Genomic DNA, 115,343 nt, shown 5'->3' with positions numbered 1-115,343 from the left:
TTCCTTCAATATAATCTTTTTTTATTTGAGTCATTTTCTCAATTTTTTCAAGATCTAATTTCAGATAATTCTTCATATCCTGTGCCATAATAACCACCTTCTATTTTTTATAATCTTTTTTCAGCCAAATAAAACTTCTTTGTTAAAATTTAAAAACCAAATCTTATATAATTTTATTGTCTAAATAATACATACTGTTAACATTTTATATCAAATTTTTAAATTATAGCTATTTTTCTCAATTATTAGAAATATTTATTTTTGTTAATTTGACGTAAAAAAATTCAATTATATTTTGATTTTCAAACCTATTTTAACATATTTTCATAAAAAAAAGTGTGATAAACAACACACTTTTATAAATATAAATCAAATTATTATTAATTTTCTCCCCATACTTCATCTGAAATTTCTTTAATAAATCTAAGTTTTGCCCATTGCTCTTCTTCTGTAAGCCTATTTCCTTCCTCTGTTGAAGCAAATCCGCACTGTGGACTCAAATAAAGCCTGTCGAGCGGCACATATTTTGAAGCCTCTTTTATACGTGCAATTACACTTTCCTTTTCCTCTAATGTTGGATTTTTAGAAGTTATTAATCCCAAAACAACTTTTTTATCTCCAGAAACTTTTGCAAGTGATTCAAAAGTACCTGCTCTTTCTGTATCAAATTCCAAATAATAGGCATTTACATCTTCTTTCCCAAAAAGCTCATCTGCAATTTTATCATATCCGCCTTTCCCAAACCAGGTAGAAGCATAATTTCCACGGCAAACATGCGTATTAATTATCAAATCTTCTGGATTATTTTGAAATACCCTGTTGTTTATATTTAGAAATTTTTCTGCAAATTCTTGCCTAATAATTTCTTTATCCCTATCACTTTTTTCAATAAACGAAGCAATAAAGTCATCGTCTACAAGACAACCCCAAGTACAGTCATCAATTTGTAAAGTTCTAAGTCCTTCGTTATACAAGTCATTTATAACAGTTTTGTAGGCACTGACAATATCGTCTTCCAATCCTATAAAATCAGGATAAACTTTAAGAAGTGCTGCCACATGCTTATCTTCTCTTACTAATTCTGCATAAAATTGTGCTGGAGCAGGTATCGTAAATCTAGCTTCCACACCTTTTTTATCTTTTACTAAATCTCGCAAGAACGTATAATGCTTTACAAATGGATGATTTTCCCCACTAATCTTTCCAATAACAATCGCAGTATCATCACGGGTAACAACACCATTAAATTCATACCCCTTATCAGCATGCACATGCCCAATCCCATTAAATCCCCAGAAAAAGTCCAAATGCCAGTAACTTCGTCTAAATTCTCCATCTGTAACACTTGTATATCCTAATTCAATTTGTTTATCCACAATTTTTCTAATTTCCTCATCTTCAACTTTTTCCAATTTTTTCCTGTCAATTTTTCCCTTTTCAAAATCATTTCTAGCTTTTTTCAGTCTCTCAGTTCTCAAAAAGCTTCCTACAGTATCATGTCTATGAGGTGCATTTATTGTACACATATTATCAACTCCCTTATTTGTTATTCTTTTATGAAGTTATTATATACAAATATGTGCTTTCTGTAAAATACATTTATTTTTTAGTTTGTTATAACTTTTGTTTATATCAATATTCTTTAATCTTATGGAATTTCTGTATATTTCAAATGTTCCTTCAAAGCCTTCACATAAACTTTCCCATAAACACTTAGTTCAATATTTTTCTGCATTATAATTCCAACTTTCATATACTCGCCCACTTCCAGGGGTTTTGCAATAATATTTTCTCCATTTAGTTCTTTACTAATTATTCCCGTACTTACCGTGTATCCATTAAGCCCAACTGCCAAATTAAACAAAGTCGCTCTATCTCTTACTTTTATATTTTTATCCCTGTCAAGTGTACTCAATATTTCTTCTGAAAAATAAAAAGAGTTATAATCTCCTTGTTCAAACGACAGATATGGATATTCCTTCAAATCTTCAAGACTAATGCTTTCCTTTTTTGCTAAAGGATGATTAAAACTAATGAAGACATGTGGCTTTGCAGTAAACAGCTCAATAAATTTCAAGTTATTTCTTTTTATCATTTTCTCAATTACAGTTTTATTTGCTCCCGAAGTGTATAAAATTCCAATTTCACTTTTTCTATTGCTTACATCTTCAATAATTTCATTAGTCTGTGTTTCTCTAAGTGTAAAATCATACTTATTTTCCCCAAATTTCTTAATCACATCCACAAAAGCATTTACTGCAAACGAATAATGCTGAGTTGATACCGAAAACCTACGAGTTATCTTATTTCCTTTTTTATATTCTTCTTCCAATAAATCCATCTGTTCCAAAACTTGCCTAGCATATCCCAAAAACCTATCTCCTTCAAGTGAAACAATTACTCCTTTATTTGTCCTGTTAAAAATCGTTATATTCATCTCATCTTCCAGCTCTTTTATTGCTTTCGTCAATGCCGGCTGTGAAACAAACAGCTCTTTTGCAGCCTCACTTAATGTCCCTTTTTCAGCGACTGTTACTACATATTTTAGTTGTTGTAATGTCATTTCCTTCTCCCTATTTTATTCACATAATCTTCTTAATATTTATTATGTATAACCAATACTATTTCCCGTTTAAAGTTTCAAATCTTGAATTAAATAATCTTTATACATATTTATCAAAAGCAAGTTGTTATTTTTACATACTTTCTATGTTTAATTGGTTAAATAAAAAGACACCTATAAAAGTGCCTTTCTATAAATAACTATTTTTTCTTAGTTTCTTGAAATTTTTCCCAAATTCCTGCTTTTGTCAAAATGCTTTTAACAGTTTCAGTTGGTTGTGCTCCATTTGATAAGTATCTTAAGATTTCTTCCTCTTTTAACACTACTTGTTTTCCTTCTTCAGCAAGTGGATTGAATGTTCCTAAGTAAGCAACTGCTTTTCCATCTCTTCTTGATAAAGCTTCCATAGCTGCTATTCTATAAAAAGGAACTTTCTTTCTTCCTAATCTAGTTAATCTTAATTTTAACATTAAATTTTACCTCCATTTATTTAATAACTTGAAAATTTATTATTTTAAGTATGTTATGATTATACTAAAATTTTTAAAAATTGTCAAGTATTTTTTCTTTACATCAGGATTTAAAAAAATTGTTGCATTTTATATTACAATTTAAGCTCGTAATTAATCTCTATCTATTTACATATTTATTACAAATAAAAAAGACACCTATTTTTCAAAGTGTCTAAAAATTTTATTTTTTATTTATTACATTTCAAAAATTTCGCTTATTCCACAACGACTTCCACAACTTCATCCACCGTAAACCTAGAAAAATACTCACCAATATCAACTGTTTCCAGTTTTTCTTTCACAGCTTCCCTTGTATATTTAGTATCTTTCAACAAATTCTCAATTTCACTCAAATCTTCATTTTTACCAAAGAAATCTCCATAGAATTTAATGTTTTTAATTCTGGAATTTTCTACTGTGGCAAAAATTTGAATTTTTCCGTTTGTGAAACGTTTTTCACGAGTTATGTTAAATTCTGGAGAAGTTCCGTAAACCCATTCCCAGTTTCTATGTTTTTTTTCTGCATTTTCTTCAATTGTTTTTAACTCTTCTTGCGTAAATTTGTATTCTTCCATTTCTGGATAATGTTTTTTCATATATTCCATTATTTTTTCACCAAATTCATTTACGGTGATAGGTTCTTTCAAATGAGGAAGTATATTTGTAACACGGCTTCTTACTGATTTTACGCCTTTTGACTCAATTTTATCCTTTGAAACTTTCAATGCATTTCCTAATTCTCCAAAATTTACATCAAACAATAGGCATCCATGGTGCATTACACGTCCTTTTATGTATGCTTGAGCGTTTCCGCAAAATTTCTGTCCATCTATTTCCAAATCATTTCGTCCTGTAAATTCTGCTTTTACTCCCAATTCTGCTAGAGTTTCTATAATTGGCTTTGAAAATTCCTTAAAGTTAAAACCTTCCTTATCTTCCTGCTTATTGGAAATAATTGTGTAGTTTAAATTGTTTAAATCGTGGTAAACTGCACCTCCTCCAGAAATTCTACGAACAACATGAATTCCTTTTTCACGAGTATATTCTGTGTTAATTTCCTCAATTGTATTTTGATATTTTCCTACAACAATTGTTGGCTCATTTATCCAAAGTAAAAATATTTCATCAATATCACGCAGCTGCTTAAAGCAATATTCTTCTAAAGCAATGTTAAATGCTGGATCATTTGACTTACTAACATAATATTTCATATGTTTAAAATTCCTTTCAAAATTTCAATTTATTTCACTTTTTTATTATTTTCTTTTTCTAGGTAAATGAATCGCTTCATCTAATGCATCTGCACATGCTTCAAACAGAGCTTCTGAGTAAGTTGGATGAGCATAGATTGTTTTAATCACTTCATCTACTGTAATTTCCATTGCCATAAGTCCTGATGCTTCGTTAATCATTTCTGCCGCTGATGGTCCTACAATGTGCACCCCAAGAATTTCGTCATATTTTTTATCAACTATAACTTTTACAAATCCTGCTGATTCTCCTGAAGCCAACGCTCTTCCATTTGCTGCGAATTGGAATTTACCAACTTTAATGTCATATTTTGCTTTTGCTTCTTCTTCTGTAAGTCCTGCCATTGCCACTTCTGGTACTGTATAAATTGCAGATGGAGTTGTTTCAAGTCTAACTTCCCTATGGTTTCCTTGAACTGCATTTTCAGCCGCAACTTCTCCCATTCTGAATGCCGCATGAGCAAGCATCTTGATTCCATTTATATCTCCTGGTGCATAAATTCCAGGTACACTTGTTTCCATATATTTATCAACTTTGATTCGACCTTTTTCCATTTCTAGCTCAATTTCTCCAATAGCTTCTAAATCAGGTACTCTTCCGATTGACAATAATGCTTTTTCAGAAACAATGTCATCATGTCCGTCAACTTTGATTGTTAAGTTGTGTCCATCATCAACTATTTCCTTAATTTGTGTAGAAGTTAATATTTTCATTCCTTTTTTCTCAAGCTCTTTTCTAAGTACAGCTGAAGATTCCCTGTCTACTCCTGGTACAATTCTATCCATCATTTCCACAACTGTAACTTCACTTCCAAATGATAAGAACACTTGTCCAAGCTCAATTCCAACAACTCCTCCACCAATTACAGTAAGTGATTTTGGAATTTGCTGTATGTCTAAAATGTCATCACTTGTAAGAACTTTGTTGCTTTCAATTCCAGGAATATTGATTTTTCCAACTTTCGATCCACCAGCTAAGATTATTTTATCAGCTCTTAAAACAGTTTCTCCATTTACAACAACATCTTTATCCTTATTGATTTTTCCAACTCCATTAAACATTTTAATTTCGTTGCTCTTTAAAAGTCCTCTTACACCATTTGTCAATGTTTTAACAATTTCATTTTTCAACTGCACAACTTTTGGCATGTCAATTGTGTATTTTTCACTTTCCAAAATAATTCCTCTTTTGCTTGCCATTTCGATACCTTCGAGAATTTCAGCATTTTTAAGGAATGTTTTTGTAGGAATACATCCTCTGTTCAGACAAGTTCCTCCAAATTCATTTTTTTCTACAACTGCCACTTTTGCACCAAGCTGAGCTGCACGAATTGCCGCTACATATCCAGCAGGCCCTCCACCAATTACAACGACATCAAATTCATCTTCTGCCTTTTCTTTTTTAGGTGCAGGTTGAGCCACATTTTCTGGTTTTGGCTGTGAAGCTTGTGCTGGAGCTGCACTTGCTGTATTTGCTGAACCTGCTTCTGGAGCTGCTTCTCCTTCTGCACCAATATATCCGATAATTTCTGTAACAGGTACAGTTTCTCCATCTCCTTTTACTATTTTTATCAAATATCCTGATGCTTCAGCTTCCAGTTCCATACTTGTCTTATCTGTCATTATTTCAAGTAAAATTTCCCCTTCTTCTACCTTTTCCCCTTCTTTTTTATTCCATTTTATAATCTGCCCTTCCGTCATATCTATTCCAGCTTTAGGCATAATTATCTCTGTAGCCATAAAATTCACTCCTTTATACTCAAATAATTTTACATTTCATATTTTCTATCTAATTTTAAATTAACAAAGAAATTGGATTTTCCAAAGCATTTTTCAAATCCTGCATAAATTTAGCTCCAGCAAGTCCATCTACCACTCTGTGATCAATTGTAAGTGTCAAAGTCATCATTGGACGAACTGTAATTTCACCATTTACAACAACAGGCTTTTCAACTGTAGAAGAAACTCCCAAGATTGCTGAGTTTGGCTGATTTATTATCGGGTTAAAGCTTTGTACTCCAAACATTCCAAGATTACTTATTGTAAATGTGCTTCCACTTTGTTCATCAGGCGTCAACTTCATATCTAATGCTTTTTTCACTATCTTTTTAGATTCAACAACTAATTCGCTAAGTGTCATTTTATCTGCACCTTTTACAACTGGCACAAGAAGTCCACCGTCAAATCCTACTGCAATTGCCAAGTTTACATAATTATGCAGAATAATCTGTGTTCCGTCTTCTGACAAACTTGAATTTACAAACTTGTGCTTTAACAAAGTTTTTATAACTGCAAATGAAATAATGTCTGTTATTGTAATTTTCTTTCCTGTACTTTCTAAAATTGTATCAAGTATTTTCTTTCTTAGTGCAATAGCTTCAGTCATGTCAATTTCGTAATTAAGTGCGAATGTAGGTGCTGTTAGATAACTTTCTGTCATACGTTTTGAAATAACTTTTCTCATTGCTGACATTGGCACAATTTCTATATCCTGCTGTGAAACCGTTTTTTCTTCTGCAACAACAGCTTTTTCATGTCTTGCCAAGTCTTCTGTTTCCTGCGGTTTAGCAATCAATTTCAAAATATCATCCCGCATTATTTTCCCATTATGCCCTGTCCCAACGACATTTTCCAATTCAAGATTATGGTCTAATGCTATTTTTCTAGCAAGTGGCGATATTCTTACTTGCTTTTCAAATTTAAATGTTTCTACATCTTCCTTATGAACACGTCCATTTGCTCCACTGCCTTTCACAAGAAAAAGATCAAGTCCCATCTGCTGCGCTAATTTACGTGCTGCAGGAGTAGCTCTTAACTCATTATTTTCCATAGCTTCTTCCTTTCTATTTTATTTCTTCCTATATATTTTTTATTGTTTATTTTTTACTTTTCTAATTGCTTCTACAATTTTTTCCACACTTGGAACCATCGCTGTTTCAAGAGCGTGATTATAAGGTATTGGCACATCTTCTCCAGCTAACCTCACAATTGGGTGATCCAAATAGTCAAATGTGTCACTTTCTGAAATAATTGCAGAAATTTCTCCGATAAACCCGCTTGTTTTGTGAGCATCATTTACTAAGATTACTCTTCCTGTTTTTTTAACAGAATTCAAAATAATTTCCTTGTCTAACGGAATCAATGTTCTAGGATCCACCACTTCTACGCTAATCCCTTCACTTTCTGCAATTTCCGCCGCCTTCATTACTCTTTCCAGCATTCTTCCATAAGTTACAATTGTAATATCTTTTCCTTCTTTTTTAATTTCACCTTTTCCTAAAGGAATAACAAATTCAGGATCTGTAGGAACTTCACCTTTCATATTGTATTGTGCTTTATATTCAAGGAAAATTACTGGGTTATTATCACGGATTGCTGATTTTAAAAGCCCTTTTACATCAGCAGGTGTTCCTGGCGCAACAACCTTTACTCCTGGAATATGAGTAAACCAAGACTCAAGCGACTGTGAATGCTGTGCAGCTGAACCCACTCCAGAACCTGCCGCACATCTGAATGTTACTGGCACTTGTCCTTTTCCACCAAACATATATCTAGTTTTTGCCGCCTGATTTACAATATTGTCCATCATATAAACGATAAAATCCATAAATGTTACATCAACTATAGGACGAAGCCCTGTCATTGCAGCACCAACTGCAGCTCCAGAAATTGCTGATTCTGAAATTGGAGTATCTTTTATTCTTTCTGGTCCAAATTCATCGAGCATTCCAACTGATGTTCCAAAATCCCCTCCAAAAATTCCTACATCTTCTCCCATTAAAAATACATTTTCATCTTTTCTCATTTCTTCCGACATTGCTGTAATAATTGCCTCTTTTACAGACATCAACTTTGTTTCCATTTTCTATCTCCTTTTCTAATTCGCAAATATATCTTCAAATGCAGATTCCAACGTAGGTTCTGGACTATTTTTTGCAAATTCTACTGCATCTTCAATCTGTTTTTTTGATTTTTCTTCAAGTTCTACTAATTCTTCCTCTGTCGCAATATTATTTTCAAGCAAGTAATTTCTGAATTTTAAGTTAGGATCTTTTAACTTCCATTCGTCAACCTCTTCTTTTGTTCTGTATTTTCCAGGATCAGAACTCGAATGTCCGAACCATCTGTAAGTTACGCTTTCAATAAATACAGGTCCTTTTCCTTCTCTCACATCCTTTACAGCCTTTTCAAAAGTTTCATAAACTGAAAGAACATCATTCCCGTCTTCAATAAAATATCCTGGCATTCCATAAGCTGCAGCCCTTTGATAAAGATGCTCCACTTTTGCAACACTATTAATTGAAGTACTTATTCCATATCCATTATTAATTGCATAAAAAATAACAGGTACATTCCATACTGACGCCAAGTTCATCGCTTCGTGAAAACTTCCTTCATTTGTAGCTCCATCTCCGAAAAAACAAACTACTATTTTTCCAGTATTCTTCACTTTCTGAGTATAAGCTGCACCAACTGCCATTCCATGTCCACCACCGACAATTCCATTTGCTCCCAAGTTTCCACTTTCTAAATCAGCAATGTGCATCGAACCACCTTTACCTTTACAAGTTCCAGTAGCCTTTCCCATAATTTCAGCCATCATTCCATTCAAGTCAATCCCTTTAGCGATAACCTGTCCATGTCCTCTGTGATTAGATGTAATAAGATCATCAGCATTCAATGCCGCAATAGCACCAACATTTGCTGCTTCTTCTCCTACTGACAAATGTGTCATTCCAGGCACCATTCCTCTTTTTACAAGCTGATTTACCTTCAAATCAAAATCTCTTATACTGAGCATTCGCTCATAAATATTCAGCAATTTACCTTTTGATAATTCCATAATTCCCTCCATTTGCATATTTTAGTTTAATTTTTTCATTTTAGCAAGTAATATTTTGTTTCTCAAAATTTCCTTTTTAATTTTATCATAATTTTGTAACCATTACAACAAATATTTACAAGTTAAAAAAATATCTTGCATATGATTTTCAATAATAAAAAACATAAAAATTTCCTTTACATTTTCTAATTTTTCTATTATACTTTAAGTACTAAAAAATTAAAAATCGGAGGTGTATAGATTGAAAATTGCTGAAGCTCTTATTTTACGTGCAGATATTCAAAAAAGAATTGCACAATTAAAAACAAGACTTAACAATAATGCTAAAGTTCAGGAACACGAAGAACCTACTGAAAATCCTCAACTTTTATTAACTGAATTAGACAACTTAATTTCTCAATTAAATGATTTAATAATAAAAATAAACAAAACAAATACTCTTTCAAAGATTGATGGAATTTCATTAGTCGAATTAATTGCAAAAAAAGACACACTTTCACAAAAAGCAGCAATCCTGCGTGAATTTATAGAAATTGCAAGCCAAAAGATAAATCTTTATTCCACAACGGAAATAAAAGTTTTTAGTACAATCAATGTTCCAGTACAGCAGAAGCAGCTGGATAAATTATCTAAGGAAATTCGTGAAACTGATACAAAATTACAGCAGGCAAACTGGACTATTGATTTGATTGAAAAATAAAAAAATATAATTTAAATAAATTTTAGGTGTAGATATTATTAAGGTGAACATAAACCTTTGGATATTAGGGAAAAAATATCTTACAAGATGAAGTAGTGCGGGGAAATTACAAGAATTATAATTAATCCCAGTATTGTTACATTTGTACAAATTACTGTAAATTTTACTACCGTATGTTAATTGATAATATTGAGGTTGGGTTGCGGGATTTATTTTAGTTATACAAAAAATATATAAGGAGAGAAAAATTTATGAAAAAAATCAGGCTTGTGCCACGTTTAATTATAGCAATAACGCTTGGTATAGTACTGGGATTAGTTTTACCAAGTCCTGTTATTAGGATTTTTGTGACTTTTTCGTCGCTATTTAGCAAGTATTTATCTTTTGTTATTCCGTTTATGATAATCGGATTTGTTGTGACAGGAATTTCAGATTTACGTCAAGGAGCAGGAAAATTGCTGGGAATTACTACATTGATAGCTTATGTTTCCACAATTGTGGCAGGAAGTTTATCTTATCTTATGGCAACTAATATTTTTCCAAAAATTCTTAATTTTACCTCTTTTGCAGCAATAGAACACCCTGAGAAAAATCTTTTAACAGCTTATTTCGAAATTCCTCTCGCACCAATGTTTGATGTAACTTCAGCAATCGTTTTTGCCTTTATAATGGGGCTTTCAATAAGCTGGCTTAGAAATAACGGCGAAGGACAAACTACCTACAACCTTTTTCGTGAGTTTTCAAAAATAATCACAAAATTACTGAGCACATCGGTTATTCCTCTACTTCCAGTCTACATTTTTGGAACATTTATGAACATGACTTACAGCGGACAGATGTTTACGACACTTTCTATTTTCCTAAAAGTATTTGTCTGTGTGATAATTCTTCACATTTTATATATTTCAGCTTTATTTGTATTTGCTGGAGGAATTTCAGGGAAAAATCCGCTTACCTGTATGAAAAATCAAATTCCAGGTTATTTTACAGCACTTGGTACACAATCTTCAGCAGCCACAATCCCAATAAATTTGGAATGTGCAAAACGAAACGGAACATCGCCTGAAATACGTGAATTTGTAGTGCCATTATGTGCTACAATCCATTTAGCAGGAAGTATCATTACAATAACAAGCTGTGTTGTTACCGTTCTTATGATGAACAATATGGCTTACGATGTAACAAAAGTTTTCCCATTTATCCTAGTTCTAGGAGTCGCAATGGTAGCCGCGCCTGGAGCGCCTGGAGGAGCAATAATGTCAGCACTTCCATTTCTAGGAATGGTTGGAATCGCCGCAAACAGTCCTTTAGCTTCGCTTCTAATCGCTCTTTACATAACACAGGACAGCTTTGGAACAGCGGCAAATGTATCTGGGGATAATGCAATAGCTATCATAGTTGACTGGATTTATCATAAATTTATAAAAAAATAAAAATTATATGATTGAAAAATAAAAAATTTGTGCTATAATTAGCAAAATAATGGAATTCGTCCATATCAGACTAAACAGGGAGAAAAATACTCTTATCTATTATTGATTGGGGTATTTTTTTATGTTATAATATTTTTTGAGGTTCACCGCCTCAAGATTGTATCTGATCTTTAGCAAACAGATGACAAATTACCATTTTATACCTCCATAATTCTGCAGAAAACTACAACCTGAAGGTTTTTCCACGACAATAAAATTTTTTGAAAGGAATACACTATACTCAATGAACAAACTTATACAGAATTTTAATTATAAATTTAAACAAATCCTATTTGGATTATTAGGTGCAATTCTATTTTCGTTGATAGGAATTATCATATATTACATCGCTTTTTATTTTAATAAAAATTTTATTTCCTTGATTTTCAGCATTTCCATTCCAATCGCATCTTATATTGGATATATGTTTTTTTCAAATAAAATAAATGGATTCAATAGATTTGAAGCTGATGATTTCTCTTTTTTTGACGCCTTTTCACTATTTATCGTTACATTTTCAATAGTTTATATAATAAATACTTTTGATGTCACAAATATGCTTTACAAGGAATACCATAGTGAATTTAACTATTTTCAGCTTTTTGCAAAATGTTTTCCAAGACTAGTTGATTTAGAATGGGTAAGTTTTAGAGTTGTTGTGAGTGAAATATTTGTTATGCTTTTTACTCTTTCAAATTATTTTCGTGGCGGTTTTTTCTTTATTCCATAATTATATTACTTCTAATAAACTGGAATCGGATAATAAAAATGAAAAAATATATATAAGTAACTGAAAAATTTTCAAGCTGAATAAAAATATTTTATAAAAACCAAATAATTTTTAAAATTCTCATAATTCTTTAATGATAATATGATAATATTGAATTAACAAAGGAAAAGAGAAAAAATAATGAAAAGAGGTTTTTAAAATGAAAAAAAGATTTTTTTTAGTTGGAATTTTTACAATGCTTCTTTTATGCTGTGGTTTTTTGAATGCGGCTGTGAAAAAAAGAGACGCTGTTAGCACTAATTTGAACGGAACTTCGTGGAAATTGACAGAAATCAGGAAAAATGGACGGAATTCCCGTATTCCAGAAAAAGCAAATGTTACAATTAATTTCTTAAAATATAATATCAACGGATTTGGAGGAACTAACGGATATTCAGGAAGTTATAAATTAAACAGGAATTCCACTCTTTCTGCCACAGTAACTTCAACTTTAACAGGAGGTGCTCAAGATCTGATGAATCTCGAACAGGATTTCTTTGATATTCTGCAATCAAACCCTGTGATTAAATACAGCAAGGATACTTTAACTTTAACTAACAAGCGAGAGATTTGGACTTTTAAAAATCCTGATACAGTTAATCAAACAGACAAGGATTCACTTCCTCTTTCAAATTTAAATGAAACTTCATGGAAATTAACTCAAATTAAGAAAAATAGATTTAATTCTTATATTTCAGAAAATACAAATGTTACTATTAATTTTTCAAAAAATAAGATTAATGGATTTGGTGGAATCAATGGATATTCAGGAAATTATAAAATTAACAGAAATTCTACTCTTTCTGCCACAGTAACTTCAACTTTGATGGGAGGTTCTCTAGATTTGATGAATCTCGAACAGGATTTCTTTGATATTCTGCAATCCAACCCTGTGATTAAATACAACAAGGATACTTTAACTTTAACTAACAAAGCTGGCGATATTTGGACTTTTAAAAAGTCAAATACAGTTAATCAGAATGACAAGGATTCACTTTCTCTTTTAAATTTGAAAAAAAAATTATTGAATACTAGCTGGAAACTTATTGATATTTCTGACACAAAAATGAGAAAGATATTGACAACAAATGAAATAAGAATTACTCTTAATTTTTCAGAAGACAGAATACATGGCGATTCAGGAGTAAACAACTATTTTTCAAATTACATAATGGCATCAGATAATATTATGGTTGGACCTATCGGCTCTACAAAAATGGCAGGACCAGATAACTTTATGAGACTTGAAAGCCAGTATTTGAATATTTTACAAAATTCAAAAAAGATTAAATTAGATAACAATCGTTTGACTTTTATGACAGATGATGGAAAAACATTGACATTTAAAGAAATGTAGTATTTTATGTTTGTGCTATTTACTTTTAACTTATATTTTTTATCTGGAATGAAAAAATATTTGTTATGAAATAAATAGCACTTTTTTATTGCATTTTATTTTCTAATTTTTATATCGACTTTGGCTTTATCCATTCACTTTCTTTTCCCATGGCATAGTTTTTCAGCACTTCTTCCTTATATTCCTTAAACCTTCCATCAATAATTGCCTCACGTGCATTATCCATAAGTTTTAGCAAAAAATGCAAATTATGATATGTTGCAAGCCTTTGTCCCAAAATTTCTCCAGCCTTGAATAAATGCCTAATATACGCCCTCGTATAATTTTTGCAGGCATAACAGTCACAACCTTCATCAAGTGGTCTGTTATCTCGTGAATAAATCGCATTTTTTATAACAAGACGCCCATACTTCGTAAATACAGTACCGTGTCTACCAATTCTTGTAGGCTGAACGCAATCCATCATGTCAATTCCATGTTCCACAGCTTCAAGCATATCCACAGGTTCTCCCACTCCCATTAAATAACGTGGCTTATTTTCAGGCAGTTTTGGCGTGCTATATTTTAAAATTCTATACATATCCTCACGTGGCTCTCCTACTGCAAGCCCTCCTAAAGCATACCCAGCAAACCCATAATCATGCTCATACAGCTCCTCAAAACTTTTATCCCGTAAATCCTCATAAATTCCACCTTGCACAATTGCAAAAAGCCCCTGCTTATCCTTATTTCTATTTGCTTCAATACAACGCTTAGCCCATCTCGTAGTTCTTTCAATGGATGGTATCAAATATTCACGTGTTGACAGTCCTGGCGGGCATTCATCCAGCACCATCATAATATCACTTCCTAGATTATTTTGAATCGAAATAGATTTTTCAGGCGATAAAAAATGTTTTGATCCATCTAAATGCGAACGAAAATGAACTCCTTCCTCCTTTATCTTTCTCAAATCTCCAAGACTAAATACTTGAAATCCACCACTATCAGTAAGTATTGGCTTATCCCATCTCATAAATTTATGAAGACCGCCAAAATCATTTACCAAATCATCTCCAGGGCGCAAGTACAAATGATACGTGTTCCCAAGAATAATTTGAGAATTAATCTCTTCTAATTCCTCTCGAGTCATCGCCTTTACAGTCGCCTGTGTACCAACTGGCATAAATACTGGTGTTTTTATCTCTCCATGTGGTGTTTTTATAACTCCAGCACGTGCATTTCCATCTTTTTTTTCTAATTTATATTCTATTGGATTTTTAAAATCTTTATTTTCTTTTTCAATACACATTTTATCTCCTATTTAATTTCTAAATTCCATTATATTCCATAAATTTTCTTAGCATTTTCAGTAGTTATCTTAATAACTTCCTCTACTGAAATTTCTTTAATTTTAGCCACTTCTTCTGCTACATATTTTGTATAAACTGGCTCATTCCGTTTCCCTCGAAAAGGCACAGGCGTTAAATACGGACAATCTGTTTCCAAAACAATTTTTTCCAAAGGCAATTCCTTCACAAGTTCCTTCGTCTTTTTGTTATTTTTAAACGTCAAAGTTCCGCCAATTCCTAGATAATATCTATCTAAAAACGGTTTTGCCGCTTCTAAAGAACCTGGATAACAATGCAAAATTCCCCCAACATTTTTGTAATCCTTCAAAACATCAAGCGTATCCTGCAAAGCCTCTCTTGTATGAATAACAACTGGTTTTTTTACCCTTTCTGCAAGTTCCATCTGCTTTCTAAATCCAGCAATCTGAACATCCTTTGGGTCCTCCATCCAATGATAATCCAGCCCAATTTCCCCAATCGCAACAACCTTTTTCTCAGTCAATGCCAATCTTTCCAGTTCTTTTTCCACTTCATCATTATATTTTTTTATATCCACAGGATGAACTCCAATTACCGCATTCACAAACGAATATCTATTCGCAAGTTCAATGCTTTTTATCGAACTTTCCAAATCAAATCCGATGCTTACAATCCCTTCCAGCTCATCCTCAATTCTTTTCATCACATCATCAAAATCATTTTCAAACTGCTTATCATAAATGTGCGTATGCGTATCAATTATTTTACTCATTTTAACAAGATAAAGTTATTCCAAAATTTCAGAATAACTTCATTTCCTTTCTAAATTTAATTTTTTTGATTTTACTGTTTTACAATCTTATGAAATGTCCATTCTTTATTTACTTTTTTCAAACTTATTGTTGCGTTTTGGTAAGTAAATATTTTTGTAGTTTTAACTTTTTCTATTGTAAAATCACTCATTAGTTGGAATAATGTTGAAACCCATTCAGGTTTTATATTTTTTTCTGGTGTAGTTTTTAAAATTTCTATTGGTTTCCCAGTTTTTTCTTTAAATCTCTTAGAAACTACTCTCATCATTTCATCTTCACTAAAGTTTCTACTATCTAATTCAGGAATCTTTATTTCAAGATCTAAATTAACTATGTCACTTGAAATATATTCAATTTTTTTTATAGAATATTGTGTATCATAAACAAGCTGTTTTGCCATCCCATCAGTTAACGCCATTCCAAGTCTTTGACTGCTTTGTGTAGTTAATTCTGCCTCTCTAATACCCTCAGCCTTCTGTTTTTCCACAAATTTTTCAAAAGCATTTTCTATCCCTGCATTATTTTTCTCAATTTCTTCTTTTTGAATTTTCACATTTGGCTTAACTTCCACCTTATAATTTGCAGAAAATCCAAGACTTGCTGTTAGTAAACATAATACTAATATCTTCTTCATTTACTCATACCTCTTCTAATTTATTCAAATTATTTTCCAAAATTTTCAAATATTGAATCAAAAATATCAAAACCATCACTTTCTAATGTTTCTTCATCTTTATATTCCCATTCTTTCTGATTTTTTTCCAAAATTATTTTTCTCTTTTCCGTTTCATATTCAAATTCGTTATTATCCAATCTTTTTAGCATTTCATTTTGAGATTCATACAAAATTATTACATTTGCTTTCAATCTTTCTTCATTGGACAATTTTTTAATTTTTTCCTTATCTAATTTATAACCCAATTCTTTTGAAACTTTATCTTCAAGTTTTTTATTAAATTCTTCAGAGAACATAATTTCAAAAATATTCGGAGATTTTTCAGTATAAATTATCTCTACTTTGTTTTTTGAAATAAAATTAATTTTTTCAATTTCATAAATTGTTTTTTCATAAACTTTGTTATTCATCAAAACATTTGGCATATTCACTTTAAAATTTTTTTCACCTGTTTCCAAATCAGTATTTTCCGAATATCCAATACCCTTATTTTTACTTTCTATCCTATCTGAAATTTCTTTATTAAAAACTTCAACAACTTTTTCACTTTGGTTTTTCATTTCCTCTTCTGATAATTTTAAACTCTTATTTTTCGTAATTTTAAAATTTTCTTTTTTTAATTCAAATGAAAAACTTAACGAAAAAATAACCAAAAATAAAATCATTAATTTTTTCATAAAGCTCCTTTTTTAGAAACAACAATGGATATTTGTTTTATCAAATTCTAAATATACTGAAACTCTTTTAAAATAAAACTATTAAAAATTATATGAATTTAGGGTTTGAGTACAATAGTCATAAATTTTAGGTTCAGTTTCAAAGTAGTTTTACTGTATATAAATTTTCTTTCTAAACTTATTTCAATTTTTCATATCTTTTAGATAATTCAATCGCTCTATTTTTAGTCGAGTTAATCAATGATTGTGTGTATTCCAAACCATAACCTGTTCCACAAAGTTTTTGTCCATTTACAGTTCCACAAAATTCATCTGCCGCTTCTTTTGCAACTCTTTCTTTTCTTTTTATCCATGCTCTTTCTTCATTTCTAAGTTTCTCTTGTTCTTTTTTTGACAATTTTGACATTAATAATTTATAAACTTTATTTAATTCATCATTCCAGCCGTCCAAAATAACCGAAGATGCTTCTTTCATTTCAGCATTACTTCCTCCAAAAGAATCCTCTACACTTTTCTCTTTAGTTTCCATTCTATTAATCATATCACTCGTATAACCAGCAAAACTGCTAATTACAACCATTAAACTTGCAACCAAAATCATTACTTTTTTCATAAAAAATCTCTCCTTTTCATTTTCAGAATCAAAGTTAAAAATTATAATCTTTCAATTTCTCAACAAGATTAGTATTTTTCCTACTCATTCATTATAATCTAGACACTTAAATTTTACTTTTATAATTTTCAATCAACTTTTGATATTCATTAACAACCCACTCACCAAATCCCAAATGAATCGCATCACTTATCCCATAATTTTTTATCTCTGATTTTTGAAAATACAACTTTCCATCTGGACAATGTTTTTCATGATACACTTGTATAGAAGTAGTTGTATACGTCACAACTTCTCCATCTATAACTTTTCGTTCTAATGTATCAAAATCTAGTAGTGGCAATATATACCAATTATTTTCATAATCATAAATCCATAAAATATCTTTTTCCGTTTTTAGTTTATATGGTGAATGCGTATTAAAAAATCTCTCCTTATTACTTATAATTTCAACATCATAACCCAATCCTATCATTTTCTTTAATAATTCTTCTGATATACTAAATCCAAGGTCATCATCATCCCAGTCTCTAGGAATATAAACTATATCGAAAATGTTATTTTCTACTTTTTTAAAAACAGGTGGAAATACATTTTTATGCTCTATTTCAGGCATTATCTGGAATTCTGGCAATTTTTTCCATTTTTCATCATTAAGCTCTATATTTAGAATAAATATTTTTTGCTTTCGGCTTTTCATAATCTCACATTTTTTCCAAGAATTCACTGTATCTCTAAAATATATTTCAGGATAACTTTCTAAAGGATGCATATTTGAATCATTTTTAGTAATATAAATATCCATTTCATCATCTAAAAATTGCATTTTATTATTTGTAATAGGATATTTATCAACTAATATTTTAATTTCATAATTTTCAGCTGTATCTAATAATTCCTTTTTCAATAAAGGAGATATATTTTTCAAAAATTCATTATATTGAATTTTATCATACAAAGGTTCTATTTTTAGTTTTTCCAAAAAAATATCACAATACAGTGCTTCTTCTGTATCCAAATTATAATCTTTAATGTATGAAGTTTTTATATTTTCATATATAATTAATTTCCATTTATTTTCAACTTTTAATTTTTCCATTTTTAAATTTATATTTTCAAAATCCAATAATGAAACATAAAAATCTAATTTCCCAATTTCTATCCATCTACTCAACAAATATTCTGCTCTTTCTTTTATACTATCAAAAGAAGAATAATTTCCTACTATTTTATCGATTACTCCATTTGGAAATAACTTTTCATGAAAAATTTTTATAATATAATCATAACAATTTCCTGATTTTTTTGAGCTAACTAAAAAATAATATCCTGTTAAATTTTCATAAACATATTCAAGTCCATTAATCTTTTTTATTTCTGCACTTTTTCCATTTTTCTGCATTAATTCTAAAAAAATAACTGCTAAACTAATTTTTTTCAAACTATTTTTTTCTAAACTCACGAATTGCTCCAATTTAATTAGAAAATCCAATTTATCTGGTAAAGTTTTTTCAAATGTATTTAATTCTTCCATCCTTTTACCACCTTATTTTTAAATACTTCTTAAAAATGGTCATAGTATTTTTTACTCAGGATAATTCAAATTTTCCTCTCCCAAATTCTCCAACGTTTCCTCCAAATACTTCTTAGCCTCAAAATTAGCCATAGGCAAGTTTTGATCCAAGTAATTTCCACATTCTATAGCAGTCGCTCCTGGGATTGCTCCTTTAAATTCTGCCATAAATTTGTAAAGTTCCTTCATTAAGTCAACAATGTCCTTTGATTCCAATTTTCCTTTTAAGATAAGATAAAATCCTGTTCTGCAGCCCATAGGTCCAAAATATACGATTTCATCTTTCCAAGTTGGATGATTTCTCAAAAATGTTGCTCCCAAATGCTCCATTGTATGAAGTTCTGCGATGTTTATTACTGGCTCTCTGTTTGGTAATTTCATTCTTATATCAAAACTTGTCAAATAATTTCCATTAACTTCGTCTATTCTTGACACATAAATTCCTCTGTTTAATCTGATGTGATCTACTGTAAAACTTGCTATTCTTTCCATTTTTTCCACTTCCCTTTTGTATTTTTATTTTTTAAAATTTTTAATCCTTTTATCTTTCCACTTTTATTGAAGATTGTATTAACAAGTCCAATGTTTGCGGATAATCATAACCTTTTGAAGCTGTACTTTTTGGCAATAGACTTGCAGATGTCATTCCAGGCGATGTGTTTACTTCCATAAAATATGGCGTTTCTTCATTTACCACCATAAAGTCTATTCTTGCAAATCCTTCACATTTTAGCCCGTAATAACTGTCTTTTGCAAATTTATTAATTTCAGCCTGCACTTTTTCAGGAAATTCAAATACATATTCGTTTGCCCCACCTTTTGCATATTTTGATTCATAGTCAAAGTAATCTCCTGCAAGAGCCTCAATTCTTAGTGTTGGAAAAACTTCCCCATCAATCACAGGTACGCTTATTTCCACACCATGCAGAACTTCCTCAATCAATGCCTCCTTATCCATTCCAAAAACAAGTTCCAGCCCTTTTTCAAGTTCTTCCTGACTTTCCACAAAACTTACTCCAATGCTTGAACCACCGTTATTCGGCTTTACTACAACACGATTTCCCAATTCTTTTTTTATTGTTTCAAAGTCAACAGTTTCGCCTACACGTACGCTTTTCCATTTCGCAATTCTAACTCCGTATCCAGCCACAATTCTTTTCGAAAATTCCTTATCCATACAAACTGCACTTGACATCACTCCAGGCCCGCTGTAAGCCACTCCCAGACTTTGTAAAATTGCCTGTATTCTCCCGTCTTCTCCAAATACACCGTGTAAAGCGATATAAACAAAATCCAAATTCAAGTCTTTTACTTTTTCAAAAACTTCCTTTTCTGAATCAATCACAATATCAAAAACCTCATATTTATCTCTATTCAAGTTTGCTACAATTTCACTTCCTGTCTTTAAAGAAACTTCCCTTTCAGTTGAAACTCCCCCACGTATTACTCCTACTCTTAATTTTGACATTTTCTCTTCCTTTCCAGTTTTTTTATCATAATAAATCTGCATCATAATCAAATAACTGTTTGCTTTTTATAAAAATTTAAAATTTCTAACAACTACAATGTTTTTATAAATCCAATTTTTATCATTTTTCTCCAATATTTTTACAATAAAACTTTGATATTTTAAATTAAAAACACTGTATTCAGTTTGATTTCTGCATTATTAATTCTACAATTACCTAAAACAGTATAAACATAATTCCAAGCAAATCTATTTTATAAATTTTTAAAATCTTCTTTTCCAAAATCATATTTTTTACCGCAAAAATGGCATTCTACCTGAATTTTACCTTCCTCTTCCAAAATTTTATCAATTTCTTCTTTTCCAAGCGTGATTAATCCCTTGTAAAACTTATCTTTAGTGCAATTACATCTATACTCTATCTCTGATTTTTCCAAAATTTCAAAATCTTCCACATAAATCTTTTTATGAGCGCCATCAACATCAGTTTCTTCCTCAAATACCGAAATATCTTCATAAAGCAGTTCCACAATCTGCTCAAGGCTCATTCCACCTTCCAGAAGTTCAGTAATCGTTCTAATCTGCTGTAATTTATTTTCCAGTTTATCAATAAATCCATCTTCCACACCTGGCAACAGCTGTATTAGATATCCTCCAGCCCTTTTTACTTCTCCATTTTCATCCAGTTTTACACCAAGTGCAACAACTGATTTTATCTGCTCTGATAAAAGAAAATAATGAGCAATTATATCTGCAATATCCTCTTCATTTATTTTTGTAACGCCAGAAAATGAATCACGCAGTCCCAAGTCCTTTATAACTTGCATTGTTCCATTTCCAACAAATCTCACTTGCCCAGTCTCATCTTTTATAAAATTTCCATTTTCGTCAATTATCTGATGAAATTTATCTTCAGGATTTCCAATATAACCTTTTACTTCCCCTTTCATATTCCCAGTTGCAAGCATATTTCCATAAGGTCCGTCTCCATTTACTTTAACTGTCACTAAATCCTTCTCATTTTTCAAATCTTTCCCCATCATAGCTGTTGCTGTCAATAGTTTCCCAAAAACAGTTGTCGCTATTGGATCAAGTCTATGAATCTTCTTTGCCTCTTTTACAATCTCTGTCGTATCACAGACAAAAAATCTTGCACATTTACTTGTCCCTCTAATTATTTCTGATTTTCCCATATTTCCTAACATCCTTCTATTATAATTATTCCTATCCAAATCTAAATTCACTTAATTTTTATCAATTCAATCTCAATTTTATTAAAATTTATTTTTAAAAATTACATTATTAGAATATCATATTCTATACAAAAAAACAAGATAATTCATTAAACGTAAATTAGTGAATGTTATTAATGTTGAAAACAAAATTGACTTTCATCAGAAAATTAATGAAAAAATAGAACGTAGATAGAACAAAAATAAAATATTTACTCAAAAGAAAAAAGACAGGAAAACATTCCTCTGTATAGGAAGCCCCTGTCCTTCAAATTCGTTGTTTTTAAACTGCCATTATTTCATCTATTCCGTATCACACATAGCTAATATACAATATTTCCGTACCTGTCCTTGCAGTAATAATCACCGTTAGCCCTTTTATAACATTTTCTACCTTCTTTTCTCATATCTTCTCGTGCTTCTTTCCAGCCTTTAGGATCAAACAGCTCACATCCCACAACAGACATCACAAGAATTATCATCAGTAAAATTTTCTTAAACATTGCATATCATCTCCTTACGTTTTAAATATCCATATCAAATATATTTATTCCATTTTATGTCTTAACTATTTGTGTTCTTTTTACACCTTCATTATATAATATTTCAAATTGGAATGCAAATTTTTTGTATAGATGTCAAACATTTGTTACAAAAATATATTAAAAAAAATATTTCTTTCCTAATGTATCTTTAACCTACTGATTTTCCTTGTACTCTTTTAATACTTCATTTGGACTCTTAAAGCCCAGTACTTTTCTTGATATGTTGTTGTATCTTGTATTGTATTTCCTTATTGCCCTTAACAGTTCTTCCTTGCTTTTAAATTTCTTGTCCCCATAGTACTTGCTGTCAAGCCTGTGGCTTCTTTCCACTTTTCCATTCTCCCATGGCGAATATGGACGGGTTGTCACGTACTCTATCCCCTTCTCCTCCAGTTTCACCTCAAACAGCGTTTTCTTATCACTTTCAGAATTTGTGAACTCTTTCCCATTGTCTGTCTGAACTTTCTTTATGTCAAATCCCAGCTCCCTTTCCAAGTTCTCTAGAAACTTTGCGGTCTGATAGGTGCTTTTTTCATCTGCTATCCTTAACACTCTTTTTCTTGTATATTCATCTAATGCCGTTATTTGATAATACTTCTGGTCACGTGTGCCAAACTGTATGCATTCTTCCGGAACATATTTTATGTCTATCTGTACTCTTTCCCCAGGGTACTTCGCCTGTTCAGCCTTCTTTTTTCTTTTATGCGGCTTTTTAATGTTTTCTTTGGCATTGCCCTTCATTTTCCTTATTATCCTGCACATTGAATCGTATGTACGGCTGTAGCCTTCCTTTCTCGCTTTGACATAAACTTCTGCCAGCCCTTCATAGCCAAATTTCCTGTATTTTTTCATAACCAGTTCTATTTCTTCCTGCGTGTGCTGGTTTGGGTGGCTTTCAGGTCTTCTGCTTTTTGGCAGAAGAGACTGGACTGTGCCGTCGTATCTGTCTCTCCAACGTTTTATCTGCTGACGTGATGTTTTATATTTCACTGCTGCCTTTGAATTATTATTATGTTTTATTGCATACTCAATTGCCCGTTGACGAACACGGTATATTTCTGATATACTACTCATATGAAAGGTTTCTCCTTAATGTGGTTTTGGTTGGCTTACATTATATCAGAAACCTTTCTTTTTTTGTATATTCTTGTCACATATGTATTATCTCACAACAGAATGCAAATTTTTTATATTTCTTCCAAAAATCTAATAAAAAATAAAATTATATCTGATACTATTTGACATTTAAATAACAAAAATCAGAAAATTCATGGAATTAAAATCTTTTTTATAAAATTATGCTATTATATAACCTATGTAGCTATAAAAATATCCTTCAATTAAATTTTATCATTAAGTCTTTTATTTAAATTTTGAAAAACTGCTTATTATTAATAAATGTTTTTCCATAATTCTATGTTTTTTTTATAAAACAAAGGAAAATGGAGATTAATTTCCTTTGCTTATATAAAAATTGCAATATAATTTCAAATATTTTATTAAAAGACAAATTAAAAATTTTTAAATCCCATTAAAAAAAAATACTCCTATCCAAATCAACAGCAGTATTTTTCACCCCAATCAATTTTTCCTATCCAATTTCATCATCATAACAACCAGCCCATCTTTAGAAATAAAATTATCTATCTTCTCAAAGCCAAATTTTTTATAAAAATCTATAAGTTTGTCTGAATTTCTACATTCCAGCCAGACATATTTGGCATTTATCAATTCCTTTGCTTCCAGCAATAACTCAAAAGCAAGCGATAATAAAAAATTACCTTTTATTTGTTCACTTTCTGATAAATTAAAATTTTTCCCTAATTGTCCTAATAAATAACTGTTCACTAAGTAAAATCCGTTACCAACCTTCTGTCCACTTTGCATTAATTTCTTTTGTTTACTATTACTTAAATTTTCAAATCTTTCATTCGGTAATATTAAACTTTTATTTGCTACTGAAAAATAACCTAACAAAGTATCATTATTATCAAAAATTAAATGTGTTGTTGAAATAGAACTTTTCTCAAAAAATATTGCTTTATTATGTAAAAAATCTTCTACATTATTATTTTTTCTACTACTAAATGTATTCAAAATATTTTCTTTTACATACTCTTCTGTATCATACTTCAACAAATCATTTATTGACAATCTTGATATTTTCATCTTTTCTTATCCAATATTCTTCTAATTCTTTTTTCATCTGTTATTTTTTCAGCCTTTACACCTGTTAATTCTGGTTTTCTGTCATTCTCCAATGCTTTTATTAAACCATCTATCTCCTTATCAGTCTTAAACTCTGGTAATCTTAAAAAACTTGATGTAGCCATTTTTATTCCTCCCTTTTTTATTTTTATACTACAATTATACAATAAAAATCTTTAAAAATCAACTTTTTTTAATTTTATTTTAATTAATATAAAAATTTTTGTAAATAAAAAACAACCAGACTAACTTATAAAAGTAAAAGAATGATTGTTTTATTTAATAATTAAATTATTTTATTTTATTTATTTTGATTTCTAAGTTCTTCTGGTTTTTGTGATAATCCAGTTGATGGTCCTGTTTCTGGTAATTCTACTGCTGTTTCTTGTTCAGTTCCACCAAGTGTGTTTAAATTTGATAATGTTGTGTTTAATTTACCAAGTAAAACATCAATATTTTCTGCTGTTAATACTATTTTTTCTCCATTGGCTGTTTTCTTAACTACAAATTTTGTAAGATTTTTTGTTTTTGGTTTATCTTTTGCCTCAAGTTCCTCTTTAAATCTGTCATCAACTGACATTAAATGAGAACCGTTTCCTGAAAAAGTTTCTTGTGTCATTTTTTTGAAAACTTGTAAAAATATTTTTTCAACATCCACATTTGTTACTTCTACTGTTACAATTGTTGTTTCATTATCTTGTTTTTCTGTCTTGACAATTTTATATTCAAGATTTTTTAATAATGTCTTGAAAAGTAATTCTTGAATTTTATTGTTATACTTAACATCCAAGTTCCCCTCAAAACTATCATCAATCGCATATTTTGCCACCTCTTTCATTTTTTCAGCTTTTACACTCTCAATAAATTTTGACACTGTTTTGTCAGGCCCTGACCCACAGCTAACTATGCACAAAAGCATAAAGATACCTAAAAGTATTTTTTTCATCTATAACTCCCTTCTCTCTCTATTTATAATATTTTTTATTATCTGTTATTTATTCTACATCATTTGAATTAATAAGTCAAGGAAGTTTTCAAATTTCACAACTTTGATGTGCAAAATTTTATATTTTTATTTTTTTGCTTCCGTTTTTTCCAATTCTTTTTCCAACTTTTTCATTCGTTTTACAAGTTCAGGAACTTTCCCCATCGCCATTTTCACTCTCAAGTCTTCTATATGTTCACGAAGCGGATAACCTGACATTTGCTTACCATCCGGCACATCATTAGTTACTCCAGATTTTGCGGCAATCACTACATTGCTTCCAATTTTCAAGTGTCCTGCCACTCCAACCTGTCCTGCAAGAGTCGAATTATCTCCAACTTCCACACTTCCAGAAATACCTGTTTGGGCTACAATCAGACAATTTTCTCCAATTATGTCATTATGGGCAATATGAACAAGATTGTCAATTTTTGTACCTTTTTTTATAATTGTATCTCCAATTGCTCCTCTGTCAACACACGAATTTGCTCCAATTTCAACTTCTTCTCCCAATATTACGTGTCCAATTTGCTCAATTTTTACATTGTTTCCGTTAATTTTTACAAATCCAAACCCGTCAGATCCTATCACAGCTCCCGGCTGCAAGATTGTACCTCTTCCAACTTTTGTAAATTCCCGTATTGTTACATTTGAATAAATTATACAGTCATCACCTATTTCAGTTCCTTCAAAAATTGAAACATTTGGATAGATAACAACATTTTTTCCAATTTTTACATTATGTCCAATATAAGTGTTTATTTTTGATACATTTGCACTTTCATCAATTTGTGCAGAATTTTCTATCTGATTTTCAAACGGCTGTAATTTAGGCTTGAAATAATTTAGCAATATCGGCATTAACTCTCTAGGATTGCCTTTTACAACAATAAAAGTCTTATTTGCAGGTAAATTTGGCAAATCAGGAATAATCACAGCTCCTGCACTGCATTTATCCATATTTTTTAACATCTTTTCATCTGCCGCAAACGTTAATTCCTTCTCAGTTGAATGAAAAAACGGAGCAATTCTTGTAAAACTTAACTCAGTATTTCCTCTTATTTCTCCATTTATCAATTTTGCAATTTCTTTTATATCATACATTTTGAACCTCTCCTTGCTTTGATTATTAACAGTTATGAAATTTTTATAAAATTATAGGGATGAAATTAATCACCCCCTATAATTTTTTTAGTTTATATTTTAGTTAGTCTGAAAAAACTAGAATGATTGTCCAAAGCTAAAGTAGAATTTACCTTTATCTTTTTTCTCACCTTTTTTCTCAGGATCCATTGGCCAACCATAGTCAAATCTTAATGGCCCAATTGGAGTATTCAATCTTACCCCAACTCCATAACCTTTTTTAAGATCTTTAAAGTCATGAGCATCTTTTCTGTTTGGTTTATAGATTTTTTTACCTGTAACTGGATCTCTTGAATCTTTTTGCCAAGCATTTCCTATATCAAAGAAGGCTACTAACTGCAATGTATCGTTAATTTTGGTTCTATTTTCAATAGTTGCATGGAATTTATCAAATCCATCAAACGCACTGTAATCATATCCACGTACAGATTCAGCTCCACCTATGCTAAATCTTAATGCTTCTGGAGTTCCACTTCCTGTTGTTCCCCAAGCTGCTCTATACGCCATTACATTTTTTTCACCAAAGAATGTTGGATGGTAAGCTCTTAAATCTGTTTCAAACTGATCGTATTTTCTAGGATCTTTTATAAGTTCTCCTCTTTCATACGACATTGTTGCATACAATCCTTTTGTAGGGCTGAACTTATTATCTCTTGTATCTAAAGTAATTGTTGGTCCCATTGCAAACAATTTATATTTATCATTTACTTTTTTATTTCCAAACAATTCTTTATAATTATCATATCTTGCAGAGAAACTTACTCCAATATCTTTATTAAGACCTTTACCAATTGTCCAACGAGTTCCGTATTTCTTAACTTTTTCTACTTCATCAGCTTCAGCATTGTCATCTACTGATTGAGTCCAATAAACTGCTCCTCCAAGTTGAACTTGTTCAGTTCCTTTTAACCAAGGATCAAACCAGCTAAGTTCAAATGTCTTGTCTCCTTTATTTGAAGCTGAAAGTGTAATTCCAGCATCTTGTCCTCTTCCTAAGAAGTTTGAATCTGATAATTTAAGTTCTCCTACTAATCCAACTGAAGTTCCATAAGAAATACTTCCATTAATTGACGTAGTTGGACGTTCTTCCACAAGTAATTTTATAACTCTTGCATTTGGATCATCTTCTTTTCCTTCAATTGACGGTACTATCTTAGTAAACATTCCTGTTCTATAAAGTTCTTTTACTGTACTTTCAATATTTTTCTCTTGGAAAATTTGCCCTGGTTTTAATTCTTGATATCTTTCAAATACATAAGGTTTTGTTCTTAAAGTCGAACGTTTTGAGGATTGTCTTTCGTTATCATTTTTTTCTGGTGCTTTTTCAAATGTAACAGAATCAACAACTCCTTCTGTCAATCCGATATTTACAACTCCTTCATTTGAAACATTTATTGTTTCAACTCTCGCTAAAGAGTATCCATCTTTAGCATACAATTTAAGAATTCCATTATCATCTGGATTCAATAAATTACCATTTAAGATTTCTCCTCTTTTTATACCTAATGCTTTTTCTAGCTCTTCATCTTTATAAAGAGTATTTCCTTCAAAATTTATACTTTGTACATCTGGATTTTCTTGAACTTGGTAAACTATAGAAACTGTATTATCAGCTTTTCTGTCAATTTTTGGTTCAACTGTTGCAAAATATCCTGATTTGAATATTTTTTGTGCTCCATCCACTGCTCTTTGCGGTATAAAAATATCTCCCGCTTTAATTGGTAAATCTTTTAAATGTTCTGCCTTATCACGTTTGTTTGTACCTTCAATATCTACATTTGCTACTGTGTATTCTGTTTCTTTTTGCATTTCTTCTTGCATTCTTTGTCTTTGCAGAACTGTTCCAGCATTTTCTACTTCTGCAACTTGAACTTCTATATTTACTACATTTCCACGTATTCTTGGAATAACATTAGCTTCTGCTACATATCCCAATCTTTTAAGTGCTAAATAAATATCACTTAAAGTTTTATTTGAATAAGTATCTCCTGTTTTTACAGGCATTTCAGGTATTAAAACATCTGGTGTAATTTCATTCAATTTTGTAAATTGAATTGCTCCAATTGTTAAATCTTCTCTTGCCTGTTCCTGAGCTTCAAAGATGTTGTTATTTTTTCGATTTCTTCTTGCTTCTTTTCTTTTTTCTTTTTTTCTTTTTTTCTTCACTTTTTCTGATAATTGATTAGCCATATCAATTTCGTCTTGACTATATCTAATTTTAACATCTGATATCTCATCATTTTGCTCTTCAGTTCCAGTAGTACTTGTTGTTGTACTGCTATCGGCTAACTCTTTTCCAATTATCCCGCTTTTTTCTTCAGCTTGCGACAAATTATTTACAGATACAAATAATGTTACCGCAATAATCAAAGCATAAATTTTATTTTTTACTTTTTGTTTTGACATTTTTCCTCCTATTTTTTTAATGTATCAAGTTTTTTCTTCCTAAATATTTTTCTTAAAATATCTCCGAATGTATTACCTCTAGTTGAAAAATCAATTCCAAAATAATAATTTACTCTTGCTCCATTGCTCATATTAGTGCTGGCTCTACTTCTATTAATACTCTCTCCTCCAAGCCTTAAATCTAAGTTGTTTGTAACACTATAGCTTAACCATGCGTTATATCCCATTGGTTTTTTTTCCTCAGATTTTGAAGTCTGGTATGGAAATTTAAATGAAGCATTCCAGAATAACTTGTCTTTATAAATATTATCCTGAAGTGTAACTGTTGTTGCAGCACTGTATTCTCCTGTTCTGTTCGAATGATCCACATTTGTTGAAACAGAAAATTTTGATATTCCAAGCGCCTCACTAATTTTACCAGTTACTGACGAAAAAATCAACTCATTTAATGCACTATTAACAAGAGAACCTGCAACTACTAATCCGTCAGCTGAATTTTCTTCAGCAGTTCCTCCTTTTTTTTCGCCATTTCCAACTACAGTATTAAATGCGAGCAATGACACAATTTCTTCTTTTGATTTCCCTGATGATGATGAAAATTTAATATCAGGTTTACTTACATTTCCACTTACATTTATTTCTATTCTATCTCCGTTTATTACTGTACTTGCATCAAATATTACAAATGGATCCGATACGGAGCTCGCTGCACCGTTAGTAGATGGAGCAAATCTTATTTGTGCACCATCTATTTTGAAATCATTTCCATTTACAGAAAATGATCCTCTTGTAATAGAGTAATCTCCATCTATTCCAACTTCACCACCAGAATATGAAACTTCTGAAGAACCTCTTATCGTTCCTTTTATATTTCGTACAATACTTACATTTGGAATTTTTAGTTTAACATTATTTCCAGCTATTACATTCAAACTAACTGTATACTGTTTTAATATTTTATCAATAACTTCTTCTACAATTCCCTCAACAATTGTCTTATCTTGAGCTTTCTTAGTTTTAGCTTCCTCTGATAAGTTTTCTGTTTCAGATTTTGAATTAAAGTCTGGTAATTCTCTTATTTCGGCATCATCTACAACCAAATCTCCAAACAATCTATTTTCTGTAAATATCAAGTTTCCTGTAAGTGCAAAGTCAATTCCTTTTCCGTAATGAAGTCCAACTTTATTAAGTGCAGTATTTAATTCAAATTTTCCTAATTCTAGACGTTTTGTCTGCATAAAATCAGCAGGAATCGTTGGAACATCTAAATCTCCTGTCACTTTAAAAGTTCCTCCATTGTATCCACCATCAAGACGATTTACAACAAATTTATTATTTTGTAAATCAATATTGGCATTTACATTATCTACAAGTGTTAATTTATCTTTTGTCTTATAATTAAAATTATCTAGTAAAATATGCCCTGTTGTAGAATTATTTGAGAAAATTGCATCTATATTTGCAATCCCTCTCGCCTGCTCAACATCTTTATTAACTCCTAAGAAGTCCAAATTAAAGTCTTTAGCAAGCATCGAAACATTATACTGTATAGGTGTAAATTGAATATATCCGTTTAACAACAATGGATTGTGTTCATATTCCAAATAAAACTGCCCAATGTTTAAAGCCTTTTCATTGGCTTGTAAATCAATATCCACTTTATTCACTGGAAAACCACTAAGTTTTATTTCATCTGACTGTATTTGAAGACCTGTTGTAAAGTTCTCAAAATTTCCACGATACATAAATCCAATGTCTATATCTCCACTGTATCCCTTATTTTTCAAATCCTGCACTGAATCAAGCGAAAACTTCTGTTTTTCCAACTTATAATCAATATCTACATTTGCCAAATCAAATTTAGTCTGTGTTTCAAATAATGTTTCTTCATTATCTCCAACAAATCTAAGTTTTTGCAAATCGAATGTCCCATATTTGAATAACTTGTCTACATTTCCATTAGAATATTCAAGTTCTGCAACAATCTGGGGAATTTTATAAGTTTTAAAACTCATATTCCCAAGAATTACTTGTCCTGCCAGATTAAAATTATTCAAATCTCCTTTTAAACTAAGATTTGATTTTGTTCCAAAAGTCAATTCCTTCATTTCCAAAAGTTTTGGAATATCAGGTTCGTTTAAACTAAGTCCAATATCTGAAATTCCAGTTTTCAAATCATATGTTCCATACAGGCTATTTTCACGTAAAGTTACATTTTCGAAATTTACAACCCCATCCTTTATTCTAAGATATGCATTTGTGTCACCTACATAATTTGAATTTATTGATGTTATTGCAGATGGCATTGTTATTTCTCCTGAAAGTTTGTCAATTGTTCCCGATAAATTAGCATCCAATGTTCCAACTTTCAAATTAACCTTAGGCCCTGCAGTATTATAAATCATATAATCTCTTAATCCTGCATTTACATCCATTTTCCCAGTTTTCATATCAAATTTTCCACTAGCATTCAAATTTTCATTTTGGATACTCGTAATATTTACAACGTTATCTTTTATTCTCAAGTTTCCACTGACATTTTTAAGTCGCTGGTAACCAAACCACAGTTCATCCATATTTGTATTAACTGTTATATCCATATTTGCCAAATCATTGATTTTTCCACTTGCATGAAGATTTTCATATTCTCCAATATATTCTCCATACGGACTGTAAAGTTGATATGATCCAGAAATTTTATCTCCACTTCCACTAATTCTAGCTGTAAGTGTTGCAGGCAATTTCGCTTTATCTAATCCTTTGAAATTATAACCATTTGCTCTTAACAATTTTGCAATATCTATATTTTTAGGTAATTTCAATGAATAAGAATGTTTCATATTCGAACTTGTAGTTCCCGAAATATTTACTATTCCACCACCTTTTATTCCAGCTGTTCCACTTATATTGTAATTCCCGTTATGAATTTTTATATTGGCATTAATAGTATTTACAAACGGCATTGACAAATCCTTTATTTTGGCATTAATTTGTCCTGAACGAAGTATATTTTTTTCATTAAACTTCACAATTAAATTACTAACATCAGGATTAACTGTATAACTCTTTCCACCATAATTTAAAGTGAAATAACCATTACTATTGGCATTTACCACAACTGTCTGTGTTTGTGGATTTACTGTATATCTTCCATTTAAAACATTGGATCTTACTGTTCCTGTTACAATATTTTTAGAAGAAATATCAGCTCTTCCAGTAACTTTCTTGATACTAAAATCTGATCCTAGATTATTTAAAACATAATCTCCTGTTCCAGTTTTCTTTTTCAAATCATACACAAATTTTGAAACTTTAACATCTTCATTCACTTTAAATCCTGAAAAATTTTCATTAAATACAAATGATGTATCGGTTAAAGTCAATTTTTCATCAGCAATTTTCATAGCAGTTTTTATATTCTGAAAATTATAGTTTGAAATTTTTATGTTATCTGAAGAAAATTTTCCATCAAGTGTAGCTTTCTTACTTTTGGTATTAACATTTACTTCAAGATTTCCAGTAACATTACCTTGTGCTGTAAACTTACTATCTTTAATTATCTTATATCTTGCAACTTCTTCAAAAGGTAAATTCTCAGTAACAAGTTTTAAATTTAGCTTCTGATCTTGAACGAGATAGTTTAATACTAGAGATGCTGGACTTCCGCTTAATTTTGTGTCAGCATTTACCGTAATTTTGTCTTTTTTCAAATCAATTAAGGCATTTACCCCTTCAATATCGCCATCCAAGTCAATATATTTTAGTTTTGCATTTCGGATTTTCAGATTTCCTAAAGCGTTCATTGTCTTTTTAGCTTTATCATTTTCCAGTTTCAGTACACCATTTAATATTCCAGATTTTGCACTAATCATATCAAGTGGCACATACTGCCCCAGTTCCTCTGTTATTGCGACATTTTCAAAACCAAAATTCAGACGAAATTCCTTTCTTCTCCCATCACTGTTCTTCATCTTATCAAACATCGAATAAATCGACTGTTTTGACTTGATAAGCTGTTTTAATTCAATCTTTAATGTTTCCACTGTTCCATCTTCATTTTTATTTCCCAAACCTTTTGCAAAAAGTGAAAAACCACGAGATTTTGTAGCTTCCAGCCGTCCATTTACTTTTGTCAATTTTTTTGATATTTTTTTATTAAAACTTATATCTGTATAATTTAAAGTTGCATTATGAATATGAAGCTTTCCAATTCTACTCGTAGGATCAAATGTTTTTGGTTTTTTCGGTTGTGGCTTTATAACGTGAAAAATATTAAAATCATTATCTTTTCTACGCTCCAAATTTACAGTTCCATTGTAAATATCAATCCTATTAAGCCGTGTCGGCATAAGAAGACTTATTCCAGCAGTAGTTTTTTTACCGTCAATAACAACATTTCCAGCCATATCTTTAACTTTAAGATCATTAACCTGAAGTTTATTAAATCCTATCAGTTTAACATCTTTAAACTCAACATTTAATCCGCTACTTTTCAAAATGGAAGTCAGCATACCCTTAAAGTTTTTGGTAGAGATATAAAACTTTAATGCAAATAAAGACAATAGAAGAAAAATAAATATAATTAAAGATTTCTTTATGTATTTCATCTCACGTTTTTTTACCTCCTCTTCTAGTATTTTGAAAAGGATAATTATTTTCATTGTCCTAATTTTCCATTTTTTTTAACATTTCTTTCTAATTTTTATAATCAAAAGAAACTATCCTTTTTATTTTACCACAATTTTACATAAAAATCTATTATTATATGTGTTTTTTTAACTTAGAGTTGTATAGATGTCAAACATTTGTTACAAAAATATATTAAAAAAAATATTTCTTTCCTAATGTATCTTTAACCTACTGATTTTCCTTGTACTCTTTTAATACTTCATTTGGACTCTTAAAGCCCAGTACTTTTCTTGATATGTTGTTGTATCTTGTATTGTATTTCCTTATTGCCCTTAACAGTTCTTCCTTGCTTTTAAATTTCTTGTCCCCATAGTACTTGCTGTCAAGCCTGTGGCTTCTTTCCACTTTTCCATTCTCCCATGGCGAATATGGACGGGTTGTCACGTACTCTATCCCCTTCTCCTCCAGTTTCACCTCAAACAGCGTTTTCTTATCACTTTCAGAATTTGTGAACTCTTTCCCATTGTCTGTCTGAACTTTCTTTATGTCAAATCCCAGCTCCCTTTCCAAGTTCTCTAGAAACTTTGCGGTCTGATAGGTGCTTTTTTCATCTGCTATCCTTAACACTCTTTTTCTTGTATATTCATCTAATGCCGTTATTTGATAATACTTCTGGTCACGTGTGCCAAACTGTATGCATTCTTCCGGAACATATTTTATGTCTATCTGTACTCTTTCCCCAGGGTACTTCGCCTGTTCAGCCTTCTTTTTTCTTTTATGCGGCTTTTTAATGTTTTCTTTGGCATTGCCCTTCATTTTCCTTATTATCCTGCACATTGAATCGTATGTACGGCTGTAGCCTTCCTTTCTCGCTTTGACATAAACTTCTGCCAGCCCTTCATAGCCAAATTTCCTGTATTTTTTCATAACCAGTTCTATTTCTTCCTGCGTGTGCTGGTTTGGGTGGCTTTCAGGTCTTCTGCTTTTTGGCAGAAGAGACTGGACTGTGCCGTCGTATCTGTCTCTCCAACGTTTTATCTGCTGACGTGATGTTTTATATTTCACTGCTGCCTTTGAATTATTATTATGTTTTATTGCATACTCAATTGCCCGTTGACGAACACGGTATATTTCTGATATACTACTCATATGAAAGGTTTCTCCTTAATGTGGTTTTGGTTGGCTTACATTATATCAGAAACCTTTCTTTTTTTGTATATTCTTGTCACATATGTATTATCTCACAACATATATGTGTTTTTTTAACTTAGAGTTTTGTTTTTTTAATTTTATTAAAAAACAAAAGAGCTATCTCAAACTTAAAGATAACTCTAAAATTGTTACTTTTTTATAATATTCTTATTCTAAATTATATTTTTTTTACTCTAAATAACGGCTGACCGTATTCCACTTTCTGTTCATTGCTCACGAGTACAGCTTCTATTTCACAGTCAAAATCACAGTTTATTTCATTCATTAGTTTCATTGCTTCTACAATACATACTGGTTGCCCTTTTTTTACAGTATCGCCTACTCGCACGAAAGCTGGAGTTTCTGGAGAAGCTGCTGAATAAAAAGTTCCTACTATTGGTGAAGTGATAAAACTTTCCTCATCTGGCTCTTCCACAATTTCGACTTTTTTTTCTATATTTTTTGAAATACTTTGAATTTCTATATTATTTTCACGCTTTAAATTGATTTTTAAATTTCCTTCTTCAACTGTAATTTCTTTAAGCGTTGATTTTTCTATAATTTCTACTAATTTTTCAATTTGTTCTAAATCCATTTTTATTTTCCTTTCTGAAAATACGCTCAATTCCTTTAACAAAATAATAAATAAAACAGGATATTGAGCTAAATTTTTAACTTTTAAACAATAAATTAATCAAATAAAGTCTCAAGTCTTTTGGACACAAATCTCACATCCAGCACTTCCTTACAAGGTGCATGAATTTTTTTTCTAAATTGTGTAAATTCATTCATTTCTTCAATTAAAAGATTTTGTGCTTCTTCTACACTGATTGCTTTGAAACGAATTTTATGATCTGCTTTTCTTTGTACCAATTTTGGCAAATCCACTGTTACAACTGTCGCTATTTTGGGATATCCTCCTGTTGTCTGTCTATCTGCTAGTAAAATAATTGGTTTTCCATGTGCAGGAACTTGTATTGCTCCCAATGCTATTCCATCTGATATTATGTCAGCCGATTCTTTATGTGCAATATAAGACCCTTCTATTCTACAACCCATTCTATCAAAATCATTTGTAATTGTAAATTCACTGTTTAAAAATGTTTTTTTCCCTTCTTTTGTAAAAAGATTATCTTGCGGTCCCATTATTACACGAAGCACTTCATCTTCCTGATTAAATTCATCCAGATCAAGCGTTCTTGAAAGAAAATATGGCAAATACCGCCTTCTTATTCTAAAAGAAATATAATCTCCTTCTTTTAAATTACGTCCTTTAAATCCACCAATCCTGCATTTCATATTTGTAGAACGACTTCCCATTATTACTGGGATATTTAAGTAGCACGAAAAAGCTATATAACCTCTTACACCTGTTCTTGCACCTTGAAATTCAAGCACATCGCCTTTGTTAATATAGATTGCAGTGTACATTGGGGCAGGCTTTTTATTAATTAATGGCTGAAAATCACCACCTGTTATTGCAATTATTGTTTCGCTTGTAAATTCAAGTGTCGGTCCAATCATTGTAAATTCAAGAACAGCCTCATTTTCAGGATTGTCAATAAGCATATTTGCAATTTTAAAGGAACGTACATCCATAACTCCAGATGTTCCAAAACCTTGACTCTGATACCCTGTTCTTCCAATGTCCTGAACAGTTGTTAAAAGTCCGCCTTTTAAAACTCTAAAACCCATTATTTCACCTCCTCTATATACACAACACACTCATACTTATCATCATTTACTTCTTTTTCAATTTTTTCAAATTCTTCTTGTGAAATTGGTACAAAACGTATGTAATCTCCTGCTTCAAATAAAATTGGAACTTTCCTGTCAGGATTATATGTTTTTACTGGGGTTTTACCTATTAATTGCCAGCCTCCTGGTGATTCCAGGGGATAAATTCCAGTTTGAGCTCCACCAATTCCCACGCTTCCAGCAGGAATTTTTATTCTCGGATTAGCCAGCCTTGGCGTATGAATTTTCTCATCAAGTCCACCTAAATAGGAAAATCCGGGTAAAAATCCAAGCATATAAATCAAATAATCTTTTGAACTATGGATTTTTATAACTTCCTCAACCGAAATATCTGCATTTTTTGCTACAAATTCCAAATCAGGTCCGTGTTCTCCACCATAGCAAACTGGTATTTCATATATTTTTTTAGTTTTTACCTTTGTATCTACGTTTAATTTCATTATTTTATTCACTCTATTCAATAATTTTGCATATGTAATAACACGTGGGTCATAATGTATAAGAAGTGAACAAAATGCTGGTATCATATCCATTACCCCTTCTATATGTTGTTCCTTTATCAAATACGCAAGTGATGTAATTTTTCTATTAATTTCAGGCGATATAGCTTTTGGAAATTCAATTAAAATAGCTGAATCTCCTTCGGGAAGTATTTTTACTTCTTCCACCTGTTTTCCTGTCATTCCTATACCTTCTTTCTGTTTTTAACTAAATAATTTTGCTAAATTTCCTAACGAGGCTATTCCTAAATATGCTGTAATTAATACAACGATAATTCCCAATATTAAAAGTACTTTCGGATGTTTATAATTTTCTCCCATAATTGATTTTTTTTGTGAAGCAATCAAACAAATTCCCAAAGTTACAGGTAAAATAAGTCCATTTAATGAACCTGCCAAAATTAACAATGTTGTAGGATTTCCCGCAATTGCCATTATAATTGTTGAAATTATAATAAATCCTATTATTACCCATTTTTCATGTTTTTCAATATTTTTATTAAATGTTTTTAAAAAAGATACTGAAGTATATGCTGCTCCAACAATTGAAGTAATTGCCGCACTTAATAGAACTAAACCAAAAAATCTATATCCAATTTCTCCAGCTCCTTGACGAAATGCATCTGCTGCAGGATTTTCAGCCGCCAAAGTTACACCCTTAATTACTACTCCCAACACTGCTAAAAATAATAGAACCCTTACAAGTGTTGCAATTCCTATTCCCATAATTGAGCTTCTATTTATTTCAGCCAGATTCTCTTCTTTTGTGATTTTTGCATCAATCAATCTATGTGCTCCTGAAAAAGTAATGTATCCTCCAACAGTACCACCAAGCAACGTCAAAATCGCAGGAATCAAGTTTGAAATACTTTCACTTGGGACAAAAGTATCTTTAACAGCCAGGCCTATTGGCGGTTTAACAATTAAAATAACAATAAATATTACAACTATCATACATCCACCAAGCACTTTTGTAAGCATATCCATGGCCTTTGTTGCATTTTTTAGCAAAAATATTGTTATCGCAACACCACCAGAAATAAAATATCCAGCCATTTTTGGAATACCAAGCAAAGCATTAAAACCTAACGCACTTCCACCTACATTTCCAATATTAAACACAAGTCCACCTAACGCTACAAGAAACGCTACAAAATATCCAAGTCCTGGAAGTAATTTATTTGCCACATCCTGTCCACGCAGCTCGCTCACACACAAAACACGCCACACATTAAGCTGCACGATCATCGCAAGTAACACAGACACCAATATTACAAATCCAAAATTTGCCTTCACATCATTCGTAAATTTAGCTGTCTGTACTAAAAATCCCGGTCCAATAGCAGATGTTGCCATAATAAATGCTGCTCCCAGTAGTACACTGCTATTTTTTGACTTTTTCTCTACATTGTTTTTACTCATAGTCTTTACCACCTTTACTAAAATTTTTCCTTCAACCTAATTTTCACATTGATTCGTTCTAAAATTTAAGTTTTTATTGTGAAATTGGTTTTAGAATACTTATCTATGCTATAATTATAGTATATAAATTATATATTGTCAAAGGTTTAATCATATATTTTTTTTATGTTTTAATATTTTTTTATAATGCTTAATTTATTTTACAAAAAATTTTATTTATGTATAAAATCCATTTAAAAATAAACTTATACTAAATCCCATTTAAATAACGAACTTAATTACAAACTTTTTTAATAAAGGATATAAAACTAGTATTTTCAAATAGTTAAAATCTTAAAAATTCTATAATAAATATACAAAAAATAATAAAAATCAATTTAGTTGAATAAATATGAATTAGCTATTATACAACCCTATTATAAAAATTTATTCCTATTTTAACAGGGTTTAGTATTATAAATTACAACTATTCTTTTAATCTTAAATTTGACTAATTTTTATAAATTCAACGTAAAAAAATAGAATATATTTATATAACTTATATACTAAATAATTTTGTAATCAAAATAAATTTGTTGACTTTTTATATAACGCATGTTATATTATTATGTACTTAGATTTTTATTATTATAATTTAAAGTATAAAAATAAATTATTAATACAAAAAGGAGAACTTTTATGAAATTAAAAATAGCAATTATGTCAATTTTATTTACAATTTTTGCAAATGCAGCAAGTATTGACTATTTATCAAATAACTCAGCATCATACTTTCAAAATCCATCTCAAACTGGACAAATTTCTGTAGAAGGTGTATTTTACAATCCAGCAGGAACTGTATTTTTAGACGATGGAACTTATATTAATGCAAATTTACAAAATTCATTAATTGAAGAATCAATGACATTAAAAGGAAAAAAATTTAAATCAGACAGATATGCAGGAGCACCATCATTTAACCTTTTACACAAAAAAGATAACTACTCTCTTTTTGGAAACTTAAGTGTTATTGCAGGTGGAGCTACTCTTCGTTATAAAAGCGGTGTAGCGGGAATTGAACTCGCTGGTGAAACTTTTAATAACTTAACAGGTGGTAAACTTGGAGCAACTGTTGTAAAAAATCGTTTTACTGGACAAAACCGTTACTATCAGCTAATGCTTGGAGGAGCATATAAAATTAATGACAATTTCTCTATGTCAGGAGGATTAAAATATGTTTATGCTCACAGAAAACTTGATGGAGAAGCTCAATATGACTACAATACTCGTGTAGGTTCAGCAATTGGACTTAGCAAAAACTATTTATCAATGAATTCAAAACGTAACGCCAAGGGTATTGGAGCAGTTATTGGATTTGACTACAAACCAACTGACACATTAAACTTTGCCATAAAATACGAAACTCCTGTAAAATTAAAGTTTAAGTCAAAAGCACAAGAAGACAACAAAATGCTACTTGCAAGACGTTCTCTTGGAATTTCATTCTTTTATCCTGAATATGCAGATGGTGTACATTCAAGACGTGATTTACCAGGAGTATTGGCTTTAGGAGTATCAAAGGATATAAATAAATGGACTCTTTCCAGCGGATATACACATTACTTTAACAAAGCCGCAAAAATGGATAGATTCAAGTACAACGACGGATATGAACTAAACTTCGGAGTAGATTACAGAATAAACGACAAATTCACTTGGCACGCTGGATTCAATTACGCAAATACAGGAGCCAAAAGAGTATCATTCTCTGATGTAGAATTTGCAATAAACTCCCAGATTTACGCAACAGGAATAACTTATAAACCAACAGAAGCTTCAGAATGGAAATTCGGAATTGCCCATGTAAACTACAATGCTGCCAATGGAAAACGTGAACAAACTTCACTTCCAGGAATCTACATTGATAAATCAAAAGTAAAATATGATAAAAATATAAATGTATTTACACTTGGCTACACACACAAATTCTAATTTAAAAAATTTATCAATTTTATAAAACTTTAAAGACAAACTAAAAAAATTTGTTTTTAAAGTTTTTTTATTGTATAATCTATTTAAAATCTATTCTTTGAAAGCAACAATTAAGTTATTTTCTAAATTTTTTTTAGATTATTTTAGTTAATAATGGTTTTTCCTTTATTTTTATGTTTTTTATCTTTTTAAAGCAAGGGAAATCAATCGCCATTTCCCTTGCAACCCTGGCTCGTCTAAGCATTTTTTTGAAATGAAATTGAAACTCGCTTTTTAATAAAAGTTATTATCAACTCTTAAACTAATTATAACTTAAATATTTTGAAAAAGCTCAAACAATCAATTTCATTCCAAAAAAATCACGACACTTTTTAGTTTAATTATAATGGTTAATTTAACTAAAACAAAAATCTCGGAAATTTATAACAAATATTATTTTTAACAAATTTTGATTAATTTTCATTAAAAAAGTTTAAATTATAACAAAATAAACTTTTTTAATTTTAATAAATCGACGGAGCTTTTATTTGTTCAACTACGACTGTTTGACGACTGTAAGGAGGAGTTTCGGAGTTGGGCAAATAAAAGTCGTAGTCTAGCCATAGGTGCAGGATTTGCGGCAATGAGCAATCCTGCGAAAATATAAAGAGAAGGAACATAATAAAAATAGTAAAAATCGTTATTAACAAAAAAACTGAAGAAAATTTAGAAAATAACTTAATTGAATATTTAGAAAAAATTTATATAATTAAATAAAGAAAGAAGGAAAAAAGATGATTTTTTTAGATAAGGCTATTTTGTACTTAACGCAAAATATTGAAAAACCACGTGAAATAATTGAAGAAGAACTTGAATTTGTAATAAAGCAAAGTATTTTAAACTATTTAGTGAATGAAAAAGGGATAGATATTAGTGAACTTTCTGATTTGAATGTAACACTTGTTATAGATTTTGAAGATGATTTGACTAACAATCGGAAAAAAATGATTGTGGAAGAATATATGTTTGAAGTAAATCATAAAAATAATCCGCTGGTTCGTACTTTTAGACTTGGAACTGACAATGAGCATTATGTCCGAAGTGATTTAAAGGAACTGGAAAATGAAATTGATATGTTTGAAAATGGAATTGGAGTTTCAAAAAATAAAGGGGAATAATCCCCCTTTTTTATTGTACATATACTCCAAAATCTTTATTGTCCACTAGAATTTCAATATTCTTCTTTTTGTTTAACTCTGGATAAATTTCTGTCAAGAACCATTTTACAAGTTCCTCATCCCGCTCCACTTTTGTATCATTATTCACAAATACACTTAAGGCTATTTCATCAAAATACTCTTGTGCAAGTTCTATATCTCGTAAAATCATTTCTTTTGTCTGCCCTTTTATACAAATCATAAAAAGTCCCATCTTATATTCTTTTTTTATTTTTTCCAAAACTTTATCATTTGTAATAAAATTCTTGGTAAGCACTTTTGTTCTAAATTCATTATCAAAAGTTTCCATTCCAATAGCAAACCGTACTTCCTGCTCACTAAAATATTCCCTAATTTCATTAAGCCTGTTTATATACCCAAAATACGCTTCAAAATACAATATTTTTATATTTTTCTCACGGCAAACTTCCTTAATTTTAGAAAGCGTAAAATCGTTCAGCTCAAAAACAGAACCAGAGTTTATAACCTGTAAAACTCCTTTTTCACCAGTAATCTGATTAATCGCCTCTAAATTTACTCTGTTCATTTCCTCTTCATCATCTGTATTATCCAAAATATAATTACAAAATGCACATTTTCCATATGCACAGCTGAACCCTTTTAAAAGCACTATTTCTCTAGGATTTTTTTCTTTTATTACACTATATCTTATCATTTTTATTCCTTTTCATTAATCTTCACTTACTTTTCCGTTATTTTTCCAAATTGTCGCAATATATACAAACGGTGTATCCAATAATGCAATTACTACTTTTAGGAAATAAGTTGAAAATATAATTACAATTATATCACTTAATGGATAATCCCCTAAAAATGCCATAAATGAGAAAACTATATTATCAAGTATTTGGCTCAACATTGTACTTGCATTATTTCTAATCCAAATATCCTCAAAACTTGGACGTAATTTTCTGATTGCTTGATAAGACCATATATCAAATGCTTGTGAAGCTGCAAATCCAGTTACACTTGCTATTGCCAGTCTTGGCATAAATCCAAATATTTGACTTAGTGCACCTTGCATATTGTCAGACGGTGCTACCTGTATTTTTAAGACAATTTGCATAATAAAAGTTGTAAACAGCATTGAGGCAAATCCTAATGATACCACTTTTCTAGCATACTTTTTTCCTTCATTTTCTGAAAGAATATCTGATGCTAAATAAATCCCGCCGAATGCAATATTTCCCATCGTTGTATTCACACCAAACAAGGTCATCATCTTCCCAACCTGAATATTTGCAATAACTATTGAAAGCGGTACAATTGAAAGCAATCCTGCCTTTCCCCAAAATCTATAAGCTAAAATAACTGCTGTAAAATTAAGCAACAGGTATCCTAACCACATTAATTCATTTACTCCAAACTGAAAGTTTCTAAAAAATTCCAAAATTTTTCCTCCTTATAATTTTTATTTTTTATTTTTTGTTTAATTAAAATTTTCCCTATTTTTTTAGACAAATAAAAAACACACACTATCCTTTTGAATAATATGTGTTTCCAAAAGGTTTTTTTTAGAGATGGATTTTCCCAAACATCTGAATTAATTTTTAATTTATTATTTAACTAACATAACTGTAGGAACACTAGGCACTCTAAATCCTTCTGAATGTCCAGGTGTCGAATTTCCTAACCATTCATAGATAAACTTAATCTGATCATCATAATGTCTTATACATTTATGAGATTCTGGATAAGTTCCAATTTTTTTAGCTGTTGCAGCCTTCCTTTGTTCTCTCGTGTTTTTTGGTTCAAACACCGATGGTATACTGTGCATGTAACCTCCACCACTAAATCTTATGGCATTTTTTGCATCTCCTACAACTGTCTTATTATCTGAGCCTGTATATTGCATTACAGGTTTAGAATAAGCGATTAAAAAAGTTCCGTAAGGTGTAGCAAATGAGTTTCCAGCATCCTTACCAGTTGTTACAAATGAAGAAGTTATTACATTCCAGTTATCTCCAGCTTTTTCTATAATCATTTCATTCTGGCTGTCTCTGTCAACATAGATAAATCTTGTTATTTCTCCGTTAATTCCCGCATCTTTTAAATATTTTCTTGCAGCAGGCTTTAAATAATAAACGCCATTATCATAAGCATCTATTTTTACTTTTATGTATTTATCTGTTTCCTCTTCGATAACCATAATTGTTCTATCTGGAATGTTTATGTAGTCTTTAAAACTCTTATCAGTATATCCATATTCACTTTGATTTGGACGGTTTCCAAATTTATCTCTATTTCCTGACTTGCTTCCGCCAAGAGGTATATAGTTATCTAAAACGTATAATTTTTTATTTGATGAAACTGCATTTTTTATAAATTTATTTGTTTTATCAACTTTTTTCATCATATCGTTCCAGTCAAATTCACGTTTTTCAACAGCTGATTTTGGAATATACCCAAGTTGATTGTCAAAAAATACTTCATACCATTCATCTGATTTATTTCCAGTATTAGTTTTAACAATTCCTGTTGTTCTGTATTTATGAGAATATGCTGCTGACTTTATGGCTTTAGCATTAGAATTTGGTTCTTTTCTTATACTAGTCGCTGTTTTTACAAATACAAACTCATCCATTTCTCTTGGAGAATGCTTATCATATTGAAAATTAAATGTCAAATTTTTTGGTCTTTGACTATTAAATTCCTTAACATATGAATACTGCCCTCTTAATGAATTTGTATTTTTACGTTCTTCTACTATCTCTTTTATTTCTTTTTCTTTAGGTTCATCTTCTTTTTTCTCAATTACAGAATTTTGAGCCTTTTCCATATTAGACTGTTTTGAAATTTCTACAGGTTTATTATTTTCTACGGTTGGGCTGTTTTTCTGATTTCCTTTAGAATCCTCTGTATTTTTTTTTTGCGAAACAGGTTTTTTGTCTGTTTCGTTAGTTTTAGTCTCTTTTGCTGGTAATACTATTTCTTGTTTTTTCTCTGGTTTTGGAGTCTGTGTTTTTTGTTTTTGTGCAGACGGTACTCCACCTTTTTTAGGATATTCGGCTATAAATCCTTTTATAAAGGTATCAAGTTTTGCTTCAAATTCAGATTTAGTTATTGTTTTTTCTACACTTTTTCCTTTTGTAAATTTAGCTTTTTCATTAAATACATATGGAGTAAATTTTAAATACACATTATTTCCTTCTACTGCATAATCCACATCTATTTTATCCTTAACTCCATCTCCATCTAAGTCAGGTTCGAGCGAAATCTGCTTCCATTCTAATTTTTTTGCTTCTTTTGGTGCTGAAAAAGTATTAGTTGATATTACAGAAAGTATTATCAATGCTACTATTGAAAATTTTATTTTTTGTAAATTTATTTTATTTATCATAAATTTATTTCTCCTTATTGTTTATTTTAAGGTTATCTTATAAAACTACTGCTATTACAGGCTCTTCAGGTATCGTGTTATCTCTATCCTTGATTTTACTGTCTGCATTTATCCATCCAACAATAAATTCAATCTGATCATCAAAGTGTCTTACACATTTGTGAGAATCTTTGTATGTTCCTATTTTATGAGCCGTTCCTGTATTCAATGTTGATCCTCTGAAATTAAGTCCTACAGGAATTCCATGCATATAACCTCCACCACTGAATCTTACTGCATATCTAGCACTTCCTCCGATAGTTAAGTCTGATCTTCCAGGAAGAGTTTTATCCCCTTCTCTTGCGTGTCTTGTAAATGTCATATACGGTCTTGTGAAAGCTACTAGGAATGCTCCATGTGGCGTTTCATAAGAACCCCACCCATCTTTTCCTGTCGTTACATATGAATATGTAACCACCTCATATTTTCCAGTTTCAGGATTTCTTTGGAAAAGTACTTCAGTTTGGCTATGTGGATCAATCGCAATAAATTTATTTACTTCATCTTTTATATTTTCTACTTGTTTATAGGTTCCTTCTTTTTTCTCAATAAAGTAAGGTCCTCCATAAAATGGTGTTTCAATTTTTAACATATTATTTTCTTCACCAATTATTTTAAAAATTGTCTGGTCAGGAATATTAATAATTTCCCCTTCTTTTTTAGAATTTGCATAACCTATAATACTTTGATTATTTTTATTTCCAAATTTATCTTTTTCACTTGGTTTATCACGCGATAAAGGTTTGTATTCTGTAATAATATATAATGCCTCTTTCCCTTTAATTGCTGTATCAATGAATTTATTTACAATCTCAATTTTTTTAATCATTTTATCCCAATAGAATCCTCTTGGTGAAACCATGTCTTCGTTTCCAGCTATGAACCCTTTAACAGTTGTCGGATTTTCTGCAACAGCCTTTCCATCCTTATCTTTATTAGTTTTTCTGCTTACATTTGTACTGGCTCTTTTTGTAAATTCTGTAAAATACCATTTTGTTTGGCTATTTGCAGCGTCTGATACCATATCAAACAATATTTCAGGTTTTTCACTAAAGCTAAGATGTGCCACAGCATTCCCATTTGGTGCTTCTAATAAACTTGATCCTTTTTTTATAAATAAAAAATTATTCGTATTATCTGGCGAATGATTAGTAAACTTCATTTTATCAAAAGTTATGTCACTATTTTTATTATCTCCATAAATTGTAATATATCTTGTTTCATTCGGTTGAATATTTTTAGAATATTCAGGATAATATTCCTTAACTTTATCAAACATTTGTTGCATTGCTTGAAGTTCCATAACATTAAATTTTTTATCAAAAGCTATTTGATAAGTTAATATTTCTTTCCCACCTTGATTTGTGTAAATTGAAACAACTGCCCCTATCAAATTATCGACTACATTATAAGTTACAACGACTTTTTCATTTATTCCATCGCTATTAAAATCATAATCAAATACATCTTTTTCCTGCCCTTTTACCGTAATATTTTCAGAATATTCCTTTGGTAAATTTAATGGCTCTGCACTTGCATTAAATGCTACAACTGTATTAATCAATGCTAGTGCTGCTATTTCCACTTTCTTCCATTTTTTAATTTTTTCTTTTCCAGCTTCCATAATACTATCCAATTTTTTTGTCACAACTTCCCCTCCTACATTCATCCTTTTTAAAACATTTCCACTCGTTAATCCAAAAGTTATTCACTTTTTTCATTTTAATATCTCTCCATCCTTTTTTTATTTTTTATTTTAAAGTAGAAAATTTTAGTTTTCTCGTACATTATACCATAATATCCCTAAAAAAGTAAAATATAAAATCAAATTCTATTTACAAAATTGTGGAAATTCTGCCTTTAACACTTCATAAAGTCTTTCCAGCATTTTCTCCAGATATTTCGTTGGCACAGCCAGATTTACCCTCTCAAATCCACTTCCAGCTTTCCCAAACGTATATCCTTCACTAAAGAATATTCTTGCTTTTTTATTCATAAACTCTGCAAGTTCTTTATTTTTAAGTCCCAATGCCCGAAAATCTAGCCATTGTAAATAAGTTCCCTCAATTAACGGGGCTTTTAAATTGATGAACTTTTCTTCAAAAAATTTATTCACCAATTTCTGATTTTTATCAACTAATAGCAAAAATTCATCCAGCCATTCTTCTGCTTCTGTATAAGCCAGTTCACATGCCTTATATGATAATGTTGAAAAAACATGCATCGACATTTTTTCCATTTCAGCCTTGAATTTTTTACGTAGTTTCTCATTTTTGATAACTATATTTGAGATTCCTGCTCCAGCTAGATTGAAACTCTTTGTAGGGGCAGTACACGTTATTGTAATTTCAGCAAGTTCCTCTGATAAAGTCTGAAAAACCGTATGTTTATGCTCAGCCATCACAATATCAAAATGAATCTCATCAGAAATCACAATCAAATCATTCTCAACCGCAATTTTTCCAATTTTTTCTAAATCTTCCCTGCTCCACACAATTCCAAGCGGATTATGAGGACTGCACAAAAGCAATATTTTATTATTTTTATCTTTTGCAAATTCTTCAAACTTTTCAAAATCAATAGAATACTTGATTTCCCCATTCTCATTTTTACTCTCAACTAATCCACAATCCACCAATTTTCTCTTATTTGAAGTAATCGCTCTATAAAACGGATAATAAACAGGCGTAAACGTAATCACACCTTCATTCTCCTTCGCAAAAGCCTTAATTGCAACATATATAGCCGAAACCACGCCAGGAGTGCACAAAATCCAGTCTTTTTCCACCTTAAAACCATGCCTTCTCTCCATCCATCCTATAACAGCCTCATAATATTTCGGATAAGTCCCCGAATACCCCAGAACGGCCTCATCAATATATTTTTTTAGCCCTCCCGTTATCTCAGGAGCAATCTTTAACTCCATATCTGCCACAGAAAACGGAACAATATCGTCTTCCAGCTCTGGAAGCACTTCATACATCTGCTCCCACTTATATGAGCCTTGCCCTTTTCTACTTAAGATTGTTTCAAAATCATATTTTTTTGACATTTTTTACCTCCATTCAGATCCCCTACTCATGCTCCTTACAGCTCATTTCCTCAACCACAAGTTTAAACACACAAACTGCCTTCAGCATTTGCTCGTCAAACTCCCATTCTGTTTTTCCAGTATTATGTTTCATCAGTTCCAGCAACGCCTTCATTTTTTCCTGTGAATCTTCAATAATCTCAACTTTCCCATTTCCGATTACACTTTGAAATCTGGCGGTATAATTGCAGGATTTATCGCCTTTTGTGTAAATTTTGTGATTGGTGTCAAGTTCAAATCCTGCGTAGTTATTTTGTTTTATTATATCAAGTTTTCTCCCTGTCCTTGCACCATGAAAGTAAAATGTATAGTTTCCATTTTCTTCAGTAAAGCCAAAATTTAGTGGGACAATGTAGACTTTTCCGTTATCGTTTAAGCCAAGACGGCAACAGTCACAGGCTTTTATAATTTCTTTTATTTTTTCATTGTCTGTAATTTTTCTGTCCCGTCTTCGCATTTTTACTTTTGTATTTTCCATTTTTATGTTTTTCCATTCTATTATTTCTATATATTAAATTTAAAATAATCCCGAAATTACCCCATTTTCATCAATGTCAATTAACTCTGCCGCTGGCTTTCTAGGTAACCCCGGCATATCGATGATTTCTCCAGCCATTGCTACCAAGAATCCTGCTCCAGCTGATAGTCTTACTTCGTTGACTGTAATTGTGAAGCCTGTTGGTCTCCCTAGCAGATTTGGGTTGTCTGACAATGATTTTTGTGTTTTTGAAATACATATTGGCAATTTGTCATAGCCGTTTTCTACGTATTTTTTGATATTGTTAAGTGCTTTTGGTGCAAAATTCACTCCATCTGCTCCGTAAATTTCTTTTGCAATTTTTTCGATTTTTTCCTGAATTGACAAGTTCAAATCATAAAGTGGAGTGTATTTTTTGTCTGATTTTTCATTTTTTTCAATGGCGTTCATAACTTTTTCCACAAGCTCTTTTCCACCTTCTCCACCTTTTTCCCAAATTTCGCAGTTGGCAACTTCTACGTCCATTTTTGCACAAAAATCTTTTATCACTTGAATTTCAGCGTCAGTATCAGTTATAAATTTGTTAATTGCCACAACAACTGGCAAATTGTACTTTTGCATGCTTTCAATATGTTTTTCAAGATTTACAAGCCCTTTTGTCAATGTTTCAATATTTTCCGACTTCAAGTCCTTATCTCCGCCGTGATGCTTCAACGCACGAACTGTCGCAACGATTACAATAACATTTGGCTCCAATTTCCCAAGCCTAGCTTTTATATCCAAAAATTTCTCAGCCCCCAAATCAGCCGCAAATCCAGCTTCCGTAACCACATAATCAGACAATTTCAATGCCATTTTTGTAGCCAGTAATGAATTACATCCATGCGCAATATTCGCAAAAGGACCACCGTGAATAAATACAGGCGTGTTTTCCAAAGTCTGTACCAAATTAGGCTTTATCGCATCTTTTAGCAATGCCGCTACTGCCCCCTGAATGTTAAGCTGCTTAACTTTAAGCATTTCCCCTTTTCTATTATATGCAAAAACTATTTCGCCAATTCTTTCCTTCAAGTCAGTAATTGAATCAGCAAGACAGAAAATCGCCATAATTTCTGAAGCAACCGTTATTTGAAACGAATTTTCACGAGGCACGCCATTCACTTTTGGCCCAAGCCCAACGACAATGCTTCTTAGATTTCTGTCGTTCATATCAAGCACACGCTTGAAAGCAATATTATTCACATCAATATCAAGTTCATTTCCAAAATGTATATGATTGTCAATGCACGCAGAGATCAAATTATGCGCAGCCGAAATTGCGTGAATATCCCCCGTAAAATGCAAATTTATCTCTTCCATAGGCACCACTTGTGACATTCCGCCACCAGCAGCTCCACCTTTCATCCCAAACACAGGCCCTAAAGACGGCTCTCTAAGTGCCGCAATCGACTTGTATCCAAACTTGTTCAACGCCTGAGTCAATCCAACAGTAACAGTAGACTTTCCTTCCCCCGGAGGCGTAGGAGTAACAGCCGTCATTAAAATCAATTTCCCATCTTTTTTCCCTGCATTTTTCTTCAATACTTCCAAACTAACCTTAGCCTTATACTTCCCGTACGGCTCAAAATCATCCTCTGTAAGTCCAATACTTTCTGCAATCTCACCAATTTTTTTCAATTTCGCATTTTGAGCAATTTCAATATCCGTCATCCTAACATCCTCCTGTATTTTTTATTATTTATATAAAAATCGAAAAAGTCATGTTAATTAAAAGACTTTTCCGATATTCATTTATAATTTGTTCAGTTTTTATAACTTTTTCTTCGTAAATTATATCAAAATCAAAAATTTTCAAATGAGATAAAAACTTTTGTATTGACATTTTTTAATTTTTATGATAATATTTTATTAGAATCTAAGAAGTTCATATTAGCCCTTAATTTCCGCAAGTAGGGCTATTTTTTTTTACTATAAATTAAATAAACTAATAAAACAAAATTTACAATTCCTAAAATAGCATTAAATTTTTCAATCATTTTTATCACTTCCCTTTTATTAGATAAAACATAGAGAGGGGGAGGAAAGCCCTCTCTATTGATTATTTTGAGTTTCTTTTGTTAATAAAATAATCAATAGTTACGATGATTGTACATATTCCCGCAAGTAGCTGAACTATGTCTAAGAAGTCCATATAATCACCTCCTCTCTACGAGTTATATAATATTATATCTTTTTATAATTGTCAATATTTTTAACAGCAATTCGTCTTTTTCATTTTTTTAAAAAACTGTTTTTACAAGGATAAATATGAGACTTAATCTTCATTTTTGGAAGAGTGCAAAATAACGGAGAATTAAATTATATTAAATATAACAGGCAAAATAGAGATGAAATTCTATAACAATTAATTTGGTAGTTTTGTGAATCTAATTTTTAAGTATCCATACAAGATTTTCATAATAGGGTTGTTTAATAGCCAATTCATAATCATTAAATTATTTTTTAGATATTTTGATTAATAAATATTTTTTCATATTATTATGTTTTTTCTTTTTATTTCCGTAGGATTGCTCATTGCCGCAAATCCTACAACCTATGGCTAGTCTACGACATTTTTCTGCACTGACAAAAAACTCGCTATGCTCAGACAGTTTTGCCAGCACAGAAAAATGCTCCGACAGGTTATTTATACTAGGCTTTATTTGAAGAAAATTATATTTTAATTATTTGAAATTATTAGATTTATACCCCTTATCAGAAAAGTTTGTAATAAATCCGATATTTAAACCAAAAAAGACAGGAACACATTCCCCTCATCTGGAAAGCCCCTGTCCTTCAAATTCATTGTTTTTAAACTGCCATTATTCGTTTCATCTGTTTCGTATCACACATAGCTAGTATGTCCTGTTTCCGTACTTGTCTACGCAGTAGGCTTCTCCGTTAGCCCTTCTATAACATCTTATACCTCTTTCGGCAGCATCCCGTTCTGCTTCTTTCCAGCCTTTAGGGTCAAACAGCTCACACCCCACAACAGACATTGCAAGAATAATCATCAGTAAAATTTTCTTAAACATCGCACATCATCTCCTTCTGTTTTAAATATACATGTCAAATTACCATTCCATTTTATGTATTAACTGCTTATGTTTTTATATTTTTATTGTACAATATTTTATGTTGGAATACAAGGTGTTTCTGTATTTCTTCAATTTATTATTTTCAAAATTTTATTTATATTGAAAACGGAATTGATTTTGTATTATTTTCTAAAATAATGTCTGCTGATTTGTTGCTGACAAATCCTTCAAACATCCATATTCCTTCATCAGTTCCACAATCGTTTTATTCAATTTTGTACGTTTTACTAAATCCTCGATTGATAAAAAGTCAACTTTTCGTTCAGAAACGATATTTTCAGCAACAGCTTCTCCTAGTCCATCCATTGCGATTAATGGCATTCTGATTTTGCCATCCTGTATTGTGAAAAGTTTTGCTTCTGATTTATAGATGTCAATTTGTTCCAGTTCGATTTTACGGTAGTGCATTTCAATCAAAATTTCGTATAGAAATAATTCCTGCTTTTCTTTAGCGTTTAAGTTTCCTTTTCTGTCCATTTCCATTTTTGCACGTTTCAATTCTTCTACTGGTCTGAACATTGTTGTCATTTTAAAATCTCCAACTTTTCTATTTAGGAAAGCTGTGTAAAATTCTATTGGATAATGCACTTTAAAATAAGCGATTCTTACTGCCATCATCACATAAGCCACCGCATGCCCTTTTGGGAACATATATTTTATTTTTTCGCATGAATCAATATACCATTGCTCTACACCGTGTTCTTTCATTGTTTTAGAATATTCCTGCCACTTTTCACGATTTTTCGTAGGCTGTCCTTTTCTTACAAATTCCATTATTGAAAAGGCTAATGATTTATCCAGTCCATCGTCAATCAGCTTATTCATAATGTCATCCCGCACCGTGATAATCTGACTCAAGGTTGCAATTCCACTTCTTACGTAATCCTGTGCGTTATTTAGCCAAACGTCCGTTCCGTGTGAAAGTCCGGAAATTCTGACTAATTCTGCAAAAGTTTTTGGACGTGTGTCAACTAGCATCTGTTTTACGAAAGATGTACCAAATTCAGGTATTCCTGATGTACCTGTTGGAGAGCCAATTTCATCTGGAGTTACGCCAAGTGCTTCTGTACCGCTGAATAAACTCATTACTTCCTTATCATCAAGCGGAATCGTATAAATATCAACACCTGTCAAATCCTGTAAAATTCTAAGCGTTGTCGGATCGTCGTGTCCCAGTATATCTAGTTTTACAAGCTGTTCGTCCATTACGTGATAATCGAAATGGGTTGTTTTTGAAGTAGCTTTCATATCATTGGCAGGACGCTGGATTGGACAAAAATCGTAAATTGACTTGTCCTTTGGAACGACTATCATTCCTCCGGGATGCTGTCCAGTTGTTTTTCTAGCCCCTTCACAGCCTTTTGCAATTCTCATAACTTCTGCTTTTCTTTCCTTTATTTCAGGCGTTCCTTCCACTTCTTCAAGATACTTTTTCACATACCCAAAAGCATTCTTTTCGGCAAGCGTAGAAATCGTTCCAGCACGAAAGACATTGTCACTTCCAAACAGCTCTTCCGTATATTTATGAATCTCCCCTTGATATTCTCCAGAAAAGTTCAAATCAATATCTGGTACCTTATCTCCATTAAATCCCATAAACACTTCAAATGGGATGGCATGTCCATCTTTTATATATTTTGTACCACATTCTGGACAATTTTTATCAGGATAGTCAACTCCACTTCCTTCTTCATTCATAAATTCCGTATGCTTACATTTTGGACATCTGTAGTGCGGATAAAGTCCATTTACCTCGGTAATTCCCATAAGATAGGCAACTATTGAAGATCCAACCGAACCACGTGAACCTACAAGATAACCTGCGTCCACCGATTTATGCACAAGTTTCTGTGCAATCAGATAAAGCACTGCAAATCCATTTTGAATAATTGAATTAAGCTCCTTTTCCACTCTTTCCTTCAAATCTGGGTCAATATTTTCGCCATAAAGCTCTTTCAGCTTACTATAAGTCATTTTCCTTACTTCATCTTCAGCACCTTCGATTTTCGGTGGATAGAATCCAGTCGGAATTGGTCGCACTTGTTCTATCATATCACTAATTCTATGCGTATTTTCCACAACGACTTCCTGAGCCGTTTCTTCTCCCAAATATTGAAACTCTTCCAGCATTTCTTCAGTAGTTTTGAAATAAAGTTTTCTGTCAAAAAATTCATATTCTTTAACACCTTCTGCAACTTCAGTTTTCCACATTGTTCCGCTTCCCAGAAGCAAGACATTTCTGTTAATTACTTCCCGCTCTTCCAGATAGTGAGCATCTCCTGTCGCAACCACAATTTTATTCAGTTTTTTCCCAAGTTCGCAAAAATATTTGTTCATTTCCCTAATTATATCGTAATTTTCAATTTCCTTGCTTCTTTTTTCTACTCTGTCAGTATAATTTGCAACAGGATGAATTTCAATATAGTCATAAAATTTTGCTTTTTCTTCAATATCATCTTTTTCAGTTCCACGTAAATAAAGATTTACCAATTCACCTCTATTTCTTTCAGAAGCCGAAGCAGAACTTGCAATTAACAAATTTTCTCTCATGCTGTTTAACAAACTTTTTGGTATTCTAGGTCTTTTTTTTCCGAAAAATTCTATATGTGAACGTGATACAAGCTCGTACAAGTCACGAAGCCCAGCCTGATTTTTTACTAGAATCATGGTGTTCAATGTTTCCGAATTTTGAATATTCGGCTGTAAATCCGTATTAATTTCAATCAGTTTCAAAATTCCCTTGCTTAAAATCATATTTAAAAATTTCTGAAAAACTTCCGCAGTCGCCTTCGCATCATCAACAGCCCTATGGTGTGTTTCAAGCGTAATCCCAAAATATTTTACCAAATTAGCAAGACCATATCCTCTCAATTCTGGAAGCAATGTTCTAGCCAAAGGCAACGTGTCGATTACGCTTGGAGAATACTCAAGTCCTTGATCAATAGTTTTTTGCTTGATAAATCCCACGTCAAATTTCGCATTGTGGGCAACTACCGTTGTATCAGTACAAAATTCTAGAAATCTTGGAAGTACAGTTTCTATTTTTTCAGCATTTGCAACCATTTCGTCAGTAATCGTTGTAAGTTCCGTTATTTTTTGAGGAATTGGAATTTCAGGATTTACAAATTCAGAAAATTCTCCAATAACTTCCCTTCCACGCATTTTCACAGCCCCAATTTCAATTATTTTGTCATTAAACGGATCAAATCCTGTCGTTTCAATATCGAATACGACATAAATTTCATCTTCAATCATCTTATCCTTAGGATTTGTAATCAAGTCCTGCTCATCATCGACTACATACGCCTCCATCCCAAAAATAACTTTAAAATCCTCATTTGCCTCCTTAAACGCAAACGGAAATGAATGCACCACTCCGTAATCTGTCACAGCAATTCCACTATGCCCAAATTCTTTAGCCCTTTTCGCATAATCCTTGATTGACATAACTCCGCTCATTTCACTCATATTCGTATGTGCATGAAGTTCTATTCTTTTTTTCGGAGCATTGTCCTCTTTTTTCACATCTTTAGATTCTATAGCTTCCACTCTTTGCGTTCTGACATATTTTTCCCCACTATACATATCTGCCTCAAAACTTCCAGTAACCTTTACCCACTCCCCAAGTTTTACCTGAATATCCTCATTCGTGTTAAAAAATATTCTACAGCTAACAGAGTCTGTATAATCTGTAATCATAAAGTCACACATTAACTTCCCATTCTTAGTTTCTCTCATATCTACGTTAAAAATTTTTCCTTCTAGTGCCACATCATCACCATTGTTCAAAATATCAAGTGTAGAAAATTGCATTGCATCTATATCAGGAATTTTTTTCCATTTGTAATTACCTTTATTGTTGCCTCCATTAGCATTCCCGCCATTTGAATAACCGTTTCCGTTATTTCCGTTATTAAAATTTCCGTTTCCTCCGTAATGATTTCCATTACCATTGCTCATACTAACATTTTCATACTTTGGAAGTTCGCTTGCCTTTACCGAATTTAATTCATTTTGAGCCTTAATTTTAGCCTTCACTTCCTCAAAATCCCCATTTACAAACTCAATTTTTATCGAATTGTCCATACATTCATAAATTTTTCTTGTAAGTTCTTCCTTTGCCTCAGTTCTTTTTGCCTCTTCTATCAAATGGTGCGACGGTAATTTTATAAACACCGTATTTTCGAGACTTTCCACTTCGTAACTTGCAAAAATATACTGATACCTCTTGCTCTCATGCTTATAATTCTCAATCGCAAATTTTACAAACCCAACAACATCCTTCTGTATCAGCTCAGGATTAACATCCATCTTAATCTTCAATTTCAACCCATTCTCAAAACTCTTATAAAGCAGCTGCCTCAAGTCCTGTATCTCACTATGTGCAACCAGACTGCTTACCTTTATAAATATCTCCATCTCCCTTTTCCTAGAAAACAGATTAACGTACTCAATCTCAAAATTTCTAATCCCATATTTCCTAAAGAAATCCTCCGATGGCTTAACCTTCAAATACTTCGTACTCATTTTCTATCTATACCCCCTAACTTATTTTTTTATCTTTATCCTTGTTATTAAATCTATTCCTAAACATTCAATTAATTTATTTTTCTTAATTTTTTAGATTATTTTAATTAATAATAGTTTTTTCGTTTCTTTTTATGTTTTTTTCTTATTCTATTTAATATTAATTCTTTAACGCAGAGGTATCAAACGCCATACCTCTGCACTCCCGCTACCGAATTTTATAGCAAATTTATTTTTATACAATTAAATTTACTCTGTATTTGCGAAAGTGAGCGAAATTTTACGCAACGAGTTTCGATTTTGTTTTCAAAAAATGCTTAGACAAGCTGGGATTAGTGCGTAGCACTTTCTCCAAAATCTTCAGATGTTATAATTTGAAGAAATTGAAATAACTAATATTGCGAAATAAAAGGGGATGGCGACTAATCCCCTTTACGTAAAAAAAATATAAATTAATAGAAAAATCTTTATTAACTAAAATAATCTAAAAAAAAATTTAGAAAATAAATTAATTTACAAAGTAACTTTATTATATAATTTTTACAAAATTTTAGCAACACAATTTTCTCAAATAAAAAAATATAAGGACACAGTAATAATGCCCTTATATTGGGTAAAATCAAAAAATTGGTTATAAAATTATATTAATTAATTTATTTTAAAAATAATTTTTTATTTATCTTCTTTTTTATCCTCTATATTTTTAGTTTCATCACTTTCTGAATCAATTCCAGAAACTGATTTTTTAAATTCTCGAATCATTTTTCCGATGGATTCTCCCAGTTCAGGCAATCTTTTTGGTCCGAAAATAAGTAATGCCCCAAGTATAAGAACTATTAATCCTGGTCCTCCTATATCTCTAAAAATTCCCATTTTTAATCATCTCTCCTTCTTTTATAGACATATTTACAAACAGAAATACTCACTTCATAAAGTAAGATCAATGGTGCCGCCATCGTTAAATCGCTTATAAAATCAGCTGGCGTCAGAACGACTGCAACTACCAGCAAAATAAAGTAGCCATATCGCCTGTTTTTTATTAAATATTGCGGTGTCAAGATATGCAGCGAGGTTAGAAATGCCACAATAACGGGCAATTCAAATATTACACCAAGCGGTAATGATGTATGTAATACAAATGTTAAATAATTATTTGCTGTAAGTTGAATATTAAACAAGTCTTTGCCAAAAGATAGTAAAACATTTAGTAAAGCAGGTGTTACTATAAAAAATCCAAAAGAAAGTCCTGCAACAAATAATATAAAAGTTGCAGGCACATAAGATAAAATTGCCTTGGCTTCCTTTTCCTTAAGAGCAGGACGAATAAAAGCCCATAACTGATAACTTGTAAAAGGCAATGTTAAACTAAAAGCACATATTCCAGCCAGCATTAAATAAATGCTCAAAATATCATTAGGCCCAAGAACTGTGAGCTTCTGCTTGAATGAAGCCGTCAGTAATTTGTAAATATCGGAGCAAAATATCAAACTTATTAAAAAAGCCGCAATAAAAAATATAATTGTGATAATGAGTCTTTTCCTAAATTCGCTCAAATGTTCTACAAGCGTCTGTTCGTCAATTTTAGCCATTCTATTCCTTTCCGATATTTTATCTTTTAAAATTTTTATTTATCTTTTCTCTTTTTTATCAATGTAGCAATCACGATAATCACAATTAAAATTAATTGACTAATAAATACTTCCATATTTGCATAAATTCCCAAAATTTCCATTGTAGGCATAAAATGAACTACGTGTAACGGTAAAATCCCCACAACTTGCAGCATGTGAATACTTGTTCCAAGCATTTTAAATGCAAGGAAATAAATTGTCCACGTAAGTACAAAAAACACTTGATGTATTTTTATTTTTGAAGAGGCATATATTAAGACAAGTGCAATTATGATTAGTATTAATATCGCACTTACAATACCGATAATCAAATTCTGCAGTGAAATTAATGGTAAAATTCCTACATAAAACAATATTGTTTCTGCCCCTTCTCTAAATACTGCAAGAAAACTAAGTACAAACATTGAAATAAAACTTCCTGTACTTAATACAATATCCATTTTTCTGTCAATATAATCTTGCCAAGATTTCAAGGATGATTTACTATGCAGCCAAAATCCAATCCCAATCATCATTATAACTGCAAAAATTCCTACAAATCCTTCCAGAATTTCACGGTTTGTTCCTGAAGATACGGCAGGGAATAAAGCCTGAAGAGCAAATGCTATTACCACACTTGCAAAAATTCCAGCAGCAGCTCCTGCATAAACCCAACGCAATCCATTTTTCTGATTTGCAGCTTTTAGGCTGCTTACCAATGCCAGAACGATAAGAAGTGCTTCCACACCTTCACGAAGAAGTATAAACATTGCATCAATAAACGTATATTGTGCTTTTGTATCAATTTGTGATAATTCTGTAATTAATCCTTGTAATTGTTCCTGATACTCTTTTTCACTACCTTTTACCATGATTATTGGAGTCTGTGTTTCCACTTTTGTATATAGAGCTGAATTTCTCGTACTTACATCGCCTTCAACTGTAGGCCATACCTGAATAAACTCTTTCACTTTTGACTGACCTTTAGATTTATTTCCATTTTTAAAGGCTTCCAACGCATCTTTCAACATATCTACAGCTTCTTTTAGTGTAATTGTGCTTGAAACATTATTTTCTATCTTCTTGCCATCTAAATAGTCTTGTATTGTTGATTTCAAGTCATTAAAAGAATTTATTGTATTGTCATAATCAAATGGCTCCACTTCCATAGAGCTTCTTAAAAACGACATCGCAGTTTCCACTTTTCCATAGTAAGGAATACTTCTGCTTCTTATAAAACTTTCATTTCTTGTCCATACGCCATTAAATTTCAGATATTCTTTTTTCATAAGTTCTACATCTTTAGACTGAATTGCTTTTTCCAGCACATCTAAAGCAGGATTCATTCTTGACTGGAACTTTTTCTTTTCCTCATTATCGTCAACAGGATTCTGCTCTTTTTCAAAAGCTAATAGTGCTGTTGTAACTTCTCTCAGATCCTCTTCTGACAATGTGGACTTTTCTTTGTTTAAAAGTTCCTGTACTTTTTTTCCTTTTACTGAATCAACATTTTTCACCTTTTTAAATTCATCTCTTACTTCGGAAAAAAGTTTTTTTGCTTCATTTTGATTATTGTTTCTTATTGCAGTCGTCGTATCTGTTATTTTTATATAAAGGCTGCTATAACTTTCCTTTGCGATAACATTTGTGAAGAATAATATAAAACACAAAAATAGCAATATATTTATTTTATTCAAATAATTTCTGCCCAATGTATTCTCCTTTCTTTATCCCTCCAAAACACGCAAAAATTCCTGTTCCAATGTGAGTAATGTATTCATTCAGTTTATCTTCATTTCCTAAGCTGTTCTGAATCTTTATAAACTGATCAGGATGTTTTTGGAAACATATAAATAGCAGTCCTGCGTCAAACTGTCCGCTCACTTCATCTATTCCATTAGAATAAGAAAAGGCACGGCGTGCTATTTTAACGTCAGCTTTTTTGGCAAGATAAACATGTGAATCAATTGGTAGAACTGGTTTTCCATCTGGCCCTTTTTTATTTATGTCAATCGTTGCAAATTCGTCTGTTTCTCCAAAGGGAGCCCCGCTTTCTTTATACCTTCCAAACGTATTTTCCTGCTCCTGTAAATTAGTTCTATCCCACGTTTCAAGATGCATTTGAATACGTCTTACAATAAGAAAAGTCCCATTTTTCAGCCAATTATCTTTATCATACCAAACTACATTTTTAAAATCATTATCATTTTTCGGATTTTCCGTTCCATCTTTAAATCCAAAAAGATTTCTTGGAGTTTCTTTTCCATTACCAATTGGTAAAAAACCAGCTTGAGTCCATTTTAAAGTAATTAAGGCACGACCTTTACGAACAAGATTTCTCACAGCGTGAAACGCTACCTGCGCATCATCCGCACAAGCCTGAATACAAATATCTCCGCCTCTGTACTTATCCTTTATCTGGTCTCTCGGAAAATGTGGCAAATCCTTGAATTCTTCCATTTTCTTATTATCCATTTTCAATTTATCCAGAAAAGATGGACTTATTCCAAAAGTTATTGTCAAACGGTATGGATTTAATCCCACTGTTTCTCCTGTATCCAGTGGAGGAACTAGATGATTTGCAAGTTCTGGAGCTACAAGTTCACCTTTCATAAGTTTTTCAGAATAATCTGTCCAGTCCTTAAACATCTGCTTTATTTCTTCCCTGTCCGTAGAATGTAAATCTAATACTGCAAAATAGACGTTTTTTTGAACAGGAGTAGCAATTCCTGACTGATGTTCCCCATAAAATGAAATCTTTTCATTTCCAACAACCTGATTTGCTTTACCGCTGAACATGTTGGCAAAAATCGCACTAGCTCCACTTGCTCCAATTGCGGCTCCAGCTCCTACCATTCCAGCTTTTTTCAAAAAATCACGACGTGATATTTTTTTATCAAACCATTTTTTATCATTTTCGTCACTCATTGTATTTACCTCTTTTATACTGTAAGTTATTTTAAGATGTGTTCGATAATCTAAATGTTAATTTTAACAAGGGGGAATTAACTCCTTATCTAATAATACTTAAACATATTAGTTACCGAATAAATATATTATTTCTTAGGAGTTGCGTCTATTACGATTCCCATTTGCGATAAAGGTTCTCCAAGTTTAGTAACTGCTTCAGCTAGTGCTTTCGTATCTTCTTTTGTCAGGTCAGTATACAGTTTATAGTTGTTGTCATCTATCATATATTTGTCAAGAAGTTGGTTTACTGCTTTAAATTCTGTATCTAAAGTTGTTACGAGCTTAGCATCTTTTTGTTCTAATTTAGGTCTGAATAGTTCAAAAATTTTCTGAGCCCCTTCAATATTTGCTCTAAAGTCGTATAAATCAGTATGTGAGAACACTTCTTCTTCTCCAGTGATTTTTTGAGTCGAAACTTCATTTAATAAGTCAATCGCTCCTGTAACCATTAAATCAGGCGTTACTTCAATTGTAGCAATTTTTGCCCTTAACTCCTTAATGTCGTTTACAAGATCATCTGCATATTTTTCAGTTCCTTTTGTGGTATTTTGTTCCCACAATATTTTTTCAATTCTATGAAAACCTTTCCATCCTTCTTCATTTTTAAATTCTTCCTTAAAGTCAACAAGACGATAATCTATCTTAACATCAGATTCTCCAAAGCTTTCAGCAATAGGTTCAGATCTTTCGTAAGACATACGGATTAACGGATAAAATTTCTTAGCTTCATCCAATTTTCCTTCCTTTAATAATTTTGCAAAATCTTCTGTTTCTTTTAAAAGCAAATCAATCTGACCTTCAACATATTTTTTATATTCAGCAGTTTCTTTGCTCAAATCAGCTTTTCCTTGTTCAGCAGTTTGCCCTGCTGTTGTTCCAGCCTTCCCAGCTTCCTTTGCTCCAGCGTCTTTCCCACAACTTACCACCACTAATGCTCCAATAATTAGTAAAATTCCCATTTTTTTCATAAAAAATTCCTCCTAGTTTATATTTATGGTATAATTATACTTTTTATTCTTTTATTTGTAAAGCAAAATTATTTGATTTTCAAAATTTTTTGATTTATTTAAACACTAGACTTAAAAAAATTAAAGTTACTTTGCTCACACTAAAAAAGTTTGATTATATAATAAAATGGATTTAAAACCGAAAGAAAAAGTTATAACTATTTTACTCAATCCCTAAATTTATAAGTTTAATTTTAAATAGGTTTGAGTATATATTATAAAAACATTAGAAACCTTCTATAACACACATGATAATAAAAGGAAAATATATTGAAAAAATGAATACTAAATGATAAAATATGTATATACTTTTTAAAATTAAAATAAATTTTATATAAATAAAATAAGGAGAGAGATTATGAAGAAAAATAGTGTACAACTTTTATTTATCCTTTGCATATTTTTGGTTTCATTTAATATTTTTGCTAAAAGTACATCATTTAAAGCTGATAGTATTTTATTTACAAAAACAATTCCATTTGAAAAACTGCCAGAAAATATAGAACAAGATATGAAAAATGGAAGTATGAACTATCTCAAAAATCAACAATGCCTTATCTCAACTTACAGAACGTTTTACAAGGATTCCACTCTTGATCACATAAATATTTATGCAACTTGTATGGAAGTAAATCCAGATAAAAAAATAAATTGGGATTATCCTCAAATCCCTAATAATGCTGAAATCAAAACAATTCATGTTTTAGGGAAAAATTATCCAAAATCACTTTTAAATGATTTGAAAAAAGGGAAAAGTACATTTTTTGGAGAAAAATTAGCTTATTACAAACCTTCTCACAAAAATTATAAACAAAATGAATATTTTTATTCTAAATAACTAAAAAAATTTTTTAATTTAAGATTTGTCTATTATTAAATAAAAGGTATAATATAATTTTAACATATTCTCAAACATTATTAAAATTAGACTACTACTTTTTAAAATTCAAAATTATAAAATTAAATAAAATTATGAGTTCTTATTTTTATAGTACTGGCTCATAATTTTTTATTTATATACAGAAGATATTTTTGCTTAAATTGGTTTAAAAAGATTTTGAAAAACATATAATAAAGCTAATAAAAAATATTTTTTAAGAATTAATGGAAAAAAATCTTTAAAAATGTTACAATAATTCACAAAGATAAAAATTTGAAATGTTGATTTTTGATATTTAATTTTAAATATTTTAATCATAGAAAAAGAGGTTTTATTATGGAAAATTTGGAAAAAAAAGGAAATAATGATAATCTAAATAAAAAAAATAAAGTAAAAAAAGTACGAATTATAAAAAATGGATACGGTAATGAAAAATTGTTAAAAGATTTTTATGATTATTTGGAAAAAAATGATATTCAAGAAGTTTTTGGTGTGGAGAAAGCTGACTTAATAATTTCGCTTGGCGGAGATGGAACAATGCTAATTTCTGCAAAAGAGGCAATTACAAGTGATATTCCAGTTCTTGCAATAAATATGGGATCTCTTGGCTATCTTGCAGAAGTCAATCCAAAAGATGCAGTTAAAATGTTACAAGACTATGAAAACGGTAATTATAAAGTAGAAGAAAGAACTTTTCTTGAAGTAAAATATCAAGATAATATATTTTACGCTTTAAATGAACTTGTAATAACTAAAGGTGGGCACGAAGCACATTTAATACAGGTTGAAGTTTACTCAAATGATATTTTTGTAAACAAGTACAGGGCTGATGGAATAATAGTAGCAACTCCTACAGGCTCAACAGCCTATTCACTTTCAGCAGGTGGTTCGATCGTTCATCCTGGCTTAAATGCTCTTTCAATAACGCCACTAGCTCCACAAAGCCTAACAGCTCGTCCAATTATTGTAAATGGTTGTGAAGTACTTAGTTTTAAAGCAACTTCAAGAGATGATGCCGTTCATCTAAATATTGATGGAAATCAATGGCTTCAAATACAGCCAAATGATCTAGTATCTGCAAGATTATCAAAGAAAAAAATTCGAATAATAAAACCAATAAATAGTGATTATTACAGTATCTTAAGACAAAAACTAAAATGGGGAGATTCTGTATTATAATTAGTAATCTGAATAATTCAAAAAATAAAGTTATAAAAAATAAAATAGTGAAAGGAAAAAAATGCTAAGGGAATTAAGATTAAATAATCTAGCAATAATAAAAAATCTGGATTTGGAATTTAACGAAAAATTTATTGCATTGACTGGAGAAACAGGAGCTGGGAAATCAATTATTTTGGATGGAATTTCACTATTAATTGGTGAAAGAAGTCACACTGATATGATTAGAAATGGAGAAGAAAGCCTTTTTGCAGAAGGTATTTTTGAATTAAATGAAAAACAAAAGAAAAGGTTGAATGAACTTGGGTTTGAGATTGATGATGATGAACTTATTATAACTAGGCATTTTGATAGAAATGCAAAATCAAAAATAACAGTAAATGGAGCAAGACTGACTTTATCTCGACTAAAGGAACTTATGGTAAATATTATTGATCTAGTTGGGCAGCACGAGCATCAGTTTTTGCTAAATAATGAATATCATTTACATCTTTTGGACAGATTTTTAGATGATGAAGGAAGGGCACTTTCTAGAAAAATACGAGAAAATGTAAATGAAATAAAAGCATTAAATGCAAAAATAAAAAATATTGAAGATGAAAAAGCCAAAATTGCTGAAAAAAAAGATATTTTAGAATTTCAATTTAATGAAATCGAAAGTTTGGAACTAGAAGAAAATGAGGATGAAGAACTGGAAGAAGAGTACAAAATACTTTTTAATGCTGGAAAAATTAGTGAAAAGTTAGATGAAACATCACAGTTACTAAAAGAAGGTGAATTTTCAATTTTAACAGCACTTGGCAGAGCAAGAAGAAATCTAGAACAGCTTTCAGACTTATCTGAATCATATAGTGAACTGTATGATAAAATTGAGTCAGTTTTGTATGAAGTTGAGGATATTTCCTATTCTGTGGATAATCTAGCTGGAGATGTTGAAATAGATGATGACAGGCTGGAAAAAGTTGTGGAAAGAATTAATGCAATTAATAAGCTAAAATTAAAATATGGCTCTACAATTAAAGAAATTTTGGAACATCGGGACAAAATCGAAAAAGATTTATCACTTGTTGAATTTGAAAATGAGGAGCTTGGAAATTTAAAACTTCTAAAAAAAGAACTAGTGAATCAATATTTTATTGATAGTGAAAGACTTAGTGAAATCCGTATGGAAATTTCAGAAAGCCTTCAAAATACGATTGATATTCAGTTGAGCGACTTAAATATGGAAAATGCAAAATTTAAAGTGGAAATTACAAAGACAGAAGAAATTACATCTCATGGAATAAATAATGCAGAATTTATGATTACAACAAATGTTGGAGAAACATTTAAGCCACTTGCCAAAATAGCATCTGGTGGAGAAATTTCACGTATAATGCTAGCTCTTAAAACCGTATTTTCTACAGTTGATAATATTTCTGTACTGATTTTTGATGAAATTGATACTGGAATTTCTGGAGAAACTGTCAGAAGAGTTGCTGAAAAATTACGGGAACTTTCCAGAAATACGCAAATTATCTGTGTAACACATTCTCCACAAATTGCTGGAAAAGCACAGCAGCAGTTTTTCATCAAAAAGGAAATTGAAAATAACTTTACAGAAACAAAAGTACGGGAATTAAATACGGAAGAAAGAATAAGGGAAATTGCAAGAATTATTTCAGGAGACAACATTACAGAAGCGTCTGTTAATCATGCTAAGGAGATAATGGGGCTATGGGACAAAAAAGTATTAATTTAAAAAATCTGGCAAAAGAAAATTCAAATTTAACTGAACATATTTCCAAGACAGAAAAAAAAAATAATGAAAATAATTCAAAAAGCAAAAGAAACGTTCAAAAGAAAAAAATATCACGTGAAAATAAAACGCAAATTAGAGAATTTCTTGATTTTCTTGAATTTGAAAAAGGAAGTTCCAAAAACACTATTACTGGATACAATCGTGATTTGTTACAATTTTTTCTGTTTGCTCAAAAAAATTTTTCTGAAATTGAAGAAAAGGATATTTTTGAATATATAGAAAATTTGAATGAAAAATTGAGAAGAAATTCGGTATTGAGAAAAGTTTCGGCATTAAAGACATTTTATAAATTCTGCTATTTGAATAGAGATGTGGAAAAAGATCCGACGGGCATGGTAAAAACTTTGAAACGTGAACAGAGGCTTCCTGAAATTTTAACACTAAAAGAAATGAAGCAAATCGTGGATAACTGTCCGCACACGCCTGAAGGAATGCAAAACAAGCTGATTATCAAAATTCTCATTGCAACTGGAGCAAGAATTTCAGAAACCTTAAATCTGGAAATAAAAGATGTGGAAAATCAGGACTATGAATTTATAAAAGTGCTTGGAAAAGGTTCAAAATACCGTATAATACCAATTTATGACAGTCTTGAAAATGAAATAAAAAACTATTTGGCTATTTACAGACCAAAATTAAAAAATTCGAGCGAAAGTTTTAAGATTTTTCCAAATACTCGACGGGAAAAATTCTGGAAGGATTTAAAAAACATTGCAAAAAATGCAAAAATTGAAAAAAATGTTTATCCTCATATTTTTAGACATTCACTTGCGACAATTTTACTTGGAAACGGTGCAGATGTTCGTATCGTTCAAGAAATATTAGGACACGCCAACATTACAACAACTGAAATTTACACACATGTGGAAAAGTCCAAACTAAAAATGATTTATGATAACATAAAGTTAGGAGATGATTAGACAAAATGAGGGACAATCGTGAATTAAAAAGACATAAAGATGAAAAATTACGAGTATTATTAATTACAATCATGGCATATTTTGTATTTTTAGTAATAAAAAAAATGGATATAGTAACTCCATATTTGGGAATTACCATGCTGATACTGCTTTATCTATACGCAAACTATAATTTAATAAATATGTTCTTTACAAGCAAAAGAACAACTTTCAAAATTTATGCCTTTCTTTTACTGGAAGTAATTTATTTGTATACATTTAATATTTCTATTGCTGGTGCTATTTTATATGTTATTTTCTTTTCACTTTTATTTTTTTCCATAAGAAAAGATGAAGGAAGAGAAGAAATACCAAAAATAACTAAATTTGTTCAAATATTTCTTATATTTAAAATCGTTTTTGTATTAACTATGTTAATTTTTTAATTTTTTTATACAAAAAATTTTTGAAAATATGCTTATAAATCCAATAAAAATAGCATTTATAGACTATTTTATTAAAAATATATAAAAGTTAGAAAAAATGGTTGAGAAATGTAAAAAAAAGTAGTATAATGACAAAATGTAATAAATTTTTAAAAATTGAATATTAAATGAATTGGAGAAATAAAATGGCTATTAGCGTTAATAGAAATAATACAGATGACGTTATGAAAAGTATGGAAGAAGCAACAGATAGGGCTGTAAATGCACAGGCTGAAAAAAATTTATTTCTTGGAGAATACAAAGAACGAATTATAAAAGCTCTTACTTTTGATGAAATAAAGGAAAAAGGAATTTATTATGAAATAGAAAAAGCTTTGGATAATAAATATGCGGCTAAAATGGTTATTTCACGTCATGTAAACTTTAATGATATAAAAAAATATATTGAAATAGCTAAAAAGAAAAAAATATCATATAAAATGATAGACAATCTAGCCTGCTCAGGACAAATCGCACTTGTAGTAGTAGCAAAAGATGCAATTATACATGAAGCTGGTGATGAAATTGTGGTAACATCAAAATTAGAAAAGTTTCATCTAAAACACTTGTCAGACGCATATTATGAGGCAATGGAAAATTCCATTTGCAATTTTCATATGGATATTATAAAAAAAGAAATGCCAGAATATGCTCAAAATTATAAGGAATTAACTTTTATGGATAAACTATTTGGATCAAGATGTCCAATATGTCAAAAATTAGGAGGAAAAAAACGTGGTTGATGGATTTAGAATAAAAGGAAAAACACCTTTAAATGGTATAATTAAAGTAAGTGGAGCAAAAAATGCAGCACTACCAATAATTATTGCAACACTTGTTGCCAAGGGAGAATATATTTTAAAAAATGTACCAAATTTACGTGATATTAGAGTTACAATGAGATTACTTGAAGATTTGGGAATGCAGACTGAAAAACTAGACGATAACTCTTATAAAATAATAAACAATGGTTTTAAAAGAAATGAAGCAAGTTATGAAATTGTAAAACAGATGAGAGCATCATTTTTAGTAATGGGACCTATGATTGCCAACTTGGATGAAGCTGTAGTTTCATTACCTGGAGGATGTGCAATTGGTTCACGTCCAGTTGATTTACATTTAAAAGGTTTTGAAATGTTAGGTGCAGAAATTACAAGAGTTCACGGATACATTCATGCAAAATCAGATAATTTAAAAGGTGCAGAAATACCTTTAGGTTTCCCGAGTGTTGGAGCTACACAGAATATTATGATGGCAGCAGTAAAAACACCTGGAAAAACTATTATTTCAAATGCAGCAAGAGAGCCTGAGATTGTTGATTTAGGAAACTTCCTAAACAAAATGGGAGCTAAAATTACAGGACTTGGTACACCTAATATCGAAATTGAAGGTGTTGAAGAACTTCACGCTGTGGAATATTCAATCATGCCAGATAGAATCGAGGCTGGAACTTATGTAATAGCTTCATTAGTTACAGAAGGAGATTTAAAAATACAAGATGCAAGACTTGAAGATTTGGGAGTATTTAAATCTGAATTGGAAACTATGGGAGTAAAATTTGAACAAAACGGAGATATTTTAACTGTAATAGGAAAAGCAAAAGACTTGAAGCCATCAAAAGTAAAAACATTGCCACATCCTGGATTTCCAACAGATATGCAACCTCAAATGATGTTGCTGCAAACTCTTGTAAATGGTGGAAGTTCAATGGAAGAAACAGTGTTTGAAAACAGATTTATGCATGTGCCTGAATTTAATCGGATGGGAGCAGATATTACTATAAAACATGGTATAGCCTTTATAAATGGAGGACTTCCATTAACAGGTGCAGAAGTAATGTCTTCAGACTTGAGAGCGGGAGCGGCACTGGTTTTAGCAGCACTTGCAGCAGATGGTGAAACTATTGTAAATAGAGTTTACCATATTGACAGAGGATATGACAAACTAGAATTAAAATTAAATACAGTTGGTGCTCAAATTGAAAGAATCAAACTAGATGTTTAACAGAATATAATATTTTAAATTATTAAAAGTCCTTAAAGTTAGAGGACTTTTTTTGTTACTTTGTTACATATTTTTGAAAAAATTTTATAAAAATCAAATTTAAAAATTATGGTTATTTTAGTAAAATTTTACTTCAATTTAAAATAAATATAATATTGGACTTTTGGACTTGAAAAATGAAAAAAGTGTAGTATAATTAGAATGAAAATATTTACTAAAAAAAATTGAAAAGAGGTAAAAAAATGGCACAAAGAATTATTTTGAACGAAATTTCGTATCATGGTTTTGGAGCAATAAACCATATCCCAGAGGAAGTTAAGAAAAATAAATTCAAAAAAGCGCTTATATGTACAGATAAAGGGCTTTTAGAATTTGGTGGAGTATCAAAAATTACAGATTTGCTGGATAAGGAAAATTTAGCTTATGAAGTTTTTTCTGATATTCAGCCAAATCCAACTATTGAAAATGTAAAAGATGGTGTTGAAAAGTACAAATCTGCAGGTGCTGACTACATTATCGCAATTGGTGGAGGTTCACCAATGGATACTGCAAAAGCAGTTGCCATTATTATCAACAATCCAGAATTTTCTGATGTAAGAAGCCTTGAAGGTGTTGCAGACACTAAAAATAAATGTGTACCAATTATCGCTGTTGCGACAACAGCTGGAACTGCTGCAGAAGTTACAATTAACTATGTAATCACAGATGTTGAAAAAGACAGAAAATTTGTATGCGTTGATCCACATGATTTACCAATTGTAGCAATTGTTGACCCTGGAATGATGACAAGCATGCCAAAAGAACTTACTGCTGCAACTGGACTAGATGCTTTAACTCATGCAATTGAAGGATTTACAACAAAAGCTGCTTGGGAAATGACTGATATGTTTCATTTAAAAGCCATTGAATTAATTGCAAAATATTTGAGAAGCGCTGTAAATAATGAACCTGAAGGACGTGAAAAAATGGCACTTGCTTCATATTTGGCTGGAATGGGATTCTCAAATGTAGGACTTGGAATTGTACACTCAATGGCACATCCGCTAGGAGCATTTTATGGTACTCCACATGGAATTGCAAACGCAATAATTCTTCCAACTGTAATGGAATACAATGCTGAATTTACTGGAGAAAAATTTAAAGCTATCGCAAAAGCATTTGGTGTAAAACATACAAGAACAATGTCACCAGAAGAATATAGAAAAGCTGCAGTTGATAAAGTAAGAGAATTAGCAAGCGATGTTGGAATTCCAAACAACTTAAAAGGAATTATGGATATAAAAGATTTAGACTTTATTGCTGAATCTGCATTAAATGATGTTTGTACAGGTGGAAATCCACGAGATACAAATTTAGAAGACATAAAAGAATTATATAAAAAATTATTATAGTTAAATTATCAACGTCGTGATTTTTTGGAAATAAAAATTACTAAACACATTTATGTGTTTCTTTCGCAATAATCTTTATAATAAATTTATTTTGTAAAGTTTTATCAATTTTTATTTGCGAAAGTGAGCGAAGCGAGTTTAATTTTTGTTTTCAAAAAATGCTTAGACAAGCCAGGTTTGCAAAGGGGATGGCGACTGTTCCCCTTTGCTTAAAAAAAAGAAAAAATACCATAAATTATTGGAAAAATATTCATTAATAATAATTCATTTTATGAAACTAAAAAGTAATTGTTTATCTAAATATTAAAGAACATAACAAATATATTTTGAAGTTTTTTATTTATACAAATTCTCAATATATTCACTTCTTCTTCCATTTTCATCATAAACAAAAATTGGCATTTCAATAGAAAATCCTTTCTTTGCATCTTTTATTGCTTCTAAAAGGCAAATTTTTGAGTTTTCATTCCATTTTGTATAACAATTTTTCATTCGTTTTGACTCTAAATTATATTTTTGTAAAAGTGATAGAACTTCTACTAGACGTTCGCTTCGGAATACAATTGAGAAACTTCCCATATTTTTTAATAAGTAAGAAGAAATTTTTATTATTTCTTCAAGTGTTAAATTAATATTATGTCTTGCATTTGCCAGTTGTTCCAAATTATTTGTCTGGGAAATATCGCCAGTAAATTCAAAGTATGGGGGATTTGTAACAATGGTGTCAAATTCATCACGTTTAAAAATATTTTTATAATTTTTTATATCTTCGTTTATTATTTTAACCTGATTTTGAAATTTATTGCTATTAATATTTCTTATGGCAATTTCTGCCATTGTTTCTTGTAATTCTATGCCTGTAATTCGAGCTTTTGACCGCTGTGCTAGAAGTAATGTTATAATTCCACAGCCAGTCCCAATATCAAGGATTTTTTTAGTTTTTCGATTAATTTTTACAAAGTCTGCAAGCAAGACAGAATCAAGTGTAAAGTTTTGAAAGTCATTTCGTTGAATAACTTTCATATTTTTTATTGGGGTAACTGTTTCTTCTCCGTTTTTTTTCATAAAATGTAACTCCTTTTTCTTTTTATACTAATACTATTCCCCATTTAAATAGGGAATATTTAATAAATTTTGTAAAATCTTAATATTGTAATTTATTATAATAAAAAATATGAATTTAGTTTCCTTATAAATAAAAAATAAATGCGGAAAATAATTCCCGCAATTAAAATTTGTAAATTCATAAATATTTATTATAATTCTCCAGCATAGTTATGATGAACTTTTTGAACATCATCGTCATTTTCCAGAGTGTCAATTAATTTTTTAAGTTTTTGCAAATCCTCTTCACCAAGAGTATCAACTTCGATAGAAGGCAAATATTGAATATCTGCTTCCAGCAATGTGTATCCTGCATTTCTTAAAGCATCTGCTACTGCATCAAAGTTAGATGGTTCAGTTGTGATGTAAAAACTGTCTTCTAGAGTTTCCATATCTTCCATTCCAGATTCAAGTGCTACTTCCATTAATGCTTCCTCATCAATATCATCAGTTTTTTCAATAATAATCTCACCTTTTCTTCCAAACATATACGAAACTGATCCAGAAACACCAAGATTTCCGCCATTTCTATCAAAAGCTACTTTTACAGATGAAGCAGTTCTATTTTTATTATCAGTAAGAGCTTCTACAATAATAGCAACTCCTGCTGGTCCGTATCCTTCGTAATTTAATGTTTCAAAGGCTGTCGAACCGTCAGTTCCTGCTCCTTTCTTGATTGCCCTGTTAATATTGTCGTTAGGCATATTAATCGCTTTTGCTTTTTCGATTGCGTGTTTTAGGGCTACGTTGAATTCAGGATTTTCTCCGCCTCTTGCTGCCACTGTTATAAGTCTAACAAGTTTTGTGAATGATGCAGCTCTTTTTTTATCCTGTGCTTCCTTACGCCCTGCTATTGTACCATGTCTTCCCATTTTTTCCTCCTAAATTAATTATATGAAAATTATATCATAAAAAAAAAGTCTAATCAATGGGGAAATTAAAGGAATTTTTTATAATGAATTATTCTAAAGTTTGAATAGTGCAATTATTCATTTTAAATTTGTAAAAAAAAACTCAAAACTTTAATTTTGAGAGTGATTATCGTTATTATTTTTAATTGATTTATTTAGTGGCGCACCTGACAGGAGTTGAACCCATAACCTTCTGATCCGTAGTCAGACGCTCTATCCAATTGAGCTACAGATGCATTTGTTTTTATCGAATTAATTCGTCTATTAAAAAAAAATGGCGGAGAAGGAGGGATTTGAACCCTCGATCCAAGTTTTAGCCCGGATACTCCCTTAGCAGGGGAGCGCATTCGGCCTCTCTGCCACTTCTCCAAAAATATAAATTTTAAATGGCGGGTGAACTGGGATTCGAACCCAGACATCTTGCGATTTCGCCGGTTTTCAAGACCGGTCCCTTAGCCGTTCGGACATCCACCCATACGTTACTCAATTAGTATATCATATATTTTTATAATTTGTCAATAACTTTTTCATAAATTTTGTTAAAATTTGTGTACAGGGGTATAAAATAACCTACACCCCTTATTTCTATTAGTCTACAAATAGTAAATCCGTAATTTTTTCTATAAAAGGAATTTTAAATTCTTTTTTCAAAACTGATGATACTGTTGCGACAATTTGGAAAACAGATAATATTACAAAAATTACGAAAAATAAGATATTTCCCACTACTATAATAATATTTAAAAATGTCGAAATTAACAATAGCACTGTTACTGCCAATGTCTGTTTTGCATAGGCTCTTACAAATCCATTCTCCTGCTCCAGAATTAATGCAATTATTGGTATTAATAGGCTAAATCCCATTGAAAAACTTAATTTTATTGGAAATGAAGCGGCTTCGATTCTAAATCCTGCAAAAAAGCTTAGATTTATAAGAAAAGCTGCAGCATAAGCTCTTAATCCTGCAATTGATTTTTTTTCACCAATATTATTGTCCATATACTCCTCCTAATCTTAATATATTTTTAGATTTTATTTACTTTAATTACTTAAAAGAATTTTAACATAAAAGATATAAAAAATCAAATTGAAAAATTCGTGTATTAGCATTGATAAAAAAAGCAATATGTGATAAAATAAAAGAAAATGTAAAATATTAAATAAATAATGGAGGAGAAACTATGAGAAAAGTAATAGTAGCTGGAAACTGGAAAATGAACAAAACTGCAAAAGAGGCTGCACAATTCTTCAATGAATTAAAACCTTTAGTAGCAGACGTGAAAAATGCAGGAATCGTAATTGGAGCACCTTTCACTGCACTAGAAACAGCAACTAGAGAAACTGCAGGAAGCAACATTAAAATTGCTGCTGAAAATATGAACGCTAAAGAAAGCGGAGCATATACTGGAGAAGTTTCACCATTGATGTTAAAAGATTTAGGTGTAGAATATGTAATTTTAGGACATTCTGAAAGAAGAGAATATTACCATGAAACTGATGAAATCATCAATGAAAAAGTAAAATCAGCATTGGCTCACGATTTAAAACCAATCTTATGTTTCGGAGAAACTTTGGAAGAAAGAGAAGCTGGAACTACTAACGATGTTGTAAAAACTCAAATTACTGGTGGATTAAAAGATGTAACAGCCGCTGAAATGGCAAATGTTGTACTTGCTTACGAACCAGTATGGGCAATTGGAACAGGTAAAACTGCTACTCCAGAACAAGCTCAAGAAGTTCACGCATTCATCAGAGGATTATTAACTGATTTATACGGAAAAGAAGTTGCAGAAAACGTAACAGTTCAATATGGTGGATCAATGAACGATGCAAATGCAGCTGACTTAATCGCTCAAACAGACATTGACGGTGGATTAGTAGGAGGAGCAAGTTTAATTCCTGAAAAATTCGCTGTAATAATAAAAGCCGGAGATGCAGCAGCTAAATAATTATTTTACAATAAAAATTAATTGCTTATTCTCTTGTTTTGTAAATTATAGGAGGAACTAATAACGTGTTAGAAAATTTATTAATTATAGCTCTAGTAATTTTATCAATCATCATGATAAGCGTAATTTTACTACAGCCAGACAGAAGCCAAGGTTTAGCAAAAAGTTCTGCTAACATCTTGGATGAAGAAAAAGAAGGAATTGAAAAATTTACAGAAGTAGTTGCAACATTATTTCTAGTTGTTGCAATCTTATTCCAAATTGTGAGATAATTTTTAAAAAGTAAATTTTTTGGATTTTTTATAAAAATATTAAAATCACAGTTAAAAATATTGGCTGTGATTTTTTCTAAAAAAATTTTTTTAAAATCATTGACAATGTGTTGAATACGTGTTATAATGAATTTATAAGTTGAAAATGATTTTTTGTAAAACTTTTCGACTCTCCCTAATTTTCAAATACTTTCTATTAGAAGTTATTATTAACGTTATTTTAGAAGGGAATGATATTTATGTCATATAGAAAAATCGAAAAAAGATTTAGAAAATTAGGTGGAAAAGTTGTACGTATAAGAGGAAGTCATTATCAATGGATGATTCCAGGTGTAAAAGGTGTGGTCACAGTACCATATTCAAAAGATATACCTGTAGGAACATTAAGAAGTATTGAAAAACAAGTCGGGATTAAATTCTAGTCCCTTCTTGCTTTCACTAAAAATTATTATCCCATAATTTGGATGGGATTTAGAGCACCCCAAAAGTGAAGGGGACTAAAACTAATTAAATAATCTTTTTTTTCATTTATTTTCGATTTAGAGCACCCCAAAAGTGAAGGGGACTAAAACTAAATTACTTTTTAAAACCTGTTCTATAATAAGGATTTAGAGCACCCCAAAAATGAAGGGGACTAAAACGAAATAGATAGCACGATTAAATTAACACTTTTGATTTAGAGCACCCCAAAAGTAAGGAAAATTTGTAATTAGGTAAGAAATATTAAAAAAATAAAGAAATTAAATGAAAAATTGTACAAGTAAAAAAGAATCACTAACAATGAGTGATTAAGGAATATAAAAATTTGAAATAATTGTTTTGTTTTAGCAGAGATGCTAAAAAATTTTATAAATATTTTTAAATACGTGTTTAACACGTGATATAGATTGGAGATAATTAAAATGGATGTATTTTATCCAGCAGTGATAACTAAGGAAGATGGAATTTATTATAGTTGTCTTGTTGATTTTGATAAGTTTGAAGATGGAAGTATAAATTATTATGCTACATTTGGAGATAATATGGAGAAAGCTGTTTCTAATTTAAGGGAAACATTGGGATTGCATCTGGCTGATTTGCTGGATGTAAGAAAAAATTTTCCTGAACCTTCAAGAGTAGAAGATATAAAATTGAAAGAAAATCAGTATTTGTATATTATTTCTGTTGATCCAGTGTATGAAGTGGCAAAAGTTACAAATGCACTTAAAAAGAAAACTTTAACAATTCCTGTTTGGTTAGATATATTGGCACAGGAAAAAAATCTGAATTTTTCACAAATTTTACAAAAAGCATTGAAAAAAGAATTAGGTATTGAGTAATAAAGAAAATATTAGGAGGTTTTTTGTATATGAAAATCACAAAAATTGATGGAATTTCACATAAAAAATATATTAAAGAAGGAAAATTGGTAAAAAGTACGAGTGAAGAAAATAAGACTGATGAGAGATTGTCAGAACTTTTAACTATAAGACTTGATACATATATAAAAAATCCTGATAATGCAAGTGAAAAAGAAAATAGAATAAGAAGAGAAAATTTAAAAGAATTTTTTTCAAATAAAGTACTGTATTTAAAAGATGGTATTCTGTATTTAAAGGATAGGAGAGAAAAAAATCAATTACAGAATAAAAATTATTCTGAAGAAGATATTTCAGAATATGATTTAAAAAATAAAAATAGTTTTTTGGTTTTAAAAAAAATACTGTTAAATGGAGATATAAATTCTGAAGAATTAGAAATATTTAGAAACGATTTTGAAAAAAAATTGGATAAGATAAATTCTTTAAAATATTCACTTGAAGAAAATAAAGCTAATTATCAAAAGATTAATGAAAATAATATAAAAAAAGTTGAAGGAAAAAGCAAAAGAAATATTTTTTACAATTATTACAAAGACTCAGCAAAACGTAATGATTATATAAATAATATACAAGAAGCATTTGATAAATTATACAAAAAAGAAGATATTGAGAATTTATTTTTTTTAATAGAAAATTCAAAAAAACATGAAAAATATAAAATAAGGGAATGCTATCACAAAATAATTGAAAGAAAAAATGATAAAGAAAATTTTGCAACAATTATTTATGAAGAAATACAGAATGTAAATAACATGAAAGAATTAATTGAGAAAGTTCCAAATGTAAGTGAATTGAAAAAATCTCAAGTATTTTATAAATATTATTTGAATAAAGAGAAACTTAATGATGAAAATATAAAATATGTTTTTTGTCATTTTGTAGAAATTGAAATGAGTAAACTTCTGAAAAATTATGTGTATAAAAAACCAAGTAATATAAGTAATGATAAAGTGAAAAGAATATTTGAATATCAGAGTTTAAAAAAATTAATAGAAAATAAATTACTAAATAAATTGGATACTTATGTAAGAAATTGTGGAAAATACAGTTTTTATTTACAGGATGGAGAAATTGCGACAAGTAATTTTATTGTTGGGAATAGACAAAATGAAGCATTTTTGCGAAATATAATTGGGGTTTCTTCTACTGCATATTTTTCATTGAGAAATATTCTTGAAACTGAAAATGAGAATGATATTACAGGCAGAATTAAAGGAAAGACTGTAAAAAATAATAAGGGCGAAGAAAAATATATTTCTGGAGAAATTGATAAATTATATGATAATAATAAACAAAATGAAGTGAAGAAAAATTTAAAAATGTTCTATAGTTATGATTTTAATATGAATAGCAAAAAGGAAATTGAAGATTTTTTTTCAAATATTGATGAAGCTATTAGCAGTATTAGACATGGGATTGTGCATTTTAATTTGGAATTAGAAGGGAAAGATATATTTACATTTAAAAATATAGTTCCTTCTCAAATTTCAAAAAAAATGTTTCACGATGAAATAAATGAGAAAAAATTGAAATTGAAGATATTTAAGCAGTTAAATAGTGCAAATGTATTTAGATATTTGGAAAAATATAAAATATTAAATTATTTAAATAGAACACGATTTGAGTTTGTTAATAAAAATATTCCTTTTGTTCCATCGTTTACAAAATTGTATAGTAGAATAGATGATTTGAAAAATAGTTTATGTATTTATTGGAAAATTCCGAAAGCAAATGATAATAATAAAACTAAAGAAATTACAGATGCTCAGATATATCTTTTAAAAAATATTTATTATGGTGAATTTTTAAATTATTTTATGAGCAATAATGGGAATTTTTTTGAGATAATCAAAGAAATAATTGAGTTAAATAAAAATGATAAAAGAAATTTAAAAACTGGATTTTATAAACTGCAAAAATTTGAAAATCTTCAAGAAAAAACTCCTAAAGAATATCTTGCAAATATACAAAGCTTTTATATGATTGATGCTGGAAATAAGGATGAAGAGGAAAAAGACGCATATATTGACTTTATACAAAAAATATTTTTAAAAGGATTTATGACTTACTTAGCAAATAACGGAAGGTTAAGCCTTATGTACATTGGAAACGATGAGCAAATAAATACTTCTTTAGCAGGAAAAAAACAAGAGTTTGATAAATTCTTGAAAAAATATGAACAAAATAATAATATTGAAATTCCACATGAAATAAATGAATTTGTAAGAGAGATAAAATTAGGAAAGATATTAAAATACACTGAAAGTTTGAATATGTTTTATCTAATTTTAAAATTACTTAATCATAAAGAATTGACTAATTTGAAAGGAAGTCTTGAAAAATATCAGAGTGCAAATAAAGAAGAAGCTTTTTCAGATCAACTTGAACTTATAAATCTTTTAAACTTAGATAATAATAGAGTAACAGAAGATTTTGAATTAGAAGCGGATGAAATTGGGAAGTTTTTAGATTTTAATGGAAATAAGGTAAAAGATAATAAAGAATTGAAGAAATTTGACACAAATAAAATATATTTTGATGGAGAAAATATTATAAAGCATAGAGCTTTTTATAATATAAAAAAATATGGGATGTTAAATTTACTTGAGAAAATATCTGATGAGGCAAAGTATAAAATAAGTATTGAAGAATTAAAAAATTACAGTAAGAAAAAAAATGAAATAGAAGAAAATCATACAACCCAGGAAAATTTACATAGAAAATATGCAAGACCTAGAAAAGATGAAAAATTTACTGATGAAGATTATAAAAAATATGAAAAGGCAATCAGAAATATACAGCAATATACTCATTTGAAAAATAAAGTTGAATTTAATGAATTAAATTTATTGCAAAGTTTACTATTAAGAATACTTCATAGGCTTGTAGGATATACTTCAATTTGGGAAAGGGATCTAAGATTTAGATTGAAAGGTGAATTTCCTGAAAATCAGTATATTGAAGAAATATTTAATTTTGATAATAGCAAGAATGTAAAATATAAAAATGGACAGATTGTTGAAAAGTATATAAGTTTTTATAAAGAATTATATAAAGACGATACAGAAAAAATAAGTATCTATTCTGATAAAAAAGTAAAAGAATTAAAAAAAGAGAAAAAAGATTTGTATATAAGAAATTATATAGCACATTTTAACTATATTCCGAATGCTGAAATTTCACTTTTAGAAATGTTGGAAAATCTAAGAAAACTACTTTCTTATGACAGAAAACTTAAAAATGCAATTATGAAATCAATAGTGGATATATTGAAAGAATATGGTTTTGTGGTAACATTTAAGATAGAAAAGGATAAAAAGATAAGAATAGAAAGTTTAAAATCAGAAGAAGTTGTACATTTGAAAAAACTGAAACTAAAAGATAATGATAAAAAGAAAGAACCGATAAAAACCTATAGAAATTCAAAAGAATTGTGTAAACTTGTGAAAGTTATGTTTGAGTATAAAATGAAAGAAAAAAAATCTGAAAACTAAAAAATGTAAAGTAATTTAACTCAAAAAAGAAAATCATATCTGGAGAAATAAGTATCAGAGAAAAAATCATAAGAAAAGAAGCAAAAATTTTGGAATATTAGTTTGCATTATCAAAAAAATATGATAAAATAAATCAGCGGGGTAATCTAAATCGCTAGAGTGTGTCTGGAAACTATTAAAATACATTTAATTTTTTCAGGCACACTCTAAATAAACAAGTAAATAAAATATAAAATATTATCCCATAATTCGATGGGATTTAGAGTACCCCAAAAATGAAGGGGACTAAAACTTAGTTACTCCATCTTCGAATTTAATATTAGTGATTTAGAGTACCCCAAAAATGAAGGGGACTAAAACTTATTATGTGTTGGTATTACTGCTGTATTAACGATTTAGAGTACCCCAAAAATGAAGGGGACTAAAACATAATTATAATTTTTAGTAATACATTGTTGTGATTTAGAGTACCCCAAAAATGAAGGGGACTAAAACTTTCTGTATATTCATTACGGTCTTCTCCATATCGATTTAGAGTACCCCAAAAATGAAGGGGACTAAAACTCTATCGTTTCAACAGTTGAAATTGTACAAAGGATTTAGAGTACCCCAAAAATGAAAAGTACTGAAATATATATAGGTTTCTAAATTTAATGTTGTTTAAATTCGTTAACAAAATAAAAATATTGATTTTAATAAAGAGCTGTAAAGCTCTTTTTTGTTTATCTATTCAACAAAAAATTTTTTAAATAAATACTTTCGACTTATTTAATAAGTGTTACAATAGTTTTGTAATTTATAAGTTGCACAATAAAAAACAAATATAGGAGTTTATAGAAATTGATTTTTTAACTTTTTAGATGATTTTGGTATACTTTTACAATTTTTTAGAAAAAATGTTATAATAATAATAAATCTTCAATTTAAGGAGAAAGAATATTATGAAAATTAGTTATAAAGGGATTGGCTCTGATTTAAAGAATATATTGTTTAAAGAGTTTGAAAAGAATGAAAATACACTTTTTGTATTTGAAAATTCGGCTTCGTTTTTTGAGATAAAGAGAGAATTTTTACAGAATGAGGAAATACAGCAGGAATTAGGGATTTTTCAGAATTTTAAGATGATGAATAGTTATGATTTTTATGAGAATGTCTTTGTTACTGATAAAATTGTGGTAAAAGAAGAGAAACAGGTTGTGCTGTTTTACAATGCTTTGACTGAGAAGTTAAAAAAGGATATGAAGGTTAATAATTATTATGATATTATTGATGTTGCCTATAATTACTACAATTTATTTGCAGAATTGCAGGAATATAAGATTGATCTGGAAAAAATTGAGCTGGAGAAATGGCAAGTTGAAACTTTTGGAACTTTGGTTGAGATTGATAATGAGATTAAAAAAGTTGTGCAGCAGAAAGGGCTTATTTTGCCATATATGCTTAGAAATGTGGAAAATATTTCGGAGAATTTTTTGAAGAAGTTTTCTAAAATTTGCTTTGTGAATAAAGTTAAACTTACTCCATTTGAAAAGGATTTAATTGGAGAAATTGAAAATAGAGGGATTGCTGTAGAAAATATTTTGCAGCTTTCGGAAAATAATTTTAATGAGGAAAAGTTGAAAATAAAGGACAGTTTTTCATTGCCCGCAAGAGAGATTTTTGAGTCAAAAAATATAAATGTGGAAATTCATGAATTTAGCAGTAAATTTGGAGAATTATTAGGATTAGTGAAAAAATTAGAACAAGTTGAGAAGGATAGCAAAAAGGCAAGTAAGAAAAATGAAGATGCGAGAGAAAATTATAGAATTTTTGAGGCTGAGGAAAATTCTGAAGAGGTCAAAAGTGACTATCAGCTTTTAAAACAGAAAAAAATTTCTTCAAATTTAGAAATAACTATGAAAGATACGAAAATATACAAAATACTGAATTTAATTTACAATTTGCTAGACAATCTGAGGGAAATTGACAGAAAAGACAAGGAAAAACTGTTTCTGTTTAGAACGAAAGATTTTTATGACGCATACAAATCTAATGATTTACTTAATATTTTTAATTTGAAAGAAAGCTATCAGATTTTTCAAGATTTGGTTTCAAAAGATTATAAATACATTTCACGAGAGGAATTGGAACGAATTAATCAAGAAGATTTGAAAAAATTGGAAAAAGAAACTCAAAAAGCGAAATTTAAAGAAATTTATAAGCAAAGAATGACTGCTATCAGTAAAATTATTGAATTTGTCAAAGAGCTGGAAAAGATTTATGAATACACGACATTGGCGGAATATAGCGATTATTTGGAAAAAATCTATCTAAATAATGAAAGGAAAGTAAAAGAAGATAAAAATGTGAAAGATAAATACTTTGAGGCTTTATCTGAAATGCTCGTGTTAGAAGATTTTAGCTTTGATAATTTGTGGGATAAATTTTTTAGTCAAAATATTTCAGCTAATTTATTAAAACTATTTTTGAAATATTTGGATAAAAAATCGATTGGACTGAATTTGGAGGACAGTGCAGAAGAAGATTTGGAAAACAGATTTGCAATAAACTCATTTGAAAATATTTCAGAAACAACCAAGGAAAATATAATTATTTTAAATTTACAGGATTCATTTCCAAAAATAAAAATGAATAATTTTTTATTCTCAAAAATTCAACGTGCAAAAATGGGACTTCCAACAAGTGATGACAAGAAGCTGATTGGAATGTTTAAAATTTACCAAAACATACTTAGTGCAAAAAATGTATATTTAGCCTATATTAAAGACTTGGAAAATAATATTGATTCAGCAAGTGTTATCGAGGAATTGAAACTGAAGTATGGAATTGGAGTTATAAAAGGTGAAATAAGCGAGGCTGAAGAACTTTATTTTGTAAAAAAATATTTTTTAAAAGATAGAAAAGAAAAATGGGAAAAAAGGGAAATTGGAGATTTTATTCCGTCAAAACTGGAAAAAGATCTTAATAAAATAAAAAATGAAAAATTGAAATTGGGGTATTATTCATTTCAAGAAATGAGAGATTGTGAGTACGGATATTATCTGAAAAAATCGATTGGAGAGCAAGAAGTTGAAGAGATTGAAGATGAAATAAATGTTAAAATATTTGGAACAATAATTCACTCTTTTTATGAAAATGTCGTTATGAAAAACAAAGCAGACTTCGAGAATAAAACTTTCAAAATTGATAGAAACCAGCTGGCAGAAATTTTGGAAAAAGTGCTAAATTCATTTGATTATAAAGTTCCTAAAGAATATTTGGAGTTTTATAAAAAAGTGCCGTTTGAGGAAATTTTAAAATCAGCAGAAAAATATTTTGATGAATTAATTAAGAAACTAGAAACAGAAAACGATATTGAAATTTACTTTGAGGAAAGAATAAAATTATCTTCAGAAAAAGAACTGTTTGAAAATGTGTCTATTAATGGAGTTACAGATTTGCATATAAAAACGAGTAATAAAAATTACTTATTTGATTATAAGTCAGGGAAATTGAGAGATGGACAAAAGGGTTATAAAACTGATAAAGTTTATAAAGCAATGGAACAGCTGGATTACTATTCATTAATGCTGGAAAATGACAATAATGAAAATATTGAAAAAATTATTGTAGATACTTGGGAAGGTAAGTTAGTGACAGACGAGAGAACGCATGATAAAATACTAACTTCAAAAGATGTTGAAGAAGTGATTTATAAATATCGAAATGAAGAGTTTTATGATTTAGGTAATATCAAAAACCAAAAAAATTATCTTTACAAAGAATACATAAATATTTGTAGAGGGGAGGATGAATTAAGCGATGATGAATAATATAATTTTGAAAGCTAGTGCAGGAACTGGAAAAACATACAGACTATCGCTAGAGTTTATAGCTAATCTGATACGAGGTGTTAATTACAAAAACATAGTTGTAATGACTTTTACAAAAAAAGCTACAGCTGAAATTAAAGAGAGAATTTTTGATTTTTTATATCAAATCGCTTTTGATAAAGGAAATGGAGCAGAATTAGAAAAAAATTTAAAAGAAATTTATAAATTTGATAATTTGAATAAAAAAGAATTACAAAATATTTATTTTGAAATGATAAAAAATAAAGAGGACATTCGGATTTCTACCATTGACCGTTTTACTAACCAAATCTTTAAAAATGCGATAGCACCGTATTTTAATATTTACAATTATGAGATTTTTGAGAAGGAAACAGATGAATTTTATTCAAAAGTTTTGATAAAAATAATTGAAAATGAAGAAATTTTTCAAAAATTCAAATTTATTTTTGATGAAAAAAAAGAGAAAAAAAATATCGCAGTCTATATAAAAATTATTGAAGAAATATTGGAAATGCATCCAAAATTTGTTTTGGCAGGAGATTTTAAGATGCCAGAGAATAAGAAAATATCATATAGATTTATAGATGAATTAGATGGGATATTTAAAAAAATTGAAGAAATTTCCGATAAAAAGGGTAAAGATGTAGAAGAAGTTTTAACAGAGCCATTTCATAGTCTTTACAAGAAATATAGTATTTTAATAAAAGATGAAAGTAAAAATGAAAATCAGAAAATAAAAGCAAAATTGGAATTAGTTGCTCCAAAAGTAGATTTATTTTTTGAAAAGAAAATTTGGAATGGAAATTATACTAAAGGAGCAAAAAATCAAGATGATAGAGAAGAATTGGAGGAAAGTTCTGAAAATTTAAAAGAAAAATTGTCTGAATATATTTTTGTAAGCAAAGTACTGCCATTAGACAAAAAATTAAAAACTATCGCTCAAATCATATTTAATATTGCTCAAAAAATCAAAATTTCTTCAAAAAGATTTACTTACAATGATATTTTGGTGTACACGTATGAATTTATTTTCAATAAAGAACTAAAATTTGTGGAAAATGATAAAGTTACAGAAGAATTTCTTGAATTAATCGGCGGGAAAATAGACACAATCATGATTGATGAATTTCAAGATACGAGCATTTTGCAGTGGAAAATTTTGAAATTAATGATGAATACTTCGGAAAATATTATTTGTGTTGGTGATGAAAAACAGAGCATTTATAATTGGCGTGGTGGAGAAAAGGAATTATTTGAAAAATTAGAAACAATGATTCAAGGAAATGTTCAAACTCTGGATAAATCGTATAGAAGTTACAAGCAAATTATCGAGAATGTTAATAAAATATTTAATGGCTATGATTCTAATTGGAATTATACAGATTCTGGCTATAGGGAAGATGAAGAGTATCAAAGAGGATATTTTGGATATTTTATTCAAGATACAAAGGAAGACAAAGAAAAAATTTATACAAAAATTATTGACATGATAAAAGATGGTCAAATAAAAAATCTGGGAAAGAGTGCAATTATCTGTCGTAAAAATATTCATTTAAAAGAAATTGCGACAGCGCTGAATGAGGCAAAAATTCCGTATACACTTGAAAGTAAGGCAACTATTTTGGAGTACAAGCCTATTGTTCCAATGTATCAGCTAATTAAATTTTTTGCATTTGATAATTTTAAATATTTGTTGGAATTTGTGAGAAGTGACTTAATTGGTGGATTAAATAGCCATGTAAAATATCTGCTAGAAAATAAAAATGAGATTATGAAGTATATTGCCGGAAATTCTAAAATAAATAGCTTTGAAGAGTTTATTAATATTCAAAAAGATGATGAGATAAAAGAAAAACTTTTAGAATATAAAAAAATTAATACTTTAGAAAGAAATGGACTAATTTTTGAGGAAATTATCAATAAAATTAAGGATTTGAAAGTCTTGTCAATAAACTTAAATGATAAATATCAAAAAGAAAATTTTTCAAGAAAACTTGTTGAGAAATTTGAAATAACAAAATTTTATTCAACAAACAGTGATTTAAAAAACATTTTTATATTTTTTAACATTTTGAAAAAATACAGTAATTTATATGAATTTATAACATTTGCCGAAGAAGAAAAGGAAAATTTGAAACAGGTTAGCAGCAAGGATATAAATGCGATAAATTTACTGACGATTCATGCTTCAAAAGGATTAGAATTTGATACGGTATTTTATTATAAAAGAGAAACAAATAAGGGGCGTACAGATAAAGATAATTTTAAAAGCTATTTAGATTTTGATGAAAAATTTAATATTGTAAAAAAATTTATTGTGCTGTTTACAGATTATAATAAAAAAATGTTTGAGAATGAATTGAGTGAAATGAGAGATAATAATTCTCAAAAAGAAATAATGGAAGAAATTAACAATGATTATGTTGCATTGACTCGTGCTAAAAAAAATCTGATATTATTGTTTGACGCTGAAATAACAAAAGACAAACGATATGCTGATTCTTTAGTGAAAAGAGTGATTGATGTTTATGAAGATGAAAACAGATATGAAATAGGTGAAATTGTAGAATCGGAAATTCCTGAAGAAACAACAGATACTTCAGATGTAAAAGTGAGCAATAATTTATTTGAAACGTATTTTGATGATGATAAATTTGTTGTAAAAAAATCTTCAAATACATTGGAAAATGAGTTTAAACGTAAAAAAGGGCTTGCAATGCACTATTACTTTGAACACATTTCAAATAATTTGGAAAATGATAAATTAATTGCAAAATCTGCACTTTTGAGCCGATATGGAAATATGCTTGGGAAAAAGATTGTAGAAGAATTAATTGTCCGAATGGAAAAATTTATTGAAAAAAATAAAGATATTTATAATGAGAAATACAAAGTTTACACGGAATTTGAAATTTATGATTCTGAAGGGAAAAAACGTATCATTGATAGAATTAATATTGATGAGGAAAATAAGAAAATCTATATTTATGATTACAAGACTGGATTTGAGCCTGAAACGAATGAGAAGTATCAGGAACAGATTAATGAGTATAGGGATATTTTAAGCGAAAAAGTTTCAGCAGATTATGAAATTGATGCTCAATTGTTAGAAGTTTAAAGTGATTTTTGAAAAAAACGGATTTTTCTATTTCAAAAATAAGATTAATAGGTTATAATAATATGAGATGATTAAAATTTAGGAGGAAAAAATATGTCAATATTAGTTTTTGGACACAAAAATCCAGATACAGATACAATTTGTTCAGCGATTGCTTATATGGAACTGAAAAATAAATTGGGAAAAGATGTTAAGGCTGTAAGACTTGGAGAAATTAATGAAGAAACAAAGTATGCTTTGAACTATTTTAAAGTTGAAAAGCCTGAATTAGTGGAAAATGTGGCTGGAAAAGAAATAATACTGGTGGATCATAATGAAAGAACTCAAACTGCTGAAGGATTTGAAGAAGCAAAAGTTCTGGAACTAATTGATCATCACAGAATTTCAAACTTTAATGTGGATGAGCCTTTATATGCAAGATTAGAGCCTGTTGGATGTACTGCGACAATTATCTTAAAATTATTTAAGGAAAATAATCTTGTACCAAGTAAGGAAACTGCAGGACTTATGTTAAGTGCCATTATTTCAGATACATTGCTTTTCAAATCGCCAACTTGTACAGAATGTGATGTGAAGGCTGGTAAGGAACTGGCTGAAATCGCTGGAGTAAATGCGGATGACTATGGTCTTGAAATGTTAAAGGCTGGAACTGCTCTTGGAGATAAATCTGAAGCAGAACTGTTAAATATGGATATGAAAATCTTTGAAATTGATGGTTCAAAAATCGGTGTTGCACAAGTTAATACTGTAAATGAAGCAGAAGTTTTGGAAAGAAAAGAGAAACTGCTTTCTGAAATTGATAATATTATTACAAAAGAAGGATTAAAATTCTTTATGTTTGCAATCACAAATATTTTATCAAATGATTCTCTAGCTTTGGTTTCAGGAAATGGAAATGATATTATTGAAAAAGCATTTGGAGAAAAAGTTGACAGCAATTTAGTAACTTTGAAAGGTGTTGTTTCAAGAAAGAAACAAATTATTCCGCCATTGACAAAAGCAATTCAAGGGTAAATTTATAAAAATAAAAAATAAGGATTTGAAAAATGGCAATAGTAAAATTTAAGAAAAGAGAAGAATTAAAAATATTATTTGCAATAAAAATGCCTCCAATAATTTCTGAACTTTATAAGGAAGTTAGAAGTAAAAAGACAGCGAATGAAATAATAAGAAATTCTCTTAATATGAAAAAAAATCGTGTAATTAACACGCTAGAGCTTGTGGATGGCTTTGGAAACCAATTTTCTGTACTTGTTATTTATGATAATATTATGGAAGAAAAGGAGCTTTTAAAATACAATATGGAAATTGAAGATATTGATTTTAGAATTCTGGAATTTGATTTTAATGGCAAAATGGAAATTGAAGAAATGATAATGCACGTAAAACGATTGTACAATAAATAGTTATATAATTTGGTACAATTTATTTGAGTAATAAATTTTTATATTTTGACTAAAATTATAACTTAATGTAAAGCGAGGAATGTTTATGAAGAAAAAAATGGTAATATTGGTTAGTATTTTGATGTTGTTAATGGCAACTGTTGTAAATGCTAAAGGAAAAAAATCAAAAGAAGAAAAAAAATTTGAAAAGGCAATGCAAGGTTTTCAATTGGAAGCAGTAATAAAAACAACAAAAGGAGAGATTTCATTTTATCTATATCCTGAAGCTGCTCCTAAAAACGTTGCAAGCTTTGTATTTTTAGCAAAAAATGATTTCTACAATGGATTAACTTTCTTTAGAGTTGTTCCAAATGCACTTGTTCAAGGTGGGGATCCTTCTGGAAATGGAACTGGTACCGCTGGCTATTTTTTATCAGATGAATTTACAAAGTGGCTTACTTTTGATGTTGAAGGAATATTGGCAATGGCAAATTCAGGCCCAAATACAAACAGCAGCCAGTTTTTTATAACTATGCAAGCAATGCCAAACCTAAATGGAAAACACACAATTATCGGTGGAACGAAAAGTCGTGAAGATTTAAGCATATTAAGAACTTTACGACAAGATGATAAAATATTAAACATCGATATTAAAGGAAAAAAAGTTGATAAATTTCTGGATTATTTCCCAGAAGAAGTTATTGAATGGGAATCTAAACTACAAAAACCTGAAAATAAGTAAGCAAAAAAACTCTCAATTTATGGTTGGGAGTTTTTCTTTTTTTGTATTACTTGTAAAACTTGTAAACTTAGTTCACAACTCCCAGTAAAAATGATATAATATTACATAACTTAAATTAAAGAAATGAGGAAAACCAATGCATAAGGAATTTGCGGAAATTTACGATATTTTTATGAAACATGTAGATTACGATAAATGGTATGAATTTTTAAAAATGTTTATTAAAAAAAAAGGAACTGTCTTGGATTTGGGATGTGGAACTGGAGAATTTTTATGGCGGTTCTTGAAAGATGGATTTTCTGTAGTTGGAGTAGATTTATCCAAAAAAATGTTGGAAATATCTGAAAAAAAATTATTAAAAAACAATTTAGTAAATAATTACAAATTAGTAAAAAAAAATATTATAAATTATGATAATATAAATAAAAAGAATGAAATTCAACAAGTTGATTATATTATTTGTAATTTTGACACAGTAAATTATTTAAAAAATGAAAAAGAATTTTTAAAATTTATTGAAAAATGTAACCAAAATTTGAAAAAAGATGGTTATTTGATTTTTGATGCTGTGACGGAGGATATTTTTGAGGAAATATTTGAAAATGATATTTTTCTAGATGAAGAGCCGGAATATACAAGTATTTGGCGACATGAGCAATTAAGTGAAAATAAACATTTGATCGAAATTGATTTATTTATCCGTGAGAATGAAAATGATAATTTATTTAGAAAATATAACGAAGTTCAGCATAAATTTATTTATGAGCCTGAGTGGATTGTGGAAACTGTTCAAAATAATGGTTTTGAAATATTTGATACTGCTTCTAATCCTAAATTTGGAGAAAGTAGAATATTTTTTGTACTAAAAAAATTGTAATTATCGTTAAATCAAATTGATAAAAATTTAAAAAGGAAGTAATTTTATGGAACTTGAAAAGGAAAAGGAAAAAGAAACTTTAGAAAATGAAATAACTGAAGAAGACAAAATTGCACAACTAGAAGAAGAAAAGCGAAAACAGAGACTTTTTGAAATAGAAAAGAAGTTGGGTAGACATAACAACGAAAAAGAATTACAAAATAGAAAAAACAACAAATTAATGAAGTATTTTGCACTTGCAACAAATATGGTTTATATTCTAGCATTACCGATATTACTTATGTTAGGATTTTATTTGCTTTTGAAAAAATATCTTTTTAAAACCGATCAACCACTTGTTTTGATTATTTTCTTAATAATCGGAGCTATTTCTGGATACTGGTCGCTTATAAAACAAGTAAATAACATAAAATAACTAAAAATTTCAAAAATGATTTTAGAAAGGGAAAAAAGAAAAATGTTTGAAAAGATGCCAGAAGAAATAAAAAAAGCATATATCATTTCTATTTTTGCAATGATACTACTTTCTATTTTAGGAATAATTTTTAACTATGTCGAGCTTTATTTTGGGTACTTGATTGGTGCCATAATCTCTACTATAAATATAAATTTACTTGTGACTGGAGTACACAACATTTTATATTTTCAAGACAAGGGAAAATTGCGTGGAAATTTTGAATATTTGAAAAGAATGATAATATTTTGTGTGGGAATGTTTATTGTTGGAAAAGTAAGCCAGAAATATTTTGAAAATCACGTTTTAACAAATATTCTGGCAACTGGAATTGGAGCATTAAATTTTAAAATTTCGTATTTTTTATATCATTGGACTAAAAAATTATTTATACAAAAAAAATAATTTACTTTAAAATAGCATATTTACAAAAAAATATGTTACAAAATATGCAATTGAATTAAAAACACCATTAAACATGCCATTTATAATCAAATGTATTATAGAAAAACAGAATATTGCTACAAAACTTGTAACATACATCAATAATATATTTTTTTTAATATCTTCTAATCTAAATTCCTTTATCTTATCTCCTATTGTGGGCTTTTCCACTTCTTTTCCAAAATATGAAACTTTTCCACCAAACTGTACTCCCAATGCTCCTGCTACTGCACTTTCTGAATGTCCTGAATTTGGACTTGCGTGATTTTTCCTATCTCTTTTAAATATTTTCCATGCATTTTTGTAATTATATCTTAAAATATAACTTGCCGCTGTTATAAAAATACCTGAAATTCTTGCTGGAATAAAGTTTACCACATCGTCTAATTTTGCCGAAAATGTACCAAATTTTGCATATTTCTCATTTTTATATCCAACCATTGAATCAAGCGTATTTATCGCCTTATAGGCCATCGCAAGTGGAAGTCCACCCACAAACATATAAAACATCGGTGCAATAACGCCATCCACCATATTTTCAGAAATTGTTTCCATTGTACTTCTAATAATCATAACTTTATCCATCTTTTCAGTATCTCTTGAAACCAAATAAGACAATTTTTCCCTTGCTACTTTCAGATTTCCTAATTTTAAAATTTTATAAACTCTTTTTCCTTCACGAGCCAATGATTTTACCGAAAATACCGTATACATCAAATAAATTTCCAAAATTTCCAAAACTTTTACAATTTTTGTCAATTTCACAAATCCATACATTACTAAAAATGTACTTGCAACTACTAAAATACCTAAAACTGCTCCACCAATAAAGCTACCCTTTTTCCCGTATAATTTTTTCTCTAAAAATGTAATCATTTTACCAATAATCTGGACTGGATGTGTAATTTTCTCTGGATCCCCAAAAATCAAGTCCAAAATAAATGCAATCCATATTTTTATTAAAAAATTCATTATTTATCTCCTAATTTTATTTAAAATTATTTTCTTAATAAGCTATATCGTCTGTTGCTTTTGTCCCCATTTCTTCCATAACTTCTATCATTCCCGCATCATTTTCATCATTTTTATTCCAAAAATCTTTACTGTAAAAACGTTTCCATTCTCCATTTATTGTATCATAAACAATCAGATAAGCCATAAATTCTTCTTTATTTTCTGGACTATAAATATACATTCTATATTTATAATATTCTGGAGAATTACTGTATTCTAATTCTGTTAAGTTTTTCCAAGGGTATAGTTTGTTTATATCATTTTCAAATTTATCAATATAATTAGCAATTTCAATATATGTAAGATCTGCTTTACTTCCCCCTTTATTATAAACTAACCCGATTTCCAAAGAACTTACGTTTTCTTTGTCTACTGTTTCATATACCATTTTATTTTTTTCTATATCACAATAAATTTTATTTGTTAATTTTGCAGTTTTTACTAATTCTACCATTTTATTTGCATATCCTGTATTGTTTTCATACCAATTACAATTAGAAGAAAAACCTATTGTTCCCACTACTAAAAATATTAAAAATAAAACTTTTCTCATAATTTCATTTCCTTTCTTTTTTGTTTTTTTTTATTTAAAACTAATCATAGCCGTAGCCCTTCCAGCGTTTTTTCCTTCCCTTCTGTAAGAATGGAATTTTTCATCAAATGTACTTTCAGTTGCCACAATCAAATTTTCCTGTTTTATCCCAAGTTTGAGTGCCATAAGTTCATTAAATTTTGTATTGTCAAAATGATATTTTCCTGTTTTATCATTAAACCAAAATGATTTTTCCACAATTTCTCTGTTACTTTTCCCAAATTTTTCCACAAACTTATCATAAAATTCATTTCCAACTTCGTAGTCCTTCTGACCAATTCCAATTCCTAATGCCATTACTACATTCTCAACTTGCGTCCCATAATTTTTTTGCATTTCCAAAAGCCCTGACTCCATCATTTCCTTAAATGTCCCCGGCCATCCTGAATGCCATACTCCTATAACCTGATTTTCCTTATCATAGACAAAAATCGGCAAGCAATCCGCATAAAATGTAAAAATTGCAATGTCTTTCCTTTTTGTTAAAAATCCATCAATGTCTTCTTCTTTTTCATAATAATATTTTGTTGTATCCTCATCAATAATTTTCACATTGTTCGAATGTGTCTGAAAAGCCATTACTTCCTGTTTATCACATAAATTCAGTTCCTTTAACAACCTTTCACGATTATTTTTCTGTATTCCTTCTTTCTGATTTTCAATTGGGCAGTAATCAGACATATTTCCAGCGATTTTTTTTGTATAGACCGCTGTAATACCGTATTTTTGAAACTCTTCAATATAATAATAATTTTTCTTTTCTATAAACATAGTTATCTATCCTTCTATATTTTTTACATACTGTTCGCTAAATTTGAAAATATTGTTTCTACTGCTTTAATTTTTTCATCCAAATCTTTCATATGCCAAGTATTATTTACTTTATTCATATTTGAAGTTACAGTCATTTCTATATAATTTTCTTCTTTTTTAAATTCATCTTCTATAATTTCACTTATAGCATTCATAATTTTAGAAAAAACTTCTTTTTTATTCATTTTTTCCATTTGAGCCATCATATCTTCTGTATCTTTATATTTTAATTTTTGTGCAACAAGTTTAAGAAGTTCATATTCATTCTGAAATTTTGCAATATTTCCTTTACTACCGTCAAAAATTTTTACTTTTTGAGTAACCTGTGCTTCTTTGTCATTAAAAAATCTAATCTCTTCTATTTTACTTTGCTGATGCTCAATCCCTTTTTCCATCATACTAACTGCCATTTGCTTTAACATTTCAGCAGCAAAACTTTCATCTGTACCTTGAGTCGCTTTTTCTACCGTATTTTCTAAAAAACTTTTAGCCACTTCTTTTGTTTTACTTTTGTATTTCTCAGTATCAGCTTCAAACCCCTTTTTTACTTCTAAAGAATTCTTTTTCATTTTTTTCTCAGAAATTTTGTAACTTTCACTTTTTGTAACATTGTAGTCCAATTTAGGTTCAGGTCCGCACATTTGTACAGTTAATAATACTAATACTGTCATTAATAATTTTTTTATTTTCATAATATTTTATTTCCTTCCTGTTTTTTTATTACACTAAAATAATTTTTTATTACCATTTTTTACAAAAACATCATTATCATATACCCTGAAATTATCGAAAAAATCCAAAGCGTAATACCATACAAAAGATTTTTCCCAGTCATTTTTTTTATAGCCTGAATATTTAATGAAGTTCCAATCATATAAAGTGCAAGAGATAGCATCATTTTCCCTACTTGAGTAAGTAAGCTGTAAATTGCTGGCAAATTGATTATCGTCGCAACAATTGAAGCTAAAATAAAAAATAATATAAAAATTGGAAATTTAATCTTCTTATTTTCAGATTTATTTAAAATACTAAGAACAATAACTATCGGAATAATCCAAAGTGTTCTTGTAAGTTTCATAATTGTGGCTATTTTCAAGGCTTCTGTGCTGTGAAAAGCTGCAGCTGATACTACCGAACTGGTATCGTGTATGCTTAATGCAGTCCATATTCCAGTTTGTTCAGCATTTAATTTAAAATAATTTATAAAAAATGCAAAAAGAAATAATGCAACTGTATTTAAAATAAATACTATCCCTGTAGATAAGGCAATATCCTCATCAGAAGCCTCAATTACTGGAGAAGTTGCCGCAATAGCACTTCCACCGCAAATTGCAGTTCCAAACACAATTAATTGTGATAATTTTTTTTCCATTTTAAAAATTTTTGCAAAAATTAAACCAATACTTATCACTAAAATTAAACTGATTGCAGTCTGAAAAATCCCTTTGCTACCAACAGCAACAACCTTGCTTATGCTAAGTCCAAATCCAAAAAATACAACAGCTGAATTTAACGTAAGTTTTCGTATTTTTCCCAAATTTTTCGGAACCAGAATTAAACTAAAACTTGCTAGAATAATTCCCATAAGAAGGGATATTCCCGAAGCAAATGCATGAACACTTTTAATTAATGGAAGTATTAACGTAATTAAGCACCCCACATAAAATACAATTTTTTTATTCATTTTCACCTCTAATTTCTAAAAAATCGTCAAAAGTCTTTTATTATTTTTTTCTATTTCCAAAATAATCAGTTAATTCCAAAAACAATTGATTGTTTTCAAATTCATCTTCAATAATCTTTTTTGCTTTTTCCAAATATTCCTGAAGCAGCTTTTTGCTTTTTTCAAGTCCAAAAATACTAGGATAAGTCGTTTTTTCATTTTGGACATCATTCGATTTTTTACCAATTTCCTCAAAATTCCCTTCAATATCCAAAATATCATCCTTAATCTGAAAGGCAATTCCCAATAATTTTGAATATTCTACCATTTTTTCACGTTTTTCACCTTCAATATCCAAAGCAATCATCGGCAATTCTATTGCAGCAGTCAGCAATTTCCCAGTCTTATGAGCGTGAATATACTTTAATGTGTCAATTTCCACTTTCTTATTTTCAGACTCCATATCCACAAACTGCCCTCCGACCATTCCAAAAAATCCTGCATATTCAGACAATTTCGAAATAATTTCAACCTTATTTTTATCTCCTAAACTTTTAGAATTTGCAATTATTCCGAAGGCTTCTGTCAAAAGAACATCTCCCACAAGAACTCCGATTGCTTCATTATACTTTTTATGAACTGTAAGTTTACCACGTCTGTAATCATCATTATCCATCGCCGGCAAATCATCGTGAACGAGTGAATAGCAATGTATAAACTCAAGTGCAATGGCAATTTCCCTGACTTTATCATAATTTTCAGAATTATTTTTTTCAAACAAATCACAAATCATATACATCAAAATAGGACGTATTCGTTTTCCTCCGTTCATAACCGCATATTCCATTGCTTCTGCTAATTTTTCAGGATATTTATTTCTGTGATTCGCAAGCAATTCTATCAGACTGTCTTCCACAATCTTCTTTTTCTCTTCCAAATATTCTCGTAACATTTTATCCCCCGTCACTCAAATTTTTATTTTACTTAAAAACTGATACTAAACTCCTTTTGAAAATAGGAATAAATTTTTATACTAACTATTTCATAATCATTCAACTAATTACTGTTTTTCTTTTTTTAGAAAAGTTTTTAATATATTCGCTATTTAAATGGATTTAGTATGAACTCAAACATTTTAAAAAATCTATCTTTAATCTTTATTCAAAATCTTCCATTTCCACTTTTCCATTTTTTTCAAGCACCTTCATAACTTTCCCTTCTCCGACTTCAAGCAATTTCTCCGAATCCTTAATAAGCTTAATCGCTTTCTCATATTCAGAAATTGAATTATCTAGCGATAATTCCTCACTTTCCAATTTTTCCAAAATTTCATCAATTTGTGCAATATTTTCTTCATAACTTTGTTTTTTTACTGCCATTTTTATTTTTCTCCTTTATTTTTTATTTTTTTCAATCATCAAACCTATAAAAACTAACCACTTTCTTATTGTAATCTCTTTCATCGTATTTCACAAAATTACCTATTTTATCCGACATTTTCTCATACATGCTGTGTTCTGAAATTATAATTCCATCTCGTTCCAAAAGATTTTCTTCCGAAATTTTTTCAATCGTTTTTGTTGAAATATTTTCCTTGTAAGGCGGATCCAAAAATATTATATCAAATGTTTCATTTTTTCTTGAAAGGATTTCTATCGCTCGAAAAACATCATTTTTGTAGGCACGGCATTTTTCTTCCACTCCAAGATGATTCACATTTTCAATAATTACTCTAAGCGCCTCTTTATCTTCCTCAATCATAATCGCTCTTTTTGCACCACGGCTAAGTGCTTCAAATGAGACATTTCCCGTTCCTGAATACAAGTCCAGAAATTTTGCATCTACGACTTTTTCTCCAATTATACTGAAAATTGCCTCCTTTATTCTTTCAAGCGTAGGTCTAGTTTCTCTTCCTTCCCTTGATTTTATTCTTCTATTTTTCAATGTTCCTGCTACAATTCTCATTTTTTCCTCTTTTCAATTTTTATGATTCTCTCTATATTTGAATTAATCTGTGTATATTTTACTACATTTCAGGCAAAATTACCAACATTTGCCCTACTTAAATTTTATTGAAATTTTTCCATCCAGATTTACTCCACTCTCTAGCAGTTCATAATGCTCTTTTGTACTATTTTTACTGATATTCTTAAATTCATAGTCTTTAAAATTTATCCTGTCAATTTTTAAATCTGATTTATTATAAACATTTACGTACAATATTTCCGCTTTATTTTTGTTAAAAAAATTGTCAACTAACTCGAAACTGTATACAAAATCCTTATTTCTTGAAAATTTTGTATTTACTAAATCATAATAAACAGCGATTTTCCCTTCTTCCATCGACGGAATAACCTTTGAAACGGCAAACCATTCACGCTGGATACTATCTGTAACTTGACTTTCATAAATATTTTCATCAAATTTTATAACTGCTCTCAAATTTTGTGCCTTTTTATAATCTGTCAAAAACTTTATATTTTTTACAAATTTTCCTCGATTATTCGTATTTTTATTACTAAAATCCTCTTTTAAGCTCTTCTCAATATTCGTATCCAGCCAGAACATAAACGTCGATTTCACATTATAATTTCCGAGATTTTCAAATGTATAAACACTCTCAACCTTTATTGTCTTATTTTTCTCAATCGTAATATTCAAATCTTCTCTCTTTATAACCAATGGCTCCTGCCTTACAATTTTCAAATTCCCAATTGCTAAAAATTCTGACTTTTCAGAAAATGATGCAATGTTTATTGTAAAAAATATTATCATTATAAATGTTACTTTAAAAGATTTTTTTAATTTCTTATTATTCAAAAAAAACATATCTCAACTCCTTTAATTTTTTTATCATTTCAACTTTATTCTCTCAATTCCCACCAATTTCGCAACTTTCCTAATAAACTTGAGCGACAAGTTCACATTATATTTTTCAGACAGTTTTACAACTTCCTTTTTCTCATTCGTTTTAAATGCTAAAAATACTTGATTGTCACCTTTATTTTTTAAAATAAGCTGCTTCAATTCCTGATTTTTTTCTTTCACTTCTTCGTCAATCAAGATGTATAATTTCAGATTCTTGTTTTCTTCCAGATTTTCAATGTTGCAAATGTTGTTTAAAATAACTGTATTTTTATTTTGCTCGGAATTTACAATTCCTTCCAGCACCATAATCTGCCCTTCTGTGATTTTATATCCAAAAGTTATGTATTCTCTTGGAAAACAGATTACTTCAATGCTTTTTTGAAAATCTTCCATTTCAAATTTTACCATCGGCTCTTTTCCAGCCCGTGTTGCAAATTTTTTTACATTTTTCACTATTCCGATAATTCGTACTTTTTTTAGCTCTTTTTGAGAAATTTCTGATATTTTATTATGGGAAATTATATTTATCAGATTTTTTTTCTCATTTAAAGGATGGCTTGAAACGTAGATTCCCAAATATTCCTTTTCGTTTTGAAGTAACACTTTTTGAGGAAACTCATCGCTTTTTTCCATCTGAAAGTCAACTGATATTTCTTTTTTACAGCCGAATAAAATCATTTGCAAATCTTCTTCAGATTCGTATTTTTTCTGGCTGTATTCTAGAACTTTGTCAATGGACTTGTATTTTTCAAACCTGTTTCCATCAAGTCCATCCAATGCTCCCGATAAAATTAGCGATTCCAGCTGTTTTTTTGTAATTCCGTTTTGCTTCATCCGATATCCAAAATCTTTATAGGAAACAAACTTTCCGTTTTTTCGTTCTTTTTTTATTTCATTAATTAAAGCTGCCCCCACGCCTTTTATCGCAAAAAGTCCAAATCTTATTCCAGCCTTTCCAAAATTTTCTTTATCCTCCTGATTTTCTTCAATTTCAAAATCATAATCAGACAAATTCACATCTGGCAAAAATATATTAATCCCTTTTTCCTTCGCTTCATTCACAAAAACAACAAATCTATCCAAATTATGCACTTCGGTTGTCATTATCGCAGCAAAAAATTCCAATGGATAATTTGCCTTAAAATATGCTGTCCAGTAAACAATCAATGCGTAAGCCGCCGAATGTGACTTATTAAATCCATATCCACCAAATTTTTCAACTAAATCATAAATTTCATTTGCCTTTTTCGATAAAACTCCGTTTTTTTCAGCATTTGTTACAAATTTTTCACGATTTTTCTTCATTAGTTCAGGATTTTTCTTTCCAATCGCACGTCGCAGCTCATCAGCTTCTCCAAGCGAATAATTTGCCATTTCACTCACAATTTTCATAACCTGCTCCTGATACAAAATTATTCCGTAAGTTTCCTCAAGTATGTATTTTAGCGAATCATCAATATATTTTATCTCAGTCCTGTTATTTTTCACATTGATAAAATCATCCACCATTCCACTTCGCAAAGGTCCTGGACGGTACAGTGCAAGCAATGCGATTATGTCCTCAAATTTTTCAATTTTCATTTTCTTCATAAGGCTTCTGATTCCAGCCGACTCACATTGGAAAACTCCCATTGTATCAGCTTTTGTAAGCAATTCATAAGTTTTTTCATCATTTAGAGCAATATCATTTAATACAATCTTTGTTTTTCTTCTTTTCTCAATATTTTCCGCAGTTTTTCGCAAAATCGTAAGATTTTTCAAGCCAAGAAAATCCATTTTTAAAATTCCCAGCTCTTCCAGTTCTTTCATCTGATACTGCGTCGAAACAATCTTTGTTTTCCCATCAGAATAAGTCGGAATCTCATCACTTAGCACATCTTTGGAAATAACGACTCCAGCCGCATGAACAGAGGCGTGCCGCACTTTTCCCTCCAATTTAAGCGAATAATCAATTACCCTTTTTATTTCCCTGTCAGTTTCATACATTTTTCTAATTTCAGGGATATTGTTCAGAGCATCTTTCAGTTCCGTATTAAACGGTATCATTTTAGCGATTTTATCGACTTTTACAAGCGAAACATTTAACACACGCCCCACATCACGAATTGCAAGCCTTGCCTTTAGCGTTCCAAACGTAATAATATGTGCCACATATTCTGCCCCATATTTATTCACCACATAATTTATGACAATTTCCCGCTGTTCCTGATCAAAATCTATGTCAATATCAGGCATCGAAATACGTTCAGGATTCAAAAAACGCTCAAAAATCAGATTATACTCAAGCGGGTCAATTTCGGTAATATTCAAGGCATACGAAACAATGCTCCCAGCCGCAGAACCCCTTCCAGGTCCAACATAAACCCCATTTTCACGTGAGAATTTTATAAAATCCCAGACAATGATAAAATATCCATTGTATCCCATTTTATTAATAATTTTCAGCTCATACTCTGCACGCTCCAAGACATTTTCCAAATTATTCTTTAATAATTCTTCCCGAATTTTAACTTCTTTCAATTTCTGCCCAGCAATTTCATCTTTTGCAATCTCTTTTTCTATTATTTCAAAATTTTTATCCAACTGTAATTTTTCAGAATCTGAAACAGATTTTTTCAAGTATTTGTGAAAAAGCCCCTCAAATACTAGATTTTGCAAAAATTCCTTTTCACTTACATTTTGTGGCAACGAATATTTTGGAAATTTAAAATGATGAAACTCAAAATCAACATTGCAGTTTTCCACAATTTTTTCCACATTATTAATTCCAGTTTCATAAAACTCGCTATATTCCTTATTTTCAAAACTTTTTTCTATTTCCTTCTCAGACTTTAAATACAGATCATCATATAAAATTTCACTATTTTCGGATTTTTCTGTATCAATTTTACTCCCCTCTTTTATTGACTCTACAATTTTCTGCAAAACTGCATCTTTTCGATTTGGATAATAAATATCGTTTGTAATAACAAAATTATCAAATTTATTTTTACGCACAATGTCAAAAAGCATTCTCCTAGCTTTTTCCAGCCTTTCCACAGCAGAAACTTCAATAAAAAAATTATCCCCAAAATCCTTGCCAAGCTTCTCAATAACTCTTCTAACCTGAGTATTTTCCAAATCCAGAATACCCTTTACAACCTCACTATTTATCCCGCCCGACAAAATATACAAGTCATCCGAATATTTTTTCAATTCATCATATTTAATTTTATTCCTATTCCGTGTAAACCTGCTATATGAAATTGACGACAATTTTGATAAATTTTTATACCCATTCTGATTTTTAGCAAGCAAAGTAAGCGAAAATTCCCCCACTTTCTCCAGTCCATCAAGAAACACCTCAAGTCCAATAATCGGCTTTATTCCAGCATTTTTACACTTCTTAAAAAACTCAATTGCCCCAAACATCGAAGTATCAGTAATTGCAAGTGCTTTTATTCCAATTTCCTTAGCCTTTTCAACATATTCATCTATTTTTCCTACTCCTTCAAGCAGTGAATACTCCGTATGCAATTTCAAATGTACAAATTTATTTTCCATAATTTCTACCTAATTTCTATTTTTATAAAAATACCTAAAGTGCCTTTATCACTTCATAAATCCCATCTTCATCATTTGATAAAGTAATTTTATCTTTTGAAAATTCCTGTTTCAATTCTTCCGTAGCATTCCCCATAAGATACCCATATTTGACAAACCTCAACATTTCCAAATCATTCCACTGATCTCCAAATGCCATTGTTTCTTCTGGAGAAATATCATATTTTTTCAACAGTTCCTTTATTGCCAGCCCTTTATTTACTTCCTTATTCAAGCATTCTAAATAATGCGGTTTTGAAAATACAAAATTAATATGTGGCAATTTTTCTTCCAATTCCTTTTTTAACTCCAGTAAAATTGAATTTTCTGCAATAAATAATGCTTTTGTAGAAGTTTTCCCAATAAATTCGTCAAAATTTTTCACATAATATGGAATTTCCACGCTTTCTGAATATTTTTTACCTTCATCTGTTTCATTTTCAATATATAACTTGTCATCCATATATAAATTTAAGTGAATTCCCTTTTCTCTCGAAACTTTAATAAGCTCCTTAACATCCTGTGCCTCAACAGGTTTTTCAAAGATAACTTCACTATTCAAAGGATTTGTAACTCTCCCACCATTATAATTAATTACTGGATTTTTTATACCCAGCATTTCTACAAAAGGCTTTGATGAAATAAAGGTTCTCCCAGTTGCAATGAATGTTTTCACTCCATTTTCTTCCAATTCTCTCAATTTTTTTATCAAATTTTCCGAAACTTTATGCTCACTTGTCAGCACTGTTCCATCCAAATCCATAAATATCGCTTTTATATTATTCATTTTAATTCCCTTCCTTTACTAACAAAATTTTTTTTAATTTATTTTATATCTCAAGATATTTTGATTAATAATTATTTTTTCAAACTAATTGTTGTAATTAAACTAAAAATATCATGATTTTTGTAAAATCAATAATAAAAATTACCTTTTTTGTAAACAACTAATCAACAAATTTATTACAAAAAAAATCTATAAATTCAATTTCATAATCATGTTCAAAAATACTGCTATTCTCAATTTTTATGACTTTTTCTGTCTTGTACTCAACCACATTATCATCTTGCAAATAAAATTCTTCCAAATTTTTTTCTAAGTTTTTCAAAAATTCCTCTTCTCCAAAATTATCAAGTGCTATAAAAAATCTTACATAAGTTTCGTATTTTTTTATTTCTCCATATTTTTTCAATATCCCCTCAAAAATTTTAGGATTTTTCAAGTTTTTCAAAAATTCTTTTTTCTTTTCTAAAACAAGAAATTTCTGTACTCCAAAAAGGACTTTTTTATTTTTGGTATTTATACCAATTTCTATATTTTCAGTCATTATATTCTCATATTTAGTAGATTTTCCTTCTGCTTTAAGCAAATTTTTTAATTTTAATAAACTAAAGAAATCATTTTGCAATTTTTCGTATTCATCCATAACAAAACAATCTTTCTCATTTATTTTCAAAAATATATCAGCAATTGGCAAAAATACCTCAAGGATATAGTTCAATGTGTTTACTTCAATATTGTCAAATTGCATTTTGGGTTTAGTTATTTGCCATTTTTCAAAGTTATTTTCCTCAATAATATTTTTACCATTCATATTGCTAAAATGATTATTTTTCTGAGTATTTAAAATTTTTATATAATTCAAAATATATTTAGCAAAATAAGTCCATATTTCATTATTTGCCATTTTTTTAGATTCAAACAAATAGCTGGAATATCTATTAGAAAGTTTTTCTATTCCATTTCTAAAATAACTTACAATTTCATTTTCTAATTCTGTTTCTGCTTGCATTTCATGTTTAAAATTAGAATTTATCAATTCACTATCAATCTTTTCCAATTTTTTACATTTTTCAATTAATTCTTGCGTCTGAATTTCACAAATATTTTCCAAATCTTTATTTTCGTTTGTTTTTACCAAATTTATAAAATTAATTACACTATATAAATATCCTACATTTTTCCCATGATTTTTACTCAAATAATATTTATGTTCTAAAAAAAACAAAAAAACATCATCTGGATTACCTTCATAATTTTTAATTATTTCATTTTCAGAAAGTATCATTTTTATTGGTAAAAACACATTTATATGCCAATTTTTAGCTGCTTTCTTCAAATCCATATTTTCATTTTTTCTCTTATCTAAAAGATTTTTATAACTTTCAATTTCTTCTTTCAAATATTTATATTTTATTGGCTCTGAAAGAAAAATATCAGAAAGTCCTGTTTCCTTCTCAAAAATCATATTCTCCCTGTAAATAACCTTATCTTTCGTATCCTTTGTTGGCAAAAACTCCTCCACTTGTGCCTCAATTGTCGCAAAATTTAGAAATTTCGCTACCGAAACCCTGTGATTACCATCATAAACATAGTAATTATCCTTTATTTTGTACAGAATAACTGTCGGAAGCATGCTATCCGATGTGTATCCGATGTAAATATTTATCCATCTCTGCTTTACGACATTATTTTTAGGAACAAAATTTTTATCAAAATCTGCATACTTTTCAACGCTTCCTACTATTTTATCAAGCGGAACTTCTTTTATTCCCAAATTTACGCTATTATAGGCATTTTCTTCCTTTTGAATTTCCGAAAATGACTTTAAATTCTCCTTTTTCTTAAAATTAAATCCAAATATTCCTCTCGAAGACTTCAAAAATTTTTTATAAGCCTCTTCTGCTTCCAACACGCTCATCAAAGTCCTATTTTCCATTTTTCCTCCAAACATCCACTTTTTTTAAAATAAAATATTTTAATAACTGTACAATTTTTTAAACATTTTTTATTTTTCAATAGTAAATATCCTATATCCAAACGTATTTGACACCATTGTATCTCCCACCTTTGTATCTTGATAATTCATAAAATTAGACAAATGAATATGTCCATGAATCCATAATTTGGGCTTAAAATGCTGTATAACTTTATGAAATACCCTAAATCCATTATGAACACCATCATCTCTATCGTGAATCCCTTCAGGCGAAGCATGGCTCAAAACAATGTCAACACCTTTACGAAGAAAGAAAATATTTTTTAAAATTTTCATTTTCATCTGACTTTCACTATATTGATGTTCTTGAAACGAATAAATCTTGCTCCCATCAAGTCCCAATATCCGCAGTCCCTTATATTTTATAAATTTACCATTAATTACCTTTGCAAATTCTATCGGACAATCCCTATTATACGTATGATTTCCATTAACGCAAATCAAATCTTTATTTAAAACCGAAACAAGATAATCCAGATAATTGTTGGAAACATCTCCAGCAGACATTATAAAATCTATATCTTTAAATCTCTGCTTCAAGAAATCCTCTTCCATATCCGCCAAAATCTCAATATCACTAACACACAGAAACTTGTATTTTTTCTTTTTATTTCTCTTCATTTATTTTATTCTCCAATTTAAAATATATCATTATTTTCTTTTTGTTTATTTAAAGATTTAATTATATAGTCAAACCTATTAAAAATTATATAAATTTATGATTTGAGTAAAACAGCCATAACTTTTGAGTTCAGTTTTAAAGCAGTTTTATTATAAAATAACTTCAATTAAATTTTCCACAAAATAATCTATTTCTTCAATAGTAGTATCCTTACCAATACTAATTCTAAACGAACCTTTCAATTCCTCGTCATTAAGCCCCATAGCTTTCAAAACATGTGAATTTTCAAGCGAGCCCGACATGCATGCTGAACCACCGCTTATGCAGATTCCTCTTAAATCCAGTGCTACCAGCAGCATTTGAATATCCACTCCTTCTATGTAGACATTCGTTGTTGTTTTTATTCTATTGGTTTTTTCTCCATTTATCCGTATTTTTTTACCTAATTTTTTAATTTCAGTTTTCAGTTTATTTTCTAGATAATTTTGCAGTTTATCTTCTTTTTCTGACATTTCTTCCAAATTTTCATAAACTTCCTCAAGTGCCACACCAAGTCCCAAAATTCCGTGAACATTTTCCGTTCCAGCCCGTCTGTTTCTTTCCTGCGAACCACCCCAGATTTCCTTTTCAAGTGAATATCTTTTATCAATAAATACAAATCCTGCTCCCTTAGGTCCGTAAAATTTATGAGCTGTCGCTGTCAAAGCTCCTATTTTCAATTCTTTTGGAAAAATTTCCAATTTCCCTATTGCCTGAACTGCATCCGTATGAAAAAATATATTTCTCTCTGCCAAAATTTCCCCAATTTCCTTAATCGGCTGAATAACGCCAGTTTCATTATTCACAAACATTATCGAAACAAGTGCCGTATCTTCCCTCAATTCCTGCTTCAATTCTTCAATATCCACAGCTCCATTTTCATCAACGCTAATATACGAAATTTCATACCCTTCATTTTCCAGCTGCTCAAAGGTTTTTAAAATCGTAGAATGCTCAATCTTAGATGTTATAATATGTTTCCCCTTATCCTTATTCGCCTTTAAAAATCCCCTTATCACAAGATTATTCCCTTCAGCTCCGCCAGATGTAAACACAATTTCAGTTGTCTCAGCCTTTAAATTCTGCGCTATAATATATCTTGCCCTTTCTACAGCTGATTTTGCACGTTGTCCCAATGAATGCACAGAAGACGGATTTCCATAATTTTCGCTAAACGATTTTTTCATTTCTTCTATCACTTTGTCGGACATTTTTGTAGTTGCAGCATTATCTAAATATACTATTTTCATTTTTAACTTTCTTCTCCTTTTTTTCATTTGATTATTTTATAATTTATAAAATTTTATAATTATAACAAGCTATTTTTGATTTAAAAATATATTTTATCTTTCTAATCTCACCAAAAAATATATTTTTTTCTAAAAATTGGAAATTTCCTATCTACATATTCATTAACATAATATTGAGCTTCAGCGTAACTTCCCATTATATTTAAAAAATCCAAAGAATCCTTAAAAATTTCTATTTTTTCATCTTCCACTTTAAGTGCGATAATATAAGGAAATATTCGATTAAAATAATTAAGTTTTTCTTCTTCTGTTTCAAATTTATCTATTTTATTTTTTTCAGCAGTTTCAAAATACATTTTTAATCCTTTAATATATTCCATTTTTCTTTGTCCTGAAACAGTATATTTTCCTATTGCCTTTTCATAAATCAAAAATATTATTCCCAAAATAAATAGACTTAATCCCAAATAAATCTGCATATACATCATTACGGCAATAATTATTCCCAAAATAACCATTACATATAAAGATTTTAAAATCCCTTTAGGCATTCTATGTATATACTCAAGCCATATAAATATAAACATTGTACCAATAACTGCACTTCCAAAACTCCCCTGTAATAATTGTAATAATACAAAAATTATAGATATTGCTATTCCAAATATTATTGGAATAAAGAATATATAATTATTTTTATAGATTGTCCTTTCATATTTTTTCTCCAAAAAATACACAATACGATTTTTGTACCCAATCATCTTGAGTTTATTCTCAAATAACTCATTTTCCGAAAGAACATCCAGCAAATTATTTTCTTCCTCAAACAAAGTTTCTTTTCTCAATTTCAAATTATCCCTATTTTTCTTATTCAAAACATACTTCTTATTTCCTGTACTAGTTTCGGTAACTTCAGAAATATATCCTTTCAGTATTAACGATAATATGCCTATTTTTATTATTTCTTTTGAATCCCTCTCGCCATTAATATAAGCTACAAACATTGCAGAAATATAATCTGGCTCTATAAATTCAGGAATAACTGTTTTCCTTTTCGGATCTCTTCCAAAAAAGTGCCACGTTAAGACAGAGTACACTGCAACAAGTAAAACCACAATAATTTCAATTATAATTATATAAGATTTATTCATTAATAAACTCCTTAAAATTCAAATTGTATCTTTTCATATTCCATCCCTTTCATTTTCTGTATATTCTGTTCAATTTATCTGTATTCCTACACAAATTTGAAAAATTAATATTTTCTACCAATATTATAAACTAAAAAACAATACTTTACAACAAGAAAAAAAGCCAGTATTTCTACCAGCTTCCTCCACCTCCTCCGCCGGAACCTCCGCCAGAGAAGCCTCCCCCACTAAAGAATCCGCCTCCGCCTGAGCCACTTTTAGATGAACTAAATTTTTCACTCATAATTTTCGATCTGCCACTGCTGTAACTTCTTGAAAATGCGTTCGTAAAACTGTGGTTACTATAAGCGTATATATGAGTATGGCTATTTATATAAGATTCATTTATGTCGAAGTTGTATATTTTTATTGTTTTTTTCATTAATTTTATTGCCTCGTTTTTTACTCCAAGTGCTACTGCGAAAGGTAAAATTCCATTAAAATATTCGATTAATTCCTTTACATTGTCAAATTTTCTTATCTGATTCTCTTCCGCTGTTTTTATATACATTTTCATACCTTTCAGGTATTCTTTTTTTCTCAAGCCTTCATTTGTATATTTCCCAATTAACTTTGCATACACAATAAACAATATTACAAAATATGTTGTAAAAACAAAAATCTCAATTCCCTGATAAAAAGATACACCTAAAATCACTATAATTACTAATCCTATTAACAATTTTTTACTAACTGTTATCCAAATTCTATGAAAAAATGAGCCTAGTGTTATAAGTATATACAATATTATAAAAGGATTGAAAAACTCAAAATTTGTCTGTGAAAATATAAAAATTATAAAAACAGGAGCTGCACAATAAAATGGAACTAAAAAACTTCCATTATTTTTATAAATTATTTTATGATACTTATCCTTCAGGATTTCAATAATACTATTTGCCTTATTATAAATTCTTTTTTCACCACCAAAAATATTATTCTTTTCTGAAGAAAGAGCATCAAGCAGCATCCTTTCCTCTTCCGCCAGCTCAGTTTCCTGTGTATACGCAGTTTTGGATTCCTTGTTATATTTAATTTCACCATTAACTCTATTTGCTACTATAAACCCTTTTGTAAGTAATGTAAATATTCCTGCATTTAATATCTCCACTGTGTCTCTTTCACCATTTATATATGCTGCAAACATTGGAGAAATGTCTTTTGGCAAATTAAATTCTGGAATTACAGATTTCCCTTGCGGATCTTTTCCAAAAAACTTCCACGTTACAATAGAATATATTGTTAAAAATAACAATAAAAATGGCAAAATTATTATTGCTGGATTGGAAAGATATACAATTTTTAGCTTATCTACTAAAGTTGGACTTATTTTATCCGTTTTCAAATTTAGCATAAATGTAAGCCCATTTTTGGCCTCCAGCTCTTTTGTTGAAATGTGTATTTCCTCATCATTTTCTAAAATGTCATAATTTTCACCTTTTTCTCCATAACTTCCAGTATAAACTTCCAACTTTTCAATTTCATTTTTTTTAATTTTTTGCCCATCAGAAAATCTTATAATAACACTTGCCTGTTCAATAGGAACATTCCAAAACTGTCCAATAGCATTGTAATACACTTGATAAATTCCATCTTTTTCAAACACAGCATTATAAATATCGTAATTCAGCTCATATATGCTCTCAGTCTTATACAAATTTACAAGTTCTGTTTCGGAACCTATTCTGTACCTTATTCCTTCATAAAAATGATTTTTTGTATATTCTTCATCCTTTCCGTCCCTCTTTATCCAATTCATTTTGATAAAAGACTTATGAACATCAAATCCAAACCTTTTTGAACGCAAAGGAATATCTCTATAAATTCCGTGCTTAAACTCTTCGCCAAACTGATAATCAATCACTTCATTTACAGTCAGCGTGCCATTTTTATTAATTTGCACTGTAACTTCATAATTTCTTATTTTTTCACTATGCAATATTACTGCAGCAAGCTTGCTTGAATTAAATAAAAACATCACCATAAACATAAATAATATTGAAAATTTTTTATTTTGAAATATCATATTTTATCTATCCTTATTTTTAGTTATTCTAAAACTTTTTCAGTATCAAACTTTAAAAATTATACAAATTTAAAATTTATGTAAAAATCAGAAAAAGCCAGTATTTCTACCAGCTTCCTCCACCTCCCCCACCGGAACCTCCGCCAGAGAAGCCTCCACCACTTGAAAATCCGCCTCCGCCAAAACCGCTTCCGCTCGAATTTCTAGAGTTTTCTCTCAAAGTGCTAAATCTTTCTTCTGCTATTTCATTGTATGCATTGTTATAACCTCTTGAAATCATATCTGATAAAAAGAAATTATTGTATGAATTAAAATGTACTCCTCTATTTATGTAAGAATATGTACTTTCATCAAAATCATAAAGTTTTATTGTATTCTTCATAAGTTTTACTGCTTCATTCTTTACACCAAGAGCTACTGCATAAGGTAATATTCCTTTAAAATAGGCTACCAGTTCATCTACATCATTAAATTTCATAATCTGATTTGCTTCAGCAGTCTTTATGTACATTTTCATACCATCTAAGTATTCTTTTTTTCTCATTCCATCAACAGTATATCTTCCAATTATTTTTGAATAAATAACATACATTGCCATAATTATTGCAATTATAATGAAATTTAAAACTCCATATATTAATGAAAAGAATAATACTGCAATCCACTTAATAATTTTTAAAAATTTGCTATTATTTCCATAAATATTATTGATAATTGAAAAAATCGTATTTAATACTATTCCAAAGAAAATAGCAACCATAACTAGAGAAACTGCTCCAGAAATGCCATCAGAAATACCTGCTGTCCCGCTGCTTGCAGTTGACGAAATCATAAAAACTATAATCATACCTACAATAAATACAATATTAAAAATGTTATTATCCTTGTAAACTTTCTTTTTATACTCTTTTTCAAATGATTTTAATATTTTATTTGAAGCATCGTAAAGGCTTCTTTCTTTTTTAAATATATATCCATTATCAGAAAGAGCATTAAAAACAATCTTTTCTTCTTCTGCTAATTCAGGTTTGCTTTTTCTACTGTCAGACAATGTATATTCTACATTTCTTCCATTACCTTCTTCATCATTAGCTTCAATATAACCTTTAGAAAGTAATGAAAGCACTCCGATTGTTAGTATTTCTTTTGGCTCTCTTTCTCCATTGATGTAAGCCGCATACATGGCTGAAATGTCCTTTGGTATGTTAAATTCAGGAACAATTGCCTTTTTATTTACATCTCTTCCAAATATATACCACGTTACAAATCCATAAATTGCTAGAATTATTATTATAATCGGTCCTACAGCAATTAAAGGATGAGCATAATAAAGTGTCTGTAATTTATCCCAAAATGTTGGGCTTATATTATCTGTTTTTAAATTCAGACGAAAACTTAATCCGCTATATGCCTCTAAAACCTTATTTGTTTTAATTTCAACAGTTCCATTATTCAAATTTGTAATATAATCTTTCCCACTTTGTCCATATTCACCTGTAAAAATATCTAATTGCCTAATTTCATTTTTTAAAACAGGTTCTCCATTTGCAAATTTTATATTTACCGTAGCTTTTTCAATAGGAACTTGCCAAAATTGACCAATTGCATTAAAGTAAACCTGATAAATTCCATTTTTTTCAAACACTGCATTATAAATCACATAATTGAATTCGTATCTATTTACGCCATTTTCCACAAATCTGTCTGCAGAACCAACCCTATATCTAATACCTTCATCAAAAAGTTTCGTAGAGTATTCTTCAGAAATACCGTTTCTCTTTATTGAATTCATTTTTATATAAGATTTGTAAATATCCACGCCGTTTTTCTTTGAACGTAACGGAATATCCCTATAAATACCGTGCTTTGCCACACCGTCAAATTCATAGTCAATCACTTCATTTACAGTCAGCGTGCCATTTTTATTAATTTGCACTGTAACTTCATAATTTCTTATTTTTTCACTATGCAATATTACTGCAGCAAGCCTGCTTGAATTAAATAAAAACATCACCATAAACATAAATAATATTGAAAATTTTTTATTTTGAAATATCATACTTTATCTATCCTTATTTTTAGTTATTCTAAAACTTTTTCAGTATCAAACTTTAAAAATTATATAAATTTAAAATTTATGTAAAAATCATAAAAAGCCAATATCCCTACCAGCTTTCTCCACCTCCTCCACCGGAACCACCGCCAGAGAAGCCACCATCACTTGAAAATCCGCCTTCACTTACACCCATTTCTTCTCTTACTTTATCATATTCTCTTGAAATTGTATTTAACAGGAATTTACTATCATACGAGTCATAGTAAACTCTTCTGTTTATTTCATCCTGTATATTTTCATCAAAATTATATAGGTTTATCGTATTTTCTAACAATTTTATCGCTTTATTCTTGACTCCGAGAGCAACTGCATAAGGTAAAATACCTTTGAAATATTCCACAAGCTCATCCACATCGTTAAATTTCATAATCTGGTTTGCTTCGGCAGTTTTTATATACATTTTCATTCCATCAAGATGCTCTTCCTGTCTTAGACTTTCCTCCATGTATTTTTTCATAAGTTTAGAATAAATTATATACATTACTGGAATGATTCCTATAATAACACCTATTACTCCTGTTTTTATTAGCAGAAATATTGCTATCCCTCCTTTTAAAATGGCAGGAAATATTTTTTTTTCTGAAAACAGGTTCTCCATAAAAACATAAATAACAGCTGCAATACCACACGAAATAAGAAAATTAAATGCTACAAAAGCTATATCATCAAATAATCCATTTGCCCGGGAATTTGTTCCTCTGTTAATCATTCCTACAGTAATAACTAAAACCATTCCTAAAATAAAAGGATATGAAAATTTATCATTAGTTTCATATGCCCTTGAGTTATATTTATTTTCAAGCATACTCATTATATTTTGTCAAGCTTCATAAAGATTCTTTTCATCTTCGAATCCACTCTTTCTATTTTTTTGATAACTGAAATAACTTTTATCATTTTTAAATATATTCTCTTCATCATCTGAAAGCGCATTAAGAAGTGTCGCCTCTTCAATTGAAAGTTCAGGATTTCCTTCAGTATTTGCTACGAGCCTGTATTTTACATTTTTTCCGTTTCCTTCTTTGTCCTCCGCTGTTACATAGCCTTTTGAAAGGAGTGACAGCATTCCTATCGTCAAGATTTCTTTAGGTTTTTTCACACCTTTGATATATCCGGCATACATGGGAGAAATATCCTTCGGTATATTAAATTCAGGAACAATCGCTTTTCTTAAAGAAACCGGTCTAAACAGTAACCATGTTACAAATCCATATATGAAGAGCATTAAAATTACTACAGAACCCACTGCAACAAGAGGGACTGCATAATAAAGAACTTTCAGTTTATCAAGCCATGTAGGATTTATCTTATCTGTCTTTAAATTTAGACGGAAAGTCATTCCGTTAAGCGGTTCCAGAACTTCATTGGTTTTTATTTTTATAATCCCGCTTTTCTGAACTATAGTATAATTTTCTCCAGTTTCTCCATATTTCCCTGTAAATACTTTCAGCTGCTGAATTTCATTTTCTCCTATAGGTTCATTATTTTCAAAACTTATGTTCACGTCTCCACTTTCAATGGGAACTTTCCAGAACTGTCCTATCGGATTAAAATATACCTGATAGATTCCGTCCTTTTCAAATACTGCATTATACATTGTATAATTAAACTCATATTTACTTACACCTGAATCCACATATTTATCTTCAGAACCTATCTTATAAGCTATTTCTCCAGAAGATTTTTTAGTTTTATATTTTTCAGGTTCACCATTTCTTTTTACAGAATTCATCTTTACATGGGATTTATAAATATCTATTCCGCTTTTTTTTGAAGGCAGGGGAATCCTTCTAATAATCCCATGCTTATCAAGTTTATCACCAAAATCATAGTCTATTGTTTCATTTATTGTCAATGTTCCATTTTTATTAATCTGGATTGAGACATCATATTTTTTTATTGTCTCAGCTATTAATGAACTGACATTCAGAAAAAATAATGTGAAAAATACAAACATTATTGAAAAAATACTCTTCCATTTTCGGTTGCTAAAACTTTTCATAGTAATTTCCTTCCAATATCTCGTTTGTAAATATCTCATTCCCAAACGATTTCATAAATTTATCATTTTTATAAATAAATATATTAAGCATATTTTCAATATATTCCTTTTTATCATTAAATCCTGATATTTCTATAGATTTTTCCACCATCTTTACAACATGCTTCTGCACTTCCAAAGACTGTGAAAATGGTAAAATTTTTTTAAAATACAAAATCATCTCTTCTATATTCTCGAATTTTCTATTTTCACCACTTTTTATGGATTTCTTCAATCCTTCTAGATTTCTTTTGACTTCAATTCCTCTATCTGTATATTTTCCAATATTTTTAAAATAAAAAAACTGAAGAATAGCAACTAAAGTTAGAATTATCCCCGATATTCCAAGTTCATAAACCATAAGTCCAGAAAAAAATAATATAATAACTTCAAATAGACCTATTAAAATAAAAACTGCTAACCTAATAACCATCGGAAACATTTTATTTTTTAAAATTACAAAAAGCAAATCTGATAATAACATTGCCCAAAAATACATAGGAAAAAAAATAATTAATGGCACAATTCCCTCTAATCCTTCAAAAATAAAAAGAAAAATTCCAAACAAAAATATTATAACTATGTAAAATATTTTAAACTTCCAATTTGAATTATAAAGCCTTTTATCCCATCTTTCCTTTTTTATAGACTTTATTCCAATTAAATACAAGAAAGTGTAGTTTCCTCTTCCAGCAAATTTTTCCTTCAAAACTTCAAGAATTTTAAAAAATTGCTCCATAATACTCTTTTTATGCCCAAGAATACTGTCCTTATCATATTCAATTAAAAATTCCAGAACCATTCTCTCCTCTTCCGAAAGTTCCCACTGCCTGCACCCATAATCATTGACTTTTTCCATATTGAACCCATACTTCTTCTTGCTTATCTGTCTATAATATTTTTCAATGTCAATGATTTCAACAGTTTTTTTATCTTTTTTTATTTCGTATTCATCTTCTGTCATTTTTGAATTTTTCTTAACTTTATTATATTTTTTAAAGTCAACACAATCTTCAATTATTACAAATCCTTTGCTTATCAACTCCAGCAATCCAATATATACCAAATAATTTGATATTTCTTTCTGAGAACTATTTATATAAGCAGCCATCATTGCCGAAATTTCTTTAGGTGGCTCTGATACCGAAATAATTTCATCGACAGAATCCTTCCCAAATTTTTTCCACGTAATATAACTATAAATCGCCAATGTTACTAACATTATCAATAAAATTATTATTTGAGTCAAACTTATTTCCATAAAGTTATTTCCTTCACGATAATTTTACTAAAATTTTTTAAAACTTAACTTCTGGCGCTTTTTCTGCTCCTTCCACAGCATTAAAGAACTCAGCTTTTTTAAATCCAAAAATTCCACCAAAAATATTATTCGGAAAAGTTTCCACAAAAGTATTTCTGTCTCTTGCTGTTCCATTGTAATATTTTCTTGAACTTTGAATTTCTGTTTCTATTTGAGTCAATTGAGATTGCAGGCTCAAAAAGTTTTCATTTGCCTTCAAGTCTGGATAATTTTCCTGTAACATCATTATTGATCTTAACGTTTTTGTCATTTCATTTTCAAGTTTTTGAATTTTTTCAATATTATCAATATCCTTTGTATCAATCGACATCATTTGACTTCTCAATTTTACCACATTTTCCAGCGTTTCCTTTTCATGCGTTGCATAACCTTTAACAGTATTAACAAGATTTGGTATCAAATCCAGCCTTTTTTGCAAATATACGCCTATTCCACTCCAACCTTCTTCATTCAGATTTTTTAGTCTAATATATTTATTATAAATTCCCATTCCCATTACAACCAAAACTACCAAAATTCCTATTAAAATAAATACAATACTCATAATTCATTCTCCTCTTCTATTTTTTATTTTTATTTATTTTATTTACCATAAATCCAATTAATATTACCACAACCACCCCTATAAAAACATTATAATAAACCGTGTAATCTCTTGGCTTTGAAACTTTCTTTATATCTGCCTTTTCCAATGTTCCTACAAAAACTTCATCACGTTCTTTTATTGAATCAGCAAATTCCGCAATATCGTACTCAGGCTTATCTAAACTTTCATCTCCAAAGGTTATTTTATAATCTTCCCCTTCTGTCGCCCTAAACACAATTCTGTCTGGAACATAGTT

The 115,343-nt window shown here is 29.8% G+C and carries 97 protein-coding genes, 3 tRNA genes and 1 CRISPR repeat array (2 of these 101 cut by a window edge); of the genes, 27 read left to right on the top strand and 73 right to left on the bottom strand.

Annotation, left to right across the window (positions count from 1 at the left end; translation table 11 throughout):
- From ACZ5B9_RS04055 to ACZ5B9_RS04015, 9 genes are all read right to left on the bottom strand, one after another.
- Positions 1 to 88 carry the beginning of a PAS domain-containing protein gene (locus ACZ5B9_RS04055; RefSeq protein ID WP_464423462.1) on the bottom strand. It extends 1,511 nt beyond the left edge of the window, so 88 of the gene's 1,599 nt are visible here — the first part of the coding sequence; the start codon lies at positions 86 to 88; its stop codon lies beyond the left edge, outside the window.
- Between the two features lie 292 nt (positions 89 to 380).
- Positions 381 to 1,526, bottom strand: a complete 1,146-nt coding sequence (locus ACZ5B9_RS04050; RefSeq protein WP_464423461.1) for a 5-methyltetrahydropteroyltriglutamate--homocysteine S-methyltransferase — start codon at positions 1,524 to 1,526, stop codon at positions 381 to 383.
- Between the two features lie 122 nt (positions 1,527 to 1,648).
- A complete protein-coding gene (locus tag ACZ5B9_RS04045; RefSeq protein WP_464423460.1) occupies positions 1,649 to 2,563 on the bottom strand; it encodes a LysR family transcriptional regulator in 915 nt (304 codons plus the stop codon).
- 200 nt (positions 2,564 to 2,763) lie between these two features.
- Positions 2,764 to 3,033, bottom strand: coding sequence for a 30S ribosomal protein S16 (gene rpsP, locus ACZ5B9_RS04040; RefSeq protein WP_021770179.1), 270 nt, complete (start codon positions 3,031 to 3,033; stop codon positions 2,764 to 2,766).
- A 257-nt stretch (positions 3,034 to 3,290) separates the two neighbouring features.
- Complete coding sequence (locus ACZ5B9_RS04035; RefSeq protein ID WP_464423459.1) at positions 3,291 to 4,286, bottom strand: lipoate--protein ligase; 996 nt, start codon at positions 4,284 to 4,286, stop codon at positions 3,291 to 3,293.
- A 45-nt stretch (positions 4,287 to 4,331) separates the two neighbouring features.
- Entirely contained in the window at positions 4,332 to 6,065 is a 1,734-nt protein-coding gene (gene lpdA, locus ACZ5B9_RS04030) for a dihydrolipoyl dehydrogenase (protein ID WP_147004877.1), read from the bottom strand.
- Positions 6,066 to 6,120: 55 nt separating this feature from the next.
- Entirely contained in the window at positions 6,121 to 7,155 is a 1,035-nt protein-coding gene (locus tag ACZ5B9_RS04025) for a dihydrolipoamide acetyltransferase (protein WP_147004876.1), read from the bottom strand.
- A gap of 39 nt (positions 7,156 to 7,194) precedes the next feature.
- Entirely contained in the window at positions 7,195 to 8,187 is a 993-nt protein-coding gene (locus tag ACZ5B9_RS04020) for an alpha-ketoacid dehydrogenase subunit beta (protein ID WP_464423458.1), read from the bottom strand.
- A gap of 15 nt (positions 8,188 to 8,202) precedes the next feature.
- Complete coding sequence (locus ACZ5B9_RS04015) at positions 8,203 to 9,168, bottom strand: thiamine pyrophosphate-dependent dehydrogenase E1 component subunit alpha (protein WP_464423457.1); 966 nt, start codon at positions 9,166 to 9,168, stop codon at positions 8,203 to 8,205.
- Positions 9,169 to 9,409: 241 nt separating this feature from the next.
- Between ACZ5B9_RS04015 and ACZ5B9_RS04010 the strand changes: the two genes are divergently transcribed.
- The 4 genes from ACZ5B9_RS04010 (at position 9,410) to ACZ5B9_RS03995 (ending at position 13,466) form a co-directional block, all read left to right on the top strand.
- The gene (locus ACZ5B9_RS04010; protein ID WP_464423456.1) at positions 9,410 to 9,868 is read left to right on the top strand and encodes a DIP1984 family protein; all 459 of its coding nucleotides are present in this window, start codon (positions 9,410 to 9,412) and stop codon (positions 9,866 to 9,868) included.
- Between the two features lie 251 nt (positions 9,869 to 10,119).
- Positions 10,120 to 11,301 (top strand): dicarboxylate/amino acid:cation symporter, encoded by a 1,182-nt coding sequence (locus tag ACZ5B9_RS04005; RefSeq protein WP_464423455.1) that lies wholly within the window; start codon positions 10,120 to 10,122, stop codon positions 11,299 to 11,301.
- Positions 11,302 to 11,584: 283 nt separating this feature from the next.
- Entirely contained in the window at positions 11,585 to 12,070 is a 486-nt protein-coding gene (locus ACZ5B9_RS04000) for a hypothetical protein (RefSeq protein WP_464423454.1), read from the top strand.
- A 199-nt stretch (positions 12,071 to 12,269) separates the two neighbouring features.
- Complete coding sequence (locus ACZ5B9_RS03995; RefSeq protein ID WP_464423453.1) at positions 12,270 to 13,466, top strand: META domain-containing protein; 1,197 nt, start codon at positions 12,270 to 12,272, stop codon at positions 13,464 to 13,466.
- Positions 13,467 to 13,575: 109 nt separating this feature from the next.
- Here ACZ5B9_RS03995 and tgt read toward each other — a convergent pair whose 3' ends face one another.
- From tgt to ACZ5B9_RS03885, 22 genes are all read right to left on the bottom strand, one after another.
- On the bottom strand, positions 13,576 to 14,757 hold the full coding sequence (gene tgt, locus ACZ5B9_RS03990; RefSeq protein ID WP_464423452.1) for a tRNA guanosine(34) transglycosylase Tgt: 1,182 nt from the start codon (positions 14,755 to 14,757) through the stop codon (positions 13,576 to 13,578).
- A 29-nt stretch (positions 14,758 to 14,786) separates the two neighbouring features.
- Positions 14,787 to 15,548 carry a TatD family hydrolase gene (locus ACZ5B9_RS03985; protein ID WP_464423451.1) on the bottom strand — a complete coding sequence of 254 codons (762 nt, stop codon included), beginning with the start codon at positions 15,546 to 15,548 and terminating at the stop codon, positions 14,787 to 14,789.
- 71 nt (positions 15,549 to 15,619) lie between these two features.
- Complete coding sequence (locus ACZ5B9_RS03980) at positions 15,620 to 16,222, bottom strand: hypothetical protein (protein WP_464423450.1); 603 nt, start codon at positions 16,220 to 16,222, stop codon at positions 15,620 to 15,622.
- Positions 16,223 to 16,251: 29 nt separating this feature from the next.
- Entirely contained in the window at positions 16,252 to 16,941 is a 690-nt protein-coding gene (locus tag ACZ5B9_RS03975; protein WP_464423449.1) for a hypothetical protein, read from the bottom strand.
- A gap of 178 nt (positions 16,942 to 17,119) precedes the next feature.
- Positions 17,120 to 17,554 (bottom strand): lysozyme inhibitor LprI family protein, encoded by a 435-nt coding sequence (locus ACZ5B9_RS03970; RefSeq protein ID WP_464423448.1) that lies wholly within the window; start codon positions 17,552 to 17,554, stop codon positions 17,120 to 17,122.
- Between the two features lie 106 nt (positions 17,555 to 17,660).
- Positions 17,661 to 19,088, bottom strand: a complete 1,428-nt coding sequence (locus ACZ5B9_RS03965; RefSeq protein ID WP_464423447.1) for a hypothetical protein — start codon at positions 19,086 to 19,088, stop codon at positions 17,661 to 17,663.
- A 51-nt stretch (positions 19,089 to 19,139) separates the two neighbouring features.
- Positions 19,140 to 19,619 (bottom strand): S-ribosylhomocysteine lyase, encoded by a 480-nt coding sequence (locus ACZ5B9_RS03960; protein WP_015769976.1) that lies wholly within the window; start codon positions 19,617 to 19,619, stop codon positions 19,140 to 19,142.
- A gap of 49 nt (positions 19,620 to 19,668) precedes the next feature.
- Entirely contained in the window at positions 19,669 to 20,595 is a 927-nt protein-coding gene (locus ACZ5B9_RS03955; protein ID WP_464423446.1) for a D-alanine--D-alanine ligase, read from the bottom strand.
- A 254-nt stretch (positions 20,596 to 20,849) separates the two neighbouring features.
- Positions 20,850 to 21,788 carry an Hsp33 family molecular chaperone HslO gene (locus ACZ5B9_RS03950; RefSeq protein ID WP_464423445.1) on the bottom strand — a complete coding sequence of 313 codons (939 nt, stop codon included), beginning with the start codon at positions 21,786 to 21,788 and terminating at the stop codon, positions 20,850 to 20,852.
- Positions 21,789 to 22,150: 362 nt separating this feature from the next.
- Positions 22,151 to 22,330, bottom strand: coding sequence for a hypothetical protein (locus ACZ5B9_RS03945; RefSeq protein WP_455036182.1), 180 nt, complete (start codon positions 22,328 to 22,330; stop codon positions 22,151 to 22,153).
- Positions 22,331 to 22,525: 195 nt separating this feature from the next.
- Positions 22,526 to 23,446 carry a DDE-type integrase/transposase/recombinase gene (locus ACZ5B9_RS03940; RefSeq protein WP_464422173.1) on the bottom strand — a complete coding sequence of 307 codons (921 nt, stop codon included), beginning with the start codon at positions 23,444 to 23,446 and terminating at the stop codon, positions 22,526 to 22,528.
- Between the two features lie 507 nt (positions 23,447 to 23,953).
- Positions 23,954 to 24,541 carry a GNAT family N-acetyltransferase gene (locus ACZ5B9_RS03935; RefSeq protein WP_464423444.1) on the bottom strand — a complete coding sequence of 196 codons (588 nt, stop codon included), beginning with the start codon at positions 24,539 to 24,541 and terminating at the stop codon, positions 23,954 to 23,956.
- Positions 24,538 to 24,705, bottom strand: coding sequence for a hypothetical protein (locus tag ACZ5B9_RS03930; protein WP_169718713.1), 168 nt, complete (start codon positions 24,703 to 24,705; stop codon positions 24,538 to 24,540). The genes ACZ5B9_RS03935 and ACZ5B9_RS03930 overlap by 4 nt, the downstream gene beginning before the upstream one ends.
- A 176-nt stretch (positions 24,706 to 24,881) precedes the next feature.
- The gene (locus ACZ5B9_RS03925; RefSeq protein ID WP_464423443.1) at positions 24,882 to 25,526 is read right to left on the bottom strand and encodes a DUF4878 domain-containing protein; all 645 of its coding nucleotides are present in this window, start codon (positions 25,524 to 25,526) and stop codon (positions 24,882 to 24,884) included.
- 126 nt (positions 25,527 to 25,652) lie between these two features.
- Positions 25,653 to 26,669, bottom strand: coding sequence for a UDP-3-O-(3-hydroxymyristoyl)glucosamine N-acyltransferase (gene lpxD, locus ACZ5B9_RS03920; protein ID WP_464423442.1), 1,017 nt, complete (start codon positions 26,667 to 26,669; stop codon positions 25,653 to 25,655).
- A 117-nt stretch (positions 26,670 to 26,786) separates the two neighbouring features.
- The gene (locus tag ACZ5B9_RS03915; protein WP_464423441.1) at positions 26,787 to 29,114 is read right to left on the bottom strand and encodes a BamA/OMP85 family outer membrane protein; all 2,328 of its coding nucleotides are present in this window, start codon (positions 29,112 to 29,114) and stop codon (positions 26,787 to 26,789) included.
- An 8-nt stretch (positions 29,115 to 29,122) separates the two neighbouring features.
- Positions 29,123 to 33,721 (bottom strand): translocation/assembly module TamB domain-containing protein, encoded by a 4,599-nt coding sequence (locus ACZ5B9_RS03910; RefSeq protein ID WP_464423440.1) that lies wholly within the window; start codon positions 33,719 to 33,721, stop codon positions 29,123 to 29,125.
- Between the two features lie 250 nt (positions 33,722 to 33,971).
- Positions 33,972 to 34,892, bottom strand: a complete 921-nt coding sequence (locus tag ACZ5B9_RS03905; RefSeq protein ID WP_464422173.1) for a DDE-type integrase/transposase/recombinase — start codon at positions 34,890 to 34,892, stop codon at positions 33,972 to 33,974.
- Positions 34,893 to 35,112: 220 nt separating this feature from the next.
- Positions 35,113 to 35,529, bottom strand: coding sequence for an acetyl-CoA carboxylase biotin carboxyl carrier protein (gene accB / locus ACZ5B9_RS03900; protein WP_021770008.1), 417 nt, complete (start codon positions 35,527 to 35,529; stop codon positions 35,113 to 35,115).
- Between the two features lie 95 nt (positions 35,530 to 35,624).
- A complete protein-coding gene (locus tag ACZ5B9_RS03895; protein WP_464423439.1) occupies positions 35,625 to 36,629 on the bottom strand; it encodes a 5-oxoprolinase subunit C family protein in 1,005 nt (334 codons plus the stop codon).
- Positions 36,629 to 37,375, bottom strand: coding sequence for a 5-oxoprolinase subunit PxpB (gene pxpB, locus ACZ5B9_RS03890; protein ID WP_464423438.1), 747 nt, complete (start codon positions 37,373 to 37,375; stop codon positions 36,629 to 36,631). Before pxpB ends, ACZ5B9_RS03895 begins: the two co-directional genes overlap by 1 nt.
- Positions 37,376 to 37,396: 21 nt before the next feature.
- Complete coding sequence (locus ACZ5B9_RS03885; protein WP_021770005.1) at positions 37,397 to 38,614, bottom strand: NRAMP family divalent metal transporter; 1,218 nt, start codon at positions 38,612 to 38,614, stop codon at positions 37,397 to 37,399.
- Positions 38,615 to 39,292: 678 nt separating this feature from the next.
- Between ACZ5B9_RS03885 and ACZ5B9_RS03880 the strand changes: the two genes are divergently transcribed.
- Positions 39,293 to 40,585 carry an OmpP1/FadL family transporter gene (locus ACZ5B9_RS03880; protein WP_464423437.1) on the top strand — a complete coding sequence of 431 codons (1,293 nt, stop codon included), beginning with the start codon at positions 39,293 to 39,295 and terminating at the stop codon, positions 40,583 to 40,585.
- A gap of 773 nt (positions 40,586 to 41,358) precedes the next feature.
- Positions 41,359 to 41,742 carry a hypothetical protein gene (locus ACZ5B9_RS03875; RefSeq protein WP_071125324.1) on the top strand — a complete coding sequence of 128 codons (384 nt, stop codon included), beginning with the start codon at positions 41,359 to 41,361 and terminating at the stop codon, positions 41,740 to 41,742.
- A 10-nt stretch (positions 41,743 to 41,752) separates the two neighbouring features.
- On the opposite strand, the gene ACZ5B9_RS03870 is transcribed toward ACZ5B9_RS03875, so the two are convergent.
- From ACZ5B9_RS03870 to efeO, 14 genes are all read right to left on the bottom strand, one after another.
- On the bottom strand, positions 41,753 to 42,457 hold the full coding sequence (locus tag ACZ5B9_RS03870) for a radical SAM protein (protein WP_464423436.1): 705 nt from the start codon (positions 42,455 to 42,457) through the stop codon (positions 41,753 to 41,755).
- 15 nt (positions 42,458 to 42,472) lie between these two features.
- A complete protein-coding gene (locus ACZ5B9_RS03865; protein ID WP_314016039.1) occupies positions 42,473 to 43,192 on the bottom strand; it encodes a queuosine precursor transporter in 720 nt (239 codons plus the stop codon).
- A 168-nt stretch (positions 43,193 to 43,360) separates the two neighbouring features.
- Entirely contained in the window at positions 43,361 to 45,142 is a 1,782-nt protein-coding gene (locus ACZ5B9_RS03860) for a L,D-transpeptidase (RefSeq protein WP_464423435.1), read from the bottom strand.
- 37 nt (positions 45,143 to 45,179) lie between these two features.
- The gene (locus ACZ5B9_RS03855; protein ID WP_464423434.1) at positions 45,180 to 46,829 is read right to left on the bottom strand and encodes a L,D-transpeptidase; all 1,650 of its coding nucleotides are present in this window, start codon (positions 46,827 to 46,829) and stop codon (positions 45,180 to 45,182) included.
- Positions 46,830 to 47,012: 183 nt separating this feature from the next.
- Positions 47,013 to 48,233, bottom strand: a complete 1,221-nt coding sequence (locus tag ACZ5B9_RS03850) for a MalY/PatB family protein (protein ID WP_464423433.1) — start codon at positions 48,231 to 48,233, stop codon at positions 47,013 to 47,015.
- Between the two features lie 22 nt (positions 48,234 to 48,255).
- Positions 48,256 to 48,750: a pyridoxamine 5'-phosphate oxidase family protein gene (locus ACZ5B9_RS03845; protein WP_464423432.1), complete on the bottom strand. Its 495-nt coding sequence runs from the start codon at positions 48,748 to 48,750 to the stop codon at positions 48,256 to 48,258.
- 39 nt (positions 48,751 to 48,789) lie between these two features.
- Positions 48,790 to 50,460 (bottom strand): formate--tetrahydrofolate ligase, encoded by a 1,671-nt coding sequence (locus ACZ5B9_RS03840; protein ID WP_464423431.1) that lies wholly within the window; start codon positions 50,458 to 50,460, stop codon positions 48,790 to 48,792.
- A 1,184-nt stretch (positions 50,461 to 51,644) separates the two neighbouring features.
- Entirely contained in the window at positions 51,645 to 51,824 is a 180-nt protein-coding gene (locus ACZ5B9_RS03835; RefSeq protein ID WP_464423430.1) for a hypothetical protein, read from the bottom strand.
- A gap of 192 nt (positions 51,825 to 52,016) precedes the next feature.
- Positions 52,017 to 56,414, bottom strand: coding sequence for a PolC-type DNA polymerase III (locus ACZ5B9_RS03830; protein WP_464423429.1), 4,398 nt, complete (start codon positions 56,412 to 56,414; stop codon positions 52,017 to 52,019).
- A gap of 672 nt (positions 56,415 to 57,086) precedes the next feature.
- On the bottom strand, positions 57,087 to 57,287 hold the full coding sequence (locus tag ACZ5B9_RS03825) for a Sec-independent protein translocase subunit TatA/TatB (RefSeq protein ID WP_464423428.1): 201 nt from the start codon (positions 57,285 to 57,287) through the stop codon (positions 57,087 to 57,089).
- Between the two features lie 2 nt (positions 57,288 to 57,289).
- Complete coding sequence (gene tatC, locus ACZ5B9_RS03820; RefSeq protein ID WP_464423427.1) at positions 57,290 to 58,003, bottom strand: twin-arginine translocase subunit TatC; 714 nt, start codon at positions 58,001 to 58,003, stop codon at positions 57,290 to 57,292.
- Between the two features lie 35 nt (positions 58,004 to 58,038).
- Positions 58,039 to 59,736, bottom strand: coding sequence for an FTR1 family iron permease (locus tag ACZ5B9_RS03815; protein ID WP_464423426.1), 1,698 nt, complete (start codon positions 59,734 to 59,736; stop codon positions 58,039 to 58,041).
- Positions 59,714 to 60,952, bottom strand: a complete 1,239-nt coding sequence (gene efeB / locus ACZ5B9_RS03810; RefSeq protein ID WP_464423425.1) for an iron uptake transporter deferrochelatase/peroxidase subunit — start codon at positions 60,950 to 60,952, stop codon at positions 59,714 to 59,716. The genes ACZ5B9_RS03815 and efeB overlap by 23 nt, the downstream gene beginning before the upstream one ends.
- A 128-nt stretch (positions 60,953 to 61,080) precedes the next feature.
- A complete protein-coding gene (gene efeO / locus ACZ5B9_RS03805; RefSeq protein ID WP_464423424.1) occupies positions 61,081 to 61,962 on the bottom strand; it encodes an iron uptake system protein EfeO in 882 nt (293 codons plus the stop codon).
- 397 nt (positions 61,963 to 62,359) lie between these two features.
- Here efeO and ACZ5B9_RS03800 point away from each other — a divergent pair, with 397 nt between their 5' ends.
- The 8 genes from ACZ5B9_RS03800 to fucO all read left to right on the top strand — a co-directional run bounded on the left by ACZ5B9_RS03800 (position 62,360) and on the right by fucO (position 70,640).
- Positions 62,360 to 62,839, top strand: a complete 480-nt coding sequence (locus tag ACZ5B9_RS03800) for a hypothetical protein (protein WP_464423423.1) — start codon at positions 62,360 to 62,362, stop codon at positions 62,837 to 62,839.
- Positions 62,840 to 63,217: 378 nt separating this feature from the next.
- Positions 63,218 to 64,060 (top strand): NAD(+)/NADH kinase, encoded by an 843-nt coding sequence (locus ACZ5B9_RS03795; RefSeq protein WP_464423422.1) that lies wholly within the window; start codon positions 63,218 to 63,220, stop codon positions 64,058 to 64,060.
- Between the two features lie 61 nt (positions 64,061 to 64,121).
- Positions 64,122 to 65,801, top strand: coding sequence for a DNA repair protein RecN (recN, locus tag ACZ5B9_RS03790; protein ID WP_464423421.1), 1,680 nt, complete (start codon positions 64,122 to 64,124; stop codon positions 65,799 to 65,801).
- Positions 65,777 to 66,781, top strand: a complete 1,005-nt coding sequence (locus ACZ5B9_RS03785; protein ID WP_464423420.1) for a tyrosine-type recombinase/integrase — start codon at positions 65,777 to 65,779, stop codon at positions 66,779 to 66,781. Before recN ends, ACZ5B9_RS03785 begins: the two co-directional genes overlap by 25 nt.
- 5 nt (positions 66,782 to 66,786) lie before the next feature.
- A complete protein-coding gene (locus ACZ5B9_RS03780; protein WP_314291732.1) occupies positions 66,787 to 67,206 on the top strand; it encodes a phospholipid phosphatase in 420 nt (139 codons plus the stop codon).
- Between the two features lie 185 nt (positions 67,207 to 67,391).
- Entirely contained in the window at positions 67,392 to 67,988 is a 597-nt protein-coding gene (locus tag ACZ5B9_RS03775; protein WP_071125393.1) for a DUF1694 domain-containing protein, read from the top strand.
- Positions 67,981 to 69,249, top strand: coding sequence for a UDP-N-acetylglucosamine 1-carboxyvinyltransferase (gene murA / locus ACZ5B9_RS03770; protein WP_021768347.1), 1,269 nt, complete (start codon positions 67,981 to 67,983; stop codon positions 69,247 to 69,249). Before ACZ5B9_RS03775 ends, murA begins: the two co-directional genes overlap by 8 nt.
- A gap of 242 nt (positions 69,250 to 69,491) precedes the next feature.
- On the top strand, positions 69,492 to 70,640 hold the full coding sequence (gene fucO, locus ACZ5B9_RS03765; protein ID WP_006804852.1) for a lactaldehyde reductase: 1,149 nt from the start codon (positions 69,492 to 69,494) through the stop codon (positions 70,638 to 70,640).
- Between the two features lie 336 nt (positions 70,641 to 70,976).
- Here the strand turns inward: fucO and ACZ5B9_RS03760 are convergent, their stop codons facing one another.
- The 6 genes from ACZ5B9_RS03760 to ACZ5B9_RS03735 form a co-directional block, all read right to left on the bottom strand.
- On the bottom strand, positions 70,977 to 71,705 hold the full coding sequence (locus tag ACZ5B9_RS03760) for a tRNA1(Val) (adenine(37)-N6)-methyltransferase (protein WP_464423419.1): 729 nt from the start codon (positions 71,703 to 71,705) through the stop codon (positions 70,977 to 70,979).
- A gap of 191 nt (positions 71,706 to 71,896) precedes the next feature.
- Complete coding sequence (locus tag ACZ5B9_RS03755; RefSeq protein WP_006804850.1) at positions 71,897 to 72,616, bottom strand: YebC/PmpR family DNA-binding transcriptional regulator; 720 nt, start codon at positions 72,614 to 72,616, stop codon at positions 71,897 to 71,899.
- Positions 72,617 to 72,814: 198 nt separating this feature from the next.
- Positions 72,815 to 72,891 (bottom strand) — tRNA-Arg (locus ACZ5B9_RS03750).
- A gap of 39 nt (positions 72,892 to 72,930) precedes the next feature.
- A tRNA-Ser gene (locus ACZ5B9_RS03745) sits at positions 72,931 to 73,024 on the bottom strand.
- Positions 73,025 to 73,042: 18 nt separating this feature from the next.
- Positions 73,043 to 73,129: transfer RNA gene (locus tag ACZ5B9_RS03740), tRNA-Ser, on the bottom strand.
- 114 nt (positions 73,130 to 73,243) lie between these two features.
- Complete coding sequence (locus ACZ5B9_RS03735) at positions 73,244 to 73,654, bottom strand: magnetosome magnetite crystal formation protein family (RefSeq protein WP_464423418.1); 411 nt, start codon at positions 73,652 to 73,654, stop codon at positions 73,244 to 73,246.
- A gap of 182 nt (positions 73,655 to 73,836) precedes the next feature.
- On the opposite strand from ACZ5B9_RS03735, the gene tpiA reads away from it, so the two are divergent.
- From tpiA to ACZ5B9_RS03670, 13 genes are all read left to right on the top strand, one after another.
- Positions 73,837 to 74,604, top strand: a complete 768-nt coding sequence (gene tpiA, locus ACZ5B9_RS03730; RefSeq protein WP_006804863.1) for a triose-phosphate isomerase — start codon at positions 73,837 to 73,839, stop codon at positions 74,602 to 74,604.
- A 65-nt stretch (positions 74,605 to 74,669) separates the two neighbouring features.
- A complete protein-coding gene (secG, locus tag ACZ5B9_RS03725; RefSeq protein ID WP_026749337.1) occupies positions 74,670 to 74,876 on the top strand; it encodes a preprotein translocase subunit SecG in 207 nt (68 codons plus the stop codon).
- A 239-nt stretch (positions 74,877 to 75,115) separates the two neighbouring features.
- Positions 75,116 to 75,298: a type II toxin-antitoxin system HicA family toxin gene (locus tag ACZ5B9_RS03720; protein WP_464423417.1), complete on the top strand. Its 183-nt coding sequence runs from the start codon at positions 75,116 to 75,118 to the stop codon at positions 75,296 to 75,298.
- A gap of 480 nt (positions 75,299 to 75,778) precedes the next feature.
- Positions 75,779 to 76,195, top strand: coding sequence for a type II toxin-antitoxin system HicB family antitoxin (locus tag ACZ5B9_RS03715; RefSeq protein WP_315289501.1), 417 nt, complete (start codon positions 75,779 to 75,781; stop codon positions 76,193 to 76,195).
- A gap of 29 nt (positions 76,196 to 76,224) precedes the next feature.
- Positions 76,225 to 79,731, top strand: a complete 3,507-nt coding sequence (cas13a, locus tag ACZ5B9_RS03710; protein ID WP_464423416.1) for a type VI-A CRISPR-associated RNA-guided ribonuclease Cas13a — start codon at positions 76,225 to 76,227, stop codon at positions 79,729 to 79,731.
- A gap of 256 nt (positions 79,732 to 79,987) precedes the next feature.
- A CRISPR array of direct repeats spans positions 79,988 to 80,363; the repeat unit is 36 nt; unit sequence GATTTAGAGTACCCCAAAAATGAAGGGGACTAAAAC.
- Positions 80,364 to 80,672: 309 nt separating this feature from the next.
- Positions 80,673 to 83,543: a PD-(D/E)XK nuclease family protein gene (locus ACZ5B9_RS03705; protein WP_464423415.1), complete on the top strand. Its 2,871-nt coding sequence runs from the start codon at positions 80,673 to 80,675 to the stop codon at positions 83,541 to 83,543.
- Positions 83,533 to 86,682, top strand: coding sequence for a UvrD-helicase domain-containing protein (locus ACZ5B9_RS03700; RefSeq protein ID WP_464423414.1), 3,150 nt, complete (start codon positions 83,533 to 83,535; stop codon positions 86,680 to 86,682). Before ACZ5B9_RS03705 ends, ACZ5B9_RS03700 begins: the two co-directional genes overlap by 11 nt.
- A 93-nt stretch (positions 86,683 to 86,775) precedes the next feature.
- A complete protein-coding gene (locus tag ACZ5B9_RS03695; RefSeq protein WP_464423413.1) occupies positions 86,776 to 87,696 on the top strand; it encodes a manganese-dependent inorganic pyrophosphatase in 921 nt (306 codons plus the stop codon).
- A gap of 32 nt (positions 87,697 to 87,728) precedes the next feature.
- Positions 87,729 to 88,088 carry a hypothetical protein gene (locus tag ACZ5B9_RS03690; protein WP_464423412.1) on the top strand — a complete coding sequence of 120 codons (360 nt, stop codon included), beginning with the start codon at positions 87,729 to 87,731 and terminating at the stop codon, positions 88,086 to 88,088.
- A gap of 85 nt (positions 88,089 to 88,173) precedes the next feature.
- Complete coding sequence (locus ACZ5B9_RS03685; RefSeq protein WP_464423411.1) at positions 88,174 to 88,809, top strand: peptidylprolyl isomerase; 636 nt, start codon at positions 88,174 to 88,176, stop codon at positions 88,807 to 88,809.
- A 136-nt stretch (positions 88,810 to 88,945) separates the two neighbouring features.
- The gene (locus ACZ5B9_RS03680; protein ID WP_464423410.1) at positions 88,946 to 89,686 is read left to right on the top strand and encodes a class I SAM-dependent methyltransferase; all 741 of its coding nucleotides are present in this window, start codon (positions 88,946 to 88,948) and stop codon (positions 89,684 to 89,686) included.
- Between the two features lie 46 nt (positions 89,687 to 89,732).
- A complete protein-coding gene (locus ACZ5B9_RS03675; protein ID WP_314291715.1) occupies positions 89,733 to 90,101 on the top strand; it encodes an AtpZ/AtpI family protein in 369 nt (122 codons plus the stop codon).
- A 42-nt stretch (positions 90,102 to 90,143) separates the two neighbouring features.
- Positions 90,144 to 90,545, top strand: a complete 402-nt coding sequence (locus ACZ5B9_RS03670; protein ID WP_464423409.1) for a hypothetical protein — start codon at positions 90,144 to 90,146, stop codon at positions 90,543 to 90,545.
- Between the two features lie 6 nt (positions 90,546 to 90,551).
- Here ACZ5B9_RS03670 and cbiB read toward each other — a convergent pair whose 3' ends face one another.
- From cbiB to ACZ5B9_RS03560, 22 genes are all read right to left on the bottom strand, one after another.
- On the bottom strand, positions 90,552 to 91,556 hold the full coding sequence (gene cbiB / locus ACZ5B9_RS03665) for an adenosylcobinamide-phosphate synthase CbiB (protein ID WP_464423408.1): 1,005 nt from the start codon (positions 91,554 to 91,556) through the stop codon (positions 90,552 to 90,554).
- A gap of 34 nt (positions 91,557 to 91,590) precedes the next feature.
- Positions 91,591 to 92,151: a hypothetical protein gene (locus tag ACZ5B9_RS03660; protein ID WP_026749347.1), complete on the bottom strand. Its 561-nt coding sequence runs from the start codon at positions 92,149 to 92,151 to the stop codon at positions 91,591 to 91,593.
- Between the two features lie 30 nt (positions 92,152 to 92,181).
- Complete coding sequence (locus ACZ5B9_RS03655) at positions 92,182 to 92,961, bottom strand: purine nucleoside phosphorylase YfiH/LACC1 family protein (protein ID WP_464423407.1); 780 nt, start codon at positions 92,959 to 92,961, stop codon at positions 92,182 to 92,184.
- A 23-nt stretch (positions 92,962 to 92,984) separates the two neighbouring features.
- A complete protein-coding gene (locus ACZ5B9_RS03650; protein WP_464423406.1) occupies positions 92,985 to 93,695 on the bottom strand; it encodes a hypothetical protein in 711 nt (236 codons plus the stop codon).
- A gap of 59 nt (positions 93,696 to 93,754) precedes the next feature.
- The gene (locus ACZ5B9_RS03645; protein WP_464423405.1) at positions 93,755 to 94,687 is read right to left on the bottom strand and encodes a YeiH family protein; all 933 of its coding nucleotides are present in this window, start codon (positions 94,685 to 94,687) and stop codon (positions 93,755 to 93,757) included.
- Between the two features lie 40 nt (positions 94,688 to 94,727).
- Positions 94,728 to 95,618, bottom strand: a complete 891-nt coding sequence (locus tag ACZ5B9_RS03640; RefSeq protein ID WP_464423404.1) for a polyprenyl synthetase family protein — start codon at positions 95,616 to 95,618, stop codon at positions 94,728 to 94,730.
- A gap of 205 nt (positions 95,619 to 95,823) precedes the next feature.
- Positions 95,824 to 96,045: an exodeoxyribonuclease VII small subunit gene (gene xseB, locus ACZ5B9_RS03635; protein WP_464423403.1), complete on the bottom strand. Its 222-nt coding sequence runs from the start codon at positions 96,043 to 96,045 to the stop codon at positions 95,824 to 95,826.
- A gap of 31 nt (positions 96,046 to 96,076) precedes the next feature.
- Complete coding sequence (gene rsmD / locus ACZ5B9_RS03630) at positions 96,077 to 96,631, bottom strand: 16S rRNA (guanine(966)-N(2))-methyltransferase RsmD (RefSeq protein WP_464423402.1); 555 nt, start codon at positions 96,629 to 96,631, stop codon at positions 96,077 to 96,079.
- A 93-nt stretch (positions 96,632 to 96,724) separates the two neighbouring features.
- Entirely contained in the window at positions 96,725 to 97,495 is a 771-nt protein-coding gene (locus ACZ5B9_RS03625; protein ID WP_464423401.1) for a hypothetical protein, read from the bottom strand.
- A gap of 24 nt (positions 97,496 to 97,519) precedes the next feature.
- Positions 97,520 to 101,077 (bottom strand): DNA polymerase III subunit alpha, encoded by a 3,558-nt coding sequence (gene dnaE / locus ACZ5B9_RS03620; RefSeq protein WP_464423400.1) that lies wholly within the window; start codon positions 101,075 to 101,077, stop codon positions 97,520 to 97,522.
- Between the two features lie 34 nt (positions 101,078 to 101,111).
- Positions 101,112 to 101,903 (bottom strand): Cof-type HAD-IIB family hydrolase, encoded by a 792-nt coding sequence (locus ACZ5B9_RS03615; RefSeq protein ID WP_464423399.1) that lies wholly within the window; start codon positions 101,901 to 101,903, stop codon positions 101,112 to 101,114.
- 160 nt (positions 101,904 to 102,063) lie between these two features.
- On the bottom strand, positions 102,064 to 103,836 hold the full coding sequence (locus ACZ5B9_RS03610) for a DUF4032 domain-containing protein (RefSeq protein WP_464423398.1): 1,773 nt from the start codon (positions 103,834 to 103,836) through the stop codon (positions 102,064 to 102,066).
- 69 nt (positions 103,837 to 103,905) lie between these two features.
- Positions 103,906 to 104,517 (bottom strand): metallophosphoesterase family protein, encoded by a 612-nt coding sequence (locus ACZ5B9_RS03605; protein WP_464423397.1) that lies wholly within the window; start codon positions 104,515 to 104,517, stop codon positions 103,906 to 103,908.
- Between the two features lie 150 nt (positions 104,518 to 104,667).
- Entirely contained in the window at positions 104,668 to 105,807 is a 1,140-nt protein-coding gene (locus tag ACZ5B9_RS03600; RefSeq protein WP_464423396.1) for a cysteine desulfurase family protein, read from the bottom strand.
- A 107-nt stretch (positions 105,808 to 105,914) separates the two neighbouring features.
- Positions 105,915 to 106,958 (bottom strand): DUF2207 family protein, encoded by a 1,044-nt coding sequence (locus ACZ5B9_RS03595; protein ID WP_464423395.1) that lies wholly within the window; start codon positions 106,956 to 106,958, stop codon positions 105,915 to 105,917.
- Positions 106,959 to 107,130: 172 nt separating this feature from the next.
- Entirely contained in the window at positions 107,131 to 109,023 is a 1,893-nt protein-coding gene (locus ACZ5B9_RS03590) for a DUF2207 domain-containing protein (RefSeq protein ID WP_464423394.1), read from the bottom strand.
- 106 nt (positions 109,024 to 109,129) lie between these two features.
- On the bottom strand, positions 109,130 to 111,082 hold the full coding sequence (locus ACZ5B9_RS03585; protein ID WP_464423393.1) for a DUF2207 domain-containing protein: 1,953 nt from the start codon (positions 111,080 to 111,082) through the stop codon (positions 109,130 to 109,132).
- 106 nt (positions 111,083 to 111,188) lie between these two features.
- Positions 111,189 to 111,950, bottom strand: a complete 762-nt coding sequence (locus tag ACZ5B9_RS03580) for a DUF2207 family protein (RefSeq protein ID WP_464423392.1) — start codon at positions 111,948 to 111,950, stop codon at positions 111,189 to 111,191.
- A gap of 9 nt (positions 111,951 to 111,959) precedes the next feature.
- Positions 111,960 to 113,141, bottom strand: coding sequence for a DUF2207 domain-containing protein (locus ACZ5B9_RS03575; protein ID WP_464423391.1), 1,182 nt, complete (start codon positions 113,139 to 113,141; stop codon positions 111,960 to 111,962).
- A complete protein-coding gene (locus ACZ5B9_RS03570; RefSeq protein WP_464423390.1) occupies positions 113,128 to 114,441 on the bottom strand; it encodes a DUF2207 family protein in 1,314 nt (437 codons plus the stop codon). Before ACZ5B9_RS03570 ends, ACZ5B9_RS03575 begins: the two co-directional genes overlap by 14 nt.
- Positions 114,442 to 114,478: 37 nt before the next feature.
- The gene (locus tag ACZ5B9_RS03565; protein ID WP_464423389.1) at positions 114,479 to 115,045 is read right to left on the bottom strand and encodes a LemA family protein; all 567 of its coding nucleotides are present in this window, start codon (positions 115,043 to 115,045) and stop codon (positions 114,479 to 114,481) included.
- A 16-nt stretch (positions 115,046 to 115,061) separates the two neighbouring features.
- Positions 115,062 to 115,343, bottom strand: partial view of a hypothetical protein gene (locus ACZ5B9_RS03560; RefSeq protein ID WP_464423388.1) — the final stretch only. Its footprint extends 891 nt past the window's final position; the window shows 282 of its 1,173 coding nt (coding positions 892-1,173); its start codon lies off the right edge, out of view; the stop codon is at positions 115,062 to 115,064.

The organism is Leptotrichia sp. SK-5 (assembly GCF_055387215.1).
The sequence above is the reverse complement of the archived record's forward strand: the minus strand, read 5'-3'. Positions and strand labels throughout refer to the sequence as shown.

What these genes read in the sequence shown, in the direction of transcription:
- ACZ5B9_RS04050 (WP_464423461.1), bottom strand. Translation starts at nt 1,526, where the DNA reads ATGTGTACAATAAATGCACCTCATAGACATGATACTGTAGGAAGCTTT.
- ACZ5B9_RS04045 (WP_464423460.1), bottom strand. Translation starts at nt 2,563, where the DNA reads ATGACATTACAACAACTAAAATATGTAGTAACAGTCGCTGAAAAAGGG.
- rpsP (WP_021770179.1), bottom strand. Translation starts at nt 3,033, where the DNA reads ATGTTAAAATTAAGATTAACTAGATTAGGAAGAAAGAAAGTTCCTTTT.
- ACZ5B9_RS04035 (WP_464423459.1), bottom strand. Translation starts at nt 4,286, where the DNA reads ATGAAATATTATGTTAGTAAGTCAAATGATCCAGCATTTAACATTGCT.
- lpdA (WP_147004877.1), bottom strand. Translation starts at nt 6,065, where the DNA reads ATGGCTACAGAGATAATTATGCCTAAAGCTGGAATAGATATGACGGAA.
- ACZ5B9_RS04025 (WP_147004876.1), bottom strand. Translation starts at nt 7,155, where the DNA reads ATGGAAAATAATGAGTTAAGAGCTACTCCTGCAGCACGTAAATTAGCG.
- ACZ5B9_RS04020 (WP_464423458.1), bottom strand. Translation starts at nt 8,187, where the DNA reads ATGGAAACAAAGTTGATGTCTGTAAAAGAGGCAATTATTACAGCAATG.
- ACZ5B9_RS04015 (WP_464423457.1), bottom strand. Translation starts at nt 9,168, where the DNA reads ATGGAATTATCAAAAGGTAAATTGCTGAATATTTATGAGCGAATGCTC.
- ACZ5B9_RS04005 (WP_464423455.1), top strand. Translation starts at nt 10,120, where the DNA reads ATGAAAAAAATCAGGCTTGTGCCACGTTTAATTATAGCAATAACGCTT.
- ACZ5B9_RS04000 (WP_464423454.1), top strand. Translation starts at nt 11,585, where the DNA reads ATGAACAAACTTATACAGAATTTTAATTATAAATTTAAACAAATCCTA.
- ACZ5B9_RS03995 (WP_464423453.1), top strand. Translation starts at nt 12,270, where the DNA reads ATGAAAAAAAGATTTTTTTTAGTTGGAATTTTTACAATGCTTCTTTTA.
- tgt (WP_464423452.1), bottom strand. Translation starts at nt 14,757, where the DNA reads ATGTGTATTGAAAAAGAAAATAAAGATTTTAAAAATCCAATAGAATAT.
- ACZ5B9_RS03985 (WP_464423451.1), bottom strand. Translation starts at nt 15,548, where the DNA reads ATGAGTAAAATAATTGATACGCATACGCACATTTATGATAAGCAGTTT.
- ACZ5B9_RS03980 (WP_464423450.1), bottom strand. Translation starts at nt 16,222, where the DNA reads ATGAAGAAGATATTAGTATTATGTTTACTAACAGCAAGTCTTGGATTT.
- ACZ5B9_RS03975 (WP_464423449.1), bottom strand. Translation starts at nt 16,941, where the DNA reads ATGAAAAAATTAATGATTTTATTTTTGGTTATTTTTTCGTTAAGTTTT.
- ACZ5B9_RS03970 (WP_464423448.1), bottom strand. Translation starts at nt 17,554, where the DNA reads ATGAAAAAAGTAATGATTTTGGTTGCAAGTTTAATGGTTGTAATTAGC.
- ACZ5B9_RS03965 (WP_464423447.1), bottom strand. Translation starts at nt 19,088, where the DNA reads ATGGAAGAATTAAATACATTTGAAAAAACTTTACCAGATAAATTGGAT.
- ACZ5B9_RS03960 (WP_015769976.1), bottom strand. Translation starts at nt 19,619, where the DNA reads ATGGAAAGAATAGCAAGTTTTACAGTAGATCACATCAGATTAAACAGA.
- ACZ5B9_RS03955 (WP_464423446.1), bottom strand. Translation starts at nt 20,595, where the DNA reads ATGTCAAAATTAAGAGTAGGAGTAATACGTGGGGGAGTTTCAACTGAA.
- ACZ5B9_RS03950 (WP_464423445.1), bottom strand. Translation starts at nt 21,788, where the DNA reads ATGGGAAAATCAGAAATAATTAGAGGGACAAGTAAATGTGCAAGATTT.
- ACZ5B9_RS03945 (WP_455036182.1), bottom strand. Translation starts at nt 22,330, where the DNA reads ATGTTTAAGAAAATTTTACTGATGATAATTCTTGTGATGTCTGTTGTG.
- ACZ5B9_RS03940 (WP_464422173.1), bottom strand. Translation starts at nt 23,446, where the DNA reads ATGAGTAGTATATCAGAAATATACCGTGTTCGTCAACGGGCAATTGAG.
- ACZ5B9_RS03935 (WP_464423444.1), bottom strand. Translation starts at nt 24,541, where the DNA reads ATGAAAATATCAAGATTGTCAATAAATGATTTGTTGAAGTATGATACA.
- ACZ5B9_RS03930 (WP_169718713.1), bottom strand. Translation starts at nt 24,705, where the DNA reads ATGGCTACATCAAGTTTTTTAAGATTACCAGAGTTTAAGACTGATAAG.
- ACZ5B9_RS03925 (WP_464423443.1), bottom strand. Translation starts at nt 25,526, where the DNA reads ATGAAAAAAATACTTTTAGGTATCTTTATGCTTTTGTGCATAGTTAGC.
- lpxD (WP_464423442.1), bottom strand. Translation starts at nt 26,669, where the DNA reads ATGTATGATATAAAAGAAATTGCAAAATTGATAAATGGAGAAATAAGA.
- ACZ5B9_RS03915 (WP_464423441.1), bottom strand. Translation starts at nt 29,114, where the DNA reads ATGTCAAAACAAAAAGTAAAAAATAAAATTTATGCTTTGATTATTGCG.
- ACZ5B9_RS03910 (WP_464423440.1), bottom strand. Translation starts at nt 33,721, where the DNA reads ATGAAATACATAAAGAAATCTTTAATTATATTTATTTTTCTTCTATTG.
- ACZ5B9_RS03905 (WP_464422173.1), bottom strand. Translation starts at nt 34,892, where the DNA reads ATGAGTAGTATATCAGAAATATACCGTGTTCGTCAACGGGCAATTGAG.
- accB (WP_021770008.1), bottom strand. Translation starts at nt 35,529, where the DNA reads ATGGATTTAGAACAAATTGAAAAATTAGTAGAAATTATAGAAAAATCA.
- ACZ5B9_RS03895 (WP_464423439.1), bottom strand. Translation starts at nt 36,629, where the DNA reads ATGGGTTTTAGAGTTTTAAAAGGCGGACTTTTAACAACTGTTCAGGAC.
- pxpB (WP_464423438.1), bottom strand. Translation starts at nt 37,375, where the DNA reads ATGACAGGAAAACAGGTGGAAGAAGTAAAAATACTTCCCGAAGGAGAT.
- ACZ5B9_RS03885 (WP_021770005.1), bottom strand. Translation starts at nt 38,614, where the DNA reads ATGAGTAAAAACAATGTAGAGAAAAAGTCAAAAAATAGCAGTGTACTA.
- ACZ5B9_RS03880 (WP_464423437.1), top strand. Translation starts at nt 39,293, where the DNA reads ATGAAATTAAAAATAGCAATTATGTCAATTTTATTTACAATTTTTGCA.
- ACZ5B9_RS03875 (WP_071125324.1), top strand. Translation starts at nt 41,359, where the DNA reads ATGATTTTTTTAGATAAGGCTATTTTGTACTTAACGCAAAATATTGAA.
- ACZ5B9_RS03870 (WP_464423436.1), bottom strand. Translation starts at nt 42,457, where the DNA reads ATGATAAGATATAGTGTAATAAAAGAAAAAAATCCTAGAGAAATAGTG.
- ACZ5B9_RS03860 (WP_464423435.1), bottom strand. Translation starts at nt 45,142, where the DNA reads ATGATAAATAAAATAAATTTACAAAAAATAAAATTTTCAATAGTAGCA.
- ACZ5B9_RS03850 (WP_464423433.1), bottom strand. Translation starts at nt 48,233, where the DNA reads ATGTCAAAAAAATATGATTTTGAAACAATCTTAAGTAGAAAAGGGCAA.
- ACZ5B9_RS03845 (WP_464423432.1), bottom strand. Translation starts at nt 48,750, where the DNA reads ATGGAAAATACAAAAGTAAAAATGCGAAGACGGGACAGAAAAATTACA.
- ACZ5B9_RS03840 (WP_464423431.1), bottom strand. Translation starts at nt 50,460, where the DNA reads ATGACGGATATTGAAATTGCTCAAAATGCGAAATTGAAAAAAATTGGT.
- ACZ5B9_RS03835 (WP_464423430.1), bottom strand. Translation starts at nt 51,824, where the DNA reads ATGTTTAAGAAAATTTTACTGATGATTATTCTTGCAATGTCTGTTGTG.
- ACZ5B9_RS03830 (WP_464423429.1), bottom strand. Translation starts at nt 56,414, where the DNA reads ATGAGTACGAAGTATTTGAAGGTTAAGCCATCGGAGGATTTCTTTAGG.
- ACZ5B9_RS03825 (WP_464423428.1), bottom strand. Translation starts at nt 57,287, where the DNA reads ATGGGAATTTTTAGAGATATAGGAGGACCAGGATTAATAGTTCTTATA.
- tatC (WP_464423427.1), bottom strand. Translation starts at nt 58,003, where the DNA reads ATGGCTAAAATTGACGAACAGACGCTTGTAGAACATTTGAGCGAATTT.
- efeB (WP_464423425.1), bottom strand. Translation starts at nt 60,952, where the DNA reads ATGAGTGACGAAAATGATAAAAAATGGTTTGATAAAAAAATATCACGT.
- efeO (WP_464423424.1), bottom strand. Translation starts at nt 61,962, where the DNA reads ATGAAAAAAATGGGAATTTTACTAATTATTGGAGCATTAGTGGTGGTA.
- ACZ5B9_RS03800 (WP_464423423.1), top strand. Translation starts at nt 62,360, where the DNA reads ATGAAGAAAAATAGTGTACAACTTTTATTTATCCTTTGCATATTTTTG.
- ACZ5B9_RS03795 (WP_464423422.1), top strand. Translation starts at nt 63,218, where the DNA reads ATGGAAAATTTGGAAAAAAAAGGAAATAATGATAATCTAAATAAAAAA.
- recN (WP_464423421.1), top strand. Translation starts at nt 64,122, where the DNA reads ATGCTAAGGGAATTAAGATTAAATAATCTAGCAATAATAAAAAATCTG.
- ACZ5B9_RS03785 (WP_464423420.1), top strand. Translation starts at nt 65,777, where the DNA reads ATGGGACAAAAAAGTATTAATTTAAAAAATCTGGCAAAAGAAAATTCA.
- ACZ5B9_RS03780 (WP_314291732.1), top strand. Translation starts at nt 66,787, where the DNA reads ATGAGGGACAATCGTGAATTAAAAAGACATAAAGATGAAAAATTACGA.
- ACZ5B9_RS03775 (WP_071125393.1), top strand. Translation starts at nt 67,392, where the DNA reads ATGGCTATTAGCGTTAATAGAAATAATACAGATGACGTTATGAAAAGT.
- fucO (WP_006804852.1), top strand. Translation starts at nt 69,492, where the DNA reads ATGGCACAAAGAATTATTTTGAACGAAATTTCGTATCATGGTTTTGGA.
- ACZ5B9_RS03760 (WP_464423419.1), bottom strand. Translation starts at nt 71,705, where the DNA reads ATGAAAAAAAACGGAGAAGAAACAGTTACCCCAATAAAAAATATGAAA.
- ACZ5B9_RS03755 (WP_006804850.1), bottom strand. Translation starts at nt 72,616, where the DNA reads ATGGGAAGACATGGTACAATAGCAGGGCGTAAGGAAGCACAGGATAAA.
- ACZ5B9_RS03735 (WP_464423418.1), bottom strand. Translation starts at nt 73,654, where the DNA reads ATGGACAATAATATTGGTGAAAAAAAATCAATTGCAGGATTAAGAGCT.
- tpiA (WP_006804863.1), top strand. Translation starts at nt 73,837, where the DNA reads ATGAGAAAAGTAATAGTAGCTGGAAACTGGAAAATGAACAAAACTGCA.
- ACZ5B9_RS03720 (WP_464423417.1), top strand. Translation starts at nt 75,116, where the DNA reads ATGTCATATAGAAAAATCGAAAAAAGATTTAGAAAATTAGGTGGAAAA.
- ACZ5B9_RS03715 (WP_315289501.1), top strand. Translation starts at nt 75,779, where the DNA reads ATGGATGTATTTTATCCAGCAGTGATAACTAAGGAAGATGGAATTTAT.
- cas13a (WP_464423416.1), top strand. Translation starts at nt 76,225, where the DNA reads ATGAAAATCACAAAAATTGATGGAATTTCACATAAAAAATATATTAAA.
- ACZ5B9_RS03705 (WP_464423415.1), top strand. Translation starts at nt 80,673, where the DNA reads ATGAAAATTAGTTATAAAGGGATTGGCTCTGATTTAAAGAATATATTG.
- ACZ5B9_RS03700 (WP_464423414.1), top strand. Translation starts at nt 83,533, where the DNA reads ATGATGAATAATATAATTTTGAAAGCTAGTGCAGGAACTGGAAAAACA.
- ACZ5B9_RS03695 (WP_464423413.1), top strand. Translation starts at nt 86,776, where the DNA reads ATGTCAATATTAGTTTTTGGACACAAAAATCCAGATACAGATACAATT.
- ACZ5B9_RS03690 (WP_464423412.1), top strand. Translation starts at nt 87,729, where the DNA reads ATGGCAATAGTAAAATTTAAGAAAAGAGAAGAATTAAAAATATTATTT.
- ACZ5B9_RS03685 (WP_464423411.1), top strand. Translation starts at nt 88,174, where the DNA reads ATGAAGAAAAAAATGGTAATATTGGTTAGTATTTTGATGTTGTTAATG.
- ACZ5B9_RS03680 (WP_464423410.1), top strand. Translation starts at nt 88,946, where the DNA reads ATGCATAAGGAATTTGCGGAAATTTACGATATTTTTATGAAACATGTA.
- ACZ5B9_RS03675 (WP_314291715.1), top strand. Translation starts at nt 89,733, where the DNA reads ATGGAACTTGAAAAGGAAAAGGAAAAAGAAACTTTAGAAAATGAAATA.
- ACZ5B9_RS03670 (WP_464423409.1), top strand. Translation starts at nt 90,144, where the DNA reads ATGTTTGAAAAGATGCCAGAAGAAATAAAAAAAGCATATATCATTTCT.
- cbiB (WP_464423408.1), bottom strand. Translation starts at nt 91,556, where the DNA reads ATGAATTTTTTAATAAAAATATGGATTGCATTTATTTTGGACTTGATT.
- ACZ5B9_RS03660 (WP_026749347.1), bottom strand. Translation starts at nt 92,151, where the DNA reads ATGAGAAAAGTTTTATTTTTAATATTTTTAGTAGTGGGAACAATAGGT.
- ACZ5B9_RS03655 (WP_464423407.1), bottom strand. Translation starts at nt 92,961, where the DNA reads ATGTTTATAGAAAAGAAAAATTATTATTATATTGAAGAGTTTCAAAAA.
- ACZ5B9_RS03650 (WP_464423406.1), bottom strand. Translation starts at nt 93,695, where the DNA reads ATGAAAATAAAAAAATTATTAATGACAGTATTAGTATTATTAACTGTA.
- ACZ5B9_RS03645 (WP_464423405.1), bottom strand. Translation starts at nt 94,687, where the DNA reads ATGAATAAAAAAATTGTATTTTATGTGGGGTGCTTAATTACGTTAATA.
- ACZ5B9_RS03640 (WP_464423404.1), bottom strand. Translation starts at nt 95,618, where the DNA reads ATGTTACGAGAATATTTGGAAGAGAAAAAGAAGATTGTGGAAGACAGT.
- xseB (WP_464423403.1), bottom strand. Translation starts at nt 96,045, where the DNA reads ATGGCAGTAAAAAAACAAAGTTATGAAGAAAATATTGCACAAATTGAT.
- rsmD (WP_464423402.1), bottom strand. Translation starts at nt 96,631, where the DNA reads ATGAGAATTGTAGCAGGAACATTGAAAAATAGAAGAATAAAATCAAGG.
- ACZ5B9_RS03625 (WP_464423401.1), bottom strand. Translation starts at nt 97,495, where the DNA reads ATGTTTTTTTTGAATAATAAGAAATTAAAAAAATCTTTTAAAGTAACA.
- dnaE (WP_464423400.1), bottom strand. Translation starts at nt 101,077, where the DNA reads ATGGAAAATAAATTTGTACATTTGAAATTGCATACGGAGTATTCACTG.
- ACZ5B9_RS03615 (WP_464423399.1), bottom strand. Translation starts at nt 101,903, where the DNA reads ATGAATAATATAAAAGCGATATTTATGGATTTGGATGGAACAGTGCTG.
- ACZ5B9_RS03610 (WP_464423398.1), bottom strand. Translation starts at nt 103,836, where the DNA reads ATGGAAAATAGGACTTTGATGAGCGTGTTGGAAGCAGAAGAGGCTTAT.
- ACZ5B9_RS03605 (WP_464423397.1), bottom strand. Translation starts at nt 104,517, where the DNA reads ATGAAGAGAAATAAAAAGAAAAAATACAAGTTTCTGTGTGTTAGTGAT.
- ACZ5B9_RS03600 (WP_464423396.1), bottom strand. Translation starts at nt 105,807, where the DNA reads ATGAAAATAGTATATTTAGATAATGCTGCAACTACAAAAATGTCCGAC.
- ACZ5B9_RS03595 (WP_464423395.1), bottom strand. Translation starts at nt 106,958, where the DNA reads ATGAATAAATCTTATATAATTATAATTGAAATTATTGTGGTTTTACTT.
- ACZ5B9_RS03590 (WP_464423394.1), bottom strand. Translation starts at nt 109,023, where the DNA reads ATGATATTTCAAAATAAAAAATTTTCAATATTATTTATGTTTATGGTG.
- ACZ5B9_RS03585 (WP_464423393.1), bottom strand. Translation starts at nt 111,082, where the DNA reads ATGATATTTCAAAATAAAAAATTTTCAATATTATTTATGTTTATGGTG.
- ACZ5B9_RS03580 (WP_464423392.1), bottom strand. Translation starts at nt 111,950, where the DNA reads ATGAGTATGCTTGAAAATAAATATAACTCAAGGGCATATGAAACTAAT.
- ACZ5B9_RS03575 (WP_464423391.1), bottom strand. Translation starts at nt 113,141, where the DNA reads ATGAAAAGTTTTAGCAACCGAAAATGGAAGAGTATTTTTTCAATAATG.
- ACZ5B9_RS03570 (WP_464423390.1), bottom strand. Translation starts at nt 114,441, where the DNA reads ATGGAAATAAGTTTGACTCAAATAATAATTTTATTGATAATGTTAGTA.
- ACZ5B9_RS03565 (WP_464423389.1), bottom strand. Translation starts at nt 115,045, where the DNA reads ATGAGTATTGTATTTATTTTAATAGGAATTTTGGTAGTTTTGGTTGTA.